Here is a 115,343-nt window from a genome sequence, read left to right as displayed (position 1 = left end):
GTTGTTTTTAACATCCTCTAAGGTAATTTTGTTTACACTTTCTTTTGATGTAAATTCTCCAAAAGGGTGATTTTTGCCATACGTTAATACATTTTCTACACGTCTAGCAGCAGAAGTAACATTTTTTTCATTAGATTTTAAACCGTCTAAAGTAATTTGTACTTCTTTATCAAATTCTTCTTGCGTAAATTGAGAGTTTTTAACGCCATCTGCCATTAATCCTAAAATTTCTGGAAAGTATTTTTTTAATGAAGATGCATAAGCGCCTGAACTAAAAAAGGATACATTGGCTCCTAGAAAATCTACTTTTTCATTAAATTCATCTTTACTGATGTTTGTAGTTCCGCGACCTAATAAGCTTCCCATCATGCTAGAAACTCCAGCAATTTCGCCTTCAAAATAAGGTTTATTATCAATAGTTAAACTAGCAGATGCTCTTGGTAGTTTATTGTTTTCTACCATAATTACCTTTAAACCATTGGTTAATGTAAAGGTGTTTGGGGTGCCCAATTTAATTTCAGGATCTGGTCCTGGTTTTGGCATTTTGCTTCTATCTATCTGCGCATTTATAGAAACAGATACTAGAAAAAATGCTAGTAATGATAAAATTTTTGTTTTCATAATTTGTGTCTTATTTTAAGAAATTAATCAATGATTGTAGCTATATTATTTTTTTCTGGTAAATATTCTAAAATTAATCGCTGATTAGGATTCAAATATTTCTTTGCAACGGCCTGAATATCTTCTCTTGTAATTGATCTGTAAATATCAATTTCTGTATTGATTAAATTTGTATCTCCGAACAACACATTGTAGCGAGCTAAAGAGTTTGCAATACCTTCTACACTAGAATTGGAGTTTACAAAATTATTTTCAAATTGATTTTGCAATTTTTGATAATCTCTTTCTGAAATTAATTCCGTTTGCATTTTTGTAATTTCTTCATCAATTTCTTTAACAATATCCTCTAATTTAGTTTCACCTTGTGGTAAACCAAATAAGATATAGGTACCATAATCTTCTTGACTAGCATTAATTGCACCTGCTTGCAAAGCCATTTTTTTCTCATCAACTAATTTTTTGTACAAAACAGAACTTTTTCCAGCACTTAAGTATGATGAAATCATATCTAAAATTCTTGAATCTCTTGTCTTCATAGACGGCGTTCTATATGCGGCCATAATTGCAGGAATTTGAATGTTGGGGTCGTATCCTTTAGCATTTATTGTTTCTGTAATTGGATCTTCCATAGGGAAATCTTTACTTATTTCTGAACCTTTTGGAATCGGTCCAAAATAATCTTGAATCATTTTTTTTGCAGAAGCTATATCAATATCACCAGCAACAACCAAAGTTGCGTTATTTGGCACGTAAAACTTTTTGTTAAATGCCAAAAACTCCTCTAAAGTAGCTGCATCTAAATCTTCCATTTTACCAATAGTTGTGCCTTTATAAGGATGGTTTTTAAAAATATTTTCTTTTACATATTCTAAAAAACGAGAATAAGGCTGATTGTCTACTCGCAATCTTTTCTCTTCTTTTACAACTTCATTTTGGGTGTCAACGCCATCTTGCCCAATAATTGGGTGCAATAAACGTTCAGATTCCATCCATAAACCTAGCTCTAATTTATTAGACGGAAAAATTTCATAATAATAAGTTCTGTCGTCTGTAGTATTGGCATTATTTCTTCCACCATTAGAAGAAACCATTTTAAACCATTCGCCTTTTTTAATGTTTTCTGTTCCTTCAAACAATAAATGCTCAAAAAAATGTGCCATTCCTGTTCTTCCTGGTTGCTCATCTTTAGCACCTACATGATACATTACAGAGGTTACAACTACGGGAGCAGAAGTATCTTTGTGTAAAATAACGTGCATTCCGTTATCCAAATTGTACTCTTCAAACTCTACCTTTTGTGCATTTGTAGAAAATACAAATAGCATAGCGGAAGCAAGAGATAAAATATTTTTCTTCATCGATTTTTATTTAGTTAATAATTATGTTTTAAATTGGACGCAAAGTCTACTAATTTGTTGCAATATTCGGATAAAGTAGAAATGGGTTTCTTCAAAAATAATAAATTAATAATTAAATCAGCTTTAAAAAGCGTACTAAATGAGGGTTTTTCTGATAAAATTATTTTATCCTAAAACAAATTGGTGAATATTAAAAAATATGTATATTTGCATCCGCATTTTCAGCATTGACAATGCGTTAATTAAGTATAAATACGCAAAACAAAAAGTATGTACGCAATCGTAGAGATAGCAGGGCAGCAGTTTAAAGTAGCAAAAGACCAAAAAGTATACGTACACCGTTTACAAGGAGAGGCAGGATCAAAAGTAACTTTTGATAACGTTCTTTTACTTGACAACGCTGGTAATGTAACAATTGGCGCCCCAGCTATAGAAGGAGCTTCTGTAACAGCTCAAATTTTAAGTCACTTAAAAGGTGATAAAGTAATCGTTTTCAAAAAGAAAAGAAGAAAAGGTTTCAAAAAGAAAAACGGACACAGACAGTATTTAAGCGAGATTCAAATTGAATCTATTGCTGCTACTGGTGGAAAAAAATCAGAAAAAAAAGAAGCTGCGCCTAAAAAAGAAGCTACTCCTAAAGCTGATGTAAAAGAAGAAGCTGCAACAGATTATAGTTCTATGACTGTGGCAGAATTAAAAGATGCTGCTAAAGGAAAAGGTATCTCTGGATATACTTCTTTAAAGAAAGCTGAATTAATTGAAGCTTTAACTAAATAAAAAATTCAATTTTAAAACCATAACATCATGGCACATAAAAAAGGAGTAGGTAGTTCGAAAAATGGTAGAGAATCAGAATCGAAACGTCTAGGAGTAAAAATATTTGGAGGTCAAGCAGCAATTGCTGGGAACATCCTTGTTCGTCAAAGAGGAACAACACATAATCCAGGAGAAAATGTTTACATGGGTAAAGATCATACTTTACATGCAAAAGTAGACGGAGTTGTTGAGTTCAGAAAGAAAAGAAACGACAAATCTTATGTATCTATAACTCCATTTGAAGCTTAAGAAATTAAGATTTTAAAAGTTATTTTAAACACTCAAACAATTAATTGTTTGAGTGTTTTTGTTTTTTAGTACTGAGTCCTAAAATTGAGAAACTTCTCAAAAATAGGGTGTTAAAAAAGTAGCGCTTTTATCTTACAAAAGAAATTAGATTCTGCTGCTGTTTTTTGAGACAGGTAAAAAAGAGTAACAACATATAAATTTTAAGTAAAATTAAAAATAGAGAATCAATAACTTATCTTTAATATGATTAGGTCATAGAAGCTTTTGGTCAAAGGCAGTCAATCAATTATTTGTTGTTTTATAATTTTTCTAGGAATGAAAAAAAGGATAACTTTTTTTTATGCTCGTTAATATAAGTAGGAAACTAACTTCTATTTTGTATTTTTACCTCAATGAATTTTCTGTACAACATACTTGTTTTTAAAGCAGCGATAGTGCTTCCAATACTAGCTTTTTTTAGTAAAAAATTAAAGCTTTTTGTTGATGGAAGGAAAGAAACTTTTTTTAAAATTGCAGCATTAAAAAACGATAATACAATTTGGATTCATGCGGCTTCTTTGGGTGAATTTGAGCAAGCAATACCAATTATAGAAGCATTAAAAAAAGACTATAATCAGTATAAAATTTTAGTAACTTTTTTTTCACCTTCGGGATATGAAATCCGTAAAAATTTTAATTTAGCAGATGTCGTTTGTTACATGCCCCTAGATAGCAAGGCAAATGCAAGAAATTTTATAGAAATTGTGAATCCAACTTTGGCGATTTTTATAAAATATGAATTTTGGCCCAACTTTTTAAACGAATTAAAAAAGAAAGAGATTCCAACAGTTTTAGTTTCTGGAATTTTAAGAAAAGATCAAATTTTTTTTAAGTTTTATGGCGGATTTATGCGAAAATCTTTACAAGCGTTTCATCACTTTTTTGTACAAAACCAAACCTCAAAAGAATTATTAAAATCTATTAATTTTGAAAATGTAACGATTTCTGGTGACACACGTTTTGATAGAGTTTCTAAAATTCTAGATCAAGATAATTCACTTACTTTTATTAATGAATTTAAAAACAATCAATACACAATTGTCGCGGGAAGTACTTGGAAAGAAGATGAGGAATTATTGGTGAATTACATTAATAATAGTATTTTAGAGAATCAAAAGATTATTATAGCGCCGCACAATATTAAGCAAGAAGCAATAACAGCGTTACAAAAATCCATCAATAAGAAAACAGTTTTATATTCAGCAAAAGCAGATGAAAAGTTAGCTGAGTATCAGGTTTTTATTATTGATACCATTGGGATTTTAACCAAAATTTATGCGGTTGCTGATATAGCCTATGTTGGTGGAGGTTTAAAAACGGGTTTGCATAATATTTTAGAGCCAGCAACTTTTGGGATTCCGGTGGTAATCGGTGATAAATACAGTAAATTTCAAGAAGCTGCAGATTTAGTAAATTTAAAAGGATGTATTTCTATCAGCAATCAAAAAGAATTTTCTAGTATTTTTGATAAACTAAATACGGATGAAAGTTATAGAAAATCAACAGGAAATATTAATAAAAAATACATTCAAGAACATCTTGGAGCCACAAAAAAGATTAGGAATTACTTAAAAGATAAGTTATAAATTAATGTTAGGTTTAGGGCAGTCGAAACCTCAAAATAATAAAAAAGCATGGATTTTATATTTCAACCTTGGGCCTGGTATATTGGCGGACCACTAATAGCAATATCGCTATTATTATATTTTTACTTTGGTCAAAATTTTGGTGCTTCCACAAATTTTGAAACTATGTGTACCATTTTTGGAGCAGATAAAGTATCGGATTATTTTAAAAAGGACTGGAAAGAACAAAAATTTGCATTATTTTTTGTTGTTGGATTAATTATTGGCGGATTTATTGCTGCCAATTATTTAATTCTAAATCAAGCAATAGATTTGAGTCCGAAAACGGTTCAAGAACTCACAGATTTAGGATTTGCAAATGTGGGTAGTCAATATTTTCCTGATGAAATATTTAGTATGGACGCTGTTTTGTCTTTAAAAGGATTTTTAATTCTTTTAGTATCAGGAGTGCTTATCGGTTTTGGAACGCGTTATGCGGGCGGTTGTACTTCTGGCCATGCAATTACTGGTTTAAGTAGTTTACAATTGCCATCTTTATTAGCAGTAATTGGCTTTTTTATTGGTGGAATAATTGCTACGTGGTTTATAATTCCAATACTTTTTTAAGGAAAAGAGCATCCATCAAAAAAAGTCTTGAATGAGATCAAATTGAGAATAAAAAATATAAGTATTAAAGTAGATAAATAATAAAAAAGAACAATGGCTAACTGAGCCTGTCAAAGTTCTTTTGTCAAAGTGTAAAAATATATAAATGAAAAATATTAAATTTTTAATCTTAGGGATTTTTTTCGCAATTGTGCTAAGTAAATCGCAAGCTATTTCTTGGTATCGCTTTTATGAAATGTTCAAATTTCAATCTTTTCATATGTTTGGAATTATTGGAGGAGCAGTTGTAATCTCTATGATTTTTATGCAATTGTTTAAACACGGAAAAATAAAAGATATTAACGGGAATAAAATTGTTCCGAAACCTAAAAAAGAAGGTTTTATAAGAACTATTTTAGGAGGTACTTTTTTTGGTTTAGGTTGGGGAATTTCAGGAGCTTGTGCAGCACCAATTTTTGTAATTCTTGGGTTTAAATTAATTCCGGCACTTATTTTATTAGCGGGTGCACTTTTAGGAGCGTTCATTTATGGAATCTTGAGTAAAAAATTACCCAATTAAAGTGATTATTATTATATCTCAATTATTTAAAAAAAGCTAATTTAGCATACCAAATGAGCAAATTAACAGACAGTTTTGGAAGAAAAATGGAATATGTAAGATTGGCGGTTACAGATCGTTGTAATCTGCGTTGCCAATATTGCATGCCTGCTCACGGAATTGACATTGTGCCAAGACAGGAATTACTCAGTTTTAAAGAAATGTATCGATTGGTGCGCGTTTTAACTGAATTAGGCGTTAAAAAAGTTCGTTTAACAGGTGGTGAACCTTTTGTGCGTAAAGATTTTATTGGTTTTTTAGAAATGTTATCTTACAATGATTTGTTGGATGAAATTAATATTACCACTAACGGAGCGTTGATTTCTCATCATATTTCAACAATTGAAAAGCTTAAAAAAGTAAAAAAAATAAATCTTAGTATTGATAGTTTAGATAGAGAAAAGTTCGCGAAAATTACAAGAAGAGATGTTTTTCCTGAAGTTTACAAAACCTTTGAATTGCTTGAAAAAAGTAGTTTAGATTTAAAATTGAATGTAGTGGTGCAATCTGGTTTTAATACGGATGAAATTGTCGATTTTGTAAGATTGACGAAGGATAAAAATGTTGCAGTCAGGTTTATTGAAGAAATGCCTTTTAATGGAAAAGGACAGCGAGAAATGAAAGAAAATTGGACGTTCAAAAAGATTTTAAACGAGATAAAAACCGAGTTTGATGTTACTGAAGTTCAATCTGAAAAATCATCCACTTCTAGAAATTATTCGATTGAAAATCATTTAGGAACTGTTGGAATTATTCCTGCGTTTACAAGAACAATTTGTAACGATTGCAATCGAATTAGAATTACATCCATCGGAACTTTTAAAAATTGTTTGTTTGACGATGGTGTTTTTAATCTAAGAGATTTTATCAGAAGTGGCGCATCTAACGAAGATTTAAAAGAACTCTTTTTATCGTTAGTAAAAGAAAAGCCAGAAAACGGTTTTATTGCAGAAGCAAATCGAAAAGATGGTGGTGCTTCTGAAAGTATGAGTACAATTGGTGGTTAGAAGAGAGCTCATCTTAATCTTCCCAAAGGGAAGAAACACTGTTGTGTTAAGTAATATCTAAAAATTAGTTTGTCATTCCTGAGTAGTTAGGAATCATAAGTGTGAAAGGATGAAGAAGGAAACTATTTTAAATTATTTAAATCAAATTAAGTCTAATGTCATTTTTACATTGGTAGTTATGATATTAAGCTTTAGTATAGGACAATTACCAGACCTCCCAAATAGTATAGGTTTTGGAGGATTTATTCCTATGTTTACTCCGCCATTTATAGCTATTCTTACTTTAGTTATTTATTTTTTTTCAAGAATATTTATTTTGAAATGGAATTGGATTATTACGATAATTGGAGCAATTTATAATTTACACGAGGCTTTTGATTGGTATTTTTATTATAAAAATTACAAATGATTTCAGTAAAAGAAGCAAAAAATATCGTTTTAAATTCAACTCAAGATTTTGGAGTTGAAGAGATTCCGTTTATAAAATCTGTAGGTAGAATTTTAAAAGAAAAGATTTTTGCAGATAGAGATTTCCCGCCTTTTAATAGAGTTTCTATGGATGGAATTGCAATTGATTTTCAATCATTTAAAAACGGACAAAGAGGTTTTAAGATAGAAGGAATTCAAGCTGCAGGAAGTGAGCAAATTACGCTTCAAAATTCCAATAATTGTATAGAAGTGATGACTGGAGCAGTTTTGCCAAATAATACAAATTCGGTAGTTAGATACGAAGATGTAACTATTGAAAACGGAATGGCAATCCTAAATATTGATGCGATTAATAATGCCCAGAACATTCACGTTAAAGGGAAAGATGGAGGAATTGGCGATTTATTAATTGAAGAAAACACAATTATTTCTGCCGCAGAAATTGGAGTGTTAGCAACGGTTGGAAAATCGTATGTAAAAGTTGCAAAACAACCAAAAGTAATGATTGTTTCTACGGGCGATGAATTGGTTGGAGTTGATGAAATTCCGCTAGAACATCAAATAAGAAGAAGCAATGTGTTCACTTTAGTTTCTTTGCTAGAAAGGTTACATATTCCTTCAGAAACTGCACATATTACGGATGATAAATCAGTTTTAAAAGCTAAAATAGAAAGCTATTTACAAGAATACGATGTATTGCTTTTTAGCGGTGCAGTAAGTAAAGGTAAATTTGATTTTTTACCAGAAGTTTTAGACGAATTAGGTGTTGAAAAGCTATTTCATACAGTTACACAAAGGCCAGGAAAACCTTTTTGGTTTGGACAAAAATTTTTTCCAAGTAAAAATGATGAGAATTCAGATAAATATACAGTTGACAAATATCAAATGAACACAATTGTATTCGGTTTTCCAGGAAATCCGATTTCTACTTTTGTAAATTGTTTAGCGTATTTTTATCCTTGGTATTACAAATCAGTGGGAGTAGAAGTTGAAGAGGAAACTGTAATTTTAGGAGGAGATGTTTCGTTTAAACCTAACTTAACCTATTTTTTACAAGTAAAATTAGAAAGAGAAAACGGGCTTTTAACTGCGTTTCCAATTTCTGGAAATGGTTCTGGCGATTTAGCAAGTTTAGTGAAAACAGATGCATTCATTCAATTACCAAGTGATAAAACGGAGTTTAAAAAAGGAGAGGTTTATCCGATAATTAGATATAGGTAATTGAAAAAAAACATCTCGATACAATTTTGCGAAAAGCAAAATCACTCGTTGTGACAGTATGTGTTTTAGAATGGATAAAACGTTTTGTCAGTTCGAGTGATTTTTCTGACAGAGGAAGAAAAATTGTATCGAGAACACATTATCAAGCACATTTTAAAAGTTCAAAAATGAAAATCTATTATGTTTATATTCTAAAATGTTCAGATAAAACGTATTATACAGGTTTTACATCAAATTTAGAACAACGTTTTTTTGAACATCAAGAAGGGAAACACATAGAAAGTTACACATATAAAAGAAGACCTTTAGAATTGGTTTTTTATTTCGAATTTTCAGAGGTAGGGTTTGCAATTGATACTGAAAAACAAATAAAAAAATGGTCAAAAATTAAAAAGGAAGCTTTAATTAATAATGAGTATGAAAAACTCCCTAATTTAGCAAAGAAGAAGTTTAAATGATTAAAACTTCTCGATACAAAATTCCTAAAAAAAAGAATTTCACTCGAAGTGACAGAATGTGAGCAGTTAAACACAATAAATAGAAGATATTGTAAATTCGAGTTAATTTTGAAATACGAAAAATTTGTAGCAAGAACTAAATTAGATTATGAGTGAATTCAGCCACATAAACAAAAATAATAACCCTAAAATGGTAAATGTTTCTGATAAGGAAATTACCAAAAGAACAGCTATTGCAAAGGCAACCATGTTTTTAGGAAAAGAGGTAATTGCCCATTTTACAAATGATGAGCTAATGACCAAAAAAGGGCCTGTTTTTCAAACAGCAATAATTGCAGGAATTCAGGGTGTTAAAAAGACATCAGAATTAATACCAATGTGTCATCCATTATTAATTAATGGAGTTGATATTGATATCAAAATCATCGACTTAGAAAATATAGAAGTGCTTTGCCAAGTAACAATTGAAGGAAAAACGGGTGTAGAGATGGAAGCTTTAACTGGTGCAAATATTACGTGTTTAACTATTTATGACATGTGTAAAAGTATCAGTCAAAAAATGGTGATTAAAAAAGTGAAATTGGTAGAAAAAACAGGCGGAAAATCGGATATTAAAAATGGCTAATCACAAAAAACATACCAATTTAGAAAGACGAAACAATGACAATTTTGCTCCGAATGAAATCGCTATTTTAGGCACAAATTGTGGAATTATTTCTGATTTAGTTCATAAAGTTTCTCAAGAATTATCAAAATATAAATTGGCTTATTTTGATGCTTCCCACGCCAAGGATGTGAAAGAAAATAAAGTAGCTGAATTTACTTTTCATCACGAAGGAAATTTACAAATCACAACTTCTGGCAACGTAAATAAGTTTCAGCAACGGTTAGATTTCGCTCAGTTTGACTATCTTTTTATCAATGGAAATCATTATCAAGGAGCAAAACAAATCTTAATTTTAGACGAAGCTAAAGAAGCTTCCGTTTTAAAAAGATTAGAGCAGTTGGATCGCATTCAGTTTGTAATAAAATTGACAAAAGACACTGAATATTTTGATTTTTTAGTTGAAAAATATCCGCAGATAAAAAATAGTACTTGTTATACAATTGATGAAGTTGATAAAATTACAAATCATATTCACAATCTCATTCAGGAGAAAATTGCACCCATAAAAGGGTTGGTTTTAGTAGGCGGAAAAAGCACGAGAATGGGACAAGATAAATCTGAATTGAATTATTTTGGTAAACCTCAAAAGGAATTCGCCAAAGAATTATTAGAAAATAATAACTTAGAAACGTATTATTCTGTTCATGCTTTATCAGAAAAAGAAGACGAAATTTCCGATAAATTTTTGAATTTAGGCCCTTTTGGCGGCATCTGTTCGGCATTTCAAAAAGATCCAAATTCAGCTTGGTTTGTGCTGGCTACAGATGTTCCTTTTATAAATGACGACATTATACAATTAGTTTTAAAACATAGAAACACGAGTAAAGTTGCCACAGCAATTAAAGGAAAAAACAAGGAGTTTGTAGAGCCTTTAATTACGATTTACGAACCGAAAGCATATCCTATTTTGTTGCAATATTTAGCGCAAGGATATTCTTGTCCTAGAAAAGTTTTAATAAATTCTGATGTTGAAATTGTAGAAATTGACGATGATTTTATCAGAAATATAAATACTTTAGAAGAGTTTGAGGTGGCTAAAAAGGAGATTAATAATGATTAACAAAAATCAGTTTTTTAAACGTCAAATAATTTTATCAGAAATTGGTGAAGTTGGGCAGCAAAAGCTACAAAACGCATCTGTTTTGATTGTTGGTTGTGGAGGTTTAGGAGGTTTAATTGCTGTTTATTTAGCTTCAAGTGGAGTTGGGAAAATCCATTTAATAGATTTTGATACCGTTGATATAACCAATTTACATCGACAAGTTTTCTTTTCTTTAGAGGATGTTGGGAAACCGAAAGCTGAAGTTTTGTCAGAATTTATAAAAAAAAGAGCACCGTTTACAGAAGTTAATTTCACCAACAAACCAATTACAAAGGAAAATGTTTTTGAGCTGATTTCTGAAGTTGATATTGTTGTTGATGGCACAGATTCGCTACCAACAAAATACTTATTAAATGACGCTTGTGTCATCAAAAATAAATCGTTGGTGTATGGGTCTTTGTATAAGTTTGATGGGTATGTCGCTACATTTAACGTGCTGCAAAAAGACGGAACTACTTCATCAAATTTAAGAGATGCTTTTCCAGAAATGGCAACAGATATTCCCAATTGTTCAGCAGCAGGAACTTTAAATTCTATTGTTGGCATGATTGCAACACAGCAAGTAAATGAGGTTTTAAAATTGATTACAGGAATTGGAAAACCATTAACAAACGAATTATTGATTTATAATTCGCTTCAAAATACGCAGCTAAAAATGAAGTTAAAACCAACCATTTTAAAAGAAAAAATCGCTAAAATATTTAAGATTCAAAGGTATATAGATGTGGCTTGCACTTCTCAAAATCCCGATTGGCAAATAGCTCCCAGAGAATTAAAATCTAAATTAGGGGATGATAACTTAGAAATTATTGCAGTTTTAACTGATTTAAAATTGCCTTTTGAAGTGCAACAGACCATTCATATTAATAAATTTGATGCTGACAAAATTACAATTGACAGCAATAAAACCTATGTAATGGTTTGTCAAAGAGGACTTAACAGTTATAGGGCTACAGAGAAAATGAAAAAGAAATATCCAGATTTAAAAGTCTTAAGTTTAACAGGTGGAATTTCGAACTATAATTAATCTGATTTGATGAAAAATCCTTTAGAGTTTTACGTTCAGCAAAAAACTGAATTAGAAAAAGAGGCGGCTGCTTTAAAAAGAAAATCTCTGAATTTAAGTATCTTAAGGTTTATCGTTTTTTTGGTGACTTGTGGATTGGTATATTTTACTTTCGGTAGCTATTCAGAAGTTATTATTGTTGCTTCTTTAGGTTTTTTCTGTTTTCTTTTTTGGTGTTAAAATACCATAATTTAAAAAGAAAAAAAGAGGTTGTTGAAGCTAAAATACATATTAATAAAACAGAAATTAAGGTTTTAGATAAGGATTTTTATCAGCTAAAAACGGGAGAAGAGTTTGTAAATCCGGCCCATTTTTATAGTAATGATATAGACTTGTTTGGCAAAGGTTCTTTCTTTCAATATCTAAATAGAACCGCCACAATTGACGGACAGACAGTTTTAGCAAATACATTAACAGAGAATAAAATAACTGCTATTTTAGAGAAACAAAATGCATTAAAAGAGCTTTCTGAGAAAGTAATTTGGAGACAGCATTTTTCTGCTTTAGCAAGTTTAGTGGTGGTTAAAAACACTTCAAAATCTATTGTAAATTGGATTTCAAATTATATTTTGGTCTTGCCTAAATATTTAATTAAAATTCAAATTGGTTTCTCATTAATTTCTTTGGCTTTAATTGGGTTTCTTTCATTCGGATTTATTTCATTTTCCTATCTAATTATTTGGTTTTTTGTTGGGCTGTTTATAACAAGTAAATATGGAAAAAAAACACTTCAAATTTATACGGAAATAGATAAGATTAGTGACACTTTTAGACAATATCATAAATTGTTAGATGAGATAGAAAACGAAGAATTTACTTCAGAAATATTAAAAGAGAAAAAAGGAATTATTAAATCAGAAGAAAAAAAAGCGTCTTCAATTGTTCAAGAATTTTCTAAAATTTTAAACACTTTTGATCAACGGAATAATGATGTTATTGCGATACTAGGAAATGGTTTGTTTTTGTTTGAAATTTACAATGCTTGTGCAGTAGAAAAATGGATTTTTAAGTATCAACATTCGGTTAAAGATTGGTTTGAAGTGGTTGCCTTTTTTGATGCTCAGAATTCATTAGCAAACTTTAATTTTAATCACCCAAAATTTGTATTTCCAGAGATTTCTAAGAAAAAAGAAATTATAAAATCGGCGAAGTTAGGACACCCTTTGTTAAAAGCTGATAAAAGAATTGATAATAATTTTAGTATTGAAGATGAGCAGTTTCTTATAATTACAGGTGCAAATATGGCCGGGAAAAGTACGTTTTTAAGAACGGTTTCCTTATCGATTGTCATGGCAAATTGTGGGTTAACCGTTTGTGCAGAAAGTTTTCAATATTCCCCAGTAAAATTGATAACAAGTATGAGAACATCAGATTCTTTAACTGATGATGCGTCATATTTTTATTCAGAATTAAAGCGCTTAAAGTTTATTGTTGATGAAATTAAAGAAGAAAAATACTTTATTATTCTAGATGAAATTTTAAAAGGAACGAACAGTAAAGACAAAGCGATTGGTTCTAAAAAGTTTGTAGAAAAATTAACGAAATCGAAATCAACTGGAATTATTGCAACGCATGATGTTAGTTTGTGTGAGTTAGAAGAAGAGTTTTCAGGCATCAAAAATTATTATTTTGATGCAGAAATAATTAAGGACGAGTTGTATTTTGATTATACTTTAAAAAATGGTGTTTGTAAAAATATGAATGCTTCCTTTTTATTAAAGAAAATGGAGATTGTTTAGAGATTTTTTTTAGAGAAAAGATACTAGAGACAAGAATAAAGAATCAAGATAGAAAAAACAGAGGATTATCTAGAAATAAGCTATAATTCATCAGAATTAGGAACCACACTTTTCATTAAGAATATCTTCAATGTACTCTTCTTTCGTATATTTATATTGAGCGCATTTCAAATAGAAGGGTAGGCCGGGTTATCTTTTCCATTCCAAAGTTTCGATTAAACGTAAAATATCTTCTTTTATATAAGAAACAGCAGGTAAAATAGAATCGTAGTTGGGTTTTACATAAAAATACAAGGAACCTTTAATAAAGTTATTTGTACTATCTGTAACATGAAATTGAAGTTGAGATGCTGCGTTTCCAGTAATTTCATACAAACTTCCAAACACTCTCCTTTTAGGATTTACAAAGTCTTTTGGTATAATTTGTTCTGCTTTTACAGCGTGTTTAAAAACTAGTTTTTCTGCTTCTGCTAGGAGTTCATTTAAATTATTTTCTACAGGTCTGTAAGTAATATCTATGGATGCTTTTAAATTTGGATAGTTAATTTTTAACCAATTGTTTTTATCATCAACAAGTGTTGTGTTTTTTAGCACTTCAAAAGAATAAGGTCTTTCTAAAGAAAGCTTTGTGTATTCTTTTTTAGGGTATTCTAAACTTAGATATGCTTTTGGTTTTGGTAAAATATTTGTGTTACAAGAAATAAAAATTAGTGAAATTAGTATAAAAAGAATCTTACTCATTTCTAGTTGCTTTTACTTGTTTAATACGTTTTTTGTCTGCTGCTTCAATAGTAAACGTATAATTCTTAAAGTTTATTCTCTCACCTTTTTTGGGAAATTTACCAGAGATCTCTAAAATAAATCCGGCAATAGTTTCACTTTCGCCTTTTTCTTGTTCAAAAATTTCTTCGTCTTCATCATCTAAAACTCTACAAAAATCTTTAATACTTGTTTTTCCTTCAAAAATGTAATTATTTTCATCAATTTTAGAGTATGCTAAATCTTCATCATCAAACTCATCATTAATATCACCCACAATTTCTTCGATAACGTCCTCTAGTGTAACTAATCCGCTTGTGCCTCCATATTCATCAACAACAATTGCTAAATGGTTTTTACGTGATCTAAAGTTGTCTAGCAAGTCATCTAGCTTCTTGTTTTCTGGCACAAAAAAAGCTTCTCGAACTAAACTTTGCCATTTAAAATCTTTTTTATTTAAATGTGCTAGTAAATCTTTTGCATATAAAACGCCTATAATATTGTCTATATTTTCTTTGTAAACTGGATTTCTAGAATACCCGTTTTCTAGAATTTTATTTAAAACACTTTCATAAGTTTCGGTATCAGAAAGTGCAAAAAGATCTATTCTAGGTTTCATTATTTGCACAGTTTCTGTATTCCCAAAATTCACAATTCCTTGTAAAATTTTTTGTTCATCTTTATTTGTAGCCCCTTCAGATGTTAACTCTAAAGCTTGCGATAAAGTTTCTACAGAGAAATAAGTATTTTTACTACCTAATTTTTTTTCAATATATTTTGTTAAAGAAATTAAAGGCATGCTAAAAGGTGTTAGCAAAACATTTATTACAAATATAAATTTAGCCATTTTTTTCGAAAACGGAAGTGCATTTCTAGAGGCATATACTTTAGGTAAAACCTCTCCAAATAAGAGAATTAAGAAAGTGACTAAAATAACTTCGATTAAAAAACGAACAGGAACTAAAAAATAATGCAGGTTTAGTTCATAGTTGAAATCGCCAAAAATTGTGTCTGCAATTGAGGCAAATATCAATACAATTAAAATGTTGATAAAGTTATTTGTAATTAAAATTGTTGCTAATAATTTTCTAGGTCTTTCTAGTAACTTTACAATAATATTTTCTTCTTTTCCGTCGTTAGAAAGTTCGTTTAAATCTGTTTGAGAAAGGGAAAAAAAGGCAACTTCTGTTCCGGATATTAACGCAGAACTTGTTAACAATGCAATTAAAACAATAAAGTTAATTGCGATTAAAAAATTAATTGAAGTTAAAAACAGAAATATAGGTTCAGGATCTGGGTCCAAGTTTTAAAGTTTTTTAAATTAAAATGGTAAGTCGTCTTTTTCTTCTGGCGCAACAGGTTTTACTTTTGCAGAAGCTTGTTTATTTTGTTGTGGATTATTTTCGGTCTCAAGACTCTTTTTTGTTGTTAAAAAAGTCATTTCATTTACATGAATTTCTGTTGAATAGCGTTTAACGCCATCTTGCTCCCATTGTTTATTTTTAAGTTTTCCCTCAACATACACTTTATCGCCCTTAGATAGATATTTTTCGCAAAGTTCTGCTAATTTATTTCGAACAACAATATTATGCCAATCAGTATTTGTAACTTTCTCTCCTGTTTGTTTACTTGTGTAATTTTCGCTAGTAGCAATAGGAAATCTTCCAATAGAATTGCCTCCATCAAAATAATGCATTTTTACATCATCGCCTAAATTACCAATTAAAATTACCTTGTTTACGGTGCTCGCCATCGCGTTTTTATTTACAGTTCAAATGTACTAAAAATATCAATTACTTTTAGACTCAAATTCCTCTATAAAATTCGCAATTAAAACAGGAACTGGATACTTTTTAATGTCTTTCCATTTTGTTTTTGCTTTGGATAAACTTGCTGTTTCTACAACCCAGAATTGAGTATGTAGATGCTGATGAGATAATTTATGAATAATTTCTTTTTCGTTGAAAAGAGAAATGGTGGTTTCATCAGGAAATAAATTGATAAATTTTTCTGATGAAACAATCTCATCTTTGTCAATGTTCGTATCGCTTTCTATTAATGGAAATTGATACAATCCTTGCCAAATTCCTTTTCCTTTTCTTTCTGACAAAATGGTTTTATTGTCATCCGTTTTTATCACTAAAAAATTAAAATAGCGATTTCTTACTTTAACTTTCTTGTCTTTTACAGGTAATTCTTTGGTTAATTTTCTTTCTAAAGCTACACAACTATCCGCAAACGGACAAGTTTCACAGAGGGGATTCTGAGGTTTGCAATGAAGTGCGCCAAAATCCATCAAGGCTTGATTGTACGTTCCAGGTTTTGATTCATCAAGCAAGGTTTGTGCTAAAATTTTAAATTCCTTTATTCCTGCGGATGAATTTATAGCCGTTTTAATGCCAAAATATCTTGATAAAACTCTGTAAACGTTTCCGTCTACAACAGCAGTTGGCTCATCAAAACATATAGAAGCAATTGCAGAAGCGGTGTAGTCTCCAATTCCTTTTAGCTTAATTATTTCTTTATACGTTGATGGAAATTCGCCATTTAGCTCATTTGCAATTTGTTTTGCTGTAAAATGGAGGTTTCTTGCACGGGAATAATAACCTAATCCTTGCCACATTTTTAACACGGTGCTTTCATCCGCTTTTGCGAGGTCAAAAACTGACGGAAACTGCGCTGTAAATTTGAGATAATAAGACATACCTTGGGCAACTCTTGTTTGTTGCAGCATAATTTCACTAAGCCAAATAAAATATGGATTCTTAGTTTTGCGCCAGGGCAATTCCCTGTTGTTTTGTAACTGCCAGTAAATTAAAGTATTAGAAAATTTCATCAATAAAAAATAGAATTGCAATATTACATTTAAAAATTAAGATAAAATTAAGTCGATATCTTCTTGGAATTGATTAATTATCATATATTTGCATCCGCATTTTTGAAAGTAATTTAACAAAAAAATAGTAAAAATAGAATCATGACGAAAGCAGATATCGTATCAAAAATTTCAGACAAATCTGGTATAGAAAAGACAGATGTTTTAGCAACTGTTGAAGCATTTATGACTGAAGTAAAGGGTGCATTAGAAAATGGTGATAACGTTTATTTAAGAGGTTTTGGTAGTTTTATAATTAAAACTAGAGCAGAAAAAACAGGTAGAAATATTTCAAAGAATACTACTATCAAAATTCCGGCTCACAATATTCCAGCTTTTAAACCCGCTAAGACTTTTACAGAAGGAGTAAAAAATAAAGTAGCGGTAAAGTAACACAATATTAATCTAAACCCAAAGGGTTTAAAAAACATCTGAACATTATGCCAAGTGGTAAAAAAAGAAAGAGAGCAAAAATCTCTACACACAAAAGAAAGAAAAGAGCTAGAGCAAATAGACACAAGAAAAAGTAAGCACTCGCTTACTTTTTCGTTTGTTGTTTAGCGAAAAAAACAAAAAGTTCATTGACATCGAGGTTTAATAAACCTCACTGGTATTGCAAATACCTGACAATAGTAAACCATCTACACAATGAAGTGTAGTGTTAAAACCAGTTCAGAATGAAAACAGAATTAATAATTCGTTCAAATTCATCTGATATTGATTTTGCCTTATTAAGAGATGGAAAACTTATTGAATTGAATAATGAAACAACTGGAAACAAATTTTCTGTTGGCGATATTTTTTTAGCCAAAATAGGAAAAGTGTTAACAGGTTTAAATGCAGCCTTTGTAAATGTAGGTTACCCAAAAGATGGGTTTTTACATTATCATGATTTAGGCGCGCAAGTAAACTCATTAAATTCGTTCCTTAAGAAAGTAAGCACAGGTAAGTACAAAGAATTCACTTTAAAAAATTTCCGCAAGGAAGAAGACATTAACAAAGACGGTAGTATTAACAATGCATTAAAAACAGGACAAAACCTATTAGTGCAAATTGTAAAAGAACCAATTTCTACAAAAGGGCCAAGATTAAGCTCTGAGCTTTCTATAGCTGGTAGATTTTTGGTTTTAGTTCCTTTTTCTAACAGAGTTTCTGTATCACAAAAAATAGAAGATCCAGAAGAAAAAGAACGTTTAAAAAGACTAGCAAAAAGCATAAAACCAAAAGGTTTTGGCGTTATCTTAAGAACTGTTGCAGAAGGTAAAAAAGTAGCAGAGTTAGATAAAGATTTGCAAAACTCATTAGAACGTTGGAAAACTATGTGTAAAAGTATACCAAATACGAACACACCAACTAAAATATTAAGTGAGTTAAATAGAGCATCTTCTATTTTAAGAGATGTTATGAATGAAACTTTTACAAACATAGTAACTAATGACGAAACTTTGAAAGTAGAAATTAAAGAATACTTGCAAGAAATTTATCCTGAAAAGGAAAAAATTGTAAAGTTGCACAAGTCCGAAACTCCAATTTTTGAAAAATATGGAATAGAGAGACAAATTAAAACTTCGTTTGGAAAAACAGTTTCTATGAGTAAAGGTGCGTATCTAGTTATAGAACACACAGAAGCTTTGCACGTTATTGATGTTAATAGCGGAAATCGTTCTAATAAAGCTGGCTCTCAAGAAGAGACTGCATTAGAAGTAAATTTAATTGCAGCAGCAGAAGTAGCACGCCAATTGCAATTGCGTGACATGGGAGGCATCATTGTAGTTGATTTTATTGATATGCATAAAGTAGAAAACAGAAATAAACTGTTTCAATATTTAAAAGAACAAATGTCTTTTGATAGAACAAAACACAAAATATTACCTCCAAGTAAATTTGGATTGGTACAAATTACAAGACAAAGGGTAAGACCGGAGTTAAGTATAAAAACTACCGAAACCGACCCAAATATAAATGGACAAGTAGAAGCTCCAATAGTTTTATTAGATAAAATAGAATCAGATTTAGAGAAATTTATTTTAAATTCTAGTAATAAATCAACCAATAAAAAGATACAATTACACATTCATCCTTTTATTGCTTCCTATTTAACAAAAGGAGTAAATTCAATTCGTTTTAAATGGTATTTAAAACACAAAAAGTGGATTACAATTGTACCTAGAGATGCTTACACATACTTACATTATAAATTTCAATCTTCTAAAGAGTAATTTATAATAGAACTAAGGCAATAATTTTTATCAAAAAACCCCGCAACTTAAAAGTTGCGGGGTTTTGTGCTTTATAAAGTTTTTTAAATTGATTTTATAAAGTCTAATTATATAAATTTAATTTCCAATTAATCACCTAAATATCGGTCTTAGCTTGTCGAAGATTACTTTTCCTTAATTAAATACAGATAAACCGGGTAATGATCTGAATATCCGCCAGTATAAACGCCATTTGAAAAACTTCGAAAAGGATATCCTTTGTATTGCCCTTTTTTAATTGTTAAAAAGCGTTTGTTAAAAATCATCGCTTTAAACATTTTATAGGTAGAATAGTCTTTTTCGCCTTTGTCTAGCAACGGTTCAGAAATTAATATCTGATCAAACAAATTAATATTATCTCTATAACTCAAAGTGTTAAAACCTCTTTTAAACATATCCTCATAAGGATTGTAAATATCCGTTTCACCAACTTCATTTTTCTTGCTTTTCGTTTTTAAAACTTCTTTAAAACTAGTATTTGTTGGGTCGTCATTAAAATCGCCCATGCTAAAAATCTTTGCTTTTGGGTCTTTTTCTCTAATTTGAGCAATAATTTTTGTGTTTTGATACGCAGCTTTCTCTCGCAAAGAACTGCTTTTTGCTTCACCACCGCTTCTAGAAGGCCAATGATTTACAATAAGATGTATCAATTCGTTATCCAAATAACCAGAAACTAACAATTGATCTCTCGTATAGACTTTAAAATTGTCTTTGTAAATATTCGGATTAAAAGCTTCGTGAAATACAGGTTTAAAATATTTTTTCTGATATAGTAGGGCTACGTCAATTCCGCGTTTGTCTGGGGAATCGTAATGAATAATACCGTAGTCTTTTTTTATTAAATATTTAGATTTCACTAAATCTTCTAAAACACTAAGATTTTCAATCTCAGAAACGCCAATAATCGCAGGACTTGTATTTGACCTATCAGCTCCAATTTGTGCAATTGTACTGCTAAGTTTGTCTATTTTATCCCAATAAACTTCAGATCTATTTGCTTTTAGTTCCATAATAGGACTTGCCTCATCGTTTATAGTAACATCATTTATGGTGTCAAATAAATTTTCTAAGTTGTAAAAAGCAATGGTTCTAATGTGGTATTTTTTCTCTTTACTTTGAGAAAAAATAGCTGAAACTATTAAAAAGGAGAAGGTAATAAATAGGTATAATTTTTTCATAGCATGTAATTTTTGAGTCAAATTCAGAAAATGAAAATAACTTCTAGAGTTTTAGAATGTTATTTAAAATCTGCAATTACTGAAACCCGTTAAGTTTTATCAGTTCTTGTTTCTAAATTTATGAAAAATTTTTATGAAAAAATTTATTCTAACACAATTACTGCTTTTATTTTTCCTTCAGGCAATCGTTGCGCAAAATATTATAAAGGGAATTATTGTAGAAAGTGAATCAGAAAAACTACTTCAAAATGTTTTGATACGCATTGTAAATACAAATTTAGTCCAATCTACAGCGATAGATGGTGCATTTACACTTAAAAAAGTACGAAACGGTCGCTATATTTTAGAGGTGAAATTAGTTGGTTATGAAACTCAAAATTTTCCAATAGAACTTTCTGGAGCGACAATAGATTTAGGCGTAATCATGCTATACAGGGATATAATTGAAGAACAAGATTTAAGTTTGATAACGATTACTGATGATGAGTTAAACGACGATGCAAGCGCTGCAGATAATATTTCTGGTCTTTTACAAGCTTCAAAAGATATCTTTTTAAGAACTGCGGCTTTTGAGTTTAGTTCTTCCTTTTTTAGAATTAAAGGGTTAGATTCTGGAAACGGTAAAGTTTTAATTAACGGAATTGAAATGAATAAAATCTACGACGGTAGAGCCCAGTGGAGTAATTGGGGAGGATTAAATGATGTTCTAAGAAATCAAGAATTTAGCAATGGTTTATCCCCTTCCTTCTTTACTTTTGGAGGTGTTTTGGGGTCTGCAAACATGAATACAAGAGCATCTAAACAAAGACCAGGAACAAGAATTTCTTATTCTTCATCGAACAGAAGTTATGAGCACAGGGCAATGGCAACCCATACTTCAGGTATTTCTAAAAAGGGTTGGTCTATGACTTTTTCTGGAAGTAGAAGAGCCGGTAATGAGGGTTTTAATGACGGTACTTCTTACAATGCATATTCGCTATTTGCATCCGTAGAAAAGAAAATTAATGATAATCACAGTATTCATTTTACAGGAATTTTCACGCCCAATCGTAGAGGTAAATCATCGCCTAATACCCAAGAAGTTTATGACTTAAAAGGAATTGAATACAATGAATATTGGGGAATTTGAATGGAAAGAAACTAAATTCTAGGATAAAAGAGGTGGTTGAACCCATTTTAATGCTGAATTATTATTGGGATATCTCAGAAAATACAACTTTACAAACAAACATATCTTATCAGTTTGGTAAAATAGGAAATAGTCGTTTGGATTTTAATGCAGGAGCAAATCCAAGTCCTACATATTACCAAACATTACCAAGTTACTTTTTAAGAAATAATGATTTAGCGGGTGCATACGCTGCTCAAGAAAATTTTGTGAATAATGGGCAATTGGATTGGAACCGTATTTTTGATGCAAATACAACAAATGCAGCGATTGGTTTAAATAATGCATATGTTTTGTATGAAGACAGAAATGAAGACAAACAAGTAACTTTAAATACCATCTTTAATTCGAATATAAATTCGAATATTTCTATAAACGGGAAATTAGAATACAAGCGTTTGCATTCTCAAAACTTTGCAGAAGTTCTCGATTTATTAGGCGGAAGCGGTTATTTGGATATCAATAATTTTGCAGATTCAGAAGCACAGATGCAAAATGATGCGTTCAACCCTAATAGAGTGGTTGGTGTTGGCGATAAATTTAGATATAATTTTAAGTTACTTTCAGATTTGATGAATGCCTTTTTACAGGCGCAGTTTAAATACAATAAAATAGATTTTTATGCGGCGGTAAATGTTTCTCAAATAACAAATCAAAGAGAGGGTTTATATAAAAATGGGCGTTTTGAGAATAGTTCTTTTGGTAAATCAGAGAAGTTAAATTTTACAACTTACGGGGTAAAAGCAGGTGCAACTTATAAACTTAATGGCCGTAATTTAATTAATGCAAATGTTGCTTATTTAACACAAGCGCCAATTATTAGAAACTCTTTTTCTAACTCCAGAGAAAATAATAATATTGTTGATAATTTACAAAGCGAAAAGGTGTTTTCTACGGATGCAAGTTACATTTTTAGAGGTTCGATAATTACTTCTAGGCTTACTGGTTATTACACATCCATAAAAGATGCGACAGAAATTTCTTTTTATTTTGCCGATGGAGTTGGCGGTGATAATACCGCTTTTGTTCAGGAAATATTATCAGGCATAGAAAAGAAACATTTTGGATTGGAATTGGGTTTGGAAGCGCAAGTTACATCCACCATAAAACTAAAAGGAGCAGCTGCCGTTGGTAGTTTTACCTATGCTAATAATCCTGATTTATACCTTACTTCCGATGTTACGAATGATGGAATTTTTGATGAAAATGGTCGCTCCGGAAATTATACATCCAACTTAAAAAATTACAAAATTGCTGCTGGTCCGCATACGGCATATTCCATCGGTTTTGAATATCGAGACCCCAATTATTGGTGGATTGGAGCAACGGCAAACTTCTTCAGCAATACTTTTGTAGATATTGCCCCCTTAACAAGATCCAGTAATTTTTACACAGATGCAGATGGTTTAACCTTTCCAAATTATGATGTAGACTTGGCAAGAGTGTTATTACAACAAGAAAAATTTGATAATTATAAAGTTATAAATCTCGTTGGCGGTAAATCTTGGAAAATATCAGGGTATTATATTAGTGTATTTGCAACCGTAAATAATTTATTGAATACTGAGTATAAATCTGGCGGATTTGAGCAAGGTAGAAACGCAAATTACAACGAATTAAGGAGAGATAAAGCCTTAGGGAAACCTGTTTTTGGAAATAAATATTGGTACGGCAGGGGTACAACCTATTTTCTAAATGCAAACATTAGTTTTTAAAAATAAATAAATTGATATGAAAAGAAATCAAACAATTACCGTGCTACTTGCTTTTAGCGCGAGTATCTTTTTTACCGCTTGCGTAGAAGATAGCAATTTTACAGTACCTCAAAATTTAGGAGTTGAAGAAAACCTAAAATTAGATGCGCTATTAGATAGTATTCAGAATAATCAACTTGAATTAAAATCGATAAAAGATTTAAAAAGTTTATATATTTCAGGAAATGACCCTGTAAAAATAGTTTCTGATATTGTTGTAAAAGGATATGTAATTTCTTCGGATGCAAAAGGAAATTATTTCAGGGAGTTTTATATGCAAGATTCACCAGAAAACCCAACAGCAGGTCTTAAAGTCGCTATTAATTTAACGAATAGCTATAACAAATTTAACTTTGGAAGAGAGGTGTATATTCGGCTTAAAAATCTGTATGTTGGAGAAACAAATTCTGGTGACGGTGTAATTTCTATTGGTGGAAAATTAAAATTGACAGATACCAGAGAAATTGAAAGTATCACTCAAAATCAGATGGAAAATCATTTATTTAGATCCATCATAACTGAGGAAATTGTTTCTAAAGTTGTCACTTTAGGAGCGTTGGATGACGCTGCTAACATCGGAACTTTTGTAAGTATAGAAAATGCTTTTTTTTCTTCGGATTTAAAAGGAAAAGCATTTGTAGATCCTACCGAAGATTTTGATACAAAACGTAAAATTGAAACCTGTCAAGGTCCTGCATTTGTGTCGTCATTTGTAGAAACAAGTTCTTTCGCTAGTTTTGCAAATAATGGTTTACCAGAAGGTGGCGGAACAATTAACGCCGTTGTTTCTAGAGATTTTGGAGGAGATTTTACAGTTTTAGTTTTAAATTCTGCGGATGATGTTACTATGACTGGTGAAAGGTGCACGCCATCAGTAATAGAAGATTTTTCTACACTATTATTATACCAAGATTTTGAAGCGACTTCTGGAGAAATTAGAATACCAAACTGGACAAATTATATTGAGGCAGGTTCTAAAAAATGGAGATCTTATATGGATGCAAACTCTTTGAGCAGAGCGGCAAACGTTGGTTCTTTTCGATCTAGTGACGATCATACAATTTCTTGGTTAATTACCGCAGGAATAAACTTAGATACAACTCTAGAAGAATATTTATCCTTTGAAACATCTACTTCTTTTGCAGATGGAAGTACTTTAGAAGTTTTTATTTCCGAAAACTGGGACGGAACAGAAGCAACTATTACAAACGCAAATTGGACTGCTTTACCAGCAAGAATAGCCTCGAATAACGATGATTTTAATAGTTTTAAAAACTCGGCATTTATCAATTTATCGGCCTATTCAGGTACCGTTTATATTGCTTTTAAATATTTAGGAAATGGCAATGAAAACTTTGATGGAACGTATGAATTAGATAATATCACTATTATTGCAAAATAATATTCTCATCAAATGAAAAAAATTGAACACATTGGTATTGCGGTAAAAGATCTTGAAGTTTCAAATAAATTGTTTGGATCCTTATTTGGTGAAAAACACTATAAAGAAGAAGAAGTTATATCCGAAGGCGTAAAAACTTCCTTTTTTAAAAGTGGGCCTAATAAAATTGAATTGCTTCAAGCTACAAGTCCAGATAGTCCAATTGCTAAGTTTTTAGAACAAAAGGGAGAAGGAATTCACCATATCGCTTTTGCTGTAGATGATATAAAATCAGAAATAAAAAGACTGCAAGGCGAGGGTTTTATTGTTTTAAATGAAATTCCTAAAAAAGGAGCAGACAATAAGTTAGTCGCTTTTTTGCATCCGAAAACTACTAATGGTGTTTTAATAGAATTATGTCAGGAAATAGAAGATACCAATTAGATTTTATAATGTTTAACTAACATACGTTAAAATACTGCAAACAGTTACTGCCAACTGATTACTAATTATTATCTTGCACCGATTTTAAAAGCAAAAAATAATGTTATCTAAGTTTGATTCTTATCATAAAAGACGTTTACAATCTTCTTACATTTCTGTTGTAATTAGCATTGCTTTGGTGCTTTTTATGGTAGGTTTTTTAGGTTTGATACTTTTAAAATCTACAAAAGTTGCAAATCACGTTAAAGAAAAAGTAGCAATTACACTCTTTATAAAGGATAAAGTAACTCAGAAACAGATAGAAACTTTTAGAGAATCTCTTTTAGAAGAAGAGTTTACTAAAAATGCAGTTTATACAAGTAAAGAGGAGGCAGCAGAAAAATACAGCGAAGAAATTGGCGAGGATTTCTTGGAGTTTTTGGGTGAAAATCCGCTTAAAAACGGAATTGATATTTACCTAAAGGCAGATTATGTAACTCCAGAAAAAATGCAAGAATTAGAAACTCGTTTTCTTGAAAATGCATTTGTTGCTGATGTTTCGTATGATAAACCGTTAATTAATTTATTAACCAAGAATATTAAAAGAGTCAGTTTTTGGTTATTAGTTTTTAGTGGATTCTTTGGTTTAGTAGCCATGTTTTTAATCAATAGTTCTATAAGATTGTCTATTTATTCTAAACGTTTTAATATCAAAACCATGCAAATGGTTGGCGCAACAAAAAGTTTTATTAGAAAACCATTTATTTTACGAAGTATAAAATTAGGTTTTTTGGTGCTTTTTTAGCATTAATTGGCTTGGCGTTTGTAGTATATTATGTAGATAAATACATACCAAGTTTAGAGCTTTTAAAAGATTATCTTACTTTAGGATATTTGGTAGGTGGTATATTTTTAACAGCATTTATAATTACTTGGTTTAGTACCTTTTTTGCTACACAGCGTTTTTTAAATTTACAAACAGACGAACTTCATTATTAAAATTATGCAACAAGAAAACATACAAGAAAAAGAATTTTTATTTGGTAAAAGAAATTATATCATTATGCTAGTTGGCATTATTTTTATTGCTTTAGGATTTATTTTTATGGCCGGTGGAGGTAGTGATAATCCAGAGGTTTTTAATGAAGAGATATATAATTGGCAAAGAATTCGTTTAGCGCCAACTTTAGTAATAATAGGATTGGCAATTGAATTTTATGCAATTTTTGCGAAACCAAAAAAATAAATTGTGAATCTTTTAGAAGCAATCATTTTAGCGGTAATTGAAGGAGTTACGGAATATTTACCAGTTTCATCTACCGGACATATGATTATTGCATCGTCTTTTATGCGCATTGCCGCAGATGATTTCACAAAACTTTTTACGATAGTAATTCAATTAGGCGCAATTTTATCGGTGGTAGTTTTATACTGGAAACGATTTTTTCAAAGTTTCGATTTTTATTTTAAATTATTGGTTGCATTTGTACCTGCAGTGGTTTTAGGCTTGCTTTTAAATGATGTTATTGATAGCTTATTAGAAAGTCCGATTACAGTTGCAATTTCTTTGATAATAGGAGGTTTTACCCTTTTAAAAGTGGATGATTGGTTTAAAGCAAATGAAGAATTTGATAAAGAAAATCCAACTGCGCACACAGAAATAAGTTATTCAACGGCTCTTAAAATCGGTTTCTTTCAGTGCTTAGCGATGGTTCCAGGAACTTCTAGAAGTGGTGCAAGTATTGTTGGTGGTATGACACAAAAAATCAATAGAAAAACTGCTGCGGAATTTTCTTTCTTTTTAGCAGTTCCAACAATGTTCGGGGCTACTGCCAAAAAGGGTTATGATTATTATAAAGCTGGATTCGAGCTTTCATCAAACCAAATTAATTACCTAATAATTGGTAATATTATTGCTTTTCTAGTCGCATTAATTGCAATTAAATCTTTTGTTGATTACTTGAGTAAAAAAGGATTTAAAATGTTTGGGTATTATAGAATAATATTAGGAATTGCCTTGTTAGTTATTCACTTTTTCATTTATAAATTAACTATTTAACTTTTATTGATGACTGAAGATGATTTTAAAAATGGTCAAGTTTTATTGATTGATAAACCTTTAAATTGGACTTCTTTTCAGGTTGTTAATAAACTTCGTTGGGAAATAAGACAGCGCTTTAATATCAAAAAAATTAAAGTTGGTCATGCAGGTACTTTAGATCCTTTAGCAACTGGTTTGTTAATTATTTGCACAGGTAAGCAAACTAAAGAAATTGATATTTATCAAGGCCAGATTAAAGAATATACAGGCACAATTACTTTAGGCGCAACTACACCAAGCTATGATTTAGAAACAGAAATCGACAAAACTTTTTCAATTGAGCATATTTCTGAAGAGTTATTAAAAGAAACTACAAAACAATTCATTGGCGAAATTCAGCAAAAACCACCCATTTTTTCAGCAATTAAAAAAGATGGAAAACGGTTGTATGAATTAGCAAGAAAGGGAGAAACTACAGAAATTAAAGCTAGAACTGTAACGGTATCAGAATTTGAAATTACAAACATTAATTTACCAAAAGTAGATTTTAAAGTAATTTGTAGCAAAGGCACCTACATCCGTTCTTTAGCTTTTGATTTTGGAATTGCGTTAAATTCGGGCGCACATTTATCAGCCCTAAGAAGAACAAAAATTGGAGAGTTTTCTGTTGATAAAGGCCTTTCGGTTGATGAATTTATTGAAAACTTAAAAGTAGATTGATTTTTCTCATACAATTTCTTGCTAAGCCTTAATCGTTAACATCGGTTTTAAAGCTTTTTTTGATAATTTTTTAGTAACACTTGCCGAAAATAAATGAGACAATCCGCTTCTGTCATTTGTACTTAAGGCAATTAAATCGGCATTTATATCTCTAGAGAAATTTAAGATTCCGTTTTCAATAGAAACGTCATTATAAATGTTAATAGCGTGCTTTGGAAGTTGAAAATCCTTTATAAATTCTTGTATTTTTACTTTAGCATCGCGCGTACTTTCAAAATTTGAAGGCGTATTTACTTTTAGTAGCTGTATTTTGCTGTTAAATTGATTTGCAAAATCAAGAAATTTTCTAAAAACTTCTTTTTTATCTTCATTTTTAAAACTTGACGCAAAAACTAAATTTTTCATTTTAAATTTTTTACTGTCCTTTTTCACAACGATAACTGGCCTTGTAGAAGTTCTTACTACTTTTTCTGTGTTAGAACCAATAAGTATTTCTTCAAAATCGGAATGCCCTTTAGAGCCCATAATTATAAGATCTGCATCAATTTTATCTGCATATTTTAGTATGCCTTGATGCGGGTTTTGAAATCGGATAGAGTGATGGACCTCTGTTGTTTCTAGAAAAAATTTATTTTTAAATTCAATAATTTTTTCTTTCACTTTTCTTAGGTATAGCATGCTTTCTGGTATGCTAAAGTTGCTTCCTGCACCCATATCTATGATACCTGTTGGTAAGTCTATCATGTGTAAGAGATAAACTGTACTACCTAATTTTTCGGAAAATTTTGCTGCCATTTTCGATGCGTATTCAGATTTTTTAGAAAAATCTATTGGGACTAAAATTTTTTTCATCTTGTTTAAATTTAAATTAGAAAATCATGATTTTAAAGGTATTAAAAATATTTGAATGTAACTCTATTTGGTAAATCATAAACATTTAGTATATTTGCACCGAAAATCATAATAAATGACGAAATGAAGGGGACTAAAAGTCCCCTCTTTTTATACTTTATTTTAAGGTTTATATGGATCAGAAACAGATAAAAGATTTAATTGACGAGGCTTTAGCACTAAATGAATCATTGTATTTAGTAGAGGTATCAATTTCTACAAACAACAAAATTCAGATTGTGATTGACGGCGATAATGGAGTTCCTTTAAGCGAATGCATTAGAATTAGTAGAACTGTTGATAGTAGTTTAGATAGAGAAACAGAAGATTTTTCGCTAGAAGTTTCAACACCAGACATTGCGCATCCGTTAAAATTAAAGAGACAGTATATTAAAAATATCAACAGAATACTAAAAGTAAAAACTGCTGATGAAGAAATTGAAGGGACTTTACAAGAAGCAGACGATGAAAAAATTGTTTTAACTTGGAAAGCAAGAGAAGCAAAAGCACTAGGTAAAGGTAAAGTTACAGTTCAAAAAACAGTAACTATAGAGTACAATGATATTAAAGAAGCAAGGGTAAAAATTTTATTTTAAGAAAAAATTTAATGGAAAATATAGCATTAATTGATTCGTTTTCAGAATTTAAAGATAATAAGAGCATAGACAGAGTAACATTGATGTCTATTTTAGAAGAAGTATTTAGAGCCGCTTTAAAGCGTAAGTTTGGTTCTGATGATAATTTTGATATTATTATTAACCCTGATAAAGGAGACTTAGAAATTTGGAGAAATAGAGTTGTTGTTGCAGATGGTTTTTCTGAAGATGACAATGAAGAAATAGAATTAGCGGAAGCAAGATTGATTGAGCCAGATTTCGAAATTGGCGAAGACGTTTCTGAAGAAGTAAAATTAATAGATCTAGGTAGAAGAGCAATTTTGGCTCTACGTCAAAATTTAATTTCAAAAATTTACGAACACGATAGTACAAATATCTTTAAACATTTTAAAGATTTAGAAGGAGAGTTGTATACTGCAGAAGTGCATCATATTCGTCATAATGCTATTATTTTATTAGATGACGATGGTAACGAGATTGTATTGCCTAAAAGTGAGCAAATTCGTTCAGACTTCTTTAGAAAAGGAGATTCTGTAAGAGGTGTGATAAAAACGGTTGAATTAAGAGGTAATAAGCCAGCTATTATACTATCTAGAACGTCACCAGCATTTTTAAATAAATTATTTGAACAAGAAATTCCAGAAGTTTTCGATGGTTTAATTACGGTTGAAGGAGTTGCTAGAATTCCGGGTGAGAAAGCAAAAGTTGCTGTAGATTCTTACGATGATCGAATAGATCCTGTTGGAGCTTGTGTTGGTGTTAAGGGATCAAGAATACATGGTATTGTTCGTGAATTGGGTAATGAAAACATAGATGTTATTAACTATACTAAAAACGAACAATTATATATTTCTAGAGCGTTGAGTCCTGCAAAAGTGACATCAATGGAAATAGAAATGTATGATGAACCTAGAAATGGTAAAAAAGGACGTGTAAGTGTTCTTTTAAAGCCAGAAGAAGTTTCTAAAGCAATTGGTAGAGGTGGTGTAAACATACGTTTAGCAAGTGAGTTAACAGGTTATGAAATAGACGTTCAAAGAGAAGGTTTAGAAGAAGAAGATGTAGAGCTAACAGAGTTTGTTGACGAGATTGAAGATTGGGTTATTACAGAGTTTAAAAAGATTGGTTTAGATACAGCAAGAAGTGTATTAGACGCTAGTGTAGAAGAGCTTGTAAAAAGAACCGATTTAGAGGAAGAAACTATATTGGATGTTCAGAGAATCTTGAAAGAAGAGTTCGAAGAATAATCAGTTATAATAAAATTAAAGTAAAAAGCATATTTTTACAGAATTAAAGGCTAAAAAATAATATATGTCTGAAGGCAAAACAATGAGGCTTAATAAAGTTTTAAGAGAATTAAACATTTCTCTTGATAGAGCAGTAGAATATTTAGCAAAGAATGGTCATGAAATAGATTCAAGGCCAACTACTAAAATTTCTAGTGATGTCTATCAAGTTTTACAAGATGGCTTTGAAAAAGATGCAAACAAGAAAGCTGCATCTAAAGAAGTTGGTGAAGAAAAACGTAAAGAGAAAGAGGCAATTCGTTTAGAAGTTGAAGCTAAATTAGAAAAGAAGAGAGCAGAAGAAGCTAAGAAGGAAGATGTTTTAAGGGCCAAAGCAGATAAATTAGAATTTAAAACTGTTGGTAAAATTGATATCGACAATTTAGGTAATAAACCTGCTGATCAAATTGAAAAAGTACAAGAAGCTCCAAAGGAATCAGAAGTTCCAAAAGGACAAGAAGCAGAAAAAGCACAAAAAACTGAAGTGGTACAAAAAGCAGAAATTGTGCGTGAAGTTAAAGAAGTAAAACAAGAACTTAAAAAAGTTGTTGTAGAGCAAAAAAAAGAAGAAGTTGTAGCTGAAAAGCCAGTTATTAAAAAAACTGTTTCTGAAATAGAAAAAGAAGCGTCTAAAGTTGATTCTAAAAGTGACTCTAAGAAGGATTCTTCTAAAAAAGAAGATAAACCAGAAGAGGTAACGGCAGAAAATGCTGAGGCAATTAAAACTCAATATAAAAAATTAGATGGCCCTAACTTTACTGGTAAGAAAATTGATTTAAAACAATTTGAAAGACCTAAAAAGAAAAAACCTGAAGTTAAGAGAGATGCGAATGCAGATGCGAAAAAGAAACGTAAACGTATAAGCAAGCCCGTAACTACAACTGCAACTGGGGCTAGGACGGTTCCTGCTAAAAGAGATGCGCCAGGCGCTCCTAGAACAGGTGGTGTTGGTAGGCCAGGAGGATTTAGAGGAAAACCAAGTCCTAGAACTCCGATTAAAAAAGAAGAACCAACAGAGGCAGATATTCAAAAACAAGTAAGAGAAACATTAGAGAAGCTTCAAGGAAAATCTTCTAGAGGTAAAGGTGCTAAATATCGCAGAAATAAAAGAGATGCGCATAGAGAGCATACTGAAGCTGAGCTGGAAGCACAGGCATTGGGTACTAAAATCTTAAAAGTAACAGAGTTTGTTACTGTAAGTGAAGTTGCTACAATGATGGATGTTCCTGTAACTCAAATTATTTCTTCATGTATGATGTTAGGAATGATGGTAACAATGAATCAGCGTTTAGACGCAGAAACGTTGGTTATTGTTGCGGAAGAATTTAATCATAAGGTAGAATTTGTTGGTGCAGAGGTAGAAGAGTCTATTGAAGAAGTACAAGATAAACCATCAGATTTAGTAAGTCGTGGACCAATTATAACCGTAATGGGTCACGTAGATCATGGTAAAACATCGCTATTAGATTATATTAGAAAAGCAAATGTTATAGAAGGAGAAAGTGGTGGAATTACGCAACATATTGGAGCTTATTCAGTAAATGTAGGTGATCAAAAAATTGCATTTTTAGATACTCCTGGTCACGAAGCCTTTACGGCAATGCGTGCACGTGGAGCACAAGTAACAGATTTAGTAATTATTGTAGTTGCAGCAGATGATGATGTAATGCCACAAACAAAAGAGGCAATTTCTCATGCGCAAGCGGCTGGAGTTCCTATTATATTTGCAATAAATAAGATTGATAAGCCAAATGCGAATCCAGATAACGTAAAAACACAGTTATCTGCAATGAATCTTTTAATTGAAGAGTGGGGAGGAAGCATACAATCTCAAGACATATCAGCAAAAACAGGTGAAGGTGTTGAGGCATTATTAGAAAAAGTATTGTTAGAAGCAGAAGTTTTAGAGCTAAAGGCAAATCCTAATAAAAATGCAATAGGTACTGTTGTAGAAGCACAATTAGATAAAGGTAGAGGATATGTTACTACTATTCTAGTGCAAGCCGGAACTCTTAATGTTGGTGATTACTTACTAGCAGGAAAACATAGTGGTAAAATAAAAGCTATGTTTGATGATAAAGGTAATAAAATGAAAAATGCTGGACCATCAATGCCAGTATCAATATTAGGTTTAGACGGTGCGCCACAAGCTGGTGATAAATTTAACGTATTTGATGACGAAAGAGAAGCGAAACAAATTGCATCTAAACGTTCTCAATTACAACGTGAGCAATCTGTAAGAACTCAGAAAACACTTACACTTGCAGAGATTGGACGTAGAATTGCACTTGGAGATTTCAAAGAATTAAATATTATTCTTAAAGGAGATGTTGATGGTTCTGTCGAAGCTTTAACAGATTCTTTCCAAAAATTATCGACAGAAGAAATTCAAGTTAATATTTTACATAGAGGAGTAGGTGCTATTACAGAAAGTGACGTTTTACTGGCAACAGCATCAGATGCTATTATCGTTGGATTTAACGTTCGTCCTCAAGGAAATGCAAGAATGATTGCAGATAGAGAAGAGGTAGATATTAGAACGTATTCAATTATTTACGATGCAATCAATGACTTAAAAGACGCCATGGAAGGAATGTTATCTCCAGAAATGAAAGAAGAGGTTAGTGGTAATGTAGAGATTAGAGAGGTTTATAAAATTTCTAAAGTTGGAAATATTGCAGGTTGTATGGTGATGTCCGGTAAAATATTTAGAGATTCTAAGATTAGAATTATTAGAGACGGAATTGTTGTTCACGACGGAGTATTGTCATCTTTAAAACGATTTAAAGACGATGTTAAAGAGGTTGCCAAAGGTTATGATTGTGGTTTACAACTTAAAAACTACAATGACGTTTTTGAAGGTGATATCATAGAAGCATATAAAGAAATAGCAGTTAAAAAGAAGTTGAAATAAACATACTTTTAGATCATAAAAAAAGCGCCAAAATTAATTTAATTTTGGCGCTTTTAATTTGTATACTTTTTAACTTTATTTACCTAAAGGGATTATAATCAATCCAGAAAATTTTTCTGAAAAACTAACCATTGCCTTATCGGCCTCCAATCTTGTTTTGTAATTTCCTACTTGAACTTTCCAGTAAGGTTGCTCATAATCAAGTTTTGTGTACACATTAGGGAAATTAACTTTAAACTTATTCTGAATACCTCTCGCTTTTGTTTCATCACCATAAAAAATCTGGACTCTAAATCCGTAGCCAAACTTACCATTAAAAGCTCTTTTCTTTGCGATTAAATTTTTTATTTGTGTACTGCTATTTGTGTTGTTTTGAGCAGAAATAGAATGATTACCAGCTATTAATAGAAATAAAAAAGCCGCTAAATAACATTTGTTTTTCATTGTAAAATTATTCATACAAAAGTAACGTGTTAGAATAGAATAAATTTCACAAATACGTTATTTAGAATTAGTATAAATTATTATTTATCATTCTTTTCCTTTTTAAAAATTTAGCAATATGTAGTACTTTTGTCAGAGAGTTCAAAAACGTTTTTTGAGCTGTTTATACACAATACTAAAAATAGTTTGTAAATATGAAAAGTGTAGAATTGCACAATAGACTAGCAGTAATACTTCGTATAAGTTTTACGGTTCTTTTACTTTTTACTTTTAGCATATCTTCGTTTTCTCAGGAAATGGATGAAGCGCGTCAAAAAGAAGGAAAGAGTTTATTTAAATCTTTATGTGCTTCTTGCCATAAATTAGATAAAAAACTTATAGGACCTGCTTTAGGTGGGGTAGAATCTCGCAGAGAGAATGATTGGTTAATAGCTTGGATTAAGAACAATGCAGAATTTAGAGCTTCGGGTAATGCCGATGCAATTGCGATTTATAAAGAGTACAACGGCTCTAACATGTCTGCTTTTCCTCAGTTGTCAGATCAAAATATTAATGATATTTTATATTATACAACTGTTGGTGAAATTAGTAAGCCGGATGTAGTAGAAGTTGGCACTGCCGCAACAGGTGGTTCTTCCTCAAGTGCTCCAGATTGGTTAATCTATATTTTAGCGGCAGCTATTATCGTAGCTTTTTTAATGATAGCGAACTTGGTAAAACAAGTAAGTGAGTTAAAGGGAAACACAAAGACTGAGTCGAAATCAAATTTTAAAAGAGATTTACAAGAACTTTGGGTTGGTGTAAAAAATAATACCTTCTTAAAAGCGCTAGCAGTCGTCTTTTTAATATTAATGGGTATCTATGTCTTTTTTGGCACATTATATAAAGTAGGCGTAGATCAGGGTTATCAGCCAATCCAGCCAATTGTTTTTTCTCATAAAATTCACTCTGGTGATAATAAAATTGATTGTCAATATTGTCACTCATCAGCAAAACATAGTAAGCATTCAGGTATTCCTTCCGTAAATGTTTGTATGAACTGTCATAAAAACATTGCTGAAGTTGCAGAAACAACTGTTGTTGAATTAGAAGACGGAGTTGTTTTAGGAAAGGCAGAGCTTGATAAAGAAATAGCAAAAGTTTACAAAGCTGCAGGTTGGGATGTAGAGGCTTTAGAATATACAGGTATAGAGAAACCAATTAAATGGGTTCGTATTCATAATTTACCAGATTTTGTATATTTTAATCACTCACAACACGTAACGGTGCAAGGTCTTAAATGTCAAACATGTCATGGGCCTGTTGAAGAAATGGAAGAGATGTATCAATACTCACCATTAACAATGGGTTGGTGTATAGATTGTCATAGAGAAACAGACGTAGATTTAAAAGGAAATGAATATTATGCTAAAATTCACAAACAATTAGCAGAAAAGTACGGTGTAGAAAAAGTTACGGCTGCACAGCTAGGTGGATTAGAGTGTGGTAAATGTCACTATTAATCAAAAGAAGAAAGATAGTTTCATGTTCTTTATAAAATGAACAAAAAACTAACAACTAATAACTAAATATAAATGGCTTCAAACAAAAAATACTGGAAAAGTGTTGAGGAACTAAAAGATAGTTCTATTGTTGAAACGTTGAGCAAAAACGAGTTTGTACAAGATATTTCTACAGATGTGTTTTTAGGGGATAAAGAAACTTTAGAAAATTCTTCTACCTCACGTAGAGATTTCTTAAAATATGTGGGTTTCACTACAGCTGCAGCTTCATTAGCAGCTTGTGAAGGTCCTGTAATAAAATCGATTCCTTATGTTGTAAAACCAAATGATATTATTGCTGGTGTTGCGGATTGGTATGCGACTTCTATGGCAGATGGGTATGATTTTGCAAACGTTTTGGTGAAAACTCGCGAAGGCCGTCCTATTCAAATAATGCCGAATAAAGACGCAAACGGAACAACAAGTGCACGAGTACAAGCTTCTATTTTATCTTTATATGATGAAAAATTACGTTTAAAAGAACCAATAAAAGGAGGGGAAGCAATTTCTTGGGCAGATGCTGATAAAGAAATTGGAGCAAAATTAAACGATTTAAAAGAAGCAAATAAACCTGTAGTTTTATTAACAGGAACAATGGCAAGTCCTTCTATATCTAAAATTGTAGAAGAATTTAGCGTTGTATATCCAAATGTAAGACATATTGTTTATGATGCGGTTTCAGAATCTGGTGCTGCAGATGCAATGTTGGCAATGTACGGTAAACGGACATTACCAAACTATCGTTTAGAAAATGCGAAAACAATTGTTTCTTTTGGTGCAGATTTCCTTGGAGATTTTCACGGAGGATTTGAAAAAGCATTTGTTAACGGTAGAAAGCCAGAAACTGGTAAGATGTCTTACCACGTGCAGTTCGAAAGCAATATGTCTTTAACAGGAGCAAATTCTGATAAAAGAATCGTTGTAAAACCTTCGGATCAAGTTTTTGCGTTGTTGAATTTATATAATGCAGTTACGGGACAGAATATTTCATCAAAAGCAACTGCGGTAGATGGTGATATTAAAAAATTAGCATTAGAATTAATAAAATCTGGTTCTAAAGGGGTTGTTTTAACAGGATTGAATGACAAAAATGCACAGTTAATAGCGTTTGCAATTAACAAAGCAATTGGCAGTGAAATTATGGACACTGTAAATACTTTAAATATTCGTCAAGGAAATGATGCAGAAGTTGCTCAATTTGTTGCAGATATGAAAGCAGGTAAAATTGCTGGATTAATTTCTTACAATATAGACCCTGTTTATACTTTATCGAATTCATCTGATTTTTCTGAGGGATTAAAAAATTAGAATTATCAGTAGCATTGTCAACTGAAAATAATGAAACGGTAAATGCGTCTAATTTTGCATTACCAACACCACATTTTTTAGAATCTTGGGGAGATACTCAGTTTGATTCTTTAACTTATGGTTTAATGCAACCAACTATTCAGCCATTATTTAAAACACGTCAAGTGCAAGATACGTTATTAACTTGGTCTGGAAATACAACTAAATATTATGATTATTTAAAAGCTTTTGCTTCTTCAACTATTTTAGGAGAAAGTTCTTGGAACACAGCTTTGCACAATGGATTTTATAGTATAGAAGTTGTTGAAACTGCAGAAGTTTCAGGAAATTTAGAAGCTTCACTAGTAATTTCTGATGTTGCAAATCAGTTGTCAAGCTCAGCAAAAAAAGCATCAGGTTTTGAATTAAATTTATATACAAAAACTGGTTTAGGAGATGGTAAGCAAGCAAACAATCCTTGGTTACAAGAATTCCCTGATCCAATTACAAGAACTTCTTGGGACAACTACTTAACAATGTCTATGGCAGATGCTAGGGAGTTAGGTTTTACAAACCCTATAAAAGATAATGGTGCGATTGATGGTGATTATGCTAAAATATCTGTTAACGGAAAAGAAATTACTGTTCCTGTATTAGTTCAACCAGGACAAGCTAAGGGTTCGGTTGGTTTGGCTTTAGGTTTTGGAAAAACTTTTGGTTTAAAAGAAGAAATGCAAGTTGGTGTTAATGCATATCCTTTATACAATGGTGCTAATAACATTCAATACAATGTTAAAATAGATAAAGTTTCAGGAACGCATCAGTTTGCTTGTACACAAGTTCAAAAAACAATTGCGGGCCGACACGATATTTTAAAAGTAGCATCCTTAAAAGAGTATAATACTGTTGCGCCTAAAGACCATGATCTTGGTTGGAATAAACCAGCTTATGTATCTTACGATCACAAAGAAGTTGAGGCGAAAACAATAGATTTATGGGATGAACACAATAGAGAAATTGGTCATCACTTTAATTTATCAATAGATTTAACATCTTGTACAGGTTGTGGCGCGTGTGTGGTGGCATGTCACGCAGAAAATAATGTGCCAGTTGTAGGTAAAAACGAAGTAAGAGTTGGTAGAGATATGCACTGGTTGCGTATTGATAGGTACTATTCTTCGCAAGTTGAAACTAGAGAGGATGCTAAAGAATTAGGTTTAGGTATCGCTGATACTTATAAAGCTTTAGAAACTGAGGCAGAAAATCCTGAAGTTACTTTTCAACCTATGATGTGTCAGCACTGTAATCATGCTCCTTGTGAGACTGTTTGTCCAGTTGCTGCAACAACACACGGTCGTCAAGGTCAGAATCAAATGACATATAACAGATGTATTGGTACAAGATATTGTGCAAACAACTGTCCTTATAGAGTTCGTCGTTTTAATTGGTTTAGTTATTCAGACAACAACGAATTCGATTTCAACATGAACAATGAATACGGTAAAATGGTTTTAAACCCAGATGTTGTGGTTCGTTCTAGAGGAGTTATGGAAAAATGTTCTATGTGTATTCAAATGACACAAGCAACAATTTTAAAAGCTAAAAAAGAAGGAAGAGCGGTCGATACAGATGAGTTTGAAACAGCTTGTTCATCAGCATGCACAACAGGGGCTATGGTCTTTGGAGATGTAAATAATAAAGAGGATAAAGTGGCTGCATTAGCAGAAGATAAGAGAACTTATAACGTGTTAGATTATTTACAGACGAAACCGAATGTAATCTATCAAGTAAAAGTTAAGAATACAAACCAAGCGTAATTAAAATTTAAGATATAAAAATATGTCTCATTACGAAGCACCCATAAGGGAACCTTTAGTATTAGGTGATAAAAGTTATCACGATATTACCGAAGACATTGCTAAACCTATAGAAGGTGCTGCAAATAAAAACTGGTACATCGCATTTTATATTTCTTTAGTAGCAATGCTATGGGGATTTGGTTGTATTTTTTACACAGTAGGAACTGGTATTGGAGTTTGGGGATTAAACAAGAACATAGGTTGGGCTTGGGATATTACAAACTTTGTATGGTGGGTTGGTATTGGTCACGCAGGAACATTAATTTCTGCAGTACTTTTATTGTTCCGTCAAAAATGGAGAATGGCAATTAACCGTTCTGCAGAAGCAATGACAATTTTTGCCGTTTTTCAAGCAGGATTGTTTCCAATCATTCATATGGGTCGTCCATGGAATGCATATTGGGTTTTGCCAATTCCGAATCAGTTTGGATCGTTGTGGGTAAACTTTAACTCTCCATTACTGTGGGATGTTTTTGCAATATCCACCTATTTATCGGTATCACTAGTTTTCTGGTGGACCGGTTTATTACCAGATTTCGCAATGATTAGAGATAGAGCTGTGAAGCCTTTTCAAAAGAAAATATATTCTTTGTTATCTTTCGGATGGTCTGGTAGAGCTAAAGATTGGCAACGTTTCGAAGAAGTTTCTTTGGTATTAGCTGGTTTAGCAACACCTTTAGTACTTTCTGTACATACAATTGTATCTATGGATTTTGCTACCTCTATTAACCCAGGTTGGCACTCAACAATTTTCCCTCCATACTTCGTTGCTGGAGCAATCTTTTCAGGATTTGCGATGGTACAAACGTTGTTAGGGATTATGAGAAAAGTTACAAACTTAGAAGATTATATTACACGTATGCATATTGAATATATGAATATTGTAATTATCTTAACTGGTGGAATTGTAGCTGTAGCATATGCAACAGAATTTTTTATTGCTTGGTATACTGGATCACCATATGAAAACTATACATATTTATCTGTAGGTGCTGCAACAGGACCTTATGCATGGGCTTTTTGGTCATTGATTACATTCAATATTATCACTCCACAATTATTATGGTTCAAAAAAATTAGAAGAAGTTTTATTTGGACGTTTATTATATCAATTGCTATAAATATTGGTATGTGGTTTGAACGTTTTGATATTATTGCAATTGTATTAAGTAAAGGTCATTTACCTTCAACTTGGTGGCGTTTTGAGCCAACTTTTGTTGATGTTGGGATCTTTATTGGAACTATAGGATTTTTCTTTGTGTTATTCTTATTGTACGCAAGAACATTCCCTGTGATCGCGCAAGCGGAAGTGAAAACGATTTTGAAATCTTCTGGAGAATTTTACAAGAAGAGAAGCGAACAAGGTATACCAACAAAACCAGCTATTAATTTAGCAGGTTCAGAAGGTACATCTGATAAAAATAATAAAGAATAATTATGGAATCATCAAAAGTTATTCACGCGTTTTATACTGATGACGAAGTTTTAATGGACGCAGTAAAAGCTGTGAAAGCAGAACATCATCACATAGAGGAAGTATTTTGTCCTTTTCCAGTTCATGGATTAGACAAAGCACTGGGATTAGCGCCAACGAGATTGGCAATTACTGCTTTTTTCTACGGAATTACAGGTTTGTCATTTTCAATTTGGATGACGAACTATATGATGATTCAAGATTGGCCGCAAGATATTGGAGGTAAACCCAGTTTCTCATGGTTAGAAAATATGCCAGCATTTGTGCCAATTATGTTTGAGTTAACAGTGTTTTTTGCAGCCCATCTAATGGTAATTACCTTTTATATGAGAAGTAGAATTTGGCCATTTAAAGAAGCAGAAAATCCAGATCCAAGAACTACAGATGATCATTTTTTAATGGAAATACCTGTGCACGATAACAACGAAGCTGAATTAACTGCTTTATTATCAAAAACAGGGGCTGTAGAAATTAATATAGTAGACAAGCATTAATATATAGATGATGAAAAATTTTAAATTAATTATCGCCTTAATAGTTTTTGCAAGTTTTATTTCTTGTAATAACAAAAGAACACCACAACTGCAATACATGCCAGATATGTATATATCTGTGCCTTATGATACAGATGGAGAGAACGGATTAAGGGGAGATCCAGTTAATTCTAAGCCAGTTGCAGGTTCTATTCCTAGAGGAGGACATCCTGCTTATGATATACCTGATACGAATGAAGGATATGAAAAAGCAAAAACTGAATTAAAGAATCCTTATGAGGTTTCTGAAGAAAATTTAGAAAACGGAAAAGCAATGTACACGATTTACTGTATATCTTGTCACGGAGCTAAAGGAGATGGAAATGGTTACTTATCCGAAGCAGAGAAATTTGTTGGGATTCCTAATTATAAAGACAGAGATATTACAGATGGAAGTATTTATCATGTTTTAATGCATGGTAAGAACTTAATGGGTTCTCACTCATCTCAATTAACATATAAAGAACGTTGGCAAATTGTACAATACGTAGAAGTATTGCGCACAGATTTGTTAAAATAGAGTATAAAAAGATAGAATACGAAAAATATGTATCAATTCTCAGGTAAATTAAAAACATTCTCAATTGCCCTAATTTTATTAGGAGCATTAGGGATTGCATTCAGTTTTTATACTGCACCAAAATCAATTGAAGACGCTAAAGAAATTATGGCGTCACAAACTTCACATGATGGTGGTCATGCAATTTCTAATGAAGAAGTTAAAAAGGACATTCATACAACTGAAGTGAAAGGGGATTCTATTTCTCACGGTGAAATGGAAAATCATGCTGAAGAAGTTCATCAAGAGGCAACAAAAGAAGTACATGCTGCAGCAGATGTGCATGGTGAAAATCATGATGACGAACATGCAGAACATTTGTATCATCAGTTAAAAAACAAACCTTGGTCAGCTTTATACGTATCCTTGTTTTTCTTTTTGGGAATCTCTTTATTAGTGTTGGCATTTTATGCTTCTCAAAGAGTAGCTCAATCCGCATGGTCTGTTGTTCTTTTTAGAGTAATGGAAGCAATAACTGCTAATTTAGTGCCAACATCAATTATTATGTTGTTGGTTATTTTGTCAGCTTCGGTATTACACATAAATCATATGTTTCCTTGGATGGCAGACGGTGTTTTTGATCCTTCAAGTCCAAACTATGATCCAATTATAGATGGTAAATCTTGGTGGATGAATACTCCAGGTTGGACTATTAGAAGTATTGTCTACTTAGCAATTTGGAATGGGTACAGATGGTTCATCCGCAGAAATTCTATCAAAGAGGATACTGCAAATGACGGACTTAAAACCTATAAATTAAATTATAATGTATCCGTAGGATTCATTTTCTTATTCATGATAACAGAATCTATGATGTCTTGGGATTGGATTATGGGATTAGATCCTCACTGGTTCTCTACATTATTTGGATGGTATGTTTTATCGGGTTTATTGGTAAGTGCGATAACAGTAATTGCATTTGTAACAATATATTTACGTTCTAAAGGTGCTTTACCAGGTGTTAATGATAGTCACATTCATGATTTAGCAAAATTCATGTTTGGTTTCTCTATATTTTGGACGTATTTATGGTTCTCTCAATTTATGTTAATCTGGTATGCAGATATCCCAGAAGAAACTACTTATTTTGTAATGAGATTTAACGAATACAAGTTGCCATTTTTAGCAATGGTAGTTATGAATTTCGCTTTTCCAATATTATTATTATTAAATAGTGATTATAAGAGTATTCCTTGGTTTATCGTAATTGGAGGAGTCGTTATTTTAGGAGGACATTATATAGATGTTTTTATAATGGTGATGCCAGCTACAGTTGGGTCTCAGTGGTTTTTTGGAATCGCAGAAATTAGTGCACTACTCTTCTTTTTAGGTATTTTTATCTACACAGTATTTAGTGCATTTGCAAAGGCGAATCCAATACCAAAAGGAAATCCTTTCTTAAAAGAAAGTGAATATTTTCACTATTATAATATTGAACATAGAGGTGAAGGATCAGGAGATCACCACTAATAAACAAAGAAATTAAACAAATAAAGAAAAGATAAATATATGTTAGCTCTATTTTATATTTTTATAGGTGTGGCAATAGGTGTAAGTTTTTGGCAGATTACTAGAATCATGAATTTTAGAGGTGTCATTGCTACAGATGAAGATAACACAAAGCAAGGTAGAAACGCACTGTTGTTTATGGCATTTTTCTACGCAATGATGATTTACTGTTTAATCTACATGAATGTGATATTGTTGCCGGAATCTGCTTCAATAGAAGGCGAGCACGATGATAACTTATTTAATATTACGTTTATATTGATAGGGATTGTGCAGTTTGCAATGCAATTTTTAATTTTCTATTTTACTTACAAATACAAGGGAAGTAAAGACAGAAAAGCCAAATTTTATGCAGATAGTCATATGTTAGAATTAATATGGACAGTTACTCCGGCTATTGTTCTAGTGGTTTTAATTGGATATGGATTATGGCAGTGGAATAATATCATGGATTTATCTGGTGATGACGACGCTATTGTTATAGAAGTGTATTCTCAACAGTTTAGATGGGAAGCACGTTATGCAGGTGAAGACAATACGCTTGGACGTGGAAATGTGAATTTTATTCAGGGAATTAATTCTATGGGTGTGGATATGTCTGATAAAAATGCGCAAGATGATAAGCAAGTAACAGAGTTGTATTTGCCTAAAGGAAGAAAGATTCATTTCAAATTCCGTTCTCAAGACGTCTTACACTCAGCCTACATGCCTCACTTTAGAGCACAAATGAATTGTGTTCCTGGAATGGTTACAGAATTTGGGTTCACTCCTAAGTTTACTACCGATGAGATGAGACAGCAGTCTGAAGTCATTGAAAAAACAGCAGGAATTAATAAAATTAGAAAGGCTAAAGGGGAGGATATTTATGAGTTCAACTATTTGTTATTATGTAATAAAATTTGTGGAGCTTCTCATTACAGTATGCAAATGAAAATTACAGTTGTAGAGCAAGATGAATACGACAAGTGGATTTCAGAGCAGCCTACTTTAGCAACAGTTATTCAATAATTATAATTTAAAAGATACAATACAAATAATAAGATTATGTCAGAACATCATCATAAAGAAACATTTGTAACAAAATATATTTTTACCCAAGATCATAAAATGATTTCTAAGCAATTCTTGGTTACAGGAATGTTTATGGGAATTATTGCGGTATTCATGTCTATGTTATTCCGTTTACAGTTAGCTTGGCCAGATAAATCGTTTACAATTATTGAAGCGTTTTTAGGACCTCATCAAACAGATGGGATAATGAATCCTGATTTCTATCTTGCATTAGTTACGATACATGGTACTATTATGGTATTCTTTGTACTAACAGCAGGTTTAAGTGGAACTTTTTCTAATTTATTAATCCCATTGCAAATTGGAGCTAGAGATATGGCTTCTGGGTTTTTAAATATGGTATCCTACTGGTTATTCTTTGTGTCGAGTGTAATTATGCTTATTTCACTATTTGTTGAAGCAGGACCAGCATCCGCAGGATGGACAATTTATCCACCTTTAAGTGCATTGCCACAAGCAATTCCAGGTTCTGGGGCAGGTATGACTTTATGGTTAGTATCTATGGCTATCTTCGTTGCCTCCTCTTTAATTGGTGCATTAAATTACATTGTAACCGTTTTTAACTTAAGAACGAAAGGAATGAAAATGACGAGATTGCCATTAACTATTTGGGCATTCTTTATCACTGCAATTATTGGTGTAGTCTCATTTCCTGTATTATTATCAGCTGCTTTATTACTGATTTTTGATAGAAGTTTTGGTACATCATTTTACTTATCAGATATTTTTATTTCTGGAGAAGTATTGCATTATCAAGGTGGATCTCCAGTTTTGTTTGAGCACTTATTTTGGTTTTTAGGTCACCCGGAAGTATATATTGTATTATTACCAGCTTTGGGTATTACCTCAGAAATTATATCAACAAATTCTAGAAAACCAATTTTTGGATATAGAGCGATGGTAATGTCTATTATGGCAATTGCATTTTTATCTACAATTGTATGGGGTCATCACATGTTTATTTCGGGGATGAATCCTTTCTTAGGATCTGTGTTTACGTTTACAACGTTATTGATTGCGATTCCATCAGCGGTAAAAGCATTTAACTATATCACCACGTTATGGAAGGGTAACTTGCAATTAAATCCTGCAATGTTATTTTCAATAGGATTGGTTTCTACGTTTGTAACAGGTGGATTAACAGGATTAGTTTTAGGGGATTCTGCTTTAGATATTGCAATTCATGATACGTATTTTGTTGTAGCGCATTTCCATTTAGTAATGGGTGTTTCGGCAATTTTCGGAATGTACGCAGGTATTTATCATTGGTTCCCAAAAATGTATGGTAGAATGATGAATAAAACATTGGGGTATTGGCATTTCTGGATTACTATTATTTGTGCTTATGGTGTTTTCTGGCCAATGCATTTTATTGGATTAGCGGGTTTACCAAGAAGATATTATTCGAATACAGCATTTCCAATGTTCGATGATTTAGCAGATATTAATAAAGTGATTACCATTTTTGCTTTAGTTGGTGGTATTGGTCAAATCATATTTATTGCAAACTTTTTCATCTCTATGTATAGAGGAGAAAAAGCAACTCAGAATCCCTGGAAATCAAATACGTTAGAATGGACTACTCCTGTAGAACATATTCATGGAAACTGGCCAGGTAAATTACCAGAAGTTCATAGATGGGCTTATGATTACAGCAAACGTGTGGATCCAAATGATGATGACAGTGATTATTTGCACGGTCAAGATTACGTATTGCAAACTACTCCTTTATTAGAAGATGAAGAACAATCTTAATAAAATATAAAATCTATTAAAAAACCTTTCCGACTCGGAAAGGTTTTTTCGTTATGTAACAAAAGGTGCATGTGACCTGATTCAAAATCTCTTATATTTGTAGTTATGAACGAAAACTTAAATCCTGAAAATGACAATTTATCAAATGAAGATTTAGATGTAGAAAAAAAATTACGTCCACTTTCATTTGATGATTTTACAGGTCAAGATCAAGCATTAGATAATTTAAAAATATTTGTTGAGGCAGCCAATCAACGAGGTGAAGCTCTAGATCACACATTGTTTCATGGACCTCCAGGACTTGGGAAAACTACGTTGGCTCATATTTTAGCAAACGAATTGCAAGTTGGCATAAAGGTTACTTCGGGTCCTGTTTTAGACAAACCAGGAGATTTAGCAGGTTTGCTTACAAACTTGGACGAACGCGATGTCTTATTTATTGACGAAATCCATAGATTAAGTCCTATTGTAGAAGAGTATTTATACTCAGCAATGGAAGACTACAAAATTGATATTATGATTGAATCTGGCCCAAATGCCAGAACAGTTCAAATTAATTTAGAACCTTTTACGTTAATCGGTGCGACAACTCGTTCAGGATTGTTAACAGCTCCAATGCGTGCACGTTTCGGAATTAGCTGTAGATTGCAATACTACTCAACCGAACTGCTAACAACAATTATAGAAAGAAGTTCAGATATTTTGGGAGTTCCTATTTCTATGGAAGCTGCCATAGAAATAGCAGGAAGGAGCAGAGGAACACCAAGAATTGCAAATGCTTTGTTGCGCAGAGTGAGAGATTTTGCGCAAATAAAAGGTAATGGAACCATTAACATGGAAATTGCAAAATATGCTTTAAAAGCATTAAATGTAGATGCTTTTGGTCTGGATGAAATGGATAATAAAATTCTAGCAACAATTATAGATAAATTTAAAGGGGGTCCTGTAGGAATAAGCACAATTGCAACGGCGGTTTCAGAAAATACAGAAACAATTGAAGAAGTGTACGAGCCATTTTTAATTCAGCAAGGTTTTATTATGAGAACACCAAGAGGTAGAGAGGTTACTGAATTAGCTTACAAACATTTAGGAAGAACAAAACCAAGAAGTCAAGCAGAGTTATTTTAGGTTATAGATATAAGTCTCAATAGAAGAGACAAGAAATGAAGGAGAAGATATGTGTACCTAGAACTTTAGGGAATGGGAAGAATTAGTAATAAATTGCTCTAATTAACAATGTTCTTTCACTTTGATAACGTTAGAATATACTTATGAATATAAAAAAATAATACCAATTTTAGAATGGTTACCCAACTACAATAAATCCCTTTTTAAAGGGGATTTAGTTGCGGGGTTGACTGTTGGTATTATTTTAATTCCGCAAGGAATAGCGTACGCTTTAATTGCAGGTTTGCCTCCAATCTATGGCTTGTATTGTGCGTTAGTTCCCCAAGTTATGTATGCTATTTTTGGTTCCTCAAGGCAAGTAGCCATAGGACCCGTAGCAATGGATTCCTTAATTGTTGCGACCGGTGTTTCTGCTTTAGCGTTGGCGGGTTCAAATAGTTATATTTCTATTGCAATTTTGTTGGGTTTAATGGTGGGAACTATTCAGTTTATAATGGGAATCTTTAGTTTAGGTTTTATCGTAAACTTTCTCTCAAAACCAGTAATTACAGGTTTTACATCTGCGGTTGCATTAATCATTGGACTCAATCAATTTAGAAATTTATTGGGTGTAGATTTTATTCAAAGTGATCAAATTCAGTTTATTGTAGAGGATATTTGGCTGCAAGTAGCTACTTTTAATAAGCATACATCAATAATTGGGCTGATATCCGTAATTATAATTATTGTTTTTAGAAAAATTAACAAAAAAATACCAAATGCATTAATTGTTGTAATTCTTGGTATATTAAGTATGAAATACTTTGGAAAAAGTTTTTCTGATGTATCTATTGTAAAAGAAATACCATCAGGTTTGCCTGTTTTCGGTATTCCAGAATTCGATATAGATCAAATTAGAGAACTGTTGCCAATTGCATTAACGTTAGTGATGGTAGGTTATCTAGAGACGATTTCTATAGGTAAATCTTTGGAGGCAAAACAAGATGAATACAGAATAAGACCCAATCAGGAATTAATTGCTTTAGGTTTAAGTAATATGGTGGGTTCTTTATTTAAGGCTTACCCTTCTGCATCGAGTTTTTCTCGCTCTGCAATTAATCAAGAAAGTGGCGCAAAAACAGGAATGGCGGCATTAATTTCTGTGGCAATGGTTGTAATTACACTACTATTTTTAACACCATTATTTTATCATTTGCCTAAAACTGTATTAGCGGCAATTATTATAGTTGCTGTTTTTGGCTTGATAAATTTTAAGGAAGCTGCTTTTTTATGGAGGGCGAATAATTTGGATTTTTGGTTAATGTTATCCACCTTTTTAGCAACTTTATTACTAGGTATTGAATATGGCATTGCAGTTGGAGTAGGTTTATCCTTAATTGTTTTAATATTTAGAACTTCAAGACCGTATGTTACTGAATTAGGTAAAGTGCCAAACTCGAATTTTTATAGAAATAAAAATCGATTTGAAGAAGTAATTATAGAAGATGATATCTTGATTTTTAGATTTGATGCTCAGATATTTTATGCAAATTCTAGTTATTTTAGAGATAATTTAGACCAAATGGCAGACAGAAAAGGAAAGGCATTAAAATTGATTGTATTAGATGCAGAGAGTATTAATAGAGTAGATAGTACGGGCGTAGAAATGTTAAAAGAACGCATTAAGTATTATCAGAAAAAAGATATTATTTTTTATTTTGCAGGTGTTAAAGGACCTGTTAGAGATGATTTTTTTAGAAGCGGAATTTTACAAATCATAGATATTAATCACTTTTTTATGAGAGTAAATGATGCTGTAAAATATTATAAAACGGGTGATAGAAAACACCAAGAAAAGTATGCTAAATATATACATCAAGCATATAGGTAATTAGAAATGAAAGTGATAAATATCATTTAAAAATTAAGTTTTCAAAGGTATCTTTGAAAATCAACTATATTAAAGAGTATGATAATAGAACAAATTTATACGGGCTGTTTAGCGCAAGGTGCTTATTATGTAGAGAGTAATGGTGAAGTTGCAATTATTGACCCATTAAGAGAAGTGCAAGATTATATAGACAAAGCAACTAAAAATAAAGCAAAAGTAAAATATATTTTCGAAACGCATTTTCATGCGGATTTTGTAAGTGGTCATGTTACTTTATCCGAAAAAACTGGGGCAAAAATTGTGTTTGGTCCAACTGCAAAAACAGCTTTTGAGGCAATCATAGCAAAAGATAATCAGGTTTTTAAAGTAGGCGATATTACAATTACTGTTTTGCACACTCCAGGTCATACCATGGAAAGTTCCTGTTATTTATTGAAAGATAAAGACGGAAAAGATCATGCGCTTTTTAGTGGAGATACGCTGTTTCTAGGTGATGTTGGTAGACCCGATTTAGCTCAAAAAGGAGACGTTACAGAAAAAGATTTAGCAGGTTTTCTGTTTGATAGTTTACGTAATAAGGTAATGACGTTGGCAGATGAAGTTATTGTATACCCCGCACACGGAGCAGGTTCTGCTTGTGGTAAAAATTTGAGCAAAGAAACTGTAGGTACAATTGGTAACCAAAAAGAAACCAATTATGCTTTAAGAGCAAATATGACTAAAGATGAGTTTGTGAAAGAAGTTACAGATGGTTTATTGCCTCCTCCTGCCTATTTTCCTTTAAATGTAAAACTAAATAAAGAAGGATATAAAAATATAGATGAAGTTATCGAAAATAGTGCAAAACCTTTGTCTGTCGAGGGGTTTGAAATTCACGCAAATGAAACTGATGCATTAATTTTAGATGTTCGCCATCAATCAGAATTTATAAAAGGCTTTATACCACAATCTATTTTTGTTGGTTTAGGCGGTACTTTTGCGCCTTGGGTTGGCGCATTGATTAAAGATATTAAACAACCTATTTTGTTAGTAACGCCAGAAGGTGAAGAAAAAGGTACTATTATACGTTTGTCTAGAGTTGGTTTTGATAATGTGTTAGGGTATTTAGAAGGTAGTTTTGACTCTTGGAAAAAAGCAGGTAAGGAAATTGATACCATAACTTCTGTTTCTGCGGATGTTTTATCAAAGAAAATAAATGAAAATGCAGTAGTTTTTGATGTTAGAAAACCAGGAGAATATGAAAGCGAACATCTTAAAATTGCAGAAAATACACCGTTAGACTTTTTAAATAATCATATTTCTGAATTCCCTAAAAAAGGAGATTTTTATGTGCATTGTGCAGGAGGTTATCGTTCTGTAATTGCTGCTTCTATTTTGAAAGCACGCGGATTTCATAATCTTATTGATGTTGATGGCGGTTATGACGCTATTAAAAATACAACCATCGAGAGAACAGCGGCAGTTTGTCCGTCAACCTTAAAATAAATAAAATGAAAAATATATTCAGCTTTTTACTGATAAGTTTCTTTTTTATCAATTGCAATTCACAACAAGAAATAAAATCTATTTCAACATCAGAATTAAAAGTGTTGTTAGAAAAAGAAAATGTACAATTATTAGACGTTAGAACACCGGAAGAAATTGAACTAGGGTTTATAAAAACAGCAAAATTTTCGAATTTTTTTGACACTGATTTTTACACAAAAGCAACAACGCAGTTAGATAAAAATATGCCGGTTTATTTATATTGCAGAAGCGGAAATAGGAGTAGTAAATCCGCAAAAATATTGCAAGAAAAAGGATATCAAGTCTACAGTGTTTTGGGCGGATATAACCAGTGGAAACAAGAAAATTAAAAAAATTACAACAATATATATTCAAATAGAAAATTTAAAGTGTGCTGGTTGTGCCGCAATGATTAAAAAAGGATTATTAAGTTTAGAAAACATAGGTGGAGTTGGTATTGATATTGAAAAATCTATAGTTCCTTTTACATCAATAAAAGATAATTCGGCAGAGGTAAAAGAAAAATTATCAAAACAAGCTATTCAGAAGTTAGCAAGTAAAAAACTCTTTTACATAATATTTAAAGCCCCAAGAATAAACTTGGAGTTTTAAATAAGTATATTTTTAAGTCTTGTCAATTTATGGATAAAGATTTTTTATCCTAAATAAGATTTTAAAAGATGCGTTCTAGACTTAGATTTTAAATTTCTAATTGCTTTTTCTTTTACTTGGCGAACTCTTTCTCTAGATAAATCAAATATTTCTCCGATTTCAGATAAACTATGGGCGGAAGGTAGGTTTATGCCATAAAACATTTTTATTACATTTGCCTCTTTGTAAGATAATGTTTCTAAAGCTCTATCTATTTCTATCGTTAGAGATTGTTTGATTAAATTTTTGTCTGGTCTTGGAGATTCATCAGACTGTATTACGTTGTATAAGTTAGAATCCTCGCCTTCTCTAAACGGAGCGTCCATAGAAACATGTCTTCCAGAGTTTTTTAAAGCTTGTTCTACCGAAGTTTCCGTCATGTCTAACTGTTTTGCAATTTCTTTATGAGTTGGCATACGCTGTTCATTTTGTTCTAATCGAGCATATATTTTTCGTATTTTATTGATACTTCCAATTTTATTTAAAGGCAAACGCACAATTCTTGATTGTTCAGCTAAAGCTTGCATTATAGCTTGACGAATCCACCAAACGGCGTATGAAATAAATTTAAAACCTCTAGTTTCATCAAAACGTTTTGCAGCTTTTACCAAACCTAAATTACCTTCATTTATTAAATCAGATAATTTTAATCCTTGGCCTTGATACTGTTTAGCCACAGAAACAACAAATCTTAAATTTGCTTGTACAAGTTTGTTTAACGCTTTATCATCACCTTTTTTTATTTTCAAAGCTAATTCTACTTCTTCATCAGCGGTAATAAGTCCAATTTTACTAATTTCTTGAAAATATTTCTCTAAAGACTTTGAATCACGGTTGGTAACTTGTTTAACAATTTTAAGTTGTCTCATATATTATATTGATTTTTTTTGAAGTTAATTTTAAATAAATAAGTTGCAATCATCACTTTTTTTAACTTCTCCATAATAAGTAACTCTTTGCGTATGGATTGTTTTAAACGGAATGCCTAAAAAATATTTTTTGATGTACGTAACTCTTGAGTTTAGCATTCCCATTGCAGAAGAATAGTATTTTTGATATTTAATTTTTCTTTTAATGTGAAATATTTTCATAAGTATGTTTTAAAAAGTGTGAACCACTTTTTAATTAAGAATTTAGTATTGAAATGTGTGTAATTTCTTAAAAAAAATGTGAAACGGAAAAACTAGAAAGCAGTAGGAATAAGTTTACCAAAATGATTTTTAAAAATGAAAAAATCAAAATTATAAACGAAGAGGTTTCTTTTATTTTAAGTACAATAGTTTTTCGTGAATCACGAAGATACGAAAAAACGAGCGATTTTCAACAGAAAACGCTCGTTTTGTTTGTTTTTAGATCATTTTTAATCAATTATGATTAAAAAATGGTTTTTCTCTAAAATCTTAAGGTAACTCCAATTAAGAAGTTCCTTGTAGCTTGCGGATAATATCCTGCACCATCTAAAGTGGTTATTGTATTTGGGTCAGACCAATTGTCATCATACGTGTAATAGTAACCTCTGTCTACATATTCTGCATTAAAAATGTTATTTATCAGCGCAGAAAACACCACAGATTTAAAAATTTTAGTTGTTTTTAGTTCGTAAACCATATTTATATCAGAAGTAAAATAGCTATCTAAAACATCGTTGTTAGAAATTATACTACTAAAATTACTCATCAATTGTTGGCCAACATATTTTGATAAAAATGAAAGCTGTAAATTTTCTATTGGTTGATAGGTGAAAATAGCACCAATAATTACATCAGGAGAAAAAGAAATGTCTGTGTTTCCTATACTTTCTGGTTCTTCAACGCCATCTCTAGTAATAAAAAAGTCTCTGTTTTTATTGTTGCTAAAAGCTGCATTTGGTTTTATAGAAAATTGATCAGACAATTTAATATCGGCATCAATTTCTAAACCCAATCTATAACTACTTCCAGATGTAGCTCTTACTGGTTGGCCAACATCATCTAAAGCGCCTGTTAAAACTAACTGATTTTTATAATCCATATAGTAGATATTCGTGTTTAATTTGATGTTTTCATTTTTTAAACGCCAACCAAATTCTAAATCGTTTAAGGTTTCTGGTTGCGTAATTCCGCCTTCAAAATCATTTCTATTAGGTTCTCTATTAGCCACGGCAAAAGAGGTGTAAAGATTATTGCTTTCATTGATTTTGTATGTAAATCCAAACTTAGGGTTAAAGAAATTAAAGTTTGCATCCACATTAATAGGAACAATATCATTTGTAATTCCTGCGGTTTGATAACTAACAAATCTTCCTTGTATATCTGCATATCCAGACAATTTATCGGTAATACTAAAAGTTGCTTTTGCAAAGATTGAAAAGTCGGTTTTTTTAGCATCAGAAAAATAATAACGGTCTCTAATACTTGCATTTGGCGCTAAATTTTCTCCCCAAATTACTTCGCCAAAATGATCTCCCGTATAATGAGAGTAAGAAGCTCCTGTTATAAAATTAACTTTATCAGTTTTATAATTCGTATTGAAATTTACTACATAAAAATCATTGTCTAACCAACGTCTTACAATTACATCAGTTCCATCTTCAATTAAATTACCATAATCTGCGGCATCTCTTTCTGATTTAAATTGCTCAAAGAATCCCGATCCTTTGGTGTAGTTTAAAGCAACATTTGTAGACCAATTTTCGCTAATTTTCTCATTCCAATGCAATTGATAATGATTCTGATTGTAATCATCTACTTCATTATCGTAGGTATATGGATTTTGTCTTCGGTCTTCCCTTAGTTGCTCAGCGGTTAAGCCTTCCCAAGCTTGGTACGTTTTCTCTTTTCCACCAAAAGTGATGGCTTTTATCAACGTATTTTTATCCGAATAACTTCCTTGTAAATAGTACGATTTTAAATCAGCAAAAGCTCTATCTACATAACCGTCAGAATAAATATTAGACAAACGACCCGCAATTTCTATGTGATCATCAATCTTTCCGGTACTAAATTTAACGGTGTGTTTTCGTGTATTAAAAGAACCAAAAGAATTAGAAATTTCTCCAAAAGACTCTTCGGAAACAGCATCCGTTAAAATGTTTAAACTCGCGCCAAAAGCTCCAGAACCGTTTGTTGATGTTCCTACGCCACGCTGCAATTGCAAGTTTTCTGTAGAAGAAGCAAAATCGCCTAAATTCACCCAAAAAGTTCCATGACTTTCTGAATCGTTATAAGGAATTCCGTTTACGGTTACATTAATTCGCTCGCTATTAGAACCACGCACGCTCATGTATGTATAGCCAACTCCTGCGCCAGCATCGGATGACGAAACAACAGAAGGCATGTAGTTTAGTAAAATAGGAATATCTTGACCTAAATTACGTTTGGCAATTTCCTTTTTGGATACGTTAGAAAATGTAACCGGAACATCTGCATTTACACGAACTGCAGAAACCAATACTTCTTCTAAAACTGTTGAATCTGGTACTAAAGTAAATTTGATTTCATCGTTTTTGATGAAAGAAATTTCTTTAGAAACTGTTTTGTAACCAATAAATGAAATTTGAATTGTGTACTTCCCTTTTGGAAGATTTAGATTGAACTTTCCATCAAAATCTGTGGAAGTTCCTTGTTTAGATTCTTTTACCAAAATAGTTGTTCCTGGTAAAGATTCATTGTTTTCATCTACTACTTTTCCTTTAAGTGTAAATGTCTGGGCGTTTACAAGTATACTTGTAAACAAGAATAAAAAAAAGATGTTTTTTTTCATTTTAAAAAATTTTAAAACGAATAAAAAGAGGTAATTATTCTTGTGATTAATATTGAATAATTTGTGTGTAATTACGAAGAGTTTACAACGTAGTAATCTCATCAAAATAAAGATTATTTCAGTTAAACTTTGTAATTACTTTGCAATAAATTCCTAAACAGCATTACCTGTTCTAGGTTCAATGGGTATGATCTCAGCCGTATAAAAAGTTTTGATTTTTTAATTTTGAATGATTAGTTACTAATAACTATCAACTAAAAACGTACAACTCTAATTTAGCACCCCTTTATGAGAACATTGCAAAATTAAGTTGGAATTTTTTAATAGGAAACAAAAAAGTGATTTTTTATTCTAATCTAATTTTGGTTTTTTTCTCAAGGCCTTTTTTACTGAAGTTCTTTGTTTGTTTTCAGCTTTTCTTTTGATGGAAGTTTTACTAGGTTTTGTAAGTCTTCTTTTTTTAGGGCGAATTAAATTTGTTTTAATCAAGCTTAAAAAACGCTTGATAGCAAGGTCTTTATTTCGATGTTGAGAACGCGTTTCTTCACAAAAAAGAATCAATACATTTTCTTTGGTTAATTTGGATGAAAGTTTGGTTTTTAAAAGCTCTTTTTGTGCATCAGAAAGGGAAATGGAGTTTTCTAAATCGAACGTTAATTCAATTTTAGAGGATGTTTTATTTACATGTTGCCCACCAGCACCAGAACTTCTTATGGCTTTAAAATTGAGTTCTTTTTGGATGTTTTCTGAATTCATTTTTTTTGGAAAGGCAATAGAATAATGTTGAAAGAAAATAGATGTATGTCTGTTTTATACTTCTTTTAATTAATACTGATAAGAATTATAAAGTTACTTAAATTTTGATAAAAAATAGGCATATTTAAATTAACAACGAATCTGAGAATGAACTTAGATTTTCTTTATCTGCAATAATTTTATCAATAGCTTTTGTTGCATTTTTTAATCGAGTTTCTTTATCGCCTTTTAATAAAATATAATTACGATTGTGTTTCTTTAGAGCGTTTTCAAAAGCGGTAAACATTTCTAAACGTAAACCGGGTCTATCTCGTAAATCATCTTCTTCCCAAGGTGTGTCTATGTATGTTAATAAATACAAATCATATTGATTTTTTTTAGCAGCTTTGTCTAAATTTTCATCCACAAAACCACCGTAATATTCTTCTGAATAGACTTTTGTTTCTAGCAAATCAGTATCACAAATCAAGACTTTATCGGCTTTTTTGGCCAATTTGTTTTCTAGTTTTATTTGGCCAAATGCAATTTCAATCAAATCTTCTGCTTCACAAGTTTTACGTTCGTTATTCCATTTTTTTTGCAGGTAATCTCTTGCAAATTCTGGCGCCCAAACCGTATTGTAATAACGTGCTAATTGTTTTGAAAGTGTTGTTTTTCCTGTAGATTCTGGACCAAATAAAACAACTTTTACGATGTTAATTGGGTCTTGTCTAAGCTTCTTTTCCATGCTAAATAACCAAATATTGCTATAAATGTAAATCCTAAATATTGAAAACTTGTAAAAGTAAATCCTTTATAAAAATATAAAGGTACAGAAATGATGTTTCCTGCGATCCAAAATAACCAATTTTCTATTTTACGTTTTGCCATTAACCACATGCCCACAAAGAAAATTGCAGTTGTAATGGTATCTGCATACGCAACCCATGAGGTCCATCTGTCAAAATAATTATAAACGATAAACACAAAAAGAAGCGTTGCGAAAAAGATGTAAATGGATGTTTTTTTCTCTTTTGGAGTGGTTCTTGAAATCGGAGTTACATGCGTTTCATCAACTTTACGAGTCCAGATATACCAACCATAAACACTCATAATAAAGTAATATCCGTTAATCATCATATCACCTAAAAGTTCCCATTTTAAAAGAAGATATACAAAAATGGAGGTGCTAATCATACCGGTTGGAAATACCCAAATTTTATTTTGTTTAGAATACCAAACGGATAAAAAACCAAAAATTACGGCAATAATTTCTAAAGTAGTTTCTGTGGTTGAATAGGTTTTATATTGACCAAAAAAGAAATCAAAAATTTCTGTCATTTTATTCTATAGAGATTTATAAAAAGTCAAAAGTAAGAAGTTCATTTTAATTTTGATGTTTTTTTTACCACAATAGAAACATAGTTTAGTTAGAAAAACGGTGTAGCGTGAATAATGAGATTACTTTTAGCGTCGAAAAGACAAGTTTTATAAGACGGTTAATCTTAAATTTTAAACCTTGAACTTTTAAAAAGCGAACACACACGTAAATCCTTCAAACTCTAAAAACTGGATGTTATAAGAAGTTAATTTCCCGTCAAAACGGATTTCACCAGTAGTTTTTTGATCCTCAAAATTAAAATCATTTATATAAATATGATGTAAAAAAAGCAATTTTTTCTTTCCGTATATTTTATACAAACTCTCCTTTGCGCCCCAAACAATAGTTAGTTTACTTATTAAAGCATCAACATTTGCAATGGTTTTGTATTCCTCAATTGGCGTAAATTTGTGCGCAATTTTTAAGATTTTTTCACGCTGTTTTTCAACGTCAATTCCTACAGGACTTTTATCAGAAAAAATAATGGCAGTAAATGTAAAAGAATGTGTGATGGAAATATGCCTTCCGTTGGTTAAATGAGGTTTTCCAAAATCATCATAATTTATATCAGTATCCGTTAAATTAATTTCCTTTAGCAAATGTCGTATGCTTAAAAAGCCTTTTTGATGCAAATTAGACTTCATAGAATTTAATCTAGTTTTACTGTTTTCGGATAAACTAATTCCTTTGTGTAAATCCTCGATAGATTCTTCTATCTTCCAAATTAGGACTTTAGTCGTTTTGCCAATCGTTAATGTTTTGTAAAGAGCCATAGTTTTTAAAATGGTTGTTGTAACTTTGTAATCGAAAAAAATAGATTTAAATATACAAAATATGAGCACAAAAACCGCTACTTATATCCCTTTTAAAGTGAAAGATATTTCTTTGGCCGATTGGGGAAGAAAAGAAATGAATTTGGCAGAAGCAGAAATGCCAGGATTAATGGCTTTGAGAGAAGAATTTAAAGACAGTCAACCTTTAAAAGGCGCTAGAATCGCAGGTTGTTTGCACATGACGATTCAAACTGCCGTTTTAATAGAAACTTTACAAGCTTTAGGAGCAGAAGTTACTTGGAGTTCTTGTAATATTTTTTCTACACAAGATCAAGCTGCTGCTGCAATTGCTGCTGCAGGAACTGAAGTGTATGCTTGGAAAGATATGACCGAAGAAGAATTTGATTGGTGTATAGAACAGACGTTGTTTTTTGGTGAAGACAAAAAACCATTAAACTTAATCTTAGATGATGGCGGAGATTTAACAAATATGGTTTTAGATCGTTATCCAGAATTAGCTGCAGGAATCAATGGTTTATCAGAAGAAACTACAACGGGAGTTCATAGATTGTATGACAGAGTTAAAGCAGGAACTTTGCCAATGCCAGCAATTAACGTAAACGATTCTGTTACAAAATCTAAGTTTGATAATAAATATGGTTGTAGAGAATCTGCAGTAGATGCAATTCGTAGAGCAACCGATATTATGTTAGCTGGTAAACGTGTAACTGTTTGTGGTTACGGTGATGTTGGTAAGGGAACAGCAGCTTCTTTTAAAGGTGCAGGTTCTATTGTAACTGTTACAGAAATCGATCCTATTTGTGCTTTACAAGCTGCAATGGACGGTTTTGAAGTAAAAAGATTAGAAACTGTTATTGCAAATTCTGATATTATTATTACAACTACAGGTAACAAAGATATTATTCAAGGTCATCATTTCGAAGCAATGAAAGACAAAGTGATTGTTGCTAATATTGGGCATTTCGATAATGAAATCGACATGGCTTGGTTAAACAAAAACTACGGTCATACAAAAGACACTATCAAACCTCAAGTTGATAAATATGTTATTGACGGCAAAGATATTATTCTTTTGGCAGAAGGACGTTTAGTAAACTTAGGTTGTGCAACTGGTCATCCAAGTTTTGTAATGTCTAATTCATTTACAAATCAAACGTTGGCGCAAATAGAATTGTGGACAAACAGAGATGCTTATGAAAATTTAGTGTATATGTTACCAAAACATTTAGATGAAAAAGTAGCGTTTTTACACTTAGCAAAAATAGGAGTAGAGCTTACAGAGTTGCGTTCAGATCAAGCATCATATATTGGTGTAACTGTAGACGGGCCATTTAAGCCAGAACATTATAGATACTAAAAATGGTTAATAGTTTTTAGTTGCTAGTTAATGGTTTCTAAAAATTTGAACTATCTGTCATTGCGAGGAAGTAATGACTTGGCAATCTCATTCTTAGATTGTAAAATATATAAAAACCCTTGCATTAATTTGTAAGGGTTTTTTCTTTTTGGGCGTTTTAACAGGCTTTCACTACTCGCTTTTTTGTTTAAAAAAACAAAAAGAGCTCAAACAGCCCGTTCAATCCTTAACGCAGATTCTCGTATTTATAAAATTATATTATTTTGATTAAAAAATTATCAATAAAGTTCCTAAGACTTTTGCTAATTTAGCGCGGAAATTAATCAATCTAAAATGCACATAGCCAAAAAAATAGGACTTCTTCTAGGGCCCATATTGTTTTTTATTGTCGTAAATCTTCCGTTCTTTTTGATATCAGAAAAAGGAGACGCTGTAATAGCAGTTGCACTTTGGATGGTAATTTGGTGGATTACAGAAACCGTAAATATCGCTGTTACTGCCTTGTTGCCATTAATTTTATTTCCGCTTTTAAAAGTCATGGAAATTGATGCTGTTGGCGCAAATTATGGAAGTCCGATTATATTCTTATTCTTTGGTGGTTTTATATTGGCTTTGGCTTTAGAAAAAGTAAACCTGCATAAAAGAATTGCTTTAAATATTGTAAAATTTACAGGCACAACGCCTAATAAAGTAGTGTTGGGTTTTATGATTGCAACTGGTTTTATGAGTATGTGGATAAGCAATACGGCAGCTACAGTGGTAATGTTGCCAATTGCAATATCCGTTATAAAACTATTAATAGACGATAAAGACGGCTTTACAAAAGGCGATAAAAATTTTGCGTTGAGTATTATGTTAGGTATCGCTTTTGCTGCAAATGCTGGCGGAATTGCCACCGTTATTGGAACACCACCAAACTCGGTTTTAATCGGACTTTTAGAAAATCAATATAATATTCAAATTTCTTTTTTAACTTGGATGAGTTTTGGTTTACCGTTTTCAATAATTATGATTGTTGCAGTCTATTTTGTATTGGTAAAATTGATGTTTCCAAGTAAAGGCATTTTGTTTTCAGCATCAGCAAATTTAATTACGGATGAAGTAGTGAAACTTGGTAAAATATCCAAGGAGGAAAAAAGAGTTTTATTAATTTTTGGAATTACTGTTTTTTTATGGGTTACGAGAACCATTATTAACAATATTTTTCCTAATTTAAAATTATCAGATACTATTATCAGTTTAATTGGTGCAGTTTCTTTATTTGCAATTCCTATGAATTTTCATAAAAGAAATTTTATCTTAAAATGGAAAGACACAGAAAAATTAGCATGGGGAATTCTACTGCTTTTTGGAGGTGGTTTAGCACTCGCAAATGCAATGGATTCTAGTGGTTTGGTTGCTTTAATTACAGATTCAATTGCTGCTGGAAATCTTAATGTTTTAGTAACCGTTTCTTTGTTAATTATCTTAATGTTATTTATGACCGAATTAATGAGCAACGTTGCTTTAATTTCTGTTTTAGCTCCTGTTGTGGCAGGTATTGCAATTGGTTTAAATATTCCTATTTTAAATTTATTAATTCCGGTTACAATGGCAAGCAGTTGTGCATTTATGCTGCCAATGGCAACGCCACCAAACGCAATTGTTTTTGCAAGTGGTTATGTAAAAGTGAATCAAATGGTAAAAGCAGGAATTGTTTTAAACCTAATTGCTGTAGGCTTATTAATTTTGTATTATCAGTTTGTGATTCCGTTGTTTTTTTAACCCAACCAACCATCTCTATCCAAACTTCTATATTGAATTGCTTCTGCAATATGATCTGGAGAAATGTCTGTAGTATTTGCTAAATCAGCAATCGTTCTAGAAACTTTTAAAATTCGGTCATACGCTCTGGCTGAAAGGTTTAATTTTTCCATCGCTGTTTTTAAAAGTGATAAACTTTCTGGTGATAATTTACAGTATTTCCGAATTTGTTTTACACTCATTTGCGCATTATAATGTACGTTTTCAAAATCTTTAAATCTTTCGGATTGTCTTTCTCTTGAGGCTGTTACTCGTTTTCTAATTTCTACGGATGATTCTCCTTTTCGTTCCTCTGTTAGTTTTTCAAACGGAACAGGAGTAACCTCTATATGGATATCAATTCTGTCTAACAAAGGTCCAGAAATCTTACTTAAATATCGTTGCATTTCTTGAGGTGAAGAAGTCATTGGCGAACTCGGATCATTAAAATATCCAGACGGACTGGGATTCATGCTTGCCACCAACATAAAACTACAAGGATAGGTTACCGTAAATTTAGCTCTAGAAATAGTAACATCTCGGTCTTCTAAAGGTTGACGCATAACTTCTAAAACCGATCTTTTAAATTCTGGTAATTCGTCTAAAAATAGAACACCATTATGAGAAAGTGAGATTTCTCCTGGTTGTGGATATTGGCCTCCACCAACCAAAGCAACATCAGAAATTGTATGATGTGGACTTCTAAAAGGTCTTTGAAATAGCAATCCATTATTTTTTGTTTTACCAACTACAGAATGAATTTTTGTGGTTTCTAATGCTTCCTGCAGCGTCATTGGGGGTAAAATGGATGGTAATCTTTTTGCTAACATTGTTTTTCCAGAACCTGGAGGACCAATTAAAATGATATTATGTCCGCCAGCTGCAGCAATTTCCATACAACGTTTTATAGATTCTTGTCCTTTTACATCCGAAAAATCAAACTCAGGAAAATCGATGTTTTTATAAAATTCTGCTCTTGTATCAACAATTGTAGATTCAATTATTTTATCACCATTAAAATGATTGATAACTTCCATGATATTTTCTACTCCTAAAACTTCTAAATCATCTACAATTGCAGCTTCTTTAGCATTGTCTTTTGGTAAAATAAAATATTTATAACCTTCTTCGCGCGCTTTTATTGCAATAGGTAGGGCTCCTCTTATAGGCTGTAAACTTCCATCCAAAGAAAGCTCGCCCATAATAATATATTCATCAATATTGGTAGATTTTATTTGGTTGGATGCAGTAAGAATTCCCATTGCCAAAGTTAAATCATAAGCAGCGCCTTCTTTTCTAATATCGGCAGGTGCCATATTGATAATTATTTTTTTTCCAGGAAGTTTAAAGTTGTTGTTGTTTAAAGCAGCAGAAATCCGATATGAACTTTCACTAACAGCTTTGTCTGGCAAACCAACTAAATGGTAACCAATTCCTTTATCTATATTAACTTCAACAGTAATTGTGGCGGCTTCAATACCAAAAACGGCAGAACCATAAACTTTGACTAGCATTTTTTTTCTTTGCTTAAAGATAGAAAAATAAAGAGAAATGTAAACTATCGTTTCATAATTTTATTAAACTGATAAAAGAAACGCTGAATTAAACGTAAATCTTCTGTTACAATATCTGCTGTTCCACGCATTTCTTGTTTGAACTCTATTTCTTTATTATAAGAGGTTATTAATTTTTCAGGAAGTGAAACGTCAATGGTGTAAAAACCATCTGTGGTTGAAATTTCAGAAATATGATTTACAGTTCCTTTTAAAACCCCAAATTCATAATCTGGATAATTTTGAAGCTTGATATTTACGATTTGTCCGATTTTTACTTTTCCTAAATTTTGCGCAGGCGTTTTCAATTTGGCAATAAAAGCAGCATTTTCATTCGGAATAATTGTAAAAACTAAAGCACCTTGATTTACTGTTTGATTCTGACTCCAATAATTTAAAAAAGAAACTTTTCCATTTATTTTAGCACTTAACACATACCGCATTTCCCAATCTTTAATACTTTTTTTCAGTTGATTAAAAGACTGAATTACGTTTTTAAGCAATGTCATTTCTTCTCTAATACGAGATATTTCTGTTCCTTTTGAGGTTCTTTTACTATTAGAAATAGCTTCTCTTACTTGAGAAATAGCAGCAGTCATATTTTTATAATTGCGTTCTGCCCTTAAGTATTCTATTTGCTTGGTTTCATATTCTTTTTTTGAAATTACTCCTTTGTTGAATAGCGATTTACTTCTTTCTAAATCTTTTTGGTTGAATTCTAATTCTCTTTTATGTAATATTTTTTGAGATTGAATATTGTTTAACCTTCTCGTTAATTCTGATGTAGTAATTTTATTTGCAATGGCTTCGTTAGAAAATGGATCTAATTCTTTATTTAAAAGATAGTTGATATAATTATTCTCAAAAATAGCAAAGTTAGTTTCAATAGCTCCTAAAAATAAAATTGGAAGTTTGTTGATTGGAAAAATAAAAGATGTTTTTTGCACTTTAATGGTATCAACAATTGATTTTAAAAAGAATACATCTGAATAATTAGCTGTATTTTCTATAATTGCGAGTGACTCACCTTCAATGACATTCTGTGCATCTTTTACAAATAGGGTATCAATTTTCCCTGTAACTCTAGCAAATTCTTTTTGTGGCGGAATTTCAGTTGTAATAATTGCTTCTGAAGTAATAATATCTGGATATTTAACAAGCCAAGACAATGCTAAAAGCATTACAATTAAAAACAAGAATAGCGTATTTCCCCAACGAATCATCCAATTGGGTACTTTCGTTAGAATCTCTTGGACTTCTTCACTTCTTAATTCTATGTCTTTTAAATTAGTGTTCATTTTTTAAATTAGGAATTAGGAATTACGGATTTTGAATTACGAATTTCAAATTATGAATTACGCGCTTTTGTTGTTTTTTGTATTGAACCAATAATGCGAAGTAATTCCTCACATTTTTCAATAAGCATAATGCTTTCTTCCTTAGAAATATAAGCACTGTCTCTTAATAATCGTAACCAATAATGTGTTTCTCTTGCTTCTTTATAGGATATCGATAATTTGTGGAGAAAATCTTTGGTGCTTTGTCCGCCAATAGCCTCTTCAATATTAGCGCCTATAGAGGTGCCGCTTCTTAAAATTTGTTTAGAAAGTATATACTCATTTTTATTTTTAGATAAATTCTGAAAAAGTTTTATGCATAACAAAGCAAACTCATAACTCTTTATTTGTACAATATTGTCTTTCTTCATCTATTCTCTTTTTGATTCCCAATTCGTAATTCGTAATTCTCAATTCGTAATTATCATTTAGCTTCCTAATTCTAGTTGATTTTTCACCAAATGATAATAACTTCCTTTTTCTTTAATTAAAGATTGGTGATTACCAACTTCTACAATTTTTCCTTTGTCTAACACTACAATCTGATCTGCGTTTTTAACAGTACTTAATCGATGCGCAATTACTACAACTGTCTTATCTTCAAAAAAGGTGTTCAATTTTTCCATAATTACTTTTTCATTATTCGCATCTAAAGCAGAAGTGGCTTCATCAAAAAATAAATATTTTGGGTTTTTATAGACTGCTCTTGCAATTAATAAACGTTGTTTTTGCCCAGTACTTAAGCCAACGCCTTCCATTCCTATTTTAGTATTATAAGACAGCGGTAAACTTTCTATAAACTCTTTTATGTTGGCAACATCTACTGCGTGTGCTAATTTCTTTTTATCTACATAATCTACACCCACAGCAATGTTATTGGCAATGGTATCACTAAAAATATAGCCTTCTTGCATCACTACGCCACATTGGCTTCTCCATGTTTTTTGAGAAACACTTTTTAAATCATAGTTTCCTAATAGAATACCTCCAGAATTAGGGTCATAGAATTTTAACAGCAATTTCATTAAAGTGGTTTTGCCGCTTCCGCTTGTGCCCACAATTGCGGTAATTTTATTTGCAGGAATTTCTAAATCTAACTCCTTTAACACCATTTGATCTGAACCAATATATCTGTAGGATACTTTATTTAGATGTATCGTTGAATTTTTCGGTATTTCAGAAATACGCTCCTTATTTTCAGGCTCCTCGTCTTCTTTTTCATGTATTTCTGATAAACGTTCTAAAGAAATTTTAGCATCTTGTAGTTCTCTTACAAAGCCTATTAATTGAGCGATAGGAGAGTTTAGCTGCCCAACAATGTAGGTAATGGCTAGCATCATTCCTAGCGTAATTTCTCCATCTATCACTAATTTTGCAGCTAGTACGGTTATTAAAATGTTTTTAAGTTCATTAATAAAGCCTGAACCTACATTTTGGTATTGTTCCAAAGCCAATCCTTCCATAGAAATTTTAAATAGCCTTGCTTGCAAATATTCCCAAGACCAGCGTTTTTGCTTTTCTGCATTGTGCAGTTTTATTTCTTGCATACCGTTGATCAACTCAATTACTTTAGATTGCTCTTGGCTGACTTGAGAAAATTGTTTGTAATCTAAATCTCTACGTTTTTTTAAAAAGAGGGTTATCCATAAAAAGTATAAAACACTTCCTACTAAAAAGATGGCAAATATTTGCCAATTGTAATAGGCGAGCACAAAACTAAATATAATTAGATTCATCATAGAAAATAGAACGTTTAATGACGAAGTAGTTAAAATACGTTCTATACGTTTATGGTCATTAATACGTTGTAAGATGTCTCCTGTCATTCTGGTATCAAAAAAAGCAATCGGTAAATTCATTAATTTGATAAAAAAATCTGAAACCAAAGAAATATTAATACGTGTGCTTAAATGCAAAAGAATCCAACCTCGTATAATTTCTACTGCTGTTTTTCCTAAAAATAATGCTAACTGTGCGAAAAGTATTAAATAGATAAAATGAATATCTTGATTCTTTATACCTACATCTACAATACTCTGCGTTAAAAATGGAAAAATAAGCTGTAATAAACTTCCAGCCAGCAAGCCAATAATTATTTGTGCAAGAAATCTTTTGTACCGAAATAAATATTTGAATAAAAAAGAAAAGCCTAATGATTTTTCCGCTCCCTTTCCTTCGGAAAGAGTTGGGGATAGTAAAAATTTTGGTGTAGGTTCTACTAATAAAGCAACACCTTCTTCTGTATTTTCATTGGCATTGTTTCCTATCCAATGTTTTATAAATGCTGTTTGATTGTATTTTAGCAAACCATGTGCGGGGTCACTTATATGAAAAACAGTTTCCTTTTTATACTTATTAAAAGAGTTTTTGTTTCCTAATTCGTAATTCGTAATTCTTTTCTCGTAATTCGTAATTCTTTTCTCGTAATTCTTTTTTCGTAATTTAGTATTCGTAATTTTATACAGCACCACATAATGGTTTTTATTCCAATGTAAAATACAAGGCAATGGGGCTTCTAGTAATTTCTCTAAAGATATTTTAACTCCTAAACTTCGAAAACCTAGTTTTTCAGCAGCGTCACTTAATCCTAACAAACTACTGCCTGCTCTTGTAGTCTCTGTAAGTTTTCTTAATTCTTGAATAGCAATAGTCTTACCAAAATGTTTGGTAATTATTTTTAAACAAGTAGGGCCACAATCTTTTTGGTCTGATTGTTTGTAGTGTGGGGGTTTTTTCAATTGCTATTCTATATTAATTTGTTTAGAAATAATCAAATTGTTATTATTATCTTTTATCACTAACTGATATAAACCAATTGGTAACTGAAATTTATTGTTATTAAATTTAAGAATTTTGTATAGTATAGGAATACTACTTGAACCCGTTGTGCATTATAAATAGTTAAAAAAAGTTATTCATTTGACTATTAAAAGTCGTATATTTAATTGACAATCAATCGATTAAATACGATGAATAACTTTAGAGCAAATTACGATAAAATTTTAGAAGTCTTAGCCACAATTACAGAAAAGGAACAATTTTTACGTCAAAACAGGAAACCAAAACTAAAAGACATTGAATTAATCGCTATGAATTTAACAGCAGAATATATGGGTATAGACAGTGAATGTCAGTTGTTTCGGGATATTCCAGAATATTTGTTTGCTAAAATAGAGCGATCAGTTTACAATAAACGGAAGCGAAAATTATTTTTTGCCATTGAATTTATAAGAACTCAACTCTCCAATAAGTTCACGGAGTTTGAAAACTATTATGTAGTAGATAGTATGCCTTTGGAGATTGTAAAACTCTCAAGAAGCGGGAGAAGTAAAGTTTGTAAAGAGTACTTTTATTCAGCCCCAAATAGAGGTTATTGTGCTAGTCAAAACATGCATTATTATGGCTATAAAATACATGCTGTTTGTTCTATTGATGGCGTGTTTAAAAGTTTTGATATTAGCAAAGCTTCTGTACATGATATTCATTATTTAAAAGACATTAAAAATCAGTTTAATAACTGTGTGGTTTTAGGGGACAAAGGATACCTAAGTGCTGACTATCAGTTAGATTTATTTGAGAGTAAACAAATTAAATTAGAAGTTCCAATGCGTAAAAATCAACAGAATAAGACCGTTGCAAGGAAGTACCTAATAAAAAGCACAAAAATAACACGTTATTATTTATGTTAAATATATGATTGTAAGTATATTAATCTGTAAATTTAGTGTATGAAAATACAAAAACAACCAACTTTAGCCGATAGCATTTGCGATTTACGAGCAAGAAAAATTAAAAAGACATTTTTCACCCAAATAAACACCCTTATCGATTGGGATACGATCTCTATCCTAATAAATAATGATTATTTAAAAGGAAAAAGTGCCACTGGCAAGCCTTCTTATGATGGGACATTACTTTTTAAAATGTGTCTTTTACAAAGTTGGTATGGTTTAAGCGATTATGAAGTTGAAGACCGAATAAATGACAGTCTTTCCTTTAGTTATTTTTGTGGGATGACCATTGAACAGGTTGCTCCAGATCATAGTACTTTAAGTAGGTTTAGAACCGCATTAACCAAAACACAAACCTTCGAAAAATTATTTACCTCCATAAACAAACAGCTAGATGCACATAATATCATTGTAAAAACAGGTTTAATAATAGACGCTAGTGTAATAGATACGCCACTTAGACCAAAAGGAAAAACAAATTTTAAGGTAACCGAAGACCGCTGTGCAGACCAAGTAGAAGTACACAAAGAATATCCAGATAGTGTCGATAAAGAGGGTACTTGGTTAAAGAAAAGAGGAAAGTACCATTTTGGGTTTAAAAAGCATCATGTAACGGATAACGAAGGACTCGTTCTAGGAGTACTAACCACAACTGCCAGCAAAAATGAGATTGCAAATTTGGAGGAAGTTCTAGAAACTGTAAATGTGGTATTACCAAAAGACATCCCTCTAAAGGCAGATAAAGGGTACCAATCAAAGAAAAATGTTGCGATTTTAAAGAAGCGTAATTTAAAGAATCATATCCTTAAAAAGGCGGTAAAAAATAAACCGTTAACAAAATGGGAAACTAGATTCAATAAATTAATAGGAAAAACAAGGTTTAAAGTAGAACGTACTTTTGGAGGAATAAAATTATGGTTTAAAGGTGGAATTGCAAGATACAGAGGGATGAAAAAAATGCATACACAAAATTTGATGGAGGCAATGTGCTATAATTTATATCGAAGTCCAGGGATATTTGCGTCTAATTGTAAAAATTAAGGAAAAATGAAGCCTAAAAAAGGCATTTACTCACTTAAAATAGAAAAAAAATAGCATAATCGATGTTGTAGCTAAAAAAAAAGGGAACTCTAAAAAGTAAAAATAATTAAGTTCGCTTTTTGCAACGGTCTTAGAATTACAAAAAACAAACGTATATTTTTAGGAAGAAAAGAAAACGAATTGAGACCTTGTTTTCTCAACTTTGTGACCAGTTTAAAATACGGAATAATTATGCGAAAACTTTTGAAGGTTTTAAGACAAGAATTCTCTCAAAATTAACAGCATTAACTATCATTCAATACATTAACAAATTTGTCTTTAACAGGAATATAAACAATTTAAAAGTCAATATTGTTTAAATGCACAACGGGTTACTTGATCTATATTTTAAGTATTCTTCCTTAAAATAGAATGAAACTAATATTTCTTGGTTTTTATATTTTTCTAATTTAATATCCTTTAAATTGAATTGCTTTAAGTTTTCTTTATTGTAAACCTTTTCTAATTGGGGGCTTATGTTATTAACTATGAAAAAATCAACATTTGAGTTTACTTTTTTAATGTCTTTTAATAAAGAGGATTTTATAAATGTTATTTCATTCAATGAGTTACTAACAAGTTCAACTTGGTCAATGGTCAAGGGATTTATCCCTGTTAAGTTTTGGAAGTATTCCGCCATTCTTTTTTTCTTGAGGTCTTTTTCTAAAATATGGTCTATTCCCGTATAAACAAATACTTTTGCATTTGGATCTTTGTCGATAATAGATTTTATATTTTCAGCTTGTGTCTTTTCTCTGTTTTCTGTGTCAAAACTATCATAACCAACAATTTTATAATTCAATTTTATAGCTTCTCTTAAGAAAATAGCAAAATAAGGTTCTCTAGTATAGTACCCTGAAGATTTAATTGGGAATTTATTTACATTAAGTAAAGAATCTTTTTTTTCATCTAAAGCTTCTACAGCTAGGTAGTTAAATCCATTTTCTTTTAATTTTTCTAATAATTTCAATGCCAGTATTCTATGTTTTGGATGCCAATGCATTTCATTTAACATAACAACTTTTTTATCTTTAGAAATACTCTTTAATTCATTTAAAAAATCATTTTCAGTGGTAATTATTTTATTACTAATAGATAAAGAATCTATTTTTTTATCTAAATATTTTTTTTATTAAACTCAAGTTTTTGAATTAAATTAATGTATTTATAATACGTTGGGTCTTTAGATAAAATAGTAGTTAAATATTGAAATTTCATCCAATCATTTTTTCTACTTTTCTTTATTGGTGCATTATTAAATTTATTCTTGACATATAAAAAATTATCTTCATTTTTATAATTGTTGAATATTTTAGAGTAATTTAATTCATTTTCTAAAGAACTATTAAATTTAATAGAATTTATTATAGTTTTACCATCTTTCAATATAGTTTGATTTGATTTAGTTAAAGATTTTAAATATAAAAAGATTGTTTTTTCTTTTTCTGTTTTTTTATATAACACATGTTTGTTAATTGTATCATTCAATACTAAAACACCATTACTAAAATCAATATTAGATTCGTTTTCTTCAATCTTGTAGAATAATAAAACTTCATATTCCTCTGTAAAAGAAATAGCTTTTCCAGAAATTAATAGTTTATTAAAGCCAATTTTTTTAATATTCTTTTTTAATATTCTTTTTAGAAATCTTATTGTATTTTATATCACCAAAAAAAGTTGCACTTATATTTAATGTATCATTATAATAGTTAACCCATTAAAATAATTATATTTTATATATTCTGAACTGGTAGAACAAGAAGATATTATAAAAACACAAACTAATATCAATAGACTACTTTTAATCCCATTTAGCTTCTTTTGGGTTATACTTACAAAGTGTTTCATGGAAATATTTATTATTTTCTATTAATGGAATTCTATTATCTGGGCAAAGGTATCTAAATTCACAATTTTTACATTCTTCAATGTTTTCTTTTGTTATGTTCCAGAATTTTGGATGTGTTTTTATTTTTAAAATTTAGCATAAGTTCTATTTTTTCATTACCAGTAAATTTAGAAATGCTTTTGGTAATTCCATTAAAATCACAGGGAAATTCTTGAAAATTATCTTCAAATATCTGTTCTTTTTCATTCCAAATAGGAACGTTAACTTTTTTTGTACAAATATCTTCTTCCGAACAACTATAGAATAAAGGTATAGTTAATATTAGAAAAAAATAATATTTTGTAAAGTCATTTAAATTCATTTTTTTTAGGATGTTTAGATGTTAACTTAAAAATTGTTTTATTACTCATTATTAAATCCACAATTTTGAGTTAATTCAAAATTGTGGATTTAAAACACATACTGTTTAAAATAAAATATATTTATAAATAAATATTTAATACTACTGAAAACCTAATAATGGGTTCATTATCGCTTATTGTAGAATTCCATGAAGTAGAAATTCCTGTTTCTAACGAAGAGAAACTATATAAGAAATCTACAGCAATTTCGGGTCTTACAATACCTAAATAAAATTTACTTAAATTATAAATAGTAGAGTTAGAAACCAAATTATTCTCATTTATTTTTTCTTTATAAATTAGAGTTATATCTTTTGTTTTATTCTCAAAGAAAGGAATATATATACCAGCTCTTATTAGAAGGTTGTTTTTATTTATAACATCATAAAATCCACTAATTCTGAATAATTGAATACCTGTTTTAGATACAAATTTCTTTCTTTCTAAACCAGCAAGGCTTAAAGAAAGACTTACAGGATTTATTTCAGCATATGCATTAAAGTTATAATAATCTAACCCTAAAAAAAAGTGAGTACCTATTCTTCGTTGAAAAGAAATATTATAATCTGAATAAGTATTATTAAATATATTTGAACTAGGTTTAGATTGGTTAAATATAAGGCTATTATTATCTTCTAATAAAAGTGTACTAAATAAGTTTTTTTAATACTTATAATGTTTTTTAACTTTTCTTCTTTATTTTGTTGAGAGTAAATATTACTGACTAAAAGAAAAAATAAAATGGCTGTTTTTGTTTTCATAATTTAATAACTTAATTTAAATTTAAATCTACCATCTGAAGAATAATAAAGTTTATTATTCTGATTTATGATTTCAATATCAGTACCTATTTGATCATCTGTATTCTCATTTGCTAGAAGTACTTGATTAAGAAGATTTACACCAGCAAGTGCTAAAGATGTCTTAATATTTGTTTCCAAGTTAATGTAATTGTTAGCACTAGTGTTAAAATAAAAATTAGTATTTACTTTTAATTGATTAAAAGCAGCCATAAACGTATCTCTATCATTAGCATTTACCATTGAATTATAAATAGTCCTAACAGAGGGTTCTACTATGTTTTGTGGTGTTATATTTAAATTATTTAAAAAGACCGTTTTGAAATCTACAAAATTAATTTTTGTATTTCGAGTCTCATTTAATAGCCATCCTACCCAACCCCAATATTTATCTTCTTCAATTATTCTCATTGAATATACAGTTGTTTTAGGATTTGACCAGTTACCAATATCAAATGGTGTGAAATCTACAAAAGGTGCCGTTTGTTTATTGTTGTCAATAGAATAAAAATTCCACCAACTCTGACGCATATAGCCCCCATCTATAAGTGCTGTGCTAGTCTCAACGTCAAGGTCAGTAATTGGGTTTATACTAACCATACTTCTTTTAATGTACCCTGATTTAGTAAAAATAAATCTTACTTCGGCATCACCCTTACCCCAAGGTTCATAGAAACGTTTGGCTGACATGGAAATAAATCTAGAGTAAGTTACTTTCATCTCACCTGAAGTATTCGTTCCGCCACCAGTGCTTCCACCTTCACCATTATCCTCTTCAATATATCGAAATTTTGCAGAATAGGTTTTGTTTTTAACAGAAAAAGAAACATCATTCGATTCCTTTATTTCATGAATTCTTTCATTTTCTCCAATTACAAAAATTGGATTTTCGATGTTTATAGGAGGGTTTTGAGCATCTATTTTAATTTCTTTTCCATTAAAAAAGCCTATTAATTCATTTACTTCAGTGTCTTTTTGACCAACAGGGAAATAAAATACATAGGGTTTTAAATTATCTATTGTTTTGTCATAAGGCTTGTATACATAAATATTTAAATATGGATTACTTAGTTCATCTATATCAACATCTTTTTCTAAATTATTTAACGACTCCTTTTTCAATATTTTTTTATCTTTATTGTAAATAAAATTGTTATCTCCATCATACTTTTTGGCTAAGTTCTAAAAAGCATATTGTTTATAGCTATTTCTTTGAATTGTATCCAGACTTGATTAGAAGCTAATGCAATACTAGCAAGTGTTGCCATTTTATTGGTCTTATTCTTTATTTTTTCTAGTACCAAAAACCAGTTTAAATAATTTTGCAGATATTTAGTTGCTACACCATTAAAGGATTCCATAAATTTCCTCAATCTCATATCCATATTATTCACATTCTGAACATGATATATTTTATCAACTGTTTTCTGTCCTTTTGATGCGTTGAACTTCTTATGAATAATTGTATTAGATTTTGCAAAGGCAGCATAACTTCTATGACTGTCACTGCAAAGTACTGTTGCTTTATCGAGCTTACCTTGATACACCTTGTTTAGGTCTTTTTTACTAATTCGTCCTGTTGTAACCACTTCAAAATCCTTATTTCCAGAACGATCGCAGGTAGCAATTACGGCTACTTTTTCATTAGATATACCTGCTTTGCTAGCTTTTTCTCCTCGTTTCTTAGGTTTTCTTTCTAAAGTACGATTCCCTTTTTCTGAAATTGGAAAAAACAAATCATCACTCTCTACAATACCTTCAAATTCGGATACTGAAACGCTAGAAAATGAGGTTAATAATTTATGACGCCAATCAAATGAGGTCTGAATTGAGATTCCTGTTTCCTTTGCACTTTTTCTAATACTATAGCCCGATAGTAAACAATAAAGATACTTGTTAATCTTGTCTTTCTTTTTTAATGCAAACCAAAATTTCCCTGTCGTTTCACTAAAGTTTTTACCACAACCATTACACAAATAGCGTTGTACGCCTTTTAATGTACCGTTTGCACGTATGCGTTCGCTTTTACAATGAGGACAAGTAACTGCTTTTCGTTCTTTATCTTCTTCTAAATGTGAACCCGATGTTGATAAAGACAGTAAAGAGTTTACAATATCTTGTTGGATAATTAAGCTACTGCTCAAAAAATAATCTCTAAAATCAGATGGTATCATAAATGTTCTTTTTTGCTAAGATAACACATATTTAATTTAGAACTTAGCCTACTTTTTTAATGCGGTCGTAGATATTTTCTCAAAAACATCAGAGTCTTTTGATTTTGATAAATTTTCTGCTATTTTTCTTAAATTATAGTTTCTGACAATATCAGATTCTTTTAATAATTTAAAAGCACTTTTTTCAATATCCTCTCCTAAATTTGGTTCATTTTCACAAGAAAAAAAGGAACAAAGGAGTGACAAAAATAAAATTTTCTTAAAGTAATTCATACTGCGTTTTTTATGATTAATGTTATAATTTCTAAAATTTATTTTAGGTCACTCAAAGTTATATGACCATTTTTGCGCAAAAATATTTTTAATATTGTTTTTCTTTTTTATAGCACTTCCCAATCGATAAATTCTGACACAATTAAAGCAAGACGCTATTTATAAATATAGAGTCTATACGTGAAATCTGCCTGTACTTTTTCCCATCTAATTTCATTCTAAAATTTTTATCCTAAAATTATTTCTAAAATAGATAAGACTACTAGTATTATTGTTTTTATCATCTGACATGCTGTTTATTAATGTTATAATTTTCTACAATTTATTTTAGGGCACTCATAGCCATATGAGCATTTTAGAAATACTTGTTTATCTATGGTTTGCTGTTAATTGAATTACTCCCTTACTCTTTTAGTAAAATAAAGTAAGGGAATTGTAATTCTCTCTTTTTCATAGAACTTCCCAATCGATAAATTCTGATACAAACAAACGCAAGAAAATTGATGATTACAAACAAAGGTTGTTGATATTTATAAATTTCAGGTAGTATTATTTTATATAAATATCTGAAAATAAGTAAATTAAAACTATAATTAATTTTTTCTAATTTATGTGTCTTTGTTGGATTAAATAATGAGATTTGCTGAAAAAAACGTCTAAAACATATCAATTATTTAATAATTTCTGTTTAAGAACACCATTGTTTCTAATTCAATTTTATAAAAAAAAACAGGAAACTACTTCAAGAAAATAGCTAAAATAAATCCTGTTTTTAGAGAAGCTGTCTTTCTTGCATCACCAGAGTTACAACCTCAAATTATTAGATGAGAGAAAGGAGATTTTTTATTTAAAATGATAAGAAATTTTATTTTTTAGGCTGATAATCTGGGTGTCCTGTTTGCCATAAAAAGAATGATAAGACATCTACTAACTCTTCATTTTTTTTATTTACTGAAGCATCAAATCCATGACCACCTTCAAAATCAACAGAAAGTAAAACAGGTTTTTCCGAAACAGTTGCTTCTTGCATTCTTGCAGCAAACTTAGCAGGTTGCCAAGCAGGTACTCTAGCATCATTCATTCCTGCTGTAAGATAAACTGCTGGGTATTTTACACCCTTTTTTATATGTTGAAAAGCATCCATTTCTAATAATGCTTTAAATTCGACAGCATCTTTAAATGTTCCAAATTCTTTGGTATTATTCGCTCCATTATAACCTGTTTCTGATCGTAAAGCATTAAGCATGCCTACTCTAATAAAGGCAGCTGCATATAAATCTGGACGCTCTGTAATAGCTCTTCCAATTAAAATACCTCCAGCACTACCACTCCAAATAGCTGTTTTTTTAGGAGACGAGTATTTTTTATCAAGAAGGTACTCAGTACAGGCTATAAAATCTTTCCATGTATTTGATTTTGTAGTTTTATAACCTCCCTTATGCCATTTATTTCCTTTCTCACCGCCACCACGAACATGTGCTGATGCATAAATACCTCCTTCATTTAGCCAATGCAACATGTATTTATCCAAGTAAGGAACATCAGATATCCCATAAGCACCATAACCAGTCATTAACAATCTGTTTGCGCTATTAAATTTTAAGCCTTTTTTATACATAATAGATAATGGGACTTTAATTCCATCATGTGAAGTAACTTCTATTTCTTCTATAGTAATATCGTTTAATTCATTGAATTCAACTATTTCTCCTAAATTTTCTTCTGTAAATAGCGTTGTTTTATCGTTATAGTGATAACGTTCTTCATTATTTGTCCAACCTTCAATTTCTATCCATAAATCCTTTGATTTACTGTTTTTGGAAGTAAGATTTATCGATCCAGATGGTTTTGGTATAGAGATGTTTTGTTCTTTGTTTTCTTTAAAATGATAGAGCTTTGCTTCAACACCATTTTTAGTTTTTACATAAAAAAGTCCATTTTTTGTCAATGTAAAATCTGTGATAACTGCATTTTTATCTTCCTCAACTATAATTTCAGGGTTTTCAAAATTTAAATTTGCTAATGCAGTTTTACATATTTTATAATTTGATGCATTTTTTGCAGTTTTATAGAACAAACTGTCGTTAGCAATAGAAAATTGTTTTATTTGATGTTTTTTTTAAATAATGGTTTCCATTGTATCTTTTTGTTGGTAATACTATTAACAGGAGCGTAATAATAATCCTTAAAGCCTATGCCGCCCACTTTTGCTATCAAATATTTATCTGTTTGATTCCAAAAATAAATAATACAAAAATCCTTAGACTTTAAATCTAATTCAGGGTTATTCGTTTTTGAAAAAAGTGTTTTACTATTTTTAGGACTGTCTCCTAATTTATAAATAACACTAGCTGTGTTTAAAATATAATTTTTAGAGTTCTTGTCTATTTCTGGAATATGTGTATAAATTAAACCAGAGTTATCTGGTAACCAATGAATACCTCCAATACCAGAAGGCCAACAATTTTTTATAACTTCAGAAGATCTAGTTTTACTTGGAATATCTAAAATAATGATTTCTGAAATTTCTTTATCTTGAGAAGTAATGCTTATTGCAATTTTTTTTCCGTCCCAACTAGGTTGAATATAATTTATGGAGTACTTTTCTTTTGTGTTTGGAGCATATGCTTTAGGATCAAATAGTTCAATTTCCTTTCCTTTAAAACCTGCCCTTTTATATAGTATTGCTGTGTTACTGGTTACTTCTTTTTTAAATAAAAATGTGTGTTATTATCAGTAATTTTTAATAAAGAAAAAGTAGCTGTGTTTTTTTTGTCCAAACTAGAGATCTTATATAATAATATTTTTCTATTAGAGATTGAATTAAGAGCTTCTTTAGTTTGTGTCTCTTGCTCTTTCACCCAATTTAAAAATATAGAATCTTTAAGGTTCTCCATATATCGATAAGAATCATACACCTTTTGATTATGATATTCAGTAGTAATTGCCATTTTTGGGGCTAAATTTGATTTAGACATTTCTTTTTTTTTACAACTAATTATAAAGAGAAGAAAACATGTACTGATAATAAAGTTAAATTTCATTTGTTTTGGTATGAGATAAACTCACCAAATATAATTTTAAAATATATTTGGTGAATAAAATAATAATTACTTTTTACCTTTCTGAGTGTTTACAGTATCATCATCACATAGACCATTACCCCCTACTATTTTTTGAAGATTTTTAATTTTTGCGATTTGAAATTTCTTAAAACTTAATTTCTCTTTTTGTTCTTGTTGTTTTTTCATAATAATTTTAAATTTTAAAGTGAGCCACTAAAGTAACTAAGAAATCCTGCAATCTCTTCATTAAGTTATTGAAATTTATAAATTTCAATAACTTAATGAAGGTTTTAATCAACTAGTTTTCAGTAGGTTTGTTGTTTATTTGCTTTATAAAATATGTAATGGAAATACCCGTTTGTTTTTGAAATGCTGTTGAAAATGATTGGGCTTTATTAAAGCCAACATCTTCTGCAATCGCTTGAACTGTATAGTTTCTAATAGTTTTATCAGTTGTTAATTTTTCTATTGCATATTCAATTCTTATCTTATTTAGATAGTTAGAAAAATTAACTTGCTTTGAACTATTTATTATTTTAGATAAATAAGTACTATTGGTTTTTAACTCTTTTGCTAATGAATTTAAAGTATAATCATTTTTTATAAACTTATTAGATTTTTCAAAAATGAGTAGCTTATTTAAAACATCTTTTACTAGTTCTTCTGATAATTCAGTAGTAGTAATTTCTATTAAATCAGTATTTTTATTGTTGGACAGCTTTTTCTTACTATCAAACCCAAGCATTAAATCATTGAATCGTTTCTTATTTTTTTTATTTTTCTTAAAAAAATAAAAAGCTATGAATAAAAATAAAGAAGTTATAATAACCAAAATAAAAATACTTATTTTCTTAAAAGAGTTGCTTTTATCCAATTCTGATATGAGGCGTTCCTTTTCAGAAAGAAGGAGTGGTATTTCGTATTTATTAACTATTTTTTTTCTTAAATGATTATGCTTCATTCTAATAATATTATCTAGAGTTAATAAGTTCTCTATTACTTTTAGATATTTTTCTTTTTTGTTATTTTCTTTATAGTATTTTAAAAGTAATTCATAAGAATCTTTAGCTTGAAAGATGATTTCTGGATGTACTTTAAATAGTGAGTCATTTTTTTTTAAATATTCAATTGCCTTAGCTTGTTGCTTCTTTCCAAGAAAGGATTTATATAAATATAAATTGCAAACAGCAATATTTGTTTTATCGTTTTTGAATAATTTAGAACTCTTAAATAAACTATCAATAGCAGAATTGTAGCTTTTTTTTAAATTCTTAGTGATTCCATATGATAATAAAAATTAGGATATAAATATCTTATATTATTTTTTCTACTTTGTATTAGCCCTTTTTTATTAATAATTTCTGCGGAGTCTAATAATTTGTTTCTATTATATGAGTCCGCTAAGGCAAGCAAAGACTTTAGGTACTGTTTTTGATATTTTATTTGTTTCTCTTTATTATTAAAAAACAATAAATTTTCTCTAAATACTTTTAACGACTCCTCATGTTCATTAATACAATTTTTAAGCAATCCTATATAATGGTTGACGCATAGTCGTCCATATTTATTTTTAGAAACTTTATAATATTTATGTGCCCTTAAATAATTTTCAAAAGCTTCTGAATAGTTAGCTAAATAATATAATTGGATACCTTTTTGTAAGTAGCCTTTTGCTGGATAATCACTACCCTTTTTATTTATATTTAAAGCCAATATACTATCAGCATATTTCACTCCTAAAGTATTATGCTTATTTAACTCCGATAAAAAATAATATCCATCAGCTATTTTAATAGATTTTTTTTCTCTTTTCGCTTTTAATAAAAAAGCTTGTGCAGACTGTCTTTTTATAGAATCAAATAAAGACTTCACATAATGGTCTTTTAAAACTTCAAAACTTAATTTAGATAGCGAGTCTATTTGGTTATTTTGAGCCTTAATAGCTTGTGTAATTATTAAAAGAAGAAGAAAAAAGAAAGAATATTTTTTTAAAAAATCATTTTCAAGAATTGTTTTTAGTTAATTCAAAATTATAATATCGATATAGGTTGTCATAACATACCAATTCATGTAAACGTTGTTTATCTCTAAATAATCTGTTTACCATCATGTGTATATAACTAGATAATAGATCGTTTAGATTTATGTTCTGTTGTAATTCTTTTTTCAGTATAATTTTTTTACTATTTTTATTTGCTCTTTTTTAGTGTTTAATAAATTGATTAAAGGCTGGTATTCATTATGACTTTGCATTTCCATAAACTCAATAATTTCTTTTTTTAAGCCATTGTATTTTTTATAAAGCTGCTTGCTTAAACTTTTATTTGAATTAAATTCAGCTTTAAAAGCTTCTAAGTTTTCTTTTACAAAAAGAAGTTTATCCTCAATAGTAAAATCAAAAACTTGAAAAATAGTATGTATAGAACGTAATGCAAACATAAAAAGCAGGGTGTCATCTTCAATTAACTCTAATGCTTTAATGCATAGATCACTATCATGAAAAAATAAACTTTCAGCTTCTTCTATCGTATTTTCGCCATATCGTTCTATCTCTCTATTGTAGGTGTCTGTTTGTATTTTCCATATCAGATCATTTTCTACATAATTGGATACTGCTTTTTTAATGTTATCAATAATTATTCCAAGTTTGTCTATATCATTGCAATGAAAACGAATGCGCAAATGAGGATTTGGGTCTGTATATCTAATAAAAAACCATTGATCTATAATTTTTTTTTCTAGTAACCTTTCAGTAAGTGGTTTTATACAATCAACTAAAACCATATCGGCAGTTCTTTTACCACAATAAAGTTTATAGTACAACCATTCATCTCCTAATATAAAGGTGCGTTTTATTATAGATGTGTCTGGTTTCATTTTTCTTGATTATATAATGTAATAATACATTCGTTTGTAAACCGTTCACTTTTCCTATTTACAATAGTATCTTCTGTAAATAAAAATTCTTCTAGTACGCATTGTTTCTTGTTTTTAATGGAAGCTAATAACAATTGTATGCTATAAAAATGTTCTAAATCTATTAACAAGGCATTGTCACCCTCTACCAATTGAACATATTTTGGGACTTGAAAAAGCTTTCGCCATTTTTCGATAGCAGACAACAATAATACTTCATTATCATAATGAGCCATCAATGCTTTAATTTCTAACGTTCTTAAATGCCATTTAGCTTTTGATAAAATGGTTTCTTTATAAACTACTCTTGGTAAAAACGGATGGTCATCCGCTAATCTAGGCCATGAAAACCCCAGGTATGTTTTTTTATTTTGCGATTGTAAATCACATAAAAAATGATAAATAGGTAACGCTTTAGATTCATAATTATGTGCATTCGTAAGTCTTGGTAGTATTTCTTTGTTTAGTCTTTTCGATGTAAGAATAATTCTGTTATTTTGTATGGAGACCCATAGATCATTAATTGTAATTTGCTGAGATAAAGGCAGTGTAGATTTTGCCAAATAAGGAATCTCATACTCTCTTAAATGGGGTCTCTTTAAAACATTACCAGTTCTTGCTTCTGGAAGATGTGCAATTTCTGCTATTATTTTGTCTGGTTGCATTTGTTGCTCCAGATTGGTAATTTGTTTTAGATGTTCTAATAATTGGGCATCTCCATAAGAGAATCTCGCTAACAAGTTTCCCGCATTAGCACTTAATCCATTTACTACAAGACGTTCCTGATAATCAATTTTTAAAACTTCTGTAAATGCAGATAAAGTATCTGGAACATGCTTCCAGTCTAACTCAATATGCTCTAAATCGGTATCTTTAAATTCTATTATAAATTGATTGTTTTTTTCAGTATCTAATAATTTTTTATAAATAATGGTATCAATTTCATTCCAAACAATGGTCTCTTCTGTGTTCACTTTATTTGGAGGAAGTATATCTTCTAAAAAAGGAGTAGTATCTGAAACGGCTTGATGTTGAATATAGCCAATACCCAATTCTATATCTAAAACGTGTACCAGTGGCATTTCTCTAGTTTCATAACGTTCTAAAAATGCTTTTTTGAATTGTTCTAGCTTTTTATTAGGGGTTAAAGGAGATAATTTATTTAGCAAAGGGAGTACCTTTTTAAGAGTATACCCATGTTTAATCGCTAGCGTATTCGTACTGGTTTTGACAAATAGATCTGTTTGGAATACATATTTTTCTTCAAACGGAATGCCCAATTCTTTCATTGAAGTGAAACAATTATGATAGGGAATTGAAGTGTTTCCTATTTTTTTATCGATAACCGTTAAATGATTTTGCAATAATTTTAAAGGCGAATTACTTTGTTTTGTGTTTTTTAATGAACCAATCTTTTTAATGAGTAAATTAAGGGAATCACTTCCTGTTACATTTAATTCTAACTCACTTACCAGTATTTGATTTTCTATTAATGACTCTATAAATTCATTGGCATCTTCAATAGAGACATCATCTGCTATAATTTCATTTGCTAGTTGATGAATTGTTTTACCTTTTTTAGCTTCTTTAAGTACTTTCTCTATGTAAGGGGTATTTTCAACAGCTTCTATACTGTAAGACCTTTTTGCTCTTTCTAACTGATATTCTATAGTACGATATTGATTTGCAACTTTATATAATGTTGAGTTCGGAAAAAATAACAATTGCTTTTTAAGCATCGGATTCGTTAAAAAATGATTATAAAGAGATGCTATGTAATTGGTATCATATTTGGTTATTCGTTTATAGTGCTCAATAGCTTTTAACTCAATTTGGGAAGTTTTATTAAAGTTACCAGTAGAAACCCCTGCAAATAATCCAAAAGGTGTACATCTTGTAGCTGTTCTAATAGCATATTTTAAAAGTGTATAATCCAATTCTCCTTTTTTTGAAATGGAAACCATGCTTTCTTTAAAAGAGGTGCATAATTCTTGATGCAAATATGGAGAGGCTAAAAAAACAGCTTCTTTAAAAACCTCATTTTCCCATATATTTTTTAATAGTTCAAACCTGTTTTTTTCTGCGCTAAAAATATTTTTACAAAAATTTATGGGCAAAGCAGGAGTTCTCAAACAATAATTTTCTAAAAAATAGTATGGATTTTTAGATTTTTTCATAGAATAAATTAGGGATTCATCCTCCAAAGGTACTTATTTTTAGATACCCACTTAAACTAATGAAAATCATTTGGTTACAATTATTTTATGTCATTGAAATTTATAAATTTAAAGCATAGATTTATAAATATCAACTTCCTTTGTTTGTATACTATAAGTTTATCTTGTTTGTTTGTAGAAGAATTTAAAGTGGGAAAATGCTATGAAAAAGAAAGTTTTCACTGACAGTTCTTTATTGAAAATATTTGTTGTGCAACAAATAGGCGGAAACCGAAAAGCCTTAAAAAGAGTAAGTGAAATAATAAACTTTAATAATTATGAAAAATTTAAATAGTTATAAAAATTATCAATTAGCGCCTAAATTAAAACAAACTGTTTTTGGAGGAAATGCCGATGATGGAATAACAAACGGAAACTGCACGCCAGATCCTCTTGGTGATGCTATTAGAAACGGTTTAGGTTTATAAGATATTATTGGCGGAAACCGAAAAGCCTTTATCAAATAGAGTAGGTAAACTAAATATTTTATATTATGAAAAATGATTTTTTAAAAGAAATGTCTATTGAAGACTTAGAAGCAAGAAATGAATTTACAGCTGCTGCAGATTGTGAAATTAATTTCGAAATCAACATTTGTCCCCAGTAGTAAAACATTTGATTCCTATCCTAAAACTTAGGATAGGGATTAATTAAAACTAAAATTATGAAAATAAATTTTTTAAAAGAGATGTCTATTGAAGACATAGAATAGAGAAATGAGTTTACATTTTCTTGTATGGATGGGTATATTGATGCATCTATAATTATTTGTCCCTAGAAGAATAGAGATGTAAAAAATTAATGCGAAAACTGAAAAGCATTTATCAAATAGAGTAGGTAACTAAATATTTTATATTATGAAAAACGATTTTCTAAAAGAAATGTCCATTGAAGAGTTAGAAGAAAGAAATGAATTTACAACTCTTTCGGAAAGCAACCCTTGCATAGAGGTTGGAGTAACTATTAAGTTTTGCTAAACTTAATTTCTAACAAATTTTTTTAACAATAAGGTGAATTAATTATGAGAGAGAAAAACATTGGTTATTTGAAGTTGAAATTTTTAATAATAATAAAATGGATTTTCTTTCTTTTAATGATAAAACGTTTGTTATTGATGAGAACACAAGTAAAATAGTTAATACTTTAAAAAACAATAATTTTAACTTTGAAAAGTCTTTAAACTACTTGAACAGTAATTATTATAATAACTTATCAAGAATTGAATTAGATGCTTACTTAAATAATCTGTTTGAAAGCACTCTAAAAAAACCCAAGTCAAATAAATTAAATAAGATTCTTATACTAGGAAATCCCTCAAAATTTAATTGGTATAATCCTTTAACAAAACTATTCTCATTTAACAATAGTCTAAACTATTTAATAATTGGAGTTATTTTTTTAATAAATATTTTAGCTCTTAATTATATACAAAATGCCGATGCAACTATTATGAATGTTTCAATGCTCACCAATAATATCTTTTACTTTGTTGGGTTAATAGCACTTTTATTTTGGCACGAGCTAGGTCATATCGTTGCTGCAAAAAAGCATAAATTAAAAATAAAAGAAATAGGAATTGGTATCTCATTTATTTTTCCAGTTTTATATGTTGATTTAAACAATATATGGATACTCCCTAAAGAAAAAAGAACACTTATTAATCTTGGTGGTATTTACTTTCAACTTCTATTTAGTTTAATATTAATAATGCTTTTCGAAATTTTCAGTTTTAAAGTGTTTGTAGATCTTTTTTCATTAAATTTTTCTATTATATTAATTAATATGATACCGATCTTTAAGTTTGATGGTTATTGGTTACTAAGTGATGCAACGGGAATACTAAATCTTTCAAATAAATCAAATAAATCAATAAAATCCTTCTCAACCTTCAATTTTAAAGACTTAAAAAAAGAAAAACCTTTAGTTTTAATTTACTCGATGTGCAGGTTGTTATTCTATAGTTATTTATTCTACTTATTAATTAAGATGACCAAGTATTTATATTTCAATCTTTCTATTGAATTGATTAAAAACATACTAACATCCAGATATTTTACAATTATTATTTCACTATTAACTTTAAAATTTTTATTAAATTATGGAAAACGAATTTTTAAAAAAGAAGATGGAGTTATATAACTCAATATTTAATTCTTCGGAAAAAGGAAAGAAAAATATGATGTATTCTTTTAGCCTTTTTGCTGCTAACGTTAAGTGTTTCTCAAATCAAATATATACCTATTCCGAGCTAGAAAAGGCTTGCAAAAATGTATTGTACTACCAAAATTTAGCGAGTCTGGAACAATACTATCGATCAAACCTTTTAAATTCGAATATAATAAATACTGGGAAAATTGATTTTGAGGATATATTAAAAAACAATAAAACTCCAATATTTGCGACTTTTCACATGGGTTCCTACAGGTTGTTAAACTCATTCTTGTATGAAAAAGGGTTTAAAAGCGTTTTAATTGTTAGAGGAAAAGTTTTTGAAGAACAATTTGAAAATATTTTTAATGAAGTAAAGCCAATATTAAAAAGAAAAAAAGAATCTGATATAATAATTTTAGATGCAAATGATAGAAAATCAATATTTAAAATTAAACAACTGGTCGCTAGAGGATACTGTTTAACAGTATATCTTGACGGAAACACAGGGGTTAATGATGAAAAAGGTGTACAAACAAAAAATCATTTGAAAATTCCATTTTTAAATAGCAATATGTATATTCGAAAGGGAATAGGGCAATTGGCATATTTATTGAAATTAGACATCATACCTGTTATGTCTTATAGAGATGTAAATGAAAAAAATAATATCGAATTTTTGCCTAAAATATTATTTAACGCCTATAATAACAAAGATTATATTGAAAAATCACTTCTTATATGTTATAAGTATTTAGAGAATTATCTAGTAACATATCCTTGGCAATGGGAATGCTGGATGTATATTCATAGCTGGATAAATAGAGATGCAAACATGCGAGAAAAAAGCGTTAAAAACATATTGAATATAAATCAATACCTTCCTTTTTATATAGGTGAAAAAGAATACCTTACCAATTTAGAAACATATAAAATTCTACCATTAAAAAAGAAGAGTATTAATGCATTACAAAACGGCGAATTATCTTTTTTTTCTAAAACAGAAATAAAAGAATTAAAAAACAAATTAGTTTTAATTTAATTTTTGGAATTGTTTTTGATAATAAATGTGAAATTAACATATTAGTTAGGCTTATAATTATCCTAAATAAATAAATAAAATATATTTACAGTATGAAAATAGAATTTAAAAAGATAATATTATTGGTTTTATTCATTAGTTACACCAATATGTATACACAAGAAAAAATAGCCGGAAAAGTGTTTGATAGAAGTACCAATACACCCTTAAGTTATGTTAATATAGGTGTTTTCTCTAAAGACTTAGGTACAGTTTCTAACGGTGCTGGAGATTTTAACTTAGAAATAGAAAACTTAAAAGACTCCATCACTTTTTCAATGATTGGATTTAAAACAAGAAAAATTCCTGTCGCATATTTTAATCTAAAAGACACAATATATCTAGATGAAGAGAGTATAGAACTAGAAGAAATATTTATAAGTAACAAAAAAGGGAAATCAAAAATATTGGGTAACAAAAAACCTAAATTATTTTTTGCATCTATTTCATTTAAAAAAATTGAGGCTGGTAATGAACTTGGTATAAAGATAAAAGTAAAGAAAAATACTGACGTTAATAAATTTAACTTATTATTAGTAAAAAATGATTATCCTAATTTGAAGTTAAGACTTAATTTTTATAATTTAAAAGACAACAAACCTTACGAGAGGATTAATTCAGAAAATATTATCTTCGAAACTAGTATTGAAAAAGGGGTTCTATCGATAGACTTAACAGATTATAACATCACATTAAAGGAGGATTTTTTTGTTTCAATAGAGTCTTTAAACAAGTTAGATGATGAAAACAAACAAATTATAGTAGCTGGTAGAGTTTTAGGAAAATCTTATGGTAGAAAAACAAGCCAAGGTAGTTGGACCAAAATTAAAATTGGTTTTTGTTTATCTTTAGATGTTTTACAATATTAAATTGTACTTAACATATATTAGATCTAAAAATGCAAATCGAATATTTTAAAAAATAGATAAAGTATGCTGTAGATAATGGAGCTAAAGTAATCAATATGAGTTTTGTTAAAGAATTTTCCTTGCATAGTAATTGGGTAAATGATGCATTTAAATATGCAGAAAAAAACAATGTTATAATTATTGCTGCCGCTGGAAATGAAGCTGAAAATTTAAATTTGGTGAGTACTAGGTTTCCAAATGATATGTTGAATAATGGTGAAGAAATTACAGATAATTTTATTTCTGTAGGATCTATTTCAAATTCATTAAATAAAAAAATACTATCATACTTCTCTAATTATGGGAATAATTATGTAGACCTTTTTGCTCCTGGAAATGATATTTATACAGCACTTCCAAATAATAAACATAATTTTAATGGCGGTACTTCCTTAGCTTCCGCAATTACTTCAGGCGTAGCGGCTTTATTATATTCTTATTACCCAAATTTAACAGCATCCCAAGTAAAACATATTCTAATGGATTCTGGTTTAGAATACACAATAGAAGTAAGTACGCCAACCAAAGAAGACAAAAATAAAACTACGCCGTTTAACCAATTATCTAAATCTGGGAAAGTTTTAAATGCTTATAATGCTTTAATTATGGCAGATAGTATTTCATCTAGAAATTAGATTTTTTAAGCAGAATTCCTACTCGCATTAATATTACCAAACAAAGATCGCATTACCATTTTTTCATAAATCTCAATTTCTTTTTCGTTTCCTTCCGTTTTTTGAAGTTCTTGAATTCTTTTTAAAGCAAATTGCTGTATTGTTAATAATGGTAAAACAATATTCTCTCTAATTGCTATCGATGCTTTTCCTACAGGATGGTTTTCCATCAATTCGGTATGACCTGCAAGTTTTAACAACAAACGTTTTGTAGTGAGGTATTCTTCATGAATTAAATTCCAGAATTCACCATAAACAGGATCATCTGCCATATATGCAGTTAGTCCAAAGAACGATTTTGTTAAACTCATCATACTATTTTCTAGCAACGTTTTAAAGAAATCTGATGCATTGTAAAAATCAACAACTTCATAAAATCTACCCGCTTCTTCATATTTTTTTAATGCAGCTCCTACGCCATAAAAGCCAGGAACATTTTGTTTTAACTGACTCCAGCTGCCAACAAAAGGAATTGCTCTTAAAGAAGCGAAATCTAAAGTATCCGAAGTTGAGCGTTTACTCGGTCTACTACCAATATTAGTTTTTGCATAATATTTTAACGTACTCATTTTTTCTAAATACGGTAAAAACTGTGGATGATTTTTAAAGTCCACATACGTTTTGTAGCTTGTTTTAGCTAAATCTTCAATAATTGTTCTGTGAGAATCATTTAATTGATCTTTGGTAAACATTTCGTTTTTAATTCCAGAACTTAACAACTGTTCTAAATTGTATTGCGAAGAATCTAACGTTCCAAAATTAGAGCTTATGGTCTGTCCTTGAATTGTTAACTGAATCTCTTTGTCCTCAATTGTTGGACCTAAAGAAGCATAAAATTTATGTGTTTTTCCGCCTCCTCTTGCAGGTGGTCCTCCGCGTCCATCGAAGAAAATTACATCAATATCAAATTCTCTAGAGATTTTGGTTAAAGCTTCTTTCGCTTTAAAAATACCCCAATTTGCCATCAAATATCCACCATCTTTTGTTCCATCAGAAAAACCTAACATAATAGTTTGCTTGTTTTTTCTTTTTGATAAATGATATCTGTAGGTATTATTTGTATATAATGTGCGCATTACAGCACTTGAATTTTCTAAATCATCTACGGTTTCAAAAAGCGGAATTACATCAACCGGTAATTCGTTTTCAAAGCCGCATAAATTTAACATTGCAAAGGTTTGCATTACATTTAATGCACTTTGATTATTACTGATAATATATCTGTTTGCACCGCGTTCGCCATTTCTTTGTTGAATGGTTTTTAGTGCATAAATAGATTCAATTGTTTTTACGGACATTTCATCAGATAAAATAGTAGGATCAATACTTCCTTTTACTAAGGATAATACATTGATTTGCTCATCAGCAGATAAATGATGATAATTTTTAGGGAACGTAGTGTCTCCAGTTGCAATTAAATCGGTTACAATTTGTGTAAACGCATCATGATGCACTCTACTATCTTGTCTAATATCTAGCGTTGCAAAATGGAAACCAAAAATTCTAACTTTGTTTATAAAGTCATTTAACTCTTCTACAAATAAAGATTGGTGTTTGTTAATTACTATTTCTCTTGCAGCATGTAATTCTTCTAAAAGAATTTTTTGAGAAAAATTAACTTTTGCATAACTTCTTACAACGTGTTTGTACAAACGTTTTTCAATTCTTGCTAAAATTTCATGAACACCATCAAAAGTAAAACGTCTTTTTAAACGTCTTACATCTCTATAATAATTTCTTAAAATTGTTTGACGTAATCTTTCTGCAACATCTAATGTAATTTGTGTAGTTACAAACGGATTTCCATCTCTATCTCCTCCAGGCCAAAAACCAAGATCTATAATCTCGTTGTTCATAGTGCCACCATCGTACACATTCTCTTGAATATAGTTGTATATTTTACTCACTGAATGATAAAATACATTTTCTAAATACCAAATTAAACTTACAGCTTCGTCAAAAGGTGTAGGTTTTTCTTTTTTGTAAAAAGGAGTTTTACCTAATTGTGCTAATAATTTTTTGATGAGTAATAAATCATTATTTTGAATTGCTTTATCTAAATCTGTAATAATACCTAAAACAGTACCAGGATAAAACTGTGTTGGATGTGCAGTTAAAACAACACGCACTTTAAAATCTTCTAAATGTTTTTTTAACTCTTCTTTTTTGTCATTTAAAAATGCAGTTTCTTTAGAATTACTAAGTGTTCCAATTCCATCCATATTATGTACAATAGGAAAAGCGGCATCTTCAACAGCATCAAATAAAACTACTTGACGTTCTATATATTGAATAAATTGAAAGAGTAGATCTTTTTTACCGTCTTCTGTGGGGTTTTCTAGATATTTCTGATAAAACTGCTCTACAATTTCTGTTGGATTCAATCCTTGTTTAAAACCTTTTTCACAAATTTTATGAAAAAGAGGTAATAAAACTCCTGTATTATCGATGGTGTCAAAAGGAAGTGTGATAAAAATACTGTTGTAAATTTGATATTTAGACAGCACATTATCGTTAAATCTTGTAATTTTTGGTAATCCATACATTTCTTCTAAAATTTATTTCGTGAATTTACAAAAAAGCAAAAATAAAGAACCTAGGTTTTTACGAATAATCACTTATTTAATTACGAAAACGATATAAATTTTGAGAGATTTTTTATAAATATATAAATTTTGATGAAGTCTTTTGTTTCTGTTGGTTTTTAAACATATTTATTGCTGTAAATTTGCCGGCGCACATTGTAAATTCCAACGAGTTGGATCGTTTTTTAGCAAAAAACCTTTTAATAAATTTTTATCTTGATATCTTTTGTAATCATCATAAATAAATGCAGTTGGTGTTTTACCTAAATCGTTAAAATCGACAGAAAACCTATTTAAATCTATATCAATACCATCAACTATAACAAAACTTAAATTGACTAATTTTAGCTTTTTATTTATTGCAGAGAAACTATTTTTACTATTTAAAAAATTAGAAAAGGTATAAATACTCGCCGGTTTTTTTGATAAATTCTTATCGCTATTTTGCCCATTTATTGAAATACTAAAAAGGAAAATTAGTGCAAGAAATAGGTAGTTTGTTTTCATGATGCTAGTTGTTTTTGTTAATTCTAGAACTTGAATAATTATAGGATTATTTTTTATTAAAATTTTTCAAGCCTTCTTGTAACCAATCATAGTAAGTGTCTCTATCTGTGTATTGCTGTGAAGAATTTAATACCTCTAAATCCGGACTCAACAAAACATAAAAAGGCTGTGATGCGTTCTTGAAATTAATTACCTGAAAAGTAGACCATTTATCACCCACTGTTTCAATCCTTTTAACCTTTCCGTTTTTCTTTAAAAAATCGAATTGTTGTGCTATTGCCAATTCTTTTTCGTTATCATCAATGTATAAAGAAATCAAAATATAATCTTCTTTTAAAAGTTGATAAATATCTGGTTCACTCCATACATTTTCTTCCATTTTTCTGCAGTTTACGCAAGCCCAACCTGTAAAATCTAACAAAATTGGCTTGTTGGTTTCTTTCGCAGCAGCAAGGCCTTCTTCGAAATCATCATAACAATTTAAGCCTAAAGGGCACGCTGTTTCCTGCTCGTAAATACTGTAAAATTGTGGAGGTGGAAAACCGCTTAATAAACTTAAATTCCAAGTAGGGTTTTTCATAACTCCGGGAGAAATATATATAATAAAAAAGATAACTAGTACCCCAAAAGAACCTCTAGAAAACGATAGTTTTTTGATTGGAGAATCATGCGGAAACTTAATTTTCGCAAATAAATACAAGGCTAATCCTATAAAAATCACAATCCAAATTCCTATAAAAACTTCTCGTTTTAGCAAATCCCAATGTGCAACTAAATCTGCATTTGATAAAAATTTAAACGCCAAAGCCAACTCTAAAAAGCCTAAAACAACTTTTGTTGTATTTAACCATCCGCCAGATTTTGGCAAAGAATTTAACCAACTAGGAAACAATGCAAACAATGCAAAAGGAAGTGCTAGAGCTAGCCCAAAACCAGTCATTCCTGCGGTTAATTGTGTTGCGCCGCCATCCGAAGTTAAAGATCCTGCAAGTAAAGAGCCTAAAATAGGACCGGTACAAGAAAATGAAACAATTGCTAAGGTTAAAGCCATAAAGAAAATACCAATAATTCCGCCAACAGAAGAAGCTGAATCCATTTTATTCCCCCAAGAACTTGGTAATGTTATTTCGTAAAATCCGAAGAATGAGAATGCAAAAAAAACTAAGACCGCAAAAAAGAAGCTATTTAACCAAACATTTGTGGAGATTGTGTTTAAAATTTCAGGATCTAAATTGTCTAAAAAGTGAAAAGGAAGACTCAATAAAATATAAATAAGTACAATAAAAAAACCGTATAAAATGGCATTGAAAACCCCTTTCTTTTTGTTTGCTGATTGTTTTGTAAAAAACGAAACCGTTAAAGGAATCATAGGGAAGACGCAAGGTGTTAATAATGCTAGCAATCCGCCAATAAAACCTAATAAAAAGATGCTAAACAAACCATTTGAAGTATCGGAATTTGTAGTTGTAGAATTCTTTAAAAGTGAGGTGTTTTTTAAATCTAATTGTAATTTTTTGGTTAGATTTTGGCTTTTTTCATCAATAGAAATTACTTCATTTACAGCTTCTCCTGCTAAGGAAATAGTGAAATTTTCATCAATATTTATACAGGCAGTTTCACAAACCTGACCAAAGAAATTTAGTTTTATTTGTGTAATTTCTTTGTTTGTAAGTTGAATTCTTTGCGTAATAATTGCTTTTTCTTTGAAAACAATTTCTTCTTTTTGCCAAACATCAGAATATTTTGCAAAAGTATCTTTTTCAGTTGCTTTGCCAACTAATTCGTAACCAGTTTCGTTTGCTTGAATCGTTATTTCTAGCGGCAGCGAAGCTTCATCAGGATTGTATTGTGAGTATAAATACCATCCTTTAAAAAGTGTCGCACTAAAAACAATATCATATTCAGTTTCTGATATTTTTTGAACAGAAGATTCTAATTTTATTGGTTCATCAGTTGTTTGACTAAAAAGATAAACGGATGAAAATAAAAGAAAGATTAAAAAGAATTGCTTCATAAAACTGGGCTAATTTGTGTTATTATATTTTTAATTCGTTAAATAATTCTATTAATTTTTCACTAGAAGGTCTTGGCGCATTTGCAGAAACAATGTTTCCTTGCGGATCTAATAAAACAAAACGAGGAATTCCTTTAATTAAGTAATCTTCAATAAATTGAGAATCCCAATTATTGTCTGCAAATAATTGTATACCGCCTAATTCTTTATCAACAATCATTTTTTTCCATTTGTCATGATCTGCTTTTTTATCAATAGAAATGCTTACAAACTCAATGTTTTTATCATGATATAATTTCTCTGTCTTTTTTAAAGAAGGAATTTCGCCAATACAAGGTCCGCACCAAGTTGCCCAAATATCCATATAAACAAACGTACCTTTTAAATCGTCTAGAGAAGTTGTGCTACCATCATTATTTTCATAGTCTGTAAATTTTGGTGAAGCATTCCCTTTCGTTAACTTTTTTAGATTAGTGTAAATTTCTGCTATTTTTTTATTATTGTTTTGGTTTGTAGATGCTTTATTGAACAATGCATAATAATCTTCTAAATTGTCTGTATAAGTTATTCCATATTGCGCGTCATTAAATAGTAATGTATTTCTAATTATATCACTTTTAATAGTAGATAAGGTTTTTAAGTATGCCAAATCATTTTTTATAGAATCAGTTTTCTCTAAATTTGCAGATTTGTTTCTATAGTTATCCATTACTAAACTTCTATAATTACTAGAGAACAAATAATCATTTTCATTTTCAAAAGAAAGATTTTTTAATTTGCTTTTAATTTTATTGGAAGCTTTAAAGTCTTCTTTTTTTGCATAATAACGATGATAATTTTCGTAGTTAGAAATTGAAGCTAAATATTCATAATTAATATTTGAAGTTTCATTTTTTATGAAATCTTTTGGCAAGTCATTCGCATTGTATAAAAAATCTTCTTGCGCTTTTTTAACTTTTAAAACACGATTTATAAAGTCGTCTTCGTTAAGAGAGTATAACGCTGTATTTTTAAGTTTGAATTTTTTATTATTTATTTTTTCTCTAATAAATATCTACTAATAGCACTATTTTTTCCTGTAAAAACTAAAGTAGAATCAAGTTTATTTGTATCATATGTAAAGTTTAATTTATCTCCTTCTATCAAATAAAGACTTAAAGTATTATTTTTTTGTACTAAAAGGAATTCATTTCCATTATTTATTTTAATTGTATCTGTAAATTGACCATTTTCTAAAGTTATTTCTTTTTTATCACTAGAATCATAACTATTGTAAAGTGTAATTTTAGATGAAGATGCATTATCAATTTTACCAGATATAATTGCATAATCTACTTTGACTTCTTGCTTACAAGAGAAAACTATTAGTGTAATAAAAAATAAAGATAATTTTTTCATACTGTGTTTTTTAAGTTGGTTTTAGGCTAATCTTTAAATTATTGTCATTCACAAAACGTCTATCTTGTCTATGATTTAGCACCCAAATAATTTCATTTTCATTGTTACAAAGTAGCCAAGTATTTTCTTTTTCAAAAAGCGATAATTTCTCATCTTTAAAATATTTGCTTAACTTCTTTTTTCCTTGCATTCCCAGCGGATAAAGATAGTCGCCATTTTGCCGTTTTCTTACAATTAACGGGTATTTTAATAAATTTTTATCAACGTAAATGATTTGTTTATTTTCTATGGATTTTTGCTGAACAACTTCAAAATTTAAATGAATAGGATGTGTAATTTCTGTTTGATTTTCAGTAATTAAAAACTTTTCGTTTTCATTCGGAATTGCATGCTCAGAAAGTAATAAAAACGCTCTGTCTTTTAATAATCTGTGTGTTTTAGAAAAAATTTGTTTTCCAGATTGTGCAGAAAGTAAGTTGTAAACATCATTCCACTCTGTAAAAGTGTAGTTTTTTAATAATTGATATAAATACGCTTTCGGATTTGAAAGTTGATTGATTTTTTCAATATTAATTTTTAAAATATCATTTTTAGAGTTGATAACTTCTGCTGAAATATCAGCAATTCTGTCTTCAATAATTTGTTTGCTTTCTTGTAAATTTTCTATGGTTTTTGCAAAGGTTTCTAATAAATTAGGATTGATTTCCTTTAAAAGAGGAAGCACCGTATGTCTAATTTTATTTCTGATATATTTTGTGGTTGCGTTACTCGCATCTTCTCGCCAATTAATCGTATTTATTTTTGCGTATGCTAAAATTTCTTCTCTGGAAAACGCTAAAAGTGGACGAATAATATTTCCGTTAATTTTTGGGATTCCTGTAAATCCGTCTAAACCAGAACCACGAGTTAAATTGATTAAGAACGTTTCTAAATTATCATCTGCATGATGTGCCGTTAACACATAATCAAAACCGTGTTTTTTAATGATTGCTTGAAACCAATTATAACGCAATTCTCTTGCGGCAATTTGTGTAGAAAATTTGTTCTTTGATGCAAATTTTTCTGTATCAAATTTTATGGTAAAAATCTGATTAGACGATTTTTGTGATAATAATTTCACAAATTCTTCATCTAAATCACTTTCTTTTTCGCGAAGTTGAAAATTGCAATGCGCTAAAGAAATATCGAAATTTAATTCAGAGAAAAGATGTGTTAAAACAACAGAATCCACTCCGCCAGAAATGGCTATTAATAGTTTTTTATCCTTTAAAAAAGGAAAATTAATATTGATATGTTCTTTAAATTTTTGAAGCATTTACGCCTCAAAAATACGGAAATTAAAGTTGAGAATTCAACCAGTTTACAACATCTTGTAGCATTTCTTCTTTGCACAAATCGTTTTGTAATTCATGATAACCATCTTTGTACAATTTTAACATTGCATTTTTCGATTTATTAGCAAATTCTTCACTTCCTGTATAATCGATGATTTTGTCATCAGTTCCATGTAAAATAAGCATTTGAGTATTTAATTTCTCTGCGTTTTCAATTGCCCATTTCCCTGAATCAATAAAAGTTAAAGAAAAATTGGGACTAATTTTATCATGCACTAAAGGATCATTAATATATTTTTCAACTTCAGCTTTATCACGGGAAATATCATTTGCATCTAATTCATTTCCCATCGTTAAAGAAGGTGCTATTTTTTGCAACAATTTACCAACAGCTAATTTTATTGCTGGTGGTTGAAAAGCCAGTTTTAAAAACGGACTTGTTGCTATAACTCCTTTTAAATCATTTTTTATTCTTAGTACATAATTAACAACAACATTTCCACCCATAGAATGCCCGTAGAAGAAAATAGGCTTGTTTGGGAATAACTCTTTTGCCTTATTAATTGTTGAAGTTACGCTTTCTAAAACTGCTTCAAAACCCGGATTATGACCACGTTTTCCAGAAGTTTTTCCATGACCAAACTGATCAAAGGCTACTACAGAAAAATCATTTTCGGTTAGTTTTTTTGCCACATGAGTGTAGCGTCCAGAGTGTTCGCCCATTCCGTGTACTAATACAACAACCGCTTTTGTGTTTTTTGCTTCCCAAACCTGGCCATAAAATTCGGTGTTATAAATATTGAAGTTGAATTCTTTGTGTGTCATAAAAATATTTTCTACAAAAGTAAATAAATATACTTTGTAAAGTTTACGTACATTTATCGTATAAATAACAAAGAAATGGCACAAAATAAAAAAAGGAAAGAAGTGACTTTAGATGCTAATACAATAGAATTATTAGAGTTACAAGCAAAAAGAGAGGGTAGGAAGTTGAAAAATTATATGGAGTACATTTTAAGCGAAAAAGCAAACGATTTTCAGCTTACAGATGCTTATAAAGAAATGATGGATAAGACATTGGATGATTTTGATAAAGGAAATATTAATTTTACCAATTGGGATACTTTAAAGGGTAAAATTAATGTTATTTAAAATTGAAATTTCTGAAGAAGCAGAAAATCAAATATTTGAAGCTTATTTTTATTACTCTGAAATAAGTGAATCATTGGGTAAAAGTTTTAATACTGAGCTTATTAATACTATTGATTATCTGAGAGAAAAACCAGGATATTTTCAAAGTAGATATAATGGAGTTAGAATTGTATTGACAACAAAGTTTCCATATTCAGTTCATTATGTTATTAAAAATGAAACTGTTTTTGTGCTAAAAATATTACATCAAAAACAATTCTATAAATAAAAGCTAAAAATCAAGCACTTTTATTTTTCTTCAACCAAACTCTAATCTCTTTTCTTAAAGAAACTTCTGGTTTTGGTAACGGAATGGTATTCCCAAATTTTTTGCTTCTGTTAAATTTAGAAAAATTTATTTTTAGTTGTTTCCATTCTTCTGGATACGTGTCTAAAAACGCATTGAACATCGTTTGTTCTGTTTTCTTCTCTTTTAAATTATCAAAAATTTGTTGAAATTTTTCTTTTAGTATCATGCTGTAAATATAAGTAAACTCACTATAATTTTGAAAGTAGATTTTTTTACTCTTTCTTAAAATGCTGAGCTTGTTAATCGTTTGTTATTGCTATTATTTAGAATTCAGCAGCACATATTTCATCGCTTTGGCCTTTAACAAACATTCTTCATATTCTTTTTCAGGAATAGATTTTGCCGTAATTGCGCTACCAACGGAATAAGAAATATACTTTTTTTCTTCATTATAAAGGATACTTCTAATAATTACATTAAAATCAAAATCGCCATTTGGTGAAAAATAACCAACCGAGCCAGAATACAATCCGCGTTTGGTTTCTTCAAGGTTTTCAATAATTTTCATAGCAGAAAATTTTGGAGCGCCTGTCATACTTCCCATTGGGAAAGTGCTTTTAAGAACGGCTACAGGGTGTATGTTTTCTTCAATTTCCGAAACCACAGTAGAAATCATTTGATGCACTTGTTTAAAAGTATACACTTTGCATAATTCCTCTACTTTTACGCTTCCTTTTTTTGCTGATTTTGATAAATCGTTTCTTACCAAATCTACAATCATTACATTTTCTGATCGTTCTTTGGTATCTCTCGATAAATCGGATGCAATTTGAGCATCATCAATTTCACTTCGTAAACGTTTTGCAGTTCCTTTTATAGGTTGAGAAATAATTTTAGTTCCTTCTTTTTTGATATATCTTTCTGGGGAAGCTGATAAAGCGTATTGATGCTCAATTTTTAAAAAAGTAGCAAAGGGCGGCGTAGAAATTTTGTTTAAATGATTGTAAACTTCAATCGGATTTATCGTGCTATTTTCTGCATAAAACTCTTGGCAAAAATTAGCTTCATAAATATCACCTCTTTTAATATGTTCTAAAACTTTGGTTACTTTTTGATAGTATTCATCTTTATGAATCCGAAGTTTTATTTTGATGTCATTTTCAGATCTTTGGATTTCTGGGTTTTTAGATTTTTGAATTTCTTCAAAATCAAACTCCATTTCGTCGTCAACCATTTTTAAATAGTGAAACTCAACTGAATTATCTTTGATGAAAAACAGTTTTTGAGGCTGAAAAAAGTACAAATCAGCAAAGTCTAATCCGTCAAAATTATTTGAAGTAAGATCCTCAACATCATTTTTTACATCATAAGAAATATACCCAAAAATATAATCTTTGGTAATTGTTTGATATTCTTTTAATTTCTCAAAAGCATTAAAATAATCTGTTTTGATTGATGTAAATTCTTCAACCGCCAAAGCAGTATCAAAACTAGCATATTGCTGTTTGTAATTGTTAGAATCTAGCCAAATTGCAGTTTCGAATTGTTGCGCCCAAAACAATAAATTGTGTTTAAATTCTTGTCTATTATCAACAGAAAAAGTGCGAATTGTTCTTTGCATATTCTTTATAAAAATACTTGACAGTTTTCTAAATAAAAAAGACCTCACAGGTTCTTAAAACCCGTGAGGTCTAGTATACTATAAATAAGTTTACGCATTCAATGGTTTCCCGTCCCAAGCAGCTTTTGCAGCTTCTTTAACAGCCTCAGAATATGTTGGATGACCATGACAAATTCTTGCTAAATCTTCCGCAGAAGCTCTAAACTCCATGGCAACTGCAGCTTCCATAATTAAATCTGCAACACGTGCACCAACCATGTGAACGCCTAAAATTTCATCTGTATTTTTATCAGCTAAAACTTTTACAAAACCATCAATATCACCACTAGCTCTAGATCTACCTAATGCACGCATAGAAAATTTACCAGCTTTGTACTCTATTTTAGCTTCTTTTAATTCCTCTTCAGTTTTACCAACTGCAGCAGCTTCTGGCCAAGTATATACAATACCCGGAATTAAATTATAATTAATATGTGGTTTTTCGCCAGCTAAATATTCTGCAACAACAACTCCTTCTTCCTCTGCTTTGTGCGCTAACATTGCGCCTTTAACAACATCACCAATTGCATAAATATTTTTAATATTTGTTTGTAAGTGATCATTTACATCAATTCGCCCTCTTTCTGTAACCTTAACGCCCGCTTTTTCTAATCCTAAACCTTCTGTGTAAGGCTTTCTTCCAACGGCAACTAAGCAATAATCACCAGAAAATTCAATTTCTCTGTCTTTTTTATCCGTAGCTTTAACAACAATAGTATCTCCATCTCTTTGCACAGAGGTTACTTTGTGGCTTGTAGCAAATTTAATTCCTTGTTTTTTAAATACCTTTTGTAATTCTTTAGAAACATCCGCATCCATTCCTGGAACGATTTTATCCATATATTCAACTACAGTAACTTCTGCGCCCAAACGGCAATAAACAGAGCCTAATTCTAACCCAATTACACCGCCACCAATTACAATTAAATGTTTTGGTACTTCAGGTAATTTTAAAGCTTCGGTTGAGGTAATGATGCGTTCTTTATCAATTGAAATAAAAGGCAAGGTTGCTGGTTTTGAACCAGTTGCAATAATAATATTTGTCCCTTCAATTACTTCTGATGAACCATCATTTTTAGAAACTTTTATGTGAGTTGCGTCTTCAAAAGAACCTAAACCTTCAAAAACAGCAATATCATTTTTATCCATTAAATATTTGATTCCGCCAGTAGTAGTTTCTACAACATTGGCTTTTCTTTCTATCATTTTTGTAAAATCAAAAGATGGTTTTTGAATAGAAATTCCGTGTTCTTCAAAATGATGAACAGCATCGTAATAATGATGAGAGGAATCTAATAAAGCTTTAGATGGAATGCATCCAACATTTGAACAAGTTCCTCCTAAAGTAGCATATTTTTCAATAATTGCTACTTTTTTCCCTAATTGTGATGCTCTAATTGCTGCAATATATCCTCCAGGACCAGAACCAATAACAATAATGTCGTATTTCATGGTAAGTTAAATTTAAGGCACAAAAATACGCATATTTTTAGAGATTCAAAGAAGAATTTGTTAGATTTACTGTCAAATTAAATCTAAAAATGTAACCAATGAAAATTCTTAAAAAAATAGCAATCGTTTTATTAGTAGCACTTGTAATTGCACAGTTTTTTGGGCCAGAAAAAAATGAAGGAGATATAACGTCTGTGGCTACTTTTTTGGCAGAAACAAATCCGCCAGAGAATGTGCGTAAAATATTGTCAGAAAGTTGCTTTGACTGTCATTCTAGTAGTACAAAATACCCTTGGTATAATAATATAACTCCCGTAAATTATTGGCTAAATGACCATGTGAAAGACGGAAAAAAACATTTAAATTTTTCTGATTGGAGTACTTATTCTTTAAAAAAGAAAGAACATAAAATGGATGAATTGTATGAAGAAGTTGAGAAAGGAGAAATGCCTTTAAATTCTTATACTTGGACACATTCTGAAGCGAATTTAACGCAAGAACAAATAGCAGAAATGGTTTCTTGGGGTAAAAGTGTACAAGCAGATTATAAGCAACAAATGAACGCTCAATAATTGACGATACAACAAGTTTTAATTATTGGAACTGTTTGGGTAGAACCTAATTCTTCTGCTGCAGGAAGCAGAATGCAACAACTTATAGAGCTGTTTTTAAAACAAAATTATAAAGTTACTTTTGCGTCTGCTTCTCAAAAAAATGAAAAGGCAATTTCTTTAAATTTTTTAGGAGCTGAGGAGGTTTCAATTGAATTGAACAACATTTCTTTTGATGATTTTGTAAAAAAATTGAATCCAACAATGGTTGTTTTTGATCGTTTTATGATGGAAGAACAATTTGGATGGCGAGTAGCTCAAAATTGCCCAAATGCAATTCGTATTTTAGATACAGAAGATCTACATTTTTTGCGCAAAACTAGACATCAACAATTAAAAAAAGGAGCGGAGTTTACAACAGAAGCATTGTTAATATCGGATGATGCAAAAAGAGAAATAGCTTCCATTTTAAGATGTGATGTGTCTTTAATAATTTCAACTTACGAAATGGAGTTATTAAAATCAGTCTTTAAGATTGATGAACATATTCTCTATTATTTGCCTTTTTTATTAGATAAAATTGATGAACAACAAATTGAAAATTGGAAATCTTTTGAAGAAAGAAAGCATTTTGTGTTTATTGGTAATTTCTTTCACAAGCCAAATGTTGATGCCGTTTTAACCTTAAAAAATGAAATTTGGAGTAAAATTAGAACAGTTCTTTCTCAAGCGGAAATCCATATTTATGGAGCGTATGCAAATCAGCAAATACATCAATTACACAATAAAAAAGAAGGGTTTATTATCAAAGGTTTTGCAGAAAATGCAAAAGAAGTTGTTGAAAAAGCTAAAGTGGTTTTAGCACCTTTGCGTTTTGGAGCAGGAATTAAAGGCAAATTAACGGAAGCGATGATTTGTGGAGCACCAAGTATTACAACCTCAATTGGAGCGGAAGGAATGCACAACTTTTTGCCATGGAATGGCTTTATTGAAGATGATTTTTCTGCTTTTTCAACAAGGGCAATTCAATTATTTTCGGATGAAAAAATTTGGAAAAATGTTCAAAAAAATGGAGTTCAAATCATCAATCAGATATATGATAAAGAGAAACTCGAGCAACCTTTTATCAATCAACTAAATGAAATTCAGGATAATTTAGAGATGCATAGAACTCAGAATTTTTTAGGAAGTTTGTTGCAACATCAAACTTTACAAGCCACGAAGTATATGAGTAAATGGATAGAAAGTAAAAATAGTTAATAGTTTTTAGTAACAGCATTCAGTTGCAGTTTGCAGCACTCAACTGACTGCGAACTGCGACTATAAACTGAATACTATAATAACCCAGCTCTTTTTAACAAAGCATCTGGTTTTGGTTCTTTGCCTCTAAAGCGTATATATAAATCCATTGGTTTTTCTGTTCCTCCTTTAGAAAGTACATTTTCCTTGAATTTAGTAGCTACTTCTTTGTTGAAAATTCCTTTTTCTAAGAAATATTCAAAAGCATCCGCATCTAAAACTTCTGCCCATTTATACGAATAATATCCAGCAGAATACCCTCCTTGAAAAATATGAGAAAAAGAAGTACTTATGCAATTTTCTGCAACTTCAGGATATAAAGTTGTATCCGCAAAAGCATTATTTTCAAATTCTTTAACAGAAGAAATTTTTTCTGGAGATTCGCTACCATGCCATTTCATATCTAATAAACCAAAACTAAGCTGTCTTAATGTTTGCATCCCTTCATGAAAACTTGCAGATTCTTTAATTTTCTCAACATATTTCATCGGTATAACTTCACCAGTTTCATAATGTTTTGCAAACAATTCTAATGCTTCTTTTTCGTAACACCAGTTCTCTAAAATTTGACTTGGTAATTCAACAAAATCCCAAGAAACAGATGTTCCAGATAAACTATTATAGGTCGTGTTTGCTAACATTCCATGCAGTGCGTGACCTAATTCGTGAAACAATGTGGTAACTTCATTAAAAGTTAATAAAGAAGGTTTTGTTGCTGTTGGTTTTGTGAAATTACAAACGATAGAAACATGAGGTCTTTCATTAACGCCGTTTTTAATTTGTTGCGGTTTGTAGGATGTCATCCAAGCGCCATTTCTCTTTCCTTTCCTCGGATGAAAATCAGCGTAAAAAACTGCAATAAAGTTATTATTAGAATCAGTAACATTATATGTTTTTACATCTTGATGATATTTGTCGATGTTAAAAATTTCTTCGAAATGCAAATCATACAAACGTTTTGAAATTTCAAGAGCACCATTAATTACGTTTTCTAATTTAAAGTATGGTTTCAAAATTTCTTGATCTAAATCAAACAATTCTTTCTTCAATTTTTCTGAATAATAAGCTCCATCCCATTTTTGAAGCTGATCGATATTGTCTAATTTTTTGGCATAAGATTCTAAATTAGTAAACTCTTTTATAGCTGCAGGTTTTGCTTTTTCTAATAAGTTATTAGAAAATTCAATTACTGTTTCTGGAGTTTCCGCCATTCTTTCTTCCAAAACAAAATGTGCATGAGTCTTATAACCTAATAAATTTGCTCTTTCATTGCGAAGATTTACAATATCTAAAACAACTTTTTCATTGTTGAATTCATTGTCTTGAAACCCCTTTTTACCAGCTGCAATTGCTAATTTTTTTCGCAATTCTCTATTGTCTGCGTAGGTTAAAAAAGGAATGTAACTTGGGTGATCTAACGTAAAAATCCAACCTTCTTTTTCTTTAGATTTTGCAACCTCTCTAGCCGATTCTTTTTCGCTTTCTGGTAAACCAGCAAGGTCCTTTTCATCGGTTATGTGCATTTCAAAAGCTTGAGTTTCTGCCAATACATTTTCCCCGAATTTTAAAGAAAGTTTAGAAAGTTGTGCATCAATTTTACGAAGTGCTGTTTTATCTGCTTCCTTTAAATTAGCACCATTTCTTGCAAAACCTTTGTATTGTTTCTCCAACAACATTTGTTGTTCTGGACTTAATGGTAACGTTTCTTTTGAGTCAAAAACAGCCTTTACCTTTTTAAATAATGCGGTATTTAAAGTAATATCGTTGCTTAATTCGCTTAACCAAGGAGAGATTTCTTGCGCAATTTTCTGAATTTCATCATTCGTCTCAGCAGCGTTTAAGTTGAAAAAGATACTCGTTATTTTATTTAGTTTTTCGCCTGTAAAATCTAAAGCTACTGTTGTGTTTTTAAAAGTAGGAGTATCGGTATTATTTACAATTTCATCAATTTCTGATTTTGTAATTTCAATTGCTTTTTTGATTGCAGGTTTGTAATCTGAATTAGAAATTTTAGAAAATGGTGCTGTATTAAAATCTTGTAAAAGTGGATTCATTTAGTCGTATTTGTTCTGTCAGGTCGAGCGCAGTTGAGACATTAATGTAACCTCTCAAGAACTACGTCCGTACTTTCAATTAAAAAATATGTTGATTTCAGTAATGCTCGATCGGATATTGTTATTTTTTTACCCGTTCAGAAGCTTGTTCAACTTTTAGTTTTAAACCTTCTTTGTAGGCAATAATTTTATCTAGTACACATTTATCCGAAGTACCAATAATTTGTGCTGCTAAAATTCCTGCATTTTTTGCGCCGTCTAATGCAACGGTTGCCACAGGAACACCTCCGGGCATTTGTAAAATTGATAAAACAGAATCCCAACCATCGATCGAATTTCTGCTTTTTACTGGGACTCCGATTATTGGCAACGGACTCATGCTTGCCACCATTCCTGGTAAATGAGCAGCTCCGCCTGCACCTGCAATAATTACTTTGATTCCGCGTAAATGCGCATTTTTAGAATACTCAAATAATTTTTCTGGAGTTCTGTGAGCAGACACAATATCTACTTCAAACGGAATATCAAAACCTTCTAAAATATCTATTGCTTCTTGCATGATTGGAAGATCAGAATCACTTCCCATTATTATTCCTACCATATTTTTTTAATTATCAATTATCAATTATCAATTATCAGTTATCAATTATCAGTTATCATTGATAACTGATAATTGTTTAATGTTAATTGTTTTTACTTATAACTCTAATCGTTTCTTTAACTTGCTGTGCTATTTTTCTAGCTTTATCAATATCTTTATCTACAATAGTTACATGACCCATTTTTCTGAACGGACGAGTTTCTTTCTTACCATAAATGTGAGGAGTAACGCCATCAATTTTTAAAATTTCTTCTATATTCTGATAAATTACATCACCAGAAAATCCTTCTTCGCCAACTAAATTTACCATAATTCCGGCAACTTTACTTTCTGTATTTCCTAAAGGAAGGTTTAAAATAGATCGTAAATGTTGTTCAAATTGATTGGTATAACTTGCTTCAATTGAATAATGCCCAGAATTATGTGGTCTTGGAGCAACTTCATTTACCAAAATATCATTGGTTTCTGTTTGAAACATTTCTACGGCTAATAAACCAACAAAATCTAAATCATTCACAACTTTTAAAGCCAATGCTTGTGCTTTGTTTGCAACAGATTCTTCAATTCTTGCCGGACAAATTACATATTCTACTTGGTTTGCTTCTGGATGAAATTCCATTTCAACAACGGGATATGTTTTGGTTTCACCATCAGCATTTCTTGCAACAATAACTGCTAATTCGTTTTTAAACGGAATTAATTGTTCCGTGATACACTCAACATTTGGTAAAGATTCTAAGTCAGAAAAACTGCTAACAATCTTTACGCCGTTGCCATCATAGCCAAAACGAGCGGCTTTCCAAACAAAAGGAAAACTAATAATGCTATTTTCTAAACCGTGATGCAACTCTTCTAAATAAGCAAAATGAGAAAAAGCTGCAGTCGGAATTTGATGATCAATGTAAAAATGTTTTTGTCTGGCTTTACTTTGGATGATGCGTAAATCTTTAGGTTTTGGATAAATCGTTAATCCTTCTGCTTGTAACTTATCTAAAGCATCAATATTTACGTTTTCTATTTCAATTGTTAAAATGTCTACGGTCTTACCAAAGTTGTAGACAGCATCAAAATCTAACAAATCTCCAACTTCAAAATGATTGCAAATTTGTGCACAAGGTGCATTTAGATTGCCATCTAAAATTGAAGTATGAATATCAAATTTTTGAGTTTCGGTAAGAAGCATTCTTCCTAATTGGCCTCCGCCTAAAATGCCTAGTTTAAAATCAGAAGAAAAATAATTTTTCAAGTTTATTGTTGTTGTGTTTAAGCAAAAATAAGCATCTATTTTTAGGTATGCTAAAAATTACTGATTCTAATTACTGATCCGTTTTTTGTAACTCTATATTCTATTGCAGGACACTGAAAGCCATCGGTTCGTGGAGCTCCGCCAAAATCTACACTGTATTTACTTTTATCGCAAGTACATTGTAAAAGTCTATTTTCAAAAGTCATAGCAGCAGCACAATCACTACTTGGGCAAAGTCTATCGAAAGCAGCAAATTCTCTTCCGTTTTTATTGAATATTAAAATGCCTTTACTTCCCCCAGAAAGTAGTGCAAATCCTCCAGGAGTTTGTGCATTTATCATTTCTGGGTTGTTTAAATCGGTAACAAGATTTAAAGGCAAAGATTGTATGCAGTTTCCTAAATTGGTTGTGTCAGAGCAATTTAAAAACAAACAAATGCTTAACAAAAAGACTATTTTTTTTAACATATTTAGATTTCAGTTTTTATAAAAACGATTGCAAGTTACAAATATTTTGTACATTTGTAATCTAATCTCATTCCTGTGAAGGCAATGGGATTTTTAAATTATAGAAATTATGAGTGATATATCTTATTATTCTCCAGAAGGATTGAAAAAGTTAAAAGACGAATTGCTAAAATTAGAGCAAGTTGAGCGTCCGAGAGTAACACAAGAAATTGCGGATGCAAGAGACAAAGGCGATTTAAGTGAAAATGCAGAATATCATGCTGCAAAAGAAGAGCAATCTCATTTAGAGTTTAAAATTGCCAAATTAAAAAATGTAATATCGAATGCACGTATTATAGATGAAAGTCAGTTAGATACTTCTAAAATATTAATTCATTCTATTGTGAAAATTAAAAATACTGCCAACGGAATGGAGTTTAGCTACACACTAGTTGCTGATTCTGAAACCGATGTTAGAAACGGAAAACTGTCAGTAAACTCGCCAATTGGTAAAGGTCTATTAGGAAATGAAGTTGGAGATGTTGCAGAAATTCAAGTTCCAAACGGAATTATGAAATTCGAAATTATAGAGATTTCTAGAAAATAAAAGACGCAAGAAATACATTTAAGAATATAAATTCGGGTTTTGGCAATGCCAAAACCCGAATTCTTTTTTATATTTACAAATAACCAACAACTAAGATGAGCATATTTACAAAAATAATTACTGGCGAAATACCAAGTTACAAAGTAGCAGAGGATGCTAATTTTATTGCTTTTTTAGACATCAATCCAAATGCTAAAGGACATACTTTGGTGGTTCCTAAAAAGGAAGTAAATAAGATTTTTGATTTATCAAAAGAGGAGTATACACAATTAATGGATTTCTCATATAGAGTTGCAAAAGCATTAGAAAAAACAGTGGTTTGTAAACGAATAGGAATGAGCATAATTGGTTTAGAAGTGCCTCATGTGCACGTCCATTTAATCCCTTTAAACGCAATGGCGGATATACAGTTTGCTCAAAAAGTAAAATTAACAAATGTTGAATTTATTAGTTTGGCCAAAAGCATTTCTGATAATTTTGAGTAATTATGAAAGATTGATTCAAAGTTGCATTAGGATGGGGTGTTTGGATGTTTTTGGCAATGGTATTTGTTTGGCCATTAATTGATGGAGAAGAAATTACACTAAAAACAGTCATTATAAAATGTATCTACTGGATTATAGAGGGCTCGTATTTGAATATTTATCCGCTAAATACAAAATAGCAAAAACTAAATTTAAAAAGTAATCTCTTTGTCATTTCTGATGATGTAGGAAAGAGTAAAAATTAAACGTTATCTAGTAAAATCTGAAAAGTAGTTCCTTTGTCGATTTCAGATTTTTTTACGAATATTTTTCCATTATGATAATCCTCTACAATTCTTTTTGAGAGCGATAAGCCTAAACCCCAACCACGTTTTTTTGTTGTAAATCCTGGTTTAAATATTTGCTTAAACATTTTTTTAGGCATTCCTTTTCCTGTATCAGAAATATTAATTTTTACTTTTTTATCAAAGCTTTCAATTTGCAACGTTAATTCGCCTTTTTTTAACATGGCATCAATAGCATTTTTGATGAGGTTTTCTATTACCCAACCAAATAATTCTGCGTTTAATTTTGTTTGAATATCTTCATCCGAAGAAGAAAATGAAAACGAAATTTGTTTAGAACTTCTAGACTCTAAATAATCGAAAGCTTGCTTTGTAATTGCTACAATGTTTTCTTTTTTTAACTCCGGAACGGATCCAATCTTTGAAAAACGATTGGCAATTGCGTTTAATCTGTGAACATCTTTTTCGATTTCATTTATATATGTTTCATCAACTTTTTTTATTTTTAAAATAGCAATCCACCCTAATAAAGACGACAAAGGTGTGCCAATTTGGTGGGCTGTCTCTTTTGCCATTCCTGTCCAAAGTTTATTGGTTTCAGCAGCTTTATTAGAACTGTAAAACAAATAAATTACGGCTAAGAAAAGTACTAAAATCAGCAAAAAAGCAAGCGGATAATAGGTTAGTTTATCTAATAAATCGGAATCCCGATAATAGATGTAATCAGTTTTCCCTAAATATTCAACCAAAATAGGTTGGTTTTGGCTTTTCATAATCGCCAGTTGTTTTTTTAAATATTCAGGATCTTTTTCTTTAATCGTATCCAAGTTATTAGAGCCTTTAATATTGCCATCAGCATCCACTAAAATAAAAGGAATGTCTTTGGTTCTGCTGATAATTTTCAAGGGCAATTCAGAAATATTTTCGTCTAATTCTTCAATACTTACTGTTCTTAATTCTTTAATTGCTTCGCCATGAATTTCCATTTTTGCTCTTTCAGCTTTTTTAAATTTCTGAAAAAAAGTATAGGTATTCCAAAGAATTAAAGAGACAATTAAAAACGAAACAAGAATTGTAAATCGCTTAAAAAAAAGTGTTTTTGAGTAAATTTTCATCAAAACAAATATAAAGGTTTCTTCTTTATAACTCATTTCAAGATTTGATAGTATCTTTACCTACCTAAAAATTTTACAGATGCTCACTATAGACCCAAAAGAAATAGCTACAGGCAAATTACATGGTTATTTATTAGGTGCAATTGCGCCAAGACCAATTGCGTTTGCAAGCACAATTGATTCAAATGGAAACCCTAATTTATCGCCGTTTAGCTTTTTTAATGTGTTTGGCTCTAATCCGCCAATTTTAATTTTTTCTCCTGCACGAAGAGTTCGGGATAATACCACAAAAGATACTTTAGAGAATGCTTTAGAAACGAAAGAAGTGGTTATAAATGTGGTAAATTATGCCATTGTACAGCAAATGTCTTTGAGTAGTACAGAATATCCCAAGGGTGTAAATGAGTTTGATAAAGCAGGTTTTACAATGTTGCCTTCGGATGAAATTAAACCATTTAGAGTGGCAGAATCTCCTGTGCAATTTGAGTGCAAAGTTAAAGATGTAATTTTCACAGGTGATGAAGGCGGAGCAGGAAATTTAATTGTTTGTGAAGTTGTAAAAATTCATATTTCGGAAGATGTTTTAGCGGATGATGGTAGCATTGATCAACATAAAATAGATTTAGTAGCAAGGGCAGGGGGTAGTTATTACACTAGAGCAAGAGATGGTTTTTTCGAAATTCCGAAACCAGTTTCTACTTTAGGAATTGGCGTTGATGCAATTCCAGTAGAAATTAGAAATAGTTTAGTTCTAACAGGTAATGATTTAGGAATGTTGGGGAATGTTGATCAACTACCTAAATTAGAAACTGTTAATAACTTTGGCAAAGATCATTCCCAATTTATTGGGATAGAAATAACAAAAAAACATACATTTGCGAAAGAGTATTTAAGTAAAAATGATGTAGAAAGTGCTTGGAAAGTACTTTTATTAAAATAAAAATTATGGAAGTTATTGGTAAAGTAAAATTAGTAGGAGAAGTTCAAACTTTTGGAACAGGCGGTTTTAAAAAAAGAGAACTAGTGGTAACTACGGATGAGCAATATCCGCAAATGATAATGATTGAGTTTGTACAGGATAAAACTGACTTGTTAAACAGTTATAAAGTTGGGCAAGATGTAAAAGTGTCTATTAATTTACGTGGTAGAGAATGGATAAATCCAGAAGGTGTTGCAAAATATTTTAATGCAATTCAAGGCTGGAGAATCGAAAGCTTAGCTCAAGGATCGTCATCACAAGCTGGGCCTCCGGTAGATAAATTTGAGGCTGCTTCTAGCGTATCTGATGAAGAACCAGATGATTTACCTTTTTAGTAGCTGCATTAGAATACTAGAAAGTTAACTTTCTAGATAAAAATAAAAAGAGCGAATTCTTAATTGAATTCGCTCTTTTTGTATAAAATTTATTCTTTTGCCTCTTGTCTCTTTTCTCTTTGCTCTAGATTTTTTTCTTTTTTTCTGGCATTGGTCCGCGCAAATGAATCACTAATCCATTTAAAAAATTGCGTAAAATCTGGTCACCACATTCTACGTATTTATCATGATCTTCATTTCTAAATAAGGCGCCTAATTCTCCTTTACTAACTTTAAAATCTACCAAAGCACAAATTTCTACAATATCTGTATCTCTTAATTTGTGTGCTACTCTTAATTTTTTTAAAATATCATTATTCGTTAATCCCATAGTACAAATGTAAGTTTTTTAACTGACTACACTAAAAATTGCCCATGCATAAATTGCAAATCTACCAAATCTAAATAAACCAAAAAGCACAACACTTTTAAAAGGATATTTTATCATTCCGGCTGCAAGGCACGCAATTGAAAAAGGGAGTGGTAATAAAGCCCCGGCTAAAATTAAAATCCCACCCCATTTTCGAGTATTTTTTAGGTTTTTCTCCATTTTAACTTCTAAGTATTCTTTAATAGCTTTTATCTTTAAGGCTGTTTTACCTAAGAAATAGGATATTAATCCTCCGCTATAAGAAAGTGTTGCTAAAAGCGCTAAATTTAAAATTGGTTGATCTGTTTTTTTAGACCAAGCAATAAATATTTCTGGCGGAATTAATCCCAATACTGTTTCAGAAATAAAAAAAGTTATCAAAATACCTAATCTCGAAAAAGTTTCTGTAAAATGATGCAAGCCATCATTAATATTATATACATATTTGTTGAATAAGAAAATTACTAGAACAACACCAATTATTGGCAGTATTGCTTTCTTTAAATTATTTCCAACAAATTTATAAAAGCCGGTTCTTGCATAATAATTATGAATCAAGTTCGCTTTTTCTTTTTTTGTTTTTATTCTTCTTTTTCTTTGAAACTTTCGCATTGTATGAGTTTTAATTAAATTAAAACGTACTGCAAAAATAAGGACAAAATATTTATAAACATTGGGAATAAATAACATTAACGCTTTTTTAAAGAATTTATTAAATTAGCGGTAAAATGAATCTAAAGTATGATTTGGCTCACAAAAGAACTTACTTTTCCTGATTATAAGTATGCAACCAAAGAGGGCATTATCGCTTTGGGTGGAGATTTATCTTGGGAAAGATTATTATATGCGTATAAAAACGGAATTTTTCCCTGGTTTTCTGAGGATGATCCTATTGTTTGGTATTGTCCAATTAAAAGAATGGTATTGTTTCCTGATGAATTAAAAGTGTCAAAATCAATGCGAAAAATCATCAATAAAAATGAGTTTATAATTACCGAAAACAAGGTGTTTGAAGCCGTTATTTATAATTGCAAAAATATTGACAGGAAGGACGGTTTAGGTACTTGGATTACTGATGATATGCAACAAGCTTACATAAATTTACATAATAAAGGAATTGCAAAATCAATTGAAGTTTGGTTCGATGATAAGTTGGTTGGGGGTTTATATGGATTAGAGATTAATGGTATTTTTTGCGGAGAAAGTATGTTTAGCCATATATCAAACGCATCAAAAATTGCATTTATTTATTTGGCAAATAGTACTCATTATAAGCTCATAGATTGTCAAGTTTACAACAATCATTTAGCTAGCTTAGGAGCTAGAGAAATAGAGAGAGATTTGTTTTTAGAGATTTTAAAAGAAGAATAGTTTTTATTCTTAAAAACAAAAAACCTCGCAAATTTGCGAGGTTTATAATAAGTATAGAATGGATTATTATCCTAAAGCAACTCTTTTAAAAGTACTTACTTCAACATTACCATACGTTTTTACATATTGTGCAACATTTTTCTTATCATCCTTAATAAAAGTTTGATCTAAAAGACATTGTTCCATATCTAAGGTTGTATTATCAGCAATAAATCTTTCGATTTTACCAGGTAAAATTTTATCCCAAATTTTTTCAGGTTTACCTTCTGCAGTTAATTCAGCTTTTGCGTCATTTTCAGCTTGCGCTAAAACAGCCTCATTTAATTGAGACATAGAAATGTATTTAGGAACATTTTTTAAAGTTTTTCCTAATCTACCTAGCTCAATATTATCTTTTTCAATAACAGCAATTCTAGCTTCAGTTTCTGCAGCTACAAAAGCAGGGTCGAAATCTTTATAAGATAATGTTGTTGCGCCCATAGAAGCAACTTGCATTGCAACATCTTTAGAAAGTTCTTCAGCGTTATCTACAGCAGCAGATAAGCCAACCAAAGCAGCAATTTTACCTATGTGAGTGTATGCACCAACATAAGCAGCTTCTACTCTTTCAAAAGCAGTGATTTCTAATTTTTCACCAATAACACCAGTTTGTTCAACTAATTTATCAGCAACAGTCATACCTCCAAAATTTGCAGCTAAGAAAGATTCTTTACTGTCATGATTTAAAGCGATGTCAGCAAATTGACCACCTAAAGCTACAAAAGAATCGTTTTTTCCAACAAAGTCAGTTTCACAAGCTAAAACGATTGCTACACCAGCGGTGTTAGCATCGTTAATTCTTGTTACGGCAACGCCTTCTGTAGAATCTCTATCAGCTCTTTTTGCAGCAATTTTTTGACCTTTTTTACGTAAAACATCAATTGCTTTATCAAAGTCGTTACCAGCTTCAACTAATGCCTTTTTACAGTCCATCATTCCAGCGCCAGTAGCTTCTCTTAAATTTTTAACATCAGCAGCACTAACTTTTACTGTTTCCATGTTACTTTATATTTTAAAGATTATAATTTATTTTGTTTATTCAGTTTCTTCCGATTCAGTTTCAGTAACTTCAGCTTTAGCTTTTACTTTTTTAGGAGCCGCTTTATCTGCTTTTACTTTTACTTTGTCTTCTTTACCGTCTTTATCTTTATCAGATTTTCTTTCGGATAAACCTTCTGCAATTGCATTAGTAATAAAAGTTAATACTTTATCTACAGATTTAGAAGCATCATCGTTTGCTGGTATAACAAAATCTACTAATCTTGGATCAGAGTTTGTATCAACCATTGCAAAAATTGGAATGTTTAAATTTCTAGCTTCAGCTACCGCAATGTGCTCTTTTTTGATATCAATTATAAATAAAGCGCCTGGTAAACGAGTCATATCAGAAATAGAACCTAAATTCTTTTCTAATTTTTCTCTTTGACGATTAATTTGTAATTTTTCTCTTTTAGATAATGCATCAAAAGAACCATCTTGTTTCATTCTATCAATATGAGCCATTTTTTTAACAGCTTTTCTAATAGTAACAAAGTTGGTTAACATACCACCTGGCCATCTTTCTGTGATGTAAGGCATGTTTACTGCTTTTGCTTTTTCTGCAACGATATCTTTTGCTTGTTTTTTAGTTGCAACAAATAAAATTTTACGTCCAGAGTTTGCAATTTTTTTTAAAGCTTCTGAAGATTCTTCTATTTTAGCAGCTGTTTTATACAAATCGATGATGTGTACACCATTTCTTTCTGTATAAATATAAGGAGCCATGTTTGGGTTCCATTTTCTAGTTAAGTGTCCAAAATGAACACCACTGTCTAGTAATTCTTGAATGTTTATGTTTGCCATTTTTTAAATGTGTTTACTTTCTGTTATTAAATCAATATATAAGTAGTCTTTTATGAGTCTTATATATTTAGATACTAAACTGTTAATAATAATTTATAACAGTCTCTTAGTATAAAATTTTCCTTAATATATGTTGAAAATAAATTCAGCATATATTGTAGTAAAATATTAACGTTTAGAGAACTGGAATTTCTTACGTGCTTTTTTCTGACCAAATTTCTTACGTTCAACCATTCTAGGATCACGCGTTAATAAACCTTCTGGTTTTAAAATAAGTCTGTGCTCTGGGTCTATAGAAACTAGTGCTCTTGTAATTGCCAAACGAATTGCTTCTGCTTGACCAGTTACACCACCACCATAAACATTTACTTTAATATCGTAAGATACTAAGTTTTCTGTTAGCATTAAAGGTTGTTGCACTTTATACTGTAAAGTTGAAGTTGTAAAATAGTTTTTAAAGTCTTTTTTATTAACTATGATAGTTCCTGTTCCTTCTGAAAGATAAATACGAGCAACAGCTGTTTTTCTTCTACCGATTTTGTGTACTATATCCATTATATATAATCGTTAAGGTTAATAGCTTTAGGTTCTTGACCTGCATGTTTGTGCTCTGTACCTGCATATACATACAAGTTTCTGAACAAAGCGCTACCTAAAGTGTTTTTTGGTAACATTCCTTTTACTGCTTTTTCGATAAGTCTTGTAGGATCTTTAGCGAACATTTCTGTAGCAGTTAACGATCTTTGTCCTCCTGGATAACCTGTGTGACGAATGTAAGATTTGTCAGTCCATTTTTTACCAGTTAGATTAATTTTTTCTGCGTTGATGATAACCACGTTATCTCCACAATCTACGTGAGGAGTAAAATTTGGTTTGTATTTACCTCTAATTAGCTTTGCTATTTTAGAAGCTAGACGACCCAACGTTTGCCCGTCCGCATCAACTAAAACCCACTCCTTGTTTACGGTAGCGCTGTTTGCTGATACTGTTTTGTAACTTAATGTGTTCATAATTACACTATTAGTTTTTGTCTTATTAATAATAAATTAACTTTTCCTTAAAAAAGGAGTGCAAATGTACTACTATTTATTTGATTGACAAATAGTGCTTTACAATAATTTAAGAAAAAACTAAAAAGCAAAAAGACTGCTATAAGCAGTCTTTTTAAATACTTAATTAAATTTTATTCCCAGCCTCCACCTAGCGATTTGTAGATGGCAACATTTGCTATAAATTGGTCTTTTTTGGTTTCAACCATTTCTATTTTTGAGTCTAGAGCTTCTCTTTGTGTCAGTAATACCTCAGTATATTCTGCTCTGGCAGATTTAAAAAGTAAAATAGAAAGGTCAATAGATTCTTTTAATGCGTGCACTTGTTTTTGCTTTAAATCATAACTTTTCTTTAAATTACTACTATTAGAAAGCTGATTTTCAACTTCAATAAAAGCATATAAAATGGTTTTTTCATATTCATAAATTGCTTGTAATTGTTGACTATTTGCATTGTTATATGCTGCTTTAATGGCGTTTTTATTAATTAAAGGACCAACAATATCGTCAATTAAACTAAATATGAAAGATTCTGGTGTGCTGGTTAAAAATTGTGGTTTAAAAGCTTGTAAACCTAATCCTGCTTTTATCTCAAAAGAAGGATAGAAATTAGCTTTGGCAATTTTAGTATTCAATTTAGCAGCAGAAAGTTCAAATTCAGCTCGTTTAATATCTGGACGATTTTCTAACAATTGAGACGGAATTCCTGAGTGAAGAAATGCGATTTTCTCTTCAATAAAATTATCAGAATTTCTTTTAATGTTTTGAGGATAACGCCCAATTAAAAAGTTCAGCTTATTTTCAGTTTCAACTATTTTTTGTTCAATTTCATATTGACTGCTTTGGTTTTTATATACCTCTGCATCAAATCTTCTTACCGCTAATTCAGTTACTCTTGCAGCTTCTTTTTGCAATTTCATCATTTTTAAGGCATTTTGCTGAATTTCTAAATTTTGATTAATAATGTTTAACTGATTGTCTAAAGCCATCAATTCATAATAAGAACTTGCAATTTCAGAAACCAAATTGGTCACCATAAAATTTTTCCCTTCAATGGAAGATAAATATTCTAAAACCGCTGCTTTTTTACCATTTCTTAATTTTCCCCAAACGTCAAGTTCCCAAGAAGCAGAAAGTCCTAAAGAATAATTTGCTAACGGTTCAGGAAAATGCTCGCCATCAATGGTAAGTTGCTCTTCAACAGAACCATTTCTGGTGTGTTTGCCA

Annotated in this window: 110 protein-coding genes and 4 pseudogenes (2 of these 114 only partly in view); 57 read left to right on the top strand and 57 right to left on the bottom strand. The window is 30.5% G+C overall.

The features are described 5' to 3' along the window. A protein-coding gene (locus BST83_RS15745; RefSeq protein WP_104810608.1) for a M16 family metallopeptidase crosses the window boundary here: on the bottom strand, nt 1-621 show its beginning. The gene continues 1,428 nt to the left of window position 1, outside the view; the window shows 621 of its 2,049 coding nt (coding positions 1-621); it begins with the start codon at nt 619-621; the stop codon falls past the left edge of the window. Between the two features lie 23 nt (nt 622-644). Next, nucleotides 645-1,979, bottom strand: a complete 1,335-nt coding sequence (locus BST83_RS15740; protein WP_104810607.1) for a M16 family metallopeptidase — start codon at nt 1,977-1,979, stop codon at nt 645-647. 270 nt (nt 1,980-2,249) lie between these two features. Here BST83_RS15740 and rplU point away from each other — a divergent pair, with 270 nt between their 5' ends. From rplU to BST83_RS15675, 12 genes are all read left to right on the top strand, one after another. Then, nucleotides 2,250-2,756 carry a 50S ribosomal protein L21 gene (gene rplU, locus BST83_RS15735; protein ID WP_104810606.1) on the top strand — a complete coding sequence of 169 codons (507 nt, stop codon included), beginning with the start codon at nt 2,250-2,252 and terminating at the stop codon, nt 2,754-2,756. 27 nt (nt 2,757-2,783) lie between these two features. Then, the gene (gene rpmA / locus BST83_RS15730; protein ID WP_104810605.1) at nt 2,784-3,044 is read left to right on the top strand and encodes a 50S ribosomal protein L27; all 261 of its coding nucleotides are present in this window, start codon (nt 2,784-2,786) and stop codon (nt 3,042-3,044) included. 392 nt (nt 3,045-3,436) lie between these two features. Next, entirely contained in the window at nt 3,437-4,669 is a 1,233-nt protein-coding gene (locus BST83_RS15725) for a 3-deoxy-D-manno-octulosonic acid transferase (RefSeq protein WP_104810604.1), read from the top strand. A gap of 48 nt (nt 4,670-4,717) precedes the next feature. Then, entirely contained in the window at nt 4,718-5,275 is a 558-nt protein-coding gene (locus BST83_RS15720) for a YeeE/YedE family protein (protein ID WP_104810603.1), read from the top strand. A 145-nt stretch (nt 5,276-5,420) separates the two neighbouring features. Next, entirely contained in the window at nt 5,421-5,834 is a 414-nt protein-coding gene (locus BST83_RS15715; protein WP_104810602.1) for a DUF6691 family protein, read from the top strand. Nucleotides 5,835-5,887: 53 nt separating this feature from the next. Then, nucleotides 5,888-6,880, top strand: a complete 993-nt coding sequence (gene moaA / locus BST83_RS15710) for a GTP 3',8-cyclase MoaA (protein WP_104810601.1) — start codon at nt 5,888-5,890, stop codon at nt 6,878-6,880. A gap of 405 nt (nt 6,881-7,285) precedes the next feature. Further along, nucleotides 7,286-8,530, top strand: coding sequence for a molybdopterin molybdotransferase MoeA (locus BST83_RS15700; protein WP_104810599.1), 1,245 nt, complete (start codon nt 7,286-7,288; stop codon nt 8,528-8,530). Between the two features lie 167 nt (nt 8,531-8,697). Beyond that, complete coding sequence (locus BST83_RS15695; RefSeq protein ID WP_104810911.1) at nt 8,698-8,988, top strand: GIY-YIG nuclease family protein; 291 nt, start codon at nt 8,698-8,700, stop codon at nt 8,986-8,988. A 148-nt stretch (nt 8,989-9,136) separates the two neighbouring features. Continuing rightward, nucleotides 9,137-9,613, top strand: a complete 477-nt coding sequence (gene moaC / locus BST83_RS15690; protein WP_104810598.1) for a cyclic pyranopterin monophosphate synthase MoaC — start codon at nt 9,137-9,139, stop codon at nt 9,611-9,613. Continuing rightward, nucleotides 9,606-10,715 carry a molybdenum cofactor guanylyltransferase gene (locus BST83_RS15685; RefSeq protein WP_104810597.1) on the top strand — a complete coding sequence of 370 codons (1,110 nt, stop codon included), beginning with the start codon at nt 9,606-9,608 and terminating at the stop codon, nt 10,713-10,715. The genes moaC and BST83_RS15685 overlap by 8 nt, the downstream gene beginning before the upstream one ends. Beyond that, entirely contained in the window at nt 10,708-11,784 is a 1,077-nt protein-coding gene (locus BST83_RS15680) for a HesA/MoeB/ThiF family protein (protein WP_240614788.1), read from the top strand. Before BST83_RS15685 ends, BST83_RS15680 begins: the two co-directional genes overlap by 8 nt. A gap of 212 nt (nt 11,785-11,996) precedes the next feature. Further along, on the top strand, nt 11,997-13,562 hold the full coding sequence (locus tag BST83_RS15675) for a MutS-related protein (RefSeq protein WP_367889180.1): 1,566 nt from the start codon (nt 11,997-11,999) through the stop codon (nt 13,560-13,562). A 189-nt stretch (nt 13,563-13,751) separates the two neighbouring features. On the opposite strand, the gene gldD is transcribed toward BST83_RS15675, so the two are convergent. From gldD to mutY, 4 genes are read right to left on the bottom strand one after another with little or no spacing between them, the layout of a single operon-like run. Then, nucleotides 13,752-14,303 (bottom strand): gliding motility lipoprotein GldD, encoded by a 552-nt coding sequence (gene gldD, locus BST83_RS15670; protein ID WP_104810596.1) that lies wholly within the window; start codon nt 14,301-14,303, stop codon nt 13,752-13,754. Then, nucleotides 14,296-15,624 carry a gliding motility-associated protein GldE gene (locus tag BST83_RS15665; protein WP_104810595.1) on the bottom strand — a complete coding sequence of 443 codons (1,329 nt, stop codon included), beginning with the start codon at nt 15,622-15,624 and terminating at the stop codon, nt 14,296-14,298. Before BST83_RS15665 ends, gldD begins: the two co-directional genes overlap by 8 nt. An 18-nt stretch (nt 15,625-15,642) precedes the next feature. Then, nucleotides 15,643-16,074 carry a single-stranded DNA-binding protein gene (locus tag BST83_RS15660; protein ID WP_104810594.1) on the bottom strand — a complete coding sequence of 144 codons (432 nt, stop codon included), beginning with the start codon at nt 16,072-16,074 and terminating at the stop codon, nt 15,643-15,645. Nucleotides 16,075-16,110: 36 nt separating this feature from the next. Continuing rightward, a complete protein-coding gene (gene mutY / locus BST83_RS15655) occupies nt 16,111-17,157 on the bottom strand; it encodes an A/G-specific adenine glycosylase (RefSeq protein WP_104810593.1) in 1,047 nt (348 codons plus the stop codon). A 141-nt stretch (nt 17,158-17,298) separates the two neighbouring features. Here mutY and BST83_RS15650 point away from each other — a divergent pair, with 141 nt between their 5' ends. Both BST83_RS15650 and BST83_RS15645 read left to right on the top strand, forming a co-directional pair. Next, on the top strand, nt 17,299-17,589 hold the full coding sequence (locus tag BST83_RS15650) for an HU family DNA-binding protein (RefSeq protein ID WP_104810592.1): 291 nt from the start codon (nt 17,299-17,301) through the stop codon (nt 17,587-17,589). A 284-nt stretch (nt 17,590-17,873) separates the two neighbouring features. After that, nucleotides 17,874-19,415 (top strand): Rne/Rng family ribonuclease, encoded by a 1,542-nt coding sequence (locus BST83_RS15645; RefSeq protein WP_104810591.1) that lies wholly within the window; start codon nt 17,874-17,876, stop codon nt 19,413-19,415. 164 nt (nt 19,416-19,579) lie between these two features. On the opposite strand, the gene BST83_RS15640 is transcribed toward BST83_RS15645, so the two are convergent. Continuing rightward, nucleotides 19,580-20,632 carry an endonuclease/exonuclease/phosphatase family protein gene (locus BST83_RS15640; protein ID WP_205853595.1) on the bottom strand — a complete coding sequence of 351 codons (1,053 nt, stop codon included), beginning with the start codon at nt 20,630-20,632 and terminating at the stop codon, nt 19,580-19,582. 133 nt (nt 20,633-20,765) lie between these two features. Between BST83_RS15640 and BST83_RS21560 the strand changes: the two genes are divergently transcribed. From BST83_RS21560 to truB, 8 genes and pseudogenes are all read left to right on the top strand, one after another. Further along, nucleotides 20,766-21,761 carry a carboxypeptidase-like regulatory domain-containing protein gene (locus BST83_RS21560; protein ID WP_367889179.1) on the top strand — a complete coding sequence of 332 codons (996 nt, stop codon included), beginning with the start codon at nt 20,766-20,768 and terminating at the stop codon, nt 21,759-21,761. 50 nt (nt 21,762-21,811) lie between these two features. Continuing rightward, nucleotides 21,812-23,515 (top strand): TonB-dependent receptor, encoded by a 1,704-nt coding sequence (locus tag BST83_RS21555; RefSeq protein ID WP_367889178.1) that lies wholly within the window; start codon nt 21,812-21,814, stop codon nt 23,513-23,515. Nucleotides 23,516-23,531: 16 nt separating this feature from the next. After that, nucleotides 23,532-24,956 (top strand): DUF5689 domain-containing protein, encoded by a 1,425-nt coding sequence (locus BST83_RS15630; RefSeq protein WP_104810590.1) that lies wholly within the window; start codon nt 23,532-23,534, stop codon nt 24,954-24,956. A 12-nt stretch (nt 24,957-24,968) separates the two neighbouring features. After that, the gene (gene mce, locus BST83_RS15625; protein WP_104810589.1) at nt 24,969-25,379 is read left to right on the top strand and encodes a methylmalonyl-CoA epimerase; all 411 of its coding nucleotides are present in this window, start codon (nt 24,969-24,971) and stop codon (nt 25,377-25,379) included. A gap of 100 nt (nt 25,380-25,479) precedes the next feature. After that, nucleotides 25,480-26,357 (top strand): annotated as a pseudogene (locus BST83_RS15620) (cell division protein FtsX). Between the two features lie 4 nt (nt 26,358-26,361). Continuing rightward, nucleotides 26,362-26,604, top strand: coding sequence for a DUF3098 domain-containing protein (locus BST83_RS15615; protein WP_104810588.1), 243 nt, complete (start codon nt 26,362-26,364; stop codon nt 26,602-26,604). A 3-nt stretch (nt 26,605-26,607) separates the two neighbouring features. After that, the gene (locus BST83_RS15610) at nt 26,608-27,417 is read left to right on the top strand and encodes an undecaprenyl-diphosphate phosphatase (RefSeq protein WP_104810587.1); all 810 of its coding nucleotides are present in this window, start codon (nt 26,608-26,610) and stop codon (nt 27,415-27,417) included. Nucleotides 27,418-27,426: 9 nt separating this feature from the next. Beyond that, the gene (gene truB, locus BST83_RS15605; protein WP_104810586.1) at nt 27,427-28,119 is read left to right on the top strand and encodes a tRNA pseudouridine(55) synthase TruB; all 693 of its coding nucleotides are present in this window, start codon (nt 27,427-27,429) and stop codon (nt 28,117-28,119) included. Between the two features lie 21 nt (nt 28,120-28,140). Here truB and BST83_RS15600 read toward each other — a convergent pair whose 3' ends face one another. After that, complete coding sequence (locus BST83_RS15600) at nt 28,141-28,971, bottom strand: universal stress protein (RefSeq protein WP_104810585.1); 831 nt, start codon at nt 28,969-28,971, stop codon at nt 28,141-28,143. Nucleotides 28,972-29,144: 173 nt separating this feature from the next. Between BST83_RS15600 and rimP the strand changes: the two genes are divergently transcribed. The 3 genes from rimP (at nt 29,145) to infB (ending at nt 33,827) form a co-directional block, all read left to right on the top strand. After that, nucleotides 29,145-29,606, top strand: coding sequence for a ribosome assembly cofactor RimP (gene rimP / locus BST83_RS15595; protein ID WP_104810584.1), 462 nt, complete (start codon nt 29,145-29,147; stop codon nt 29,604-29,606). 11 nt (nt 29,607-29,617) lie between these two features. After that, nucleotides 29,618-30,874 carry a transcription termination factor NusA gene (gene nusA, locus BST83_RS15590; RefSeq protein ID WP_104810583.1) on the top strand — a complete coding sequence of 419 codons (1,257 nt, stop codon included), beginning with the start codon at nt 29,618-29,620 and terminating at the stop codon, nt 30,872-30,874. Between the two features lie 64 nt (nt 30,875-30,938). After that, nucleotides 30,939-33,827 carry a translation initiation factor IF-2 gene (gene infB / locus BST83_RS15585; RefSeq protein ID WP_104810582.1) on the top strand — a complete coding sequence of 963 codons (2,889 nt, stop codon included), beginning with the start codon at nt 30,939-30,941 and terminating at the stop codon, nt 33,825-33,827. Between the two features lie 75 nt (nt 33,828-33,902). Here the strand turns inward: infB and BST83_RS15580 are convergent, their stop codons facing one another. Further along, entirely contained in the window at nt 33,903-34,286 is a 384-nt protein-coding gene (locus BST83_RS15580) for an SPOR domain-containing protein (RefSeq protein ID WP_240614787.1), read from the bottom strand. 179 nt (nt 34,287-34,465) lie between these two features. On the opposite strand from BST83_RS15580, the gene BST83_RS15575 reads away from it, so the two are divergent. The 13 genes and pseudogenes from BST83_RS15575 to BST83_RS15515 all read left to right on the top strand — a co-directional run bounded on the left by BST83_RS15575 (nt 34,466) and on the right by BST83_RS15515 (nt 50,975). Continuing rightward, on the top strand, nt 34,466-35,773 hold the full coding sequence (locus BST83_RS15575) for a cytochrome c3 family protein (RefSeq protein ID WP_104810581.1): 1,308 nt from the start codon (nt 34,466-34,468) through the stop codon (nt 35,771-35,773). A 72-nt stretch (nt 35,774-35,845) separates the two neighbouring features. Next, nucleotides 35,846-38,916: pseudogene (locus BST83_RS15570) on the top strand (TAT-variant-translocated molybdopterin oxidoreductase). A gap of 22 nt (nt 38,917-38,938) precedes the next feature. Then, nucleotides 38,939-40,393: an NrfD/PsrC family molybdoenzyme membrane anchor subunit gene (nrfD, locus tag BST83_RS15565; RefSeq protein ID WP_104810580.1), complete on the top strand. Its 1,455-nt coding sequence runs from the start codon at nt 38,939-38,941 to the stop codon at nt 40,391-40,393. 2 nt (nt 40,394-40,395) lie between these two features. After that, the gene (locus BST83_RS15560) at nt 40,396-40,926 is read left to right on the top strand and encodes a DUF3341 domain-containing protein (protein ID WP_104810579.1); all 531 of its coding nucleotides are present in this window, start codon (nt 40,396-40,398) and stop codon (nt 40,924-40,926) included. Nucleotides 40,927-40,936: 10 nt separating this feature from the next. After that, nucleotides 40,937-41,485 carry a c-type cytochrome gene (locus BST83_RS15555; RefSeq protein WP_205853594.1) on the top strand — a complete coding sequence of 183 codons (549 nt, stop codon included), beginning with the start codon at nt 40,937-40,939 and terminating at the stop codon, nt 41,483-41,485. A gap of 27 nt (nt 41,486-41,512) precedes the next feature. Continuing rightward, nucleotides 41,513-42,994, top strand: a complete 1,482-nt coding sequence (locus BST83_RS15550) for a quinol:cytochrome C oxidoreductase (protein ID WP_104810578.1) — start codon at nt 41,513-41,515, stop codon at nt 42,992-42,994. 39 nt (nt 42,995-43,033) lie between these two features. Beyond that, complete coding sequence (locus BST83_RS15545; RefSeq protein WP_104810577.1) at nt 43,034-44,041, top strand: cytochrome c oxidase subunit II; 1,008 nt, start codon at nt 43,034-43,036, stop codon at nt 44,039-44,041. Between the two features lie 36 nt (nt 44,042-44,077). Then, on the top strand, nt 44,078-45,859 hold the full coding sequence (locus BST83_RS15540) for a cytochrome c oxidase subunit I (protein ID WP_104810576.1): 1,782 nt from the start codon (nt 44,078-44,080) through the stop codon (nt 45,857-45,859). A 105-nt stretch (nt 45,860-45,964) separates the two neighbouring features. After that, the gene (gene ruvB / locus BST83_RS15535; RefSeq protein WP_104810575.1) at nt 45,965-46,987 is read left to right on the top strand and encodes a Holliday junction branch migration DNA helicase RuvB; all 1,023 of its coding nucleotides are present in this window, start codon (nt 45,965-45,967) and stop codon (nt 46,985-46,987) included. 121 nt (nt 46,988-47,108) lie between these two features. Beyond that, nucleotides 47,109-48,857 (top strand): SulP family inorganic anion transporter, encoded by a 1,749-nt coding sequence (locus BST83_RS15530; RefSeq protein WP_240614786.1) that lies wholly within the window; start codon nt 47,109-47,111, stop codon nt 48,855-48,857. 78 nt (nt 48,858-48,935) lie between these two features. Beyond that, a complete protein-coding gene (locus BST83_RS15525; protein ID WP_104810574.1) occupies nt 48,936-50,342 on the top strand; it encodes an MBL fold metallo-hydrolase in 1,407 nt (468 codons plus the stop codon). A 5-nt stretch (nt 50,343-50,347) separates the two neighbouring features. After that, nucleotides 50,348-50,713, top strand: a complete 366-nt coding sequence (locus BST83_RS15520; RefSeq protein WP_240614785.1) for a rhodanese-like domain-containing protein — start codon at nt 50,348-50,350, stop codon at nt 50,711-50,713. Further along, nucleotides 50,673-50,975, top strand: coding sequence for a heavy-metal-associated domain-containing protein (locus BST83_RS15515; RefSeq protein WP_104810573.1), 303 nt, complete (start codon nt 50,673-50,675; stop codon nt 50,973-50,975). Before BST83_RS15520 ends, BST83_RS15515 begins: the two co-directional genes overlap by 41 nt. Nucleotides 50,976-51,019: 44 nt before the next feature. Here the strand turns inward: BST83_RS15515 and BST83_RS15510 are convergent, their stop codons facing one another. The 7 genes from BST83_RS15510 to BST83_RS15480 form a co-directional block, all read right to left on the bottom strand. Next, nucleotides 51,020-51,883 (bottom strand): sigma-70 family RNA polymerase sigma factor, encoded by an 864-nt coding sequence (locus tag BST83_RS15510; RefSeq protein ID WP_104810572.1) that lies wholly within the window; start codon nt 51,881-51,883, stop codon nt 51,020-51,022. A gap of 30 nt (nt 51,884-51,913) precedes the next feature. Next, nucleotides 51,914-52,105, bottom strand: coding sequence for a hypothetical protein (locus BST83_RS15505; RefSeq protein WP_104810571.1), 192 nt, complete (start codon nt 52,103-52,105; stop codon nt 51,914-51,916). A 301-nt stretch (nt 52,106-52,406) separates the two neighbouring features. Beyond that, nucleotides 52,407-54,755 (bottom strand): TonB-dependent receptor, encoded by a 2,349-nt coding sequence (locus BST83_RS15500; protein WP_104810570.1) that lies wholly within the window; start codon nt 54,753-54,755, stop codon nt 52,407-52,409. A 351-nt stretch (nt 54,756-55,106) separates the two neighbouring features. After that, entirely contained in the window at nt 55,107-55,511 is a 405-nt protein-coding gene (arfB, locus tag BST83_RS15495; protein ID WP_104810569.1) for an alternative ribosome rescue aminoacyl-tRNA hydrolase ArfB, read from the bottom strand. A gap of 124 nt (nt 55,512-55,635) precedes the next feature. Further along, nucleotides 55,636-56,238, bottom strand: a complete 603-nt coding sequence (locus tag BST83_RS15490; RefSeq protein WP_104810568.1) for an AAA family ATPase — start codon at nt 56,236-56,238, stop codon at nt 55,636-55,638. Then, on the bottom strand, nt 56,199-56,831 hold the full coding sequence (gene pnuC, locus BST83_RS15485; RefSeq protein ID WP_104810567.1) for a nicotinamide riboside transporter PnuC: 633 nt from the start codon (nt 56,829-56,831) through the stop codon (nt 56,199-56,201). The genes BST83_RS15490 and pnuC overlap by 40 nt, the downstream gene beginning before the upstream one ends. 186 nt (nt 56,832-57,017) lie before the next feature. Continuing rightward, a complete protein-coding gene (locus tag BST83_RS15480; protein WP_104810566.1) occupies nt 57,018-57,644 on the bottom strand; it encodes a 4'-phosphopantetheinyl transferase family protein in 627 nt (208 codons plus the stop codon). Nucleotides 57,645-57,705: 61 nt separating this feature from the next. Here BST83_RS15480 and ahcY point away from each other — a divergent pair, with 61 nt between their 5' ends. Together ahcY and BST83_RS15470 are read left to right on the top strand one after the other, a co-directional pair. After that, entirely contained in the window at nt 57,706-59,022 is a 1,317-nt protein-coding gene (gene ahcY, locus BST83_RS15475; RefSeq protein WP_104810565.1) for an adenosylhomocysteinase, read from the top strand. A gap of 333 nt (nt 59,023-59,355) precedes the next feature. Continuing rightward, nucleotides 59,356-60,786, top strand: coding sequence for an SLC13 family permease (locus BST83_RS15470; RefSeq protein ID WP_104810564.1), 1,431 nt, complete (start codon nt 59,356-59,358; stop codon nt 60,784-60,786). Here BST83_RS15470 and BST83_RS15465 read toward each other — a convergent pair. The 4 genes from BST83_RS15465 to BST83_RS15450 are packed head-to-tail and all read right to left on the bottom strand — an operon-like array spanning nt 60,783 to nt 66,432. Further along, complete coding sequence (locus BST83_RS15465) at nt 60,783-62,318, bottom strand: YifB family Mg chelatase-like AAA ATPase (RefSeq protein ID WP_104810563.1); 1,536 nt, start codon at nt 62,316-62,318, stop codon at nt 60,783-60,785. The genes BST83_RS15470 and BST83_RS15465 overlap by 4 nt on opposite strands. 44 nt (nt 62,319-62,362) lie before the next feature. Further along, nucleotides 62,363-63,655, bottom strand: a complete 1,293-nt coding sequence (locus BST83_RS15460) for an HlyD family secretion protein (RefSeq protein ID WP_104810562.1) — start codon at nt 63,653-63,655, stop codon at nt 62,363-62,365. Nucleotides 63,656-63,705: 50 nt separating this feature from the next. After that, nucleotides 63,706-64,065 (bottom strand): four helix bundle protein, encoded by a 360-nt coding sequence (locus BST83_RS15455; protein ID WP_104810561.1) that lies wholly within the window; start codon nt 64,063-64,065, stop codon nt 63,706-63,708. A gap of 57 nt (nt 64,066-64,122) precedes the next feature. Then, on the bottom strand, nt 64,123-66,432 hold the full coding sequence (locus BST83_RS15450; RefSeq protein ID WP_104810560.1) for a peptidase domain-containing ABC transporter: 2,310 nt from the start codon (nt 66,430-66,432) through the stop codon (nt 64,123-64,125). Nucleotides 66,433-66,663: 231 nt separating this feature from the next. On the opposite strand from BST83_RS15450, the pseudogene BST83_RS15445 reads away from it, so the two are divergent. The 3 genes and pseudogenes from BST83_RS15445 to BST83_RS15435 all read left to right on the top strand — a co-directional run. After that, a pseudogene (locus tag BST83_RS15445) lies at nt 66,664-67,320 on the top strand (IS982 family transposase); the annotation flags it as partial. 102 nt (nt 67,321-67,422) lie between these two features. Continuing rightward, nucleotides 67,423-68,466 carry an IS5 family transposase gene (locus tag BST83_RS15440; protein ID WP_104809756.1) on the top strand — a complete coding sequence of 348 codons (1,044 nt, stop codon included), beginning with the start codon at nt 67,423-67,425 and terminating at the stop codon, nt 68,464-68,466. A gap of 158 nt (nt 68,467-68,624) precedes the next feature. Beyond that, nucleotides 68,625-68,825: pseudogene (locus tag BST83_RS15435) on the top strand (transposase); the annotation flags it as partial. On the opposite strand, the gene BST83_RS15430 reads toward BST83_RS15435, so the two are convergent. From BST83_RS15430 to BST83_RS15360, 15 genes are all read right to left on the bottom strand, one after another. Next, on the bottom strand, nt 68,822-69,520 hold the full coding sequence (locus BST83_RS15430; RefSeq protein ID WP_104810558.1) for a hypothetical protein: 699 nt from the start codon (nt 69,518-69,520) through the stop codon (nt 68,822-68,824). The pseudogene BST83_RS15435 and the gene BST83_RS15430 sit on opposite strands and share 4 nt — an antisense overlap. A gap of 101 nt (nt 69,521-69,621) precedes the next feature. Beyond that, complete coding sequence (locus tag BST83_RS15425; RefSeq protein ID WP_170062799.1) at nt 69,622-69,891, bottom strand: hypothetical protein; 270 nt, start codon at nt 69,889-69,891, stop codon at nt 69,622-69,624. 542 nt (nt 69,892-70,433) lie between these two features. Continuing rightward, nucleotides 70,434-70,718 carry a hypothetical protein gene (locus BST83_RS15420; protein ID WP_104810556.1) on the bottom strand — a complete coding sequence of 95 codons (285 nt, stop codon included), beginning with the start codon at nt 70,716-70,718 and terminating at the stop codon, nt 70,434-70,436. Between the two features lie 804 nt (nt 70,719-71,522). Then, nucleotides 71,523-72,680 carry a hypothetical protein gene (locus BST83_RS15410; protein WP_104810554.1) on the bottom strand — a complete coding sequence of 386 codons (1,158 nt, stop codon included), beginning with the start codon at nt 72,678-72,680 and terminating at the stop codon, nt 71,523-71,525. A gap of 53 nt (nt 72,681-72,733) precedes the next feature. Continuing rightward, a complete protein-coding gene (locus BST83_RS15405; RefSeq protein WP_104809245.1) occupies nt 72,734-73,732 on the bottom strand; it encodes an IS1595 family transposase in 999 nt (332 codons plus the stop codon). Between the two features lie 48 nt (nt 73,733-73,780). Next, the gene (locus BST83_RS15400) at nt 73,781-74,005 is read right to left on the bottom strand and encodes a hypothetical protein (RefSeq protein ID WP_104810553.1); all 225 of its coding nucleotides are present in this window, start codon (nt 74,003-74,005) and stop codon (nt 73,781-73,783) included. 865 nt (nt 74,006-74,870) lie between these two features. Continuing rightward, on the bottom strand, nt 74,871-76,082 hold the full coding sequence (locus tag BST83_RS21100; protein WP_104810552.1) for a prolyl oligopeptidase family serine peptidase: 1,212 nt from the start codon (nt 76,080-76,082) through the stop codon (nt 74,871-74,873). Nucleotides 76,083-76,108: 26 nt separating this feature from the next. Beyond that, the gene (locus tag BST83_RS21550) at nt 76,109-76,690 is read right to left on the bottom strand and encodes a beta-propeller domain-containing protein (protein WP_104810904.1); all 582 of its coding nucleotides are present in this window, start codon (nt 76,688-76,690) and stop codon (nt 76,109-76,111) included. 14 nt (nt 76,691-76,704) lie between these two features. Beyond that, complete coding sequence (locus tag BST83_RS15385; protein ID WP_104810551.1) at nt 76,705-76,983, bottom strand: hypothetical protein; 279 nt, start codon at nt 76,981-76,983, stop codon at nt 76,705-76,707. 132 nt (nt 76,984-77,115) lie between these two features. Beyond that, complete coding sequence (locus tag BST83_RS19950) at nt 77,116-77,256, bottom strand: hypothetical protein (protein ID WP_170062692.1); 141 nt, start codon at nt 77,254-77,256, stop codon at nt 77,116-77,118. A 112-nt stretch (nt 77,257-77,368) separates the two neighbouring features. Then, nucleotides 77,369-78,031, bottom strand: coding sequence for a helix-turn-helix domain-containing protein (locus tag BST83_RS15380; protein ID WP_104810550.1), 663 nt, complete (start codon nt 78,029-78,031; stop codon nt 77,369-77,371). Nucleotides 78,032-78,333: 302 nt separating this feature from the next. Continuing rightward, nucleotides 78,334-78,942 carry a hypothetical protein gene (locus BST83_RS15375; RefSeq protein ID WP_104810549.1) on the bottom strand — a complete coding sequence of 203 codons (609 nt, stop codon included), beginning with the start codon at nt 78,940-78,942 and terminating at the stop codon, nt 78,334-78,336. 130 nt (nt 78,943-79,072) lie between these two features. Further along, entirely contained in the window at nt 79,073-79,240 is a 168-nt protein-coding gene (locus BST83_RS21545; protein ID WP_367889110.1) for a lantibiotic dehydratase C-terminal domain-containing protein, read from the bottom strand. Beyond that, the gene (locus BST83_RS15365; RefSeq protein WP_104810548.1) at nt 79,237-79,947 is read right to left on the bottom strand and encodes a thiopeptide-type bacteriocin biosynthesis protein; all 711 of its coding nucleotides are present in this window, start codon (nt 79,945-79,947) and stop codon (nt 79,237-79,239) included. Before BST83_RS15365 ends, BST83_RS21545 begins: the two co-directional genes overlap by 4 nt. Next, on the bottom strand, nt 79,944-82,163 hold the full coding sequence (locus tag BST83_RS15360; protein WP_104810547.1) for a lantibiotic dehydratase family protein: 2,220 nt from the start codon (nt 82,161-82,163) through the stop codon (nt 79,944-79,946). Before BST83_RS15360 ends, BST83_RS15365 begins: the two co-directional genes overlap by 4 nt. Before the next feature lie 317 nt (nt 82,164-82,480). Here BST83_RS15360 and BST83_RS19945 point away from each other — a divergent pair, with 317 nt between their 5' ends. The 5 genes from BST83_RS19945 (at nt 82,481) to BST83_RS15340 (ending at nt 86,974) form a co-directional block, all read left to right on the top strand. Next, complete coding sequence (locus BST83_RS19945) at nt 82,481-82,630, top strand: hypothetical protein (RefSeq protein WP_170062798.1); 150 nt, start codon at nt 82,481-82,483, stop codon at nt 82,628-82,630. Nucleotides 82,631-83,276: 646 nt separating this feature from the next. Then, a complete protein-coding gene (locus BST83_RS15355) occupies nt 83,277-84,341 on the top strand; it encodes a site-2 protease family protein (protein WP_104810546.1) in 1,065 nt (354 codons plus the stop codon). Further along, on the top strand, nt 84,301-85,392 hold the full coding sequence (locus tag BST83_RS15350; protein WP_104810545.1) for a lysophospholipid acyltransferase family protein: 1,092 nt from the start codon (nt 84,301-84,303) through the stop codon (nt 85,390-85,392). Before BST83_RS15355 ends, BST83_RS15350 begins: the two co-directional genes overlap by 41 nt. A 92-nt stretch (nt 85,393-85,484) precedes the next feature. Further along, nucleotides 85,485-86,300 carry a carboxypeptidase-like regulatory domain-containing protein gene (locus tag BST83_RS15345; protein ID WP_104810544.1) on the top strand — a complete coding sequence of 272 codons (816 nt, stop codon included), beginning with the start codon at nt 85,485-85,487 and terminating at the stop codon, nt 86,298-86,300. A gap of 56 nt (nt 86,301-86,356) precedes the next feature. After that, nucleotides 86,357-86,974, top strand: a complete 618-nt coding sequence (locus BST83_RS15340) for a S8 family serine peptidase (protein ID WP_302849493.1) — start codon at nt 86,357-86,359, stop codon at nt 86,972-86,974. A 5-nt stretch (nt 86,975-86,979) separates the two neighbouring features. On the opposite strand, the gene BST83_RS15335 is transcribed toward BST83_RS15340, so the two are convergent. The 7 genes from BST83_RS15335 to BST83_RS15310 form a co-directional block, all read right to left on the bottom strand. Continuing rightward, on the bottom strand, nt 86,980-89,559 hold the full coding sequence (locus BST83_RS15335; protein ID WP_104810542.1) for a phosphoenolpyruvate carboxylase: 2,580 nt from the start codon (nt 89,557-89,559) through the stop codon (nt 86,980-86,982). A 168-nt stretch (nt 89,560-89,727) separates the two neighbouring features. Continuing rightward, nucleotides 89,728-90,105 (bottom strand): hypothetical protein, encoded by a 378-nt coding sequence (locus BST83_RS15330; protein WP_104810541.1) that lies wholly within the window; start codon nt 90,103-90,105, stop codon nt 89,728-89,730. Nucleotides 90,106-90,151: 46 nt separating this feature from the next. After that, the gene (locus BST83_RS15325) at nt 90,152-92,119 is read right to left on the bottom strand and encodes a protein-disulfide reductase DsbD family protein (protein ID WP_104810540.1); all 1,968 of its coding nucleotides are present in this window, start codon (nt 92,117-92,119) and stop codon (nt 90,152-90,154) included. Nucleotides 92,120-92,141: 22 nt separating this feature from the next. Then, the gene (locus BST83_RS20185) at nt 92,142-93,032 is read right to left on the bottom strand and encodes a TlpA family protein disulfide reductase (RefSeq protein ID WP_240614784.1); all 891 of its coding nucleotides are present in this window, start codon (nt 93,030-93,032) and stop codon (nt 92,142-92,144) included. A 119-nt stretch (nt 93,033-93,151) separates the two neighbouring features. Continuing rightward, nucleotides 93,152-93,517, bottom strand: coding sequence for a hypothetical protein (locus tag BST83_RS20180; protein WP_205853593.1), 366 nt, complete (start codon nt 93,515-93,517; stop codon nt 93,152-93,154). Nucleotides 93,518-93,527: 10 nt separating this feature from the next. Next, the gene (tilS, locus tag BST83_RS15315; protein ID WP_104810539.1) at nt 93,528-94,832 is read right to left on the bottom strand and encodes a tRNA lysidine(34) synthetase TilS; all 1,305 of its coding nucleotides are present in this window, start codon (nt 94,830-94,832) and stop codon (nt 93,528-93,530) included. Nucleotides 94,833-94,854: 22 nt separating this feature from the next. Continuing rightward, nucleotides 94,855-95,676: an alpha/beta hydrolase gene (locus BST83_RS15310; RefSeq protein ID WP_104810538.1), complete on the bottom strand. Its 822-nt coding sequence runs from the start codon at nt 95,674-95,676 to the stop codon at nt 94,855-94,857. 75 nt (nt 95,677-95,751) lie between these two features. Between BST83_RS15310 and BST83_RS15305 the strand changes: the two genes are divergently transcribed. Both BST83_RS15305 and BST83_RS15300 read left to right on the top strand, forming a co-directional pair. Beyond that, nucleotides 95,752-96,003 (top strand): hypothetical protein, encoded by a 252-nt coding sequence (locus BST83_RS15305; RefSeq protein ID WP_104810537.1) that lies wholly within the window; start codon nt 95,752-95,754, stop codon nt 96,001-96,003. After that, on the top strand, nt 95,993-96,271 hold the full coding sequence (locus BST83_RS15300) for a type II toxin-antitoxin system RelE/ParE family toxin (RefSeq protein WP_104810536.1): 279 nt from the start codon (nt 95,993-95,995) through the stop codon (nt 96,269-96,271). The genes BST83_RS15305 and BST83_RS15300 overlap by 11 nt, the downstream gene beginning before the upstream one ends. A gap of 10 nt (nt 96,272-96,281) precedes the next feature. Here the strand turns inward: BST83_RS15300 and BST83_RS15295 are convergent, their stop codons facing one another. The 3 genes from BST83_RS15295 to lpdA all read right to left on the bottom strand — a co-directional run bounded on the left by BST83_RS15295 (nt 96,282) and on the right by lpdA (nt 99,404). After that, on the bottom strand, nt 96,282-96,518 hold the full coding sequence (locus tag BST83_RS15295) for a CIA30 family protein (RefSeq protein ID WP_104810535.1): 237 nt from the start codon (nt 96,516-96,518) through the stop codon (nt 96,282-96,284). 93 nt (nt 96,519-96,611) lie between these two features. Next, nucleotides 96,612-97,913, bottom strand: a complete 1,302-nt coding sequence (gene pabB / locus BST83_RS15290) for an aminodeoxychorismate synthase component I (RefSeq protein ID WP_104810534.1) — start codon at nt 97,911-97,913, stop codon at nt 96,612-96,614. A gap of 90 nt (nt 97,914-98,003) precedes the next feature. Then, entirely contained in the window at nt 98,004-99,404 is a 1,401-nt protein-coding gene (lpdA, locus tag BST83_RS15285) for a dihydrolipoyl dehydrogenase (RefSeq protein WP_104810533.1), read from the bottom strand. Between the two features lie 98 nt (nt 99,405-99,502). Between lpdA and BST83_RS15280 the strand changes: the two genes are divergently transcribed. After that, complete coding sequence (locus BST83_RS15280) at nt 99,503-99,976, top strand: heme-binding domain-containing protein (protein WP_104810532.1); 474 nt, start codon at nt 99,503-99,505, stop codon at nt 99,974-99,976. Further along, nucleotides 99,977-101,215 carry a glycosyltransferase gene (locus BST83_RS15275; RefSeq protein WP_104810531.1) on the top strand — a complete coding sequence of 413 codons (1,239 nt, stop codon included), beginning with the start codon at nt 99,977-99,979 and terminating at the stop codon, nt 101,213-101,215. 74 nt (nt 101,216-101,289) lie between these two features. Here BST83_RS15275 and BST83_RS15270 read toward each other — a convergent pair whose 3' ends face one another. The 4 genes from BST83_RS15270 to BST83_RS15255 form a co-directional block, all read right to left on the bottom strand. Then, entirely contained in the window at nt 101,290-103,308 is a 2,019-nt protein-coding gene (locus BST83_RS15270) for a M3 family metallopeptidase (protein ID WP_104810530.1), read from the bottom strand. Between the two features lie 121 nt (nt 103,309-103,429). Next, nucleotides 103,430-103,909: a 5-(carboxyamino)imidazole ribonucleotide mutase gene (gene purE, locus BST83_RS15265; protein WP_104810529.1), complete on the bottom strand. Its 480-nt coding sequence runs from the start codon at nt 103,907-103,909 to the stop codon at nt 103,430-103,432. Nucleotides 103,910-103,991: 82 nt separating this feature from the next. Beyond that, nucleotides 103,992-105,155: a 5-(carboxyamino)imidazole ribonucleotide synthase gene (locus tag BST83_RS15260; RefSeq protein ID WP_104810528.1), complete on the bottom strand. Its 1,164-nt coding sequence runs from the start codon at nt 105,153-105,155 to the stop codon at nt 103,992-103,994. Nucleotides 105,156-105,205: 50 nt separating this feature from the next. Continuing rightward, the gene (locus tag BST83_RS15255; RefSeq protein WP_104810527.1) at nt 105,206-105,622 is read right to left on the bottom strand and encodes a Rieske (2Fe-2S) protein; all 417 of its coding nucleotides are present in this window, start codon (nt 105,620-105,622) and stop codon (nt 105,206-105,208) included. A 109-nt stretch (nt 105,623-105,731) separates the two neighbouring features. Between BST83_RS15255 and greA the strand changes: the two genes are divergently transcribed. Together greA and BST83_RS15245 are read left to right on the top strand one after the other, a co-directional pair. After that, nucleotides 105,732-106,208, top strand: a complete 477-nt coding sequence (gene greA / locus BST83_RS15250; RefSeq protein WP_104810526.1) for a transcription elongation factor GreA — start codon at nt 105,732-105,734, stop codon at nt 106,206-106,208. Between the two features lie 95 nt (nt 106,209-106,303). Then, entirely contained in the window at nt 106,304-106,693 is a 390-nt protein-coding gene (locus BST83_RS15245; RefSeq protein ID WP_104810525.1) for an HIT family protein, read from the top strand. Nucleotides 106,694-106,934: 241 nt separating this feature from the next. Here the strand turns inward: BST83_RS15245 and BST83_RS15240 are convergent, their stop codons facing one another. Further along, nucleotides 106,935-108,092, bottom strand: a complete 1,158-nt coding sequence (locus tag BST83_RS15240) for a sensor histidine kinase (RefSeq protein WP_104810903.1) — start codon at nt 108,090-108,092, stop codon at nt 106,935-106,937. A gap of 79 nt (nt 108,093-108,171) precedes the next feature. Between BST83_RS15240 and BST83_RS15235 the strand changes: the two genes are divergently transcribed. Beyond that, a complete protein-coding gene (locus BST83_RS15235) occupies nt 108,172-109,032 on the top strand; it encodes a flavin reductase family protein (RefSeq protein WP_104810524.1) in 861 nt (286 codons plus the stop codon). A gap of 5 nt (nt 109,033-109,037) precedes the next feature. After that, nucleotides 109,038-109,406, top strand: a complete 369-nt coding sequence (locus BST83_RS15230) for a DUF3127 domain-containing protein (RefSeq protein WP_104810902.1) — start codon at nt 109,038-109,040, stop codon at nt 109,404-109,406. A gap of 124 nt (nt 109,407-109,530) precedes the next feature. Here BST83_RS15230 and BST83_RS15225 read toward each other — a convergent pair whose 3' ends face one another. Beyond that, on the bottom strand, nt 109,531-109,776 hold the full coding sequence (locus BST83_RS15225; RefSeq protein WP_104810523.1) for a DUF1456 family protein: 246 nt from the start codon (nt 109,774-109,776) through the stop codon (nt 109,531-109,533). Nucleotides 109,777-109,794: 18 nt separating this feature from the next. After that, nucleotides 109,795-110,427 (bottom strand): YqaA family protein, encoded by a 633-nt coding sequence (locus tag BST83_RS15220; RefSeq protein WP_104810901.1) that lies wholly within the window; start codon nt 110,425-110,427, stop codon nt 109,795-109,797. Between the two features lie 129 nt (nt 110,428-110,556). Here BST83_RS15220 and aat point away from each other — a divergent pair, with 129 nt between their 5' ends. Continuing rightward, nucleotides 110,557-111,186 carry a leucyl/phenylalanyl-tRNA--protein transferase gene (aat, locus tag BST83_RS15215; RefSeq protein ID WP_104810522.1) on the top strand — a complete coding sequence of 210 codons (630 nt, stop codon included), beginning with the start codon at nt 110,557-110,559 and terminating at the stop codon, nt 111,184-111,186. A gap of 66 nt (nt 111,187-111,252) precedes the next feature. Here the strand turns inward: aat and tsf are convergent, their stop codons facing one another. The 5 genes from tsf to BST83_RS15190 form a co-directional block, all read right to left on the bottom strand. Continuing rightward, nucleotides 111,253-112,224, bottom strand: coding sequence for a translation elongation factor Ts (gene tsf / locus BST83_RS15210; RefSeq protein ID WP_104810521.1), 972 nt, complete (start codon nt 112,222-112,224; stop codon nt 111,253-111,255). Between the two features lie 36 nt (nt 112,225-112,260). Next, the gene (rpsB, locus tag BST83_RS15205; RefSeq protein ID WP_104810520.1) at nt 112,261-113,067 is read right to left on the bottom strand and encodes a 30S ribosomal protein S2; all 807 of its coding nucleotides are present in this window, start codon (nt 113,065-113,067) and stop codon (nt 112,261-112,263) included. Between the two features lie 168 nt (nt 113,068-113,235). Beyond that, nucleotides 113,236-113,622: a 30S ribosomal protein S9 gene (gene rpsI / locus BST83_RS15200; RefSeq protein ID WP_104810519.1), complete on the bottom strand. Its 387-nt coding sequence runs from the start codon at nt 113,620-113,622 to the stop codon at nt 113,236-113,238. Then, a complete protein-coding gene (gene rplM, locus BST83_RS15195) occupies nt 113,622-114,077 on the bottom strand; it encodes a 50S ribosomal protein L13 (RefSeq protein WP_104810518.1) in 456 nt (151 codons plus the stop codon). The genes rpsI and rplM overlap by 1 nt, the downstream gene beginning before the upstream one ends. A 173-nt stretch (nt 114,078-114,250) precedes the next feature. Continuing rightward, nucleotides 114,251-115,343 carry the 3' portion of a TolC family protein gene (locus tag BST83_RS15190; protein ID WP_104810517.1) on the bottom strand. 359 nt of this gene lie beyond the right edge of the window, so only the last 1,093 of its 1,452 coding nucleotides appear in the window; its start codon lies beyond the right edge, outside the window; it ends in the stop codon at nt 114,251-114,253.

This window comes from Polaribacter filamentus (assembly GCF_002943715.1).
GTDB classification, from domain to species: domain Bacteria; phylum Bacteroidota; class Bacteroidia; order Flavobacteriales; family Flavobacteriaceae; genus Polaribacter; species Polaribacter filamentus.
Note: the sequence above shows the minus strand (reverse complement) of the source record. Positions and strands in the feature narration are given on the sequence as shown.

Excerpts from the sequence above, each read along its gene's own strand:
- BST83_RS15740 (WP_104810607.1), bottom strand. The coding sequence starts at position 1,979 with ATGAAGAAAAATATTTTATCTCTTGCTTCCGCTATGCTATTTGTATTT.
- rplU (WP_104810606.1), top strand. The coding sequence starts at position 2,250 with ATGTACGCAATCGTAGAGATAGCAGGGCAGCAGTTTAAAGTAGCAAAA.
- rpmA (WP_104810605.1), top strand. The coding sequence starts at position 2,784 with ATGGCACATAAAAAAGGAGTAGGTAGTTCGAAAAATGGTAGAGAATCA.
- BST83_RS15725 (WP_104810604.1), top strand. The coding sequence starts at position 3,437 with ATGAATTTTCTGTACAACATACTTGTTTTTAAAGCAGCGATAGTGCTT.
- BST83_RS15720 (WP_104810603.1), top strand. The coding sequence starts at position 4,718 with ATGGATTTTATATTTCAACCTTGGGCCTGGTATATTGGCGGACCACTA.
- BST83_RS15715 (WP_104810602.1), top strand. The coding sequence starts at position 5,421 with ATGAAAAATATTAAATTTTTAATCTTAGGGATTTTTTTCGCAATTGTG.
- moaA (WP_104810601.1), top strand. The coding sequence starts at position 5,888 with ATGAGCAAATTAACAGACAGTTTTGGAAGAAAAATGGAATATGTAAGA.
- BST83_RS15700 (WP_104810599.1), top strand. The coding sequence starts at position 7,286 with ATGATTTCAGTAAAAGAAGCAAAAAATATCGTTTTAAATTCAACTCAA.
- BST83_RS15695 (WP_104810911.1), top strand. The coding sequence starts at position 8,698 with ATGAAAATCTATTATGTTTATATTCTAAAATGTTCAGATAAAACGTAT.
- moaC (WP_104810598.1), top strand. The coding sequence starts at position 9,137 with ATGAGTGAATTCAGCCACATAAACAAAAATAATAACCCTAAAATGGTA.
- BST83_RS15685 (WP_104810597.1), top strand. The coding sequence starts at position 9,606 with ATGGCTAATCACAAAAAACATACCAATTTAGAAAGACGAAACAATGAC.
- BST83_RS15680 (WP_240614788.1), top strand. The coding sequence starts at position 10,708 with ATGATTAACAAAAATCAGTTTTTTAAACGTCAAATAATTTTATCAGAA.
- gldD (WP_104810596.1), bottom strand. The coding sequence starts at position 14,303 with ATGAGTAAGATTCTTTTTATACTAATTTCACTAATTTTTATTTCTTGT.
- BST83_RS15660 (WP_104810594.1), bottom strand. The coding sequence starts at position 16,074 with ATGGCGAGCACCGTAAACAAGGTAATTTTAATTGGTAATTTAGGCGAT.
- mutY (WP_104810593.1), bottom strand. The coding sequence starts at position 17,157 with ATGAAATTTTCTAATACTTTAATTTACTGGCAGTTACAAAACAACAGG.
- BST83_RS15650 (WP_104810592.1), top strand. The coding sequence starts at position 17,299 with ATGACGAAAGCAGATATCGTATCAAAAATTTCAGACAAATCTGGTATA.
- BST83_RS15645 (WP_104810591.1), top strand. The coding sequence starts at position 17,874 with ATGAAAACAGAATTAATAATTCGTTCAAATTCATCTGATATTGATTTT.
- BST83_RS15640 (WP_205853595.1), bottom strand. The coding sequence starts at position 20,632 with ATGAAAAAATTATACCTATTTATTACCTTCTCCTTTTTAATAGTTTCA.
- BST83_RS21560 (WP_367889179.1), top strand. The coding sequence starts at position 20,766 with ATGAAAAAATTTATTCTAACACAATTACTGCTTTTATTTTTCCTTCAG.
- BST83_RS21555 (WP_367889178.1), top strand. The coding sequence starts at position 21,812 with ATGCTGAATTATTATTGGGATATCTCAGAAAATACAACTTTACAAACA.
- BST83_RS15630 (WP_104810590.1), top strand. The coding sequence starts at position 23,532 with ATGAAAAGAAATCAAACAATTACCGTGCTACTTGCTTTTAGCGCGAGT.
- mce (WP_104810589.1), top strand. The coding sequence starts at position 24,969 with ATGAAAAAAATTGAACACATTGGTATTGCGGTAAAAGATCTTGAAGTT.
- BST83_RS15615 (WP_104810588.1), top strand. The coding sequence starts at position 26,362 with ATGCAACAAGAAAACATACAAGAAAAAGAATTTTTATTTGGTAAAAGA.
- truB (WP_104810586.1), top strand. The coding sequence starts at position 27,427 with ATGACTGAAGATGATTTTAAAAATGGTCAAGTTTTATTGATTGATAAA.
- BST83_RS15600 (WP_104810585.1), bottom strand. The coding sequence starts at position 28,971 with ATGAAAAAAATTTTAGTCCCAATAGATTTTTCTAAAAAATCTGAATAC.
- rimP (WP_104810584.1), top strand. The coding sequence starts at position 29,145 with ATGGATCAGAAACAGATAAAAGATTTAATTGACGAGGCTTTAGCACTA.
- nusA (WP_104810583.1), top strand. The coding sequence starts at position 29,618 with ATGGAAAATATAGCATTAATTGATTCGTTTTCAGAATTTAAAGATAAT.
- infB (WP_104810582.1), top strand. The coding sequence starts at position 30,939 with ATGTCTGAAGGCAAAACAATGAGGCTTAATAAAGTTTTAAGAGAATTA.
- BST83_RS15580 (WP_240614787.1), bottom strand. The coding sequence starts at position 34,286 with ATGAATAATTTTACAATGAAAAACAAATGTTATTTAGCGGCTTTTTTA.
- BST83_RS15575 (WP_104810581.1), top strand. The coding sequence starts at position 34,466 with ATGAAAAGTGTAGAATTGCACAATAGACTAGCAGTAATACTTCGTATA.
- nrfD (WP_104810580.1), top strand. The coding sequence starts at position 38,939 with ATGTCTCATTACGAAGCACCCATAAGGGAACCTTTAGTATTAGGTGAT.
- BST83_RS15560 (WP_104810579.1), top strand. The coding sequence starts at position 40,396 with ATGGAATCATCAAAAGTTATTCACGCGTTTTATACTGATGACGAAGTT.
- BST83_RS15555 (WP_205853594.1), top strand. The coding sequence starts at position 40,937 with ATGAAAAATTTTAAATTAATTATCGCCTTAATAGTTTTTGCAAGTTTT.
- BST83_RS15550 (WP_104810578.1), top strand. The coding sequence starts at position 41,513 with ATGTATCAATTCTCAGGTAAATTAAAAACATTCTCAATTGCCCTAATT.
- BST83_RS15545 (WP_104810577.1), top strand. The coding sequence starts at position 43,034 with ATGTTAGCTCTATTTTATATTTTTATAGGTGTGGCAATAGGTGTAAGT.
- BST83_RS15540 (WP_104810576.1), top strand. The coding sequence starts at position 44,078 with ATGTCAGAACATCATCATAAAGAAACATTTGTAACAAAATATATTTTT.
- ruvB (WP_104810575.1), top strand. The coding sequence starts at position 45,965 with ATGAACGAAAACTTAAATCCTGAAAATGACAATTTATCAAATGAAGAT.
- BST83_RS15525 (WP_104810574.1), top strand. The coding sequence starts at position 48,936 with ATGATAATAGAACAAATTTATACGGGCTGTTTAGCGCAAGGTGCTTAT.
- BST83_RS15520 (WP_240614785.1), top strand. The coding sequence starts at position 50,348 with ATGAAAAATATATTCAGCTTTTTACTGATAAGTTTCTTTTTTATCAAT.
- BST83_RS15510 (WP_104810572.1), bottom strand. The coding sequence starts at position 51,883 with ATGAGACAACTTAAAATTGTTAAACAAGTTACCAACCGTGATTCAAAG.
- BST83_RS15505 (WP_104810571.1), bottom strand. The coding sequence starts at position 52,105 with ATGAAAATATTTCACATTAAAAGAAAAATTAAATATCAAAAATACTAT.
- BST83_RS15500 (WP_104810570.1), bottom strand. The coding sequence starts at position 54,755 with ATGAAAAAAAACATCTTTTTTTTATTCTTGTTTACAAGTATACTTGTA.
- arfB (WP_104810569.1), bottom strand. The coding sequence starts at position 55,511 with ATGAATTCAGAAAACATCCAAAAAGAACTCAATTTTAAAGCCATAAGA.
- BST83_RS15490 (WP_104810568.1), bottom strand. The coding sequence starts at position 56,238 with ATGGAAAAGAAGCTTAGACAAGACCCAATTAACATCGTAAAAGTTGTT.
- pnuC (WP_104810567.1), bottom strand. The coding sequence starts at position 56,831 with ATGACAGAAATTTTTGATTTCTTTTTTGGTCAATATAAAACCTATTCA.
- BST83_RS15480 (WP_104810566.1), bottom strand. The coding sequence starts at position 57,644 with ATGGCTCTTTACAAAACATTAACGATTGGCAAAACGACTAAAGTCCTA.
- ahcY (WP_104810565.1), top strand. The coding sequence starts at position 57,706 with ATGAGCACAAAAACCGCTACTTATATCCCTTTTAAAGTGAAAGATATT.
- BST83_RS15470 (WP_104810564.1), top strand. The coding sequence starts at position 59,356 with ATGCACATAGCCAAAAAAATAGGACTTCTTCTAGGGCCCATATTGTTT.
- BST83_RS15465 (WP_104810563.1), bottom strand. The coding sequence starts at position 62,318 with ATGCTAGTCAAAGTTTATGGTTCTGCCGTTTTTGGTATTGAAGCCGCC.
- BST83_RS15460 (WP_104810562.1), bottom strand. The coding sequence starts at position 63,655 with ATGAACACTAATTTAAAAGACATAGAATTAAGAAGTGAAGAAGTCCAA.
- BST83_RS15455 (WP_104810561.1), bottom strand. The coding sequence starts at position 64,065 with ATGAAGAAAGACAATATTGTACAAATAAAGAGTTATGAGTTTGCTTTG.
- BST83_RS15440 (WP_104809756.1), top strand. The coding sequence starts at position 67,423 with ATGAAAATACAAAAACAACCAACTTTAGCCGATAGCATTTGCGATTTA.
- BST83_RS15430 (WP_104810558.1), bottom strand. The coding sequence starts at position 69,520 with ATGTTAAATGAAATGCATTGGCATCCAAAACATAGAATACTGGCATTG.
- BST83_RS15420 (WP_104810556.1), bottom strand. The coding sequence starts at position 70,718 with ATGAATTTAAATGACTTTACAAAATATTATTTTTTTCTAATATTAACT.
- BST83_RS15405 (WP_104809245.1), bottom strand. The coding sequence starts at position 73,732 with ATGATACCATCTGATTTTAGAGATTATTTTTTGAGCAGTAGCTTAATT.
- BST83_RS15400 (WP_104810553.1), bottom strand. The coding sequence starts at position 74,005 with ATGAATTACTTTAAGAAAATTTTATTTTTGTCACTCCTTTGTTCCTTT.
- BST83_RS15385 (WP_104810551.1), bottom strand. The coding sequence starts at position 76,983 with ATGTCTAAATCAAATTTAGCCCCAAAAATGGCAATTACTACTGAATAT.
- BST83_RS19950 (WP_170062692.1), bottom strand. The coding sequence starts at position 77,256 with ATGAAAAAACAACAAGAACAAAAAGAGAAATTAAGTTTTAAGAAATTT.
- BST83_RS15380 (WP_104810550.1), bottom strand. The coding sequence starts at position 78,031 with ATGAAGCATAATCATTTAAGAAAAAAAATAGTTAATAAATACGAAATA.
- BST83_RS15365 (WP_104810548.1), bottom strand. The coding sequence starts at position 79,947 with ATGAAACCAGACACATCTATAATAAAACGCACCTTTATATTAGGAGAT.
- BST83_RS15360 (WP_104810547.1), bottom strand. The coding sequence starts at position 82,163 with ATGAAAAAATCTAAAAATCCATACTATTTTTTAGAAAATTATTGTTTG.
- BST83_RS19945 (WP_170062798.1), top strand. The coding sequence starts at position 82,481 with ATGAAAAATTTAAATAGTTATAAAAATTATCAATTAGCGCCTAAATTA.
- BST83_RS15355 (WP_104810546.1), top strand. The coding sequence starts at position 83,277 with ATGGATTTTCTTTCTTTTAATGATAAAACGTTTGTTATTGATGAGAAC.
- BST83_RS15350 (WP_104810545.1), top strand. The coding sequence starts at position 84,301 with ATGGAAAACGAATTTTTAAAAAAGAAGATGGAGTTATATAACTCAATA.
- BST83_RS15345 (WP_104810544.1), top strand. The coding sequence starts at position 85,485 with ATGAAAATAGAATTTAAAAAGATAATATTATTGGTTTTATTCATTAGT.
- BST83_RS15335 (WP_104810542.1), bottom strand. The coding sequence starts at position 89,559 with ATGTATGGATTACCAAAAATTACAAGATTTAACGATAATGTGCTGTCT.
- BST83_RS15330 (WP_104810541.1), bottom strand. The coding sequence starts at position 90,105 with ATGAAAACAAACTACCTATTTCTTGCACTAATTTTCCTTTTTAGTATT.
- BST83_RS15325 (WP_104810540.1), bottom strand. The coding sequence starts at position 92,119 with ATGAAGCAATTCTTTTTAATCTTTCTTTTATTTTCATCCGTTTATCTT.
- BST83_RS20180 (WP_205853593.1), bottom strand. The coding sequence starts at position 93,517 with ATGAAAAAATTATCTTTATTTTTTATTACACTAATAGTTTTCTCTTGT.
- tilS (WP_104810539.1), bottom strand. The coding sequence starts at position 94,832 with ATGCTTCAAAAATTTAAAGAACATATCAATATTAATTTTCCTTTTTTA.
- BST83_RS15310 (WP_104810538.1), bottom strand. The coding sequence starts at position 95,676 with ATGACACACAAAGAATTCAACTTCAATATTTATAACACCGAATTTTAT.
- BST83_RS15305 (WP_104810537.1), top strand. The coding sequence starts at position 95,752 with ATGGCACAAAATAAAAAAAGGAAAGAAGTGACTTTAGATGCTAATACA.
- BST83_RS15300 (WP_104810536.1), top strand. The coding sequence starts at position 95,993 with ATGTTATTTAAAATTGAAATTTCTGAAGAAGCAGAAAATCAAATATTT.
- BST83_RS15295 (WP_104810535.1), bottom strand. The coding sequence starts at position 96,518 with ATGATACTAAAAGAAAAATTTCAACAAATTTTTGATAATTTAAAAGAG.
- pabB (WP_104810534.1), bottom strand. The coding sequence starts at position 97,913 with ATGCAAAGAACAATTCGCACTTTTTCTGTTGATAATAGACAAGAATTT.
- lpdA (WP_104810533.1), bottom strand. The coding sequence starts at position 99,404 with ATGAAATACGACATTATTGTTATTGGTTCTGGTCCTGGAGGATATATT.
- BST83_RS15280 (WP_104810532.1), top strand. The coding sequence starts at position 99,503 with ATGAAAATTCTTAAAAAAATAGCAATCGTTTTATTAGTAGCACTTGTA.
- BST83_RS15270 (WP_104810530.1), bottom strand. The coding sequence starts at position 103,308 with ATGAATCCACTTTTACAAGATTTTAATACAGCACCATTTTCTAAAATT.
- purE (WP_104810529.1), bottom strand. The coding sequence starts at position 103,909 with ATGGTAGGAATAATAATGGGAAGTGATTCTGATCTTCCAATCATGCAA.
- BST83_RS15255 (WP_104810527.1), bottom strand. The coding sequence starts at position 105,622 with ATGTTAAAAAAAATAGTCTTTTTGTTAAGCATTTGTTTGTTTTTAAAT.
- greA (WP_104810526.1), top strand. The coding sequence starts at position 105,732 with ATGAGTGATATATCTTATTATTCTCCAGAAGGATTGAAAAAGTTAAAA.
- BST83_RS15245 (WP_104810525.1), top strand. The coding sequence starts at position 106,304 with ATGAGCATATTTACAAAAATAATTACTGGCGAAATACCAAGTTACAAA.
- BST83_RS15240 (WP_104810903.1), bottom strand. The coding sequence starts at position 108,092 with ATGAAAATTTACTCAAAAACACTTTTTTTTAAGCGATTTACAATTCTT.
- BST83_RS15235 (WP_104810524.1), top strand. The coding sequence starts at position 108,172 with ATGCTCACTATAGACCCAAAAGAAATAGCTACAGGCAAATTACATGGT.
- BST83_RS15230 (WP_104810902.1), top strand. The coding sequence starts at position 109,038 with ATGGAAGTTATTGGTAAAGTAAAATTAGTAGGAGAAGTTCAAACTTTT.
- BST83_RS15225 (WP_104810523.1), bottom strand. The coding sequence starts at position 109,776 with ATGGGATTAACGAATAATGATATTTTAAAAAAATTAAGAGTAGCACAC.
- BST83_RS15220 (WP_104810901.1), bottom strand. The coding sequence starts at position 110,427 with ATGCGAAAGTTTCAAAGAAAAAGAAGAATAAAAACAAAAAAAGAAAAA.
- aat (WP_104810522.1), top strand. The coding sequence starts at position 110,557 with ATGATTTGGCTCACAAAAGAACTTACTTTTCCTGATTATAAGTATGCA.
- tsf (WP_104810521.1), bottom strand. The coding sequence starts at position 112,224 with ATGGAAACAGTAAAAGTTAGTGCTGCTGATGTTAAAAATTTAAGAGAA.
- rpsB (WP_104810520.1), bottom strand. The coding sequence starts at position 113,067 with ATGGCAAACATAAACATTCAAGAATTACTAGACAGTGGTGTTCATTTT.
- rpsI (WP_104810519.1), bottom strand. The coding sequence starts at position 113,622 with ATGGATATAGTACACAAAATCGGTAGAAGAAAAACAGCTGTTGCTCGT.
- rplM (WP_104810518.1), bottom strand. The coding sequence starts at position 114,077 with ATGAACACATTAAGTTACAAAACAGTATCAGCAAACAGCGCTACCGTA.